Source organism: Pseudomonas sp. B21-035 (assembly GCF_024748945.1).
In the GTDB taxonomy this organism is placed as follows: Bacteria; Pseudomonadota; Gammaproteobacteria; order Pseudomonadales; family Pseudomonadaceae; genus Aquipseudomonas.
Map to the genome: position 1 here is coordinate 2384436 of NZ_CP087179.1, position 108829 is coordinate 2493264.

Here is a 108829-nt window from a genome sequence, read left to right on the forward strand (position 1 = left end):
TGCTGATGTCCAGCGACGCAAGAAAAGTGCCCAGGTAAGCGGCGGCGAGCACGGCGGGGCGCTTGTAGCGATGCATGCTTGAGGTCTCCAGAACCGTCGGGAAATAAACGGGGAAAGCAGACCATAGTTAATCGACTGACCGTCGGTCAATGGGCTGTTGGAAATATTCCGCCAGCGTGGAGGCGCCAGCCAGGCGTAACGCGAGTGTCATTTTCTCCCTGGGACAACAGTGAGAACCGCGTAAGCGTGCCCAGGCTCGGCACGTATGATGAAAAATTTTCTTGTCAATAATGCTGTATGGATATACAGTATTTTCACGCAGCCGAATGTGCCCCGGGTGGGGCGAACCACGGCCGATGCGTATTCATTTTCCATGTCAGCTAACAAGGAATGTCAGATGACAATTATCTACACCGCTGCAAATTCTCTTCCTTTTGCCGCGTTGCCCACCACCAACGGTGTGGTCCAGTATTTTCGCGCCAGCATGACCAACCCTGCCGATGCCACCTATGCCCCTGACGGGCTGGCGGCAGCACCGATCTACGGCCTGGGCGGGCACCTGTTGCAGGGTGACGAGATCGTTGCTGGCGGCAACGTCACGCTGGTTTCGCACATTGGTCCTTTGCTCAACGGCGGCGCGTTGTGCTGGGTATTGCTCAGCTGTGACGGCGGCGCGCAACAGGTCGCCAACGCAACCCGTAGCCATCACGCGGTAACCCTGGGGCAGATCTCCATCGCTTCGGGGGCTGCGCCGGGTGATGTGAAATATTCTGCGGCCAATGCCGTTCCTGCCGGTTGGCTCAAGGCCGATGGCGCAGCGGTATCGCGTTGCACCTATGCGGCGCTCTTTGCCGCAATCGGCACGACCTACGGGGAGGGCGATGGCACCTCTACCTTCACGCTGCCTGACCTGCGCGGCGAGTTCATCCGCGGCTTTGACGGCGGCAGGGGGGTGGACGCCGGTCGCGTGTTCGGCTCGCGCCAGAAGGGCACCCTGCAGACCTACGACACCACCGAGTACAACAAGGCCAATGGCGTCTGGAGTGCCTGCACCTCACTGAAAACCGGTGCGGCTTCGCAAGTGGCAATGGGTGTCGACCCCTACGAGGTCAACGACTACGCAACCGTCACCATCGGCGGCGCCGATGCGGTCAACAACTTCCCGTTGCCTGGGGTGGGGCTGGACCGTGGCTACTCGGGTGTCACGCGCCCACGCAACATCGCAATGCTCGCACTTATCAAATACTGAATAGATTGCTCGGGTTGAGGCCTTGGCGCTGTTTCACGACGACGTAAAGGTACGCACAAATGTTTGCAGCTCAACCCGCTAGCGCATATTTCCATGGAGAAACATCATGAAGGGAAGTTTTACTCGTTTTGCACTGTTGTTCGGCCTTGCCACAGGCTCTGTTGGCGCGGCACACGCGGATAGCTCGCCTGCTGGCCTCTGGCGAGTGTCGACGTTCACCAGTCCAGGTGGGGCTGCTGCGACGGTCCAGACGGTCTGTCTCAAATCTGATCACACCTGGTACTCCACCAGTCAGCCGAACTGGAATGGCGGCTGGTTCCAGAATGAAAAACAGGTGCGCTGGTACGGCGGTATTCCGATCTCTCACATTGGCAATGTCGCGAGCATGGCAATGGGTAACCTGGACAGTGCTACCACCATGACGGGCAACTACGCCGAATGGACAGCGCCGGGTACCGCCCCTTTTACGTTCGACAGGCATTTCACATATTCGATGGTTTTTCTGCAAGCGGACTGTCCGCCAGCGAAGCAATAATCACCAGCTATTGACCCTATGGCAGTGGCCCAGCCCGAGGAATGGCGGGGCCCAACTGTAGGCGTCGCGTATGCCATTTTGACGACAAACGGTATTACGAAGCATTCTCAAGCCTACTGTTCTCCTGTAATCTCGCCGCCGCTCAGGTGGCGACCCGGTCGCACACCTGTTTACAGTGCACTTGGGGGCGGGGATGGAGACGAACAAAGGGATGGCGGCGATTGTGGAATGGCGAGCCCGCTTCCTGGGGGAAGGCAGGTTGCAGGAAGCTGAATACGACCGGGCGTTGATGGCCGCGCAACAGCTCGAACAGTCCGGCCGGGTCAGCCCGGGGGAGTGGGTGGCGATGGTGCGCCAGGCCAACGCGGCATTGCTGGGCCCACGCTGAGCAGCGCAAACATCAGGCAGGAGGCCCCATGGACACAATGCAGGATACGCCGCTGATTCGCCCGGCTACGTTTGAAGATGTGTGCACAATGCTCGCGTTCGATGCCTACGCCAGCAGCCACCCTGAGCGTCAGTGCTTCCTTGAAGAGTCCGTCGGCAAGCAGCAGTGTTGGGTGGCGTTGCGCGCGGGCGCGGTGATCGGCTACGTCGTACTTACCTATCACTTCTTCGACCACGGCTTTGTCAGCCTGGTGGTCGTGGCGCCAGGTCATCAACGCCAGGGTGTCGCCTCCCGACTCCTGGCCGCCGCCGAAGCCGCCTGTACTACGGCAAAGCTGTTTGTCTCGACCAATCAATCCAACCTGGCTTCGCGCCGGCTCATTCTCAAGGCCGGCTTCGTGCCCAGCGGTGTCATCGAGAACCTCGACGAGCACGATCCGGAACTGGTGTATTTCAAGCGCATTCGCGCTTGAATTGCGGTCAGGGAACTCGCGCTCGCCTGATCGGTCTGAGCTGACTTTCAAGGCGCTCTTTTATGGACAACAGTGCAGCACGCAGCGTGCTTGACGCACTCCCCACCCTTATCCTCGGGCTCGCCCTGGTGCTGGTCGGCTGGCTGGTGTTTCGCGTCGTTGTAGTCGAGCTCGCCGATACCCTCAACGACGATTCCAGTGCCTATACCAGCGACCTTCAGGAGTGCTCGTCAGAGCCGCTGCAGATCCTCTTTGGTCAGGAAGTGGGCAAGGAGGTACTGCTGGTCGCCAAGGTGCTTTCGGGGGTGAGTTCGGTGCGCGTGTTGTCGACGCCTGGGCGCGACCTGAGCTACGTTCCCGACCGCCTGAACCTTGAGGTCAACGAGCAGCAGCGGATCTACGGGGCATTCTGCGGCTAGTGCCGCAGTGCCGGGTCACCACGGTCATGCAAGCGGCCGATTTCCTCGAATGTTCATTCGCTTTTTTGCACAGCGGCGCTAGGTGCGCGGGCCTGGGTGGTCTATGTTAAACGGCAAGCATTAACAGTCGGTCTGGAGGTGGTTTATCACTGGGGTGGGAGTTTCATGGAGCAGGGACCTGTATGCACCCATCCGATGACCTGAACGGGCAAGAAGCCGCCGAGTCGTTCTCGCCACGTGAAGGGCGTTCAGCGCCGCTGTTCCGTTTGATCCTGAGCTTCATGCTGGTGGTCGTGCTGCTGTTCGTCGCCATCGAGGGCTGGCGGATCTGGCGCGACTACCGGCACGCTTTCGCCAGCGCCCATGATTCGGTCACCAACCTTGCCAGCGCCACCGCCCAGCATGCCGAAGACGCGATCCGCCAGGTCGATGTGGTTACCGCGATGCTCGGTGAGCGGCTTGAAGGTGACGGTTTTACCCGAATGAACATCCCGCGGCTGCACCGGCTGCTCAAGCAGCAAGCCTTGTTGATGCCACAGTTGCACGGGTTGTTCGTGTATGGCGCGGACGGGCGCTGGATCGTCACCGACAAGAGCGATACACCGACCAATGCCAATAACGCCGATCGCGATTATTTCGACTATCACCGCACCCATACCGACCGCGGCGTCTACATCGGCGCGGTGGTCAAAAGCCGCTCGACCGGTGATCTGATCATTCCTATTTCCAGACGCCTGAACAACCCCGACGGCTCGTTCTTCGGCGTGCTGCTGGGGACTGTCAGGGTTGATTACTTCGTCGAGTTCTATGGCGCGTTCAAGATCGATGACCGTGGCGCCTTGGTACTGGCCAAGCGCGACGGCACCATCCTGGTTCGCCGGCCGTTTGTCGAGCGGGTAATCGGCGGCAGCCTGGCCGATAGCGAGATCTTCCAGGACTACCTGCCGCAGGCCCCCGAAGGCGTCGTCGAAACCACGGCCGTAGTCGATGGCACTCAACGCCTATATGCCTACAAGGCCCTGGACGCCTACCCGCTGGTGGTGGAGGCCGGGCTGTCGAGGGCATCGATCATTGACCCTTGGCGAGAGGACCTGATCAAGACCGCCGTCGTGCTGCTGTTGCTGCTGGTTGGGTTGGGCGGCTTTGGCGCGTTGGTGCTGCGCCAATTGCGCGAGCGCATGGTGATGGAGGCCGCGCTGCGCCGTGCGCATCAAACAGTCCGCGACCTGGCCTTGAGCGACAGCCTCACGGGGCTGGGTAATCGACGCCGCCTTGATACGGCCCTGGCAGAAGAAATTCGCCGCGCCAAGCGCCAACGCTACCCGTTGGCGTTGGTAATGATGGACCTGGATTACTTCAAGCGCTTCAACGACAACTATGGCCATCCTGCCGGTGACGATTGCCTGCGTGCGGTGGGCGCGGCAATACAAAGCAGCCTCAAGCGACCGGGTGATCTGGCCGTGCGCTACGGCGGCGAGGAGTTCACCCTGCTGCTGCCCAACACCGATGCTGCCGGGGCCAGCAGGATTGTCGAAGACATTCTCGAGGCCATCCGCTCGCTGGCGATCGAGCATGTGCAAAGCCCGGCGGGGCGGGTCACGGCAAGTGCCGGGATTGCCCTGGGTTACCCGGTCAAGGAACCGGTAGCTGCCGACACCCTGATGGGCGCCGCCGACTCGGCGCTATACCAGGCCAAGGATAAAGGCCGCAATGGCTGGTGCCTGATCGATGGTTTGAGTGAGCGGCCAGCACCGTTAGCCCACGACTGATCACTGCAGCCTGGTGACTAACCCACCAACATAAACCTCACGCCGCCTGCTTGGCCATGTCCTTGCGGTATTGGGCTTTCATCATTTCCATCTGCTCGCCCATGGCCTCGAGCACGTCCTTGCCAAGCAGCTTCTTGGCTTGCGGGAACATCTCGGTTTCTTCTTCCTCGATGTGGTGCTCGAGCAACTCCTTGAGCACTTTCACCCGCCCGGAAAACTCGGGTGTACCCGGGTCGGTGACTTTCAGGTCGGGCAGCACCAACGAGTCGACGGTGCGGTGTTCTTCCTTGGCCTCGTGGTACATGATCACCTGTTCCTTGGCCCCGGCTTTCTTGTAGGCAGGGTAGAGGATCTCCTCTTCAAGCCGGGTATGCACGGCTACTTCCATCTCCAGTTTGGCCAGCAGTTCCGAACGTTTTTTAATCCCGCGCTCGGTGGACTCGCTCAGTTGCGTTAAAAGGGCCTTGACGGTCTTGTGGTCAGCTTTAAGCAGGTCGATGGCATTCATGGTGGATCCTCGGCAAAGCGGATGGTTGAAAAGGGGCCTTGCGTTAGTAGTGACTCGGCCCGGCGCCAGGGATTCAACCGGATTGCCCAACTGCTCATTAACCGCGGTTTCGCCAACGGGTATGATGCTCGGCTTATCTCAACCACGGACTGATTATGGACGACCCTTTCTTGCCACAGCGCTTTTTTGCCGGGGCGGCGATTGTTGTCGCGCTAATTGGCGGCGCTATTTTCGTGTTCTTGCTGGCCAACCCCGGCGGCCAGTTCCCCGGCCTTAGTAGTGCGCTGGCAGTGTTTACCCTGGGCGTCACCAACGGCCTGTGCCTGGCGCTGGTCGGCACTTACTGGTATCTCGCCGGCAAGCCTGCAGGGGCCGGTACGCTGTTGATTTTGCAGGCGGTAGGGCTGCTTGCGTTTGGCGCCTGGTATGTCTCGCTGACGTGAAGCTTGCGCCGGATGCTTTATAGCCACTGGCGCTATTGCACCCTGTTTAACAGCCAATTGAGTTCTTCTGTTTCATACTTTTTTTATATATCTTTCGTGTGCTGCCGACTCACCAAGGAAAATAATAATGAGGTACAGAGGCGCGCACTACTGGGCTTGGGCAGACTGCCAACTGCACAGCCAGGAGCATGAAGAATCGCTGGAGTCCGGAATTACCCTTGATGTCAAGGCGCGGCTTTCGCGCAGTGGTTGTACGCAGTTGTTTCTCGGGGTTTATACCAGTGCCGGCTTACCGGTCGTCGAGGAGTATCACGACCGTCTCGATGAAGTTACGCTGACCCGGGCCATGGTCTGGGGGGTAAAACGCTGTCGGGCGATTGCCGCCGAAGTCATCGAGCTTCACGAACTGCCTTCCATGAATGCTTACGCCGGGTTGCGATCGATCAACTCGGCGCCCTGATTGCGCACATTGCCGACCGCCGCGCTGACCGGGTACCACTCGAACCGCGCCGCCGGCTCGCCCAGGTTCAAGGCCATCTGCTCGGCGTGCTCGCCTGCGGTGGCCGGGTCCAGCCATTGCCGGGCGACAGCCGGCGCCAGCACGATCGGCCGGCGGTCATGCACGTCGAGCAAGCCACCTTCACTGTCTGCGGTGAGGATCACGAACCCCGCATGCTCGCCACTGAACTGGCCGATGGCCGCGCACAGGGCAGGGCGGCCATCGCTGCGGCGAATCAAGTAAGGCTGTTTTTTCGCTGCGCCTTGGTCAACCCATTCGAACCAGTTGTCGATCGGCACGATGGCCCGGTGTGGCCAGATGGCGCGAAAGAATGCGCCGTGGGCGACTTTCTCCACGCGCGCATTGATCGGCGCTGCGCGGTCCCTGGCCCAGTGCGGGCGCCAGCCCCAGGGCAACAAGTCGGCCTGGAGGGTACCGGCCTGCAGGTGCAACAGCGCCACGCGGGTGCTCGGCGCCACATTGTAGTGACCCAGTGCCTGATCGCCGACGTTGTTGACCAGGGCGCCTGGCATGCTCAGGGCGTCGACGAAGTCGTGAATGCCACGGTATTGAGAAAGCCTGCCGCACATGGCGCGTTGCTCCGTGAGGGGCCTATCGCTGGAGGATAGACGCAATCGCCGGGCACGCTTGCGGCGCCGACGCTCAGCTCAACCACCAGGCCGCCAGCGACAGCAGCAGGGCCAGCAAGGTGCCCAGCCAGGCACTGGCCTCAAATTTCGAACGTTGCACGCTGGCGCGCACCTCGCGCAGGTACTGCGCCTTGGTAGGGGCCCGTTCGCGGTAGCGCAGGTTTTCGGCCAGGTCATGCAGCCGGGCCTCGATGACCGAGCCGACCACGAAGAATGTTGCGCCATAGCTGGCGATGACTATCAGCAGGTACTTCACTGTCGCTCCTTGGCAATACGCTTCCCTTTTCAGCACGGGTTGTCAGCACGGGCTGATATTGACGACGTGGCGAGCTCGGCTTATACAGGCGCCCCCACGTTCCCGATGCTACAGGACCCCGAGATGAACGACGACGATCTGGACATTCACGAGCCCGAACATGATCACCTGCTTGACCATGAGTTTGCCGAGGACGAGTACGAGCCGCAGGACGAGGTCAATCCGCTGTTCGATCCGCAGGATGACGATGACGAGGATGCCCGCGATTGTGCAGGCGATGACGAAGGATTCTGGGACGAGGGCGTCGACACCCTTGACGACCTCTAGGCACCAGCGCAGCCGCCGGCACCTGGAAGCAGGGCGTGTTTAGCGGCCGTCCAGCGAGAAGCGTCCGGCGCCGGTGACCGAGAGCAACAGCAAGCCACCGACAATGCTCATGTTCTTGAAGAACTGCACGGTGTTGGCTGCTTTGGCCGGCTCGACCATGGTCCAGAACGGATGGCCGATCAGTGCCGTGCCGATCACGAACAGGGCAAACAGGAACGCCAGCGGGCGGGTGTAGAAACCGAGGATGAGGATGATGGCGACGAAGAACTCCATGATCACCGCCACCGCGGCTGCCACTGTAGGCGCTGGCGCGCCGAGCGATGCCAGGTAGCCGACCGTGCCCTCGAAGCCGGTGAGCTTGCTCCAGCCGGACATGACGAAGAGGATCATCAGCAGAGTCCGCGCCAGCAGGATGATAACGTCGCGCTGGTTGTCGAAGAGGGTGTAGCGCATGGCGGCCTTCCTTTGTTGTTGGGCAATTTTACCTTAGCAGTTGCCGGAAGGTTTTGCGGCCCGGCGTGCACAAAAAAGGCATAAGGGCAGCCCTGGGTAAATCTCAGGCAGCAAAAAGGCGCCCTAAGGCGCCTTTTCCAGAAGATGGTGCGAGTGGCGGGACTCGAACCCGCAAGGCTCACGCCGGCAGATTTTAAGTCTGCTGTGTATACCAATTCCACCACACTCGCACTGGCTCGAGGGAAATGCATTTGATCCCTCAATCAAGCGAGCTTTATAACCCATCGTTATATTCGAGTCAACCGCGTGCAAGGCTCTGGACGGCGCCCCAGGCTAACTCCAGAGCATGCTCAGCAGCACCAGGGCGAGTAGCCCGAGATAGACCTGCGCATGCTTGCGATCGTCGATTCTGCCGATCCAGCGCGCCGCCAGCCGGGTGCCGAGCCAGGCGCCGAAGGCCAGCAGGGCAAACGCCGACAGATCGACATAACCGACAAACCGCGCTCCGAAATCGCTACTGGCGGTGATCAGGTAGGTCGCCGTCGCCGCCAGCGCTACCGGCAAGGTCAGCGGGCTGGCCATGGCGGTGGCCTGGGTCATGCCCAGCCCGCGGCGGCGCAGCAACGGCACGCTCATGACGCTGCCGCCCACCCCCAGCACGCTGGCAATGCCGCCGATCAGCACACCGCAAGTGACGGTTCTCACGGGCCCGAGCGGGCGCGCTGAAGCCTGGCCGTGGACAAAGCCTTCGCGCAGCAGGCAGTCGAGCAGGGTAAATGCCAGGTAGAGGATGAACGCCCAGCGCAGCCATTCACTGGCCAGGGCGCCCACCAGGGCGGCGCCGATCACCGCGCCGAGGGCGATGTACGCTGCCAATGGCCACAGGAATTCACGGTTGAGGTTGCCAGCACGCCAATGCTTGAGGGTGGCCAGTGCGGCGCTGACAATCATCACGCAGGTGGAGGTAGCCACGGCAATCTGCATGGCCGAGCCGGTGGTGGCCGGGTTCATGCGCAGCAGGTGATACAACAGCGGCACGACGACGAAGCCGCCGCCAAAGCCGAACAGCACCGTGGTGATGCCGCTCAGGCAACCGAACAGGGCCAGGAGTACAAGAAGCATGGAAGGTCGTCCTTTTGCGGGTCAGGAGCGACAGGTTAACCAGCAGTGATTTGGCCGGCTTGAGCAAAGCGGTCAATAATGATCGCCAATCGGCCACGGACTTGCCCCATGTACAATGTCTCGATCAATCTGCTCGATGCTACGCCCCGCGCCGTGGTTGCCATTGGCACTGATTATCCCGACGGCTTCCTGCTGGCGCGCCATCGCCATCGTCGCGCGCAACTGCTCTATGGTGCCACCGGAGTGATGCAGGTGCGCACGCCGGCCGGCGACTGGGTCGTGCCGCCGCAACGGGCGGTGTGGATTGCCCCGGGGGTGGAGCATGAGGTGCTGATGCTCGGCGTCAGTACCCGCAGCCTGTACATCGAAGCCGATGCGCTGATGTTGACGGGCGAGTGCCAGGTGCTGGAGGTTTCAACGCTGATGCGCCAGTTGTTGCTGGCGGCGGTGGAGATGGACCTGGAGTACGACCAGCAGGGCAGGGACGGGGCGCTGGTCAACCTGCTGCTGCATGAGCTGAGGGCCGCGGCCAGCTTGCCGTTCCACATACCGCTGCCGCGTGACCCGGCGCTGCTCATGCGTTGCCAGGCTTTTTTGCGCACGCCTGATGTGCACCAGTCACCCGCGCATTGGGCGGGTGAACTGCATGTCAGCCTGCGCACTTTCGGGCGCTGGTTTCGCGCCGAAACCGGGATGAGCTTCAGCCAGTGGCGCCAGCGTGCCTGTGTGCTGCTGGCCCTGGCGCGGCTGGCCCAGGGCGAAGCGATCACGCGAATTGCCCTGGACCTTGGCTACGACAGCCCGGCGGCGTTTTCCAGCATGTTCCGCCGCACCCTCGGGCAGACGCCGCGCAGCCTGCGCGATCAGTAGTGGATGCTATCGGCGACGCCGCGCAAGTCATCCACCGAAGTCTTCAGGCCGGCAATCCTGCCCAGCACTTCAACGGCATCGGCCTGGTGGACGGAGTGCTGCAGGTACAACACATGCCCGCGCAGGTCGCGTGAGACCCGCTCAAGATCGGCGGCGGTCGCTTGCAAATCGTCGTGTATGGCTTTCATTCGTAAGTCTGCGGCCACGCGTCGTTCCCTCGAGGTAGGTGGCAGGTCTTAAGTGCGGGGCGACTATAGAGCAATTGACTCCTTGCTGTCATTGCGCCACTGTGGGTTTCATGTTGGATCCAATAGAGGCAAGGGAACGTGGCCAAGCACGCCGCAGCTGAAACCGTCACCGGCAAACCGCGCGTCAAATGGTACTGGCGCGTGCTGTTCGCCAAGGTCTGGCTGGCTGCCGCGTTTTTGTTCCTGAGCCTGCTGGGGGTGGGGGTATTGCTGCTGATGACCAGCGCCGACAGCAGCCTTGATGCCAGCCAGCGCTGGCTGGCGCTGACTGCCGGTATCGGTGTACTGGCGACCTGTACCTACCTGGGCCAGCTGGCGTTGCCGCGTCGGCGGTTGGCAGTGGCGCAAGATTCCGACTAAGTTTTAGACCAGCGCAGGGAATCGCTTGCAGCGTATGCTGTCATATCCAGACAAGCCATTTACGGCTTCGTGGGGCAGCCATGGTCTCATCCGACTCCGATCTTCATGTGATGCACGCCAGTCGCTTCGAGCAACTGGTGCAAACCGTGGTTGACTACGCCATCTACATGCTCGACCTCGAAGGCCATGTGGTGTCCTGGAACGCAGGCGCCCAGCGGATCAAGGGCTACCGCGCCGAAGAAGTCATCGGCAAGCATTTCTCGATGTTCTTCACCCCCGAAGATTGTGCCGATGGCAAGCCGGCCCGACTGCTTGAACGGGCTTTGAGCACCGGTGGCGCCCAGGATGAAGGCTGGCGCCAGCGCAAGGATGGCACGCTGTTCTGGGCGCTGGTGGCGCTGGATGTGATCAAGTCGCCGGACGGCGAGGTGGTCGGGCTGGCGAAGATCACCCGCGACATCACCGACCGCCGTGACGCGGCGCTGCAACTCGATGAGGTCCGAGCCCAGCTGTTCCAGTCGCAAAAGCTCGAAGCCCTCGGCCAGCTGACCGGGGGCATGGCCCACGACTTCAACAACCTTTTGACCATCATCATCGGCTCGGCGCGACTGGCCCTCAACAGCCGCGACCCGCAGCGCACCCGGCGCTTGCTCGAACACATCCTTGACGCTGGCGAGCGTGGCAGCCAGATGACCCAGCAGCTGCTCAGTTTCGCCCGCCACAAGGCGCTGAAGTTCGGCCGCATCAAGGTACCGGATCTGGTCGAGTCGACACGCCTGCTGCTTGGCCAGACCTTGCCTGTCTCGGTGGAGTTGCAGGTGCTGCTGGCCGACGAACTGTGGGATGTCGAAGTCGACGCCGGGCAGTTGCAGATGGTCTTGCTCAACCTGATCTTCAATGCCCGCGATGCCATCGACGGCGAGGGGACGATCACCATGCAGGCGCGCAACTGCGAGCTGCAGGGGCGTCCCGACGGCTTGCTCGGGCGCTTTGTCTGCATCAGTGTCAGCGACACCGGGCGGGGTATCGACAGCAAGATACTGCCGCGCATCTTCGAGCCTTTTTTCACCACCAAGAGTTTTGGCAAGGGCACCGGCCTGGGCCTGAGCCAGGTCTATGGTTTTGCCAAGCAGAGCAACGGCACGGTCAGCGTCAGCAGTGAAGCGGGCAAGGGCACCTGCATGAGTGTCTACCTGCCGGTCTACACCGCCAACCCCGGCCCTGAACGCGGAGGTGCATAGCATCGTGGAACAACTCAAACGCCTGGCCACCGGTATTCCCGGTCTCGACGAACTGCTCAAGGGTGGGCTGGTGGTCGGTGCTTCCTACATCGTCCAGGGCCGGCCTGGCTCGGGCAAGACCATCCTCGCCAACCAGCTGGCCTTCAATCACGTCAGCCAGGGTGGGCGCGTGCTGGTGGCGACGCTACTGAGCGAATCCCACGAGCGTTTGTTCCAGTACCTGTCGACCTTGAGCTTTTTCGACCCCGGCAAAATCGGCGCGCAGCTGCAGTTCGTCAGCGCCTTCGACACCCTCGAGCAAGAGGGCCTGGATGAAGTGGTAAAACTGCTGCGCGGCGAGATCAGCCGCCACCAGGCCAGCCTGCTGATCGTCGACGGCCTGCTCAATGCCCGCTCGCGCGCGGAAACGCCGCTGGACACCAAGAAATTTATCGCTGAGCTGCATGGTCATGCCGCCTTCGCCGGTTGCACCGTACTGTTCTTGACCAGCTCGCGGCTGGAGGACGGCAGCCCCGAACACACCATGGTCGATGGCGTCATCGAGCTGGGTGACGAGCTGCTGGGCAGCCGCTCTGTGCGCCGGATCCAGCTGCGCAAGACCCGCGGCAGTGGCGCATTGTCGGGTATTCACGAATGCGAAATCACCGAACACGGCCTGCAGGTTTACCCGCGCCTGGAATCACTGTACAGCCACCCCAGCGGGCACGGCATGGGCGAACTGATGCGCATTCCCAGCGGCGTGCCGGTGTTCGACCGCCTGCTCGGCGGCGGCCTGCCGGCCGCCTCGGTGACCCTGGTGATGGGCCCCTCGGGCATCGGCAAGACTTCACTGGGCGTGAGCTTTCTCGGTGCGGCAACAGCGGCAGAACCCGGCCTGCATTTCGGCTTTTATGAAACCCCGCAGCGCCTGCGTCTCAAGGCCGGCGCCCTGGGCTACGACTTCGCCGCCATGGAGCGCGCCGGGGCCTTGCACATTGCCTGGCAACCGACCACCGAAGGCGTGCTTGATGATGTCGGCATGCGCTTGTTGCGCCTGGTCGAGCAGCACAGCATCAAGCGCGTGCTGATCGACAGCCTCGGCGCGTTCACCCGCCTGGCCAGCAACCCGACGCGCCTGAATGAATTCTTCCGCGCCCTGACCGGCGAGCTGCGGGCCCATGACGTCAGCGTCCTGGCCACTTGGGAGATGCGCGATATCTTCGGCTCGGAAATCAACGCGCCGGCACCGGACCTTTCGAGCATTGTCGACAACCTGCTGTTGATGCGCTTTGTCGAGATGGACTCGGAGCTCAAGCGCTTGCTGTCGATCCTCAAGGTGCGCGACAGCTATTACGACCCGGCCCTGCTGGAGCTGATCATCAGCGACCATGGCATCGACCTGCAAAAAGCCTTTACCCAGGCCACGGGGGTGATGTCCGGCACGCCTTCGCAGGTGCCTGGATCATGAGGCCGGGGGTGGCAACGGCATGAGCACCATTCTGGTCGTCGACGACGAGTACCTGATCGCCAATATCCTCGGCTGGGCCCTGGAAGACGAAGGTTTCGACGTGGAGCTGGCCGGCAATGGGCAGAAGGCCCTGGACGTATTGAAAGGCAAGCGGGTGGAGTTGGTGATCACCGATTACATGATGCCGGTGATGGATGGCGAGGCGTTGGCCGTCAGTATTCGTGCAGAGCCACTCTTGCAAGGCTTGCCGATCATACTGATGAGCGGGGCGCAGGCTCACAAGGGGCGGGACAATCCCGGGCTGTTCGCCGCCGTGTTCGACAAACCCTTCGACATCGAGCAACTGATTGCCAAAGTGAAGGAACTGGTCGATACGCCCGAGGCGCCTTGAGGCCTGTGACTGCAACCGGGCGGGTTGCCAGTGTCAGGATCAAGCGCATCCGTGCGGCTTGAGTCGGTTGGGGGCTGCTTAGTGCTCGTCGCCTCCTTTTTCCGGTGCCGGGCTACCGGCCTGAATGCGTTTGAAAATCTCTTCGCGGTGCACCTGAACATCTTTCGGTGCATCGATGCCGATCCTCACTTGCATCCCTTTGACGCCCAGAATGGTGACTTTGATGTCATCGTTGATGACGATGCTTTCGCCAACCTTGCGGGTGAGTATCAGCATGTATATCTCCTTGGTAACGTAAGTTGCCTTGCGGGCGCGGCCCGCAGAAGCCGGGATCACACAGGGGTGCATCCCTCTTTCCCTTCATTAAAGACGCTTTCGGCGGATATTAATTCCCCCGAACACAGATTCTGTAGTGAGTCTTTAGTCGCAGGTGCCGATTGGCTGGATGAGCACTCCGAAGCAGCGAGTGCTGCCCGTACCCGCAAGCATAGGGGGGTTGAAGGAATATGGGAAATTTCTCTGCATGATACCCAAGGTGGGTTTCGCTGAATGGCTTTTCAAGGGGCCGCCAGGTTTTGCAGAAACAGCGCCAGGGCCACTTCCTCGGCCTCCAGCCCCTTGCGCGTGCGCGCCCGTGGCAGCTTGGCCAGCTCGCCGAGGGTGAAATGCTCGAACAGCGCCGGGTGGATGTAGCAGCGCCGGCACACCGCCGGGGTGTTGCCCAGGCGGCTGGCGACCTGCCTGACGGTCTCGACGATCTGACGTTTGGCCTCCTGCTCCGGTTGCCATTCAAGCTGGCGCAACAGGCTCAGGGCCAGGGCGCTGCCGGCCCAGGTGCGGTAATCCTTGGCGGTGAAGTCGCTGCCGGTCAGCTCCTGCAGGTAGGCGTTGACGTCGGCTGAACCGACGCTGTGGCGCTGGCCCTGGTCATCCTGGTACTGGAACAGGTCCTGGCCGGGCAGGTCCATGCAGCGTTTGATCAGGTTGGCCAGGCGCCGGTTCTTCACCGTCACCTGATGCTCGATACCGCTCTTGCCGCGAAACTGAAAGCGGATGGCGCTGCCGTCGACCTTGACGTGACGGGTGCGCAGGGTGGTCAGCCCGTAAGACTTGTTGTCGCGGGCGTACTGGCGGTTGCCGATGCGGATCAAGGTGCTGTCGAGCAGGCTCACCACCAGGGCCATGACCTTTTGCCGATCAAGCCCCGGCCGCGCCAGGTGGCTGTCCAGTTGCCGGCGCAGCTTGGGCAGCAGGCTGGCAAAGTCCAGCATGCGCGCGTACTTGTGGCTGTCGCGGTAACTGCGCCAGTCGGCATGGTAGCGGTACTGCTTGCGCCCGCGGGCATCACGGCCGGTAGCCTGCAGGTGGCCTTGCGGGTCGGCGCAGATCCACACATCGGTGTAGGCCGGGGGGATCACCAGGGCCTTGATCCGCGCGAGGGTGGCCGGATCTTTGACCCGCCCGCCTTGCCCATCGAAGTAGGCGAACTTGCCGCGCAGGCTTTTGCGCCGCAGGCCTGGCTGGCTGTCATCGACATAATGCAAGGCGGCGGGCAGGGCGGTGTCGGGCATGGCGCAGGTCCGGTTGCGGGGTTTGTACTATGGACCGCAAGCTCAACCCAACAGTGCCACCGACTTTATCTGTGCCCACAGCGACTGGCCGGCGTGCAGCTGCAGCTGGTCGGCGGAGTAGCGGGTGATGCGCGCCAGCAAGGTGGTGCCGGCGGCGTCCAGGCTGACCAGCACGTGGGCACTGTTGTCGGCCGGGCGATGGCCGCTGACGGTCACCGGCAGGCGATTGAGGATGCTCGATTGCTGGTCGGCGCCAAGGCTCAGGCTGACGTCCCGCGCCTGCACCTTCAAGCGCAGCGGCATGCCCACGGCCAGTGGTTCGTGGGCCACGCGCAATTGCAGGTGGCTGTGCGGCAGTTGCAGGCTGAGCAACTGATAGTCGCTGCTGTAGGCGCTGACCTGGCCTTCGATGATCACCCCGGCGTCGTCGCCCTGGGCCAGCGGCAGGTCGAGGCGCGCGAGGGTGGCGGCAATCGGCCCGCTGGCCTGGACCTTGCCCTGCTCAAGCAGCACCAGGTGATCGGCCAGCCGTGCCACTTCATCCTGGGCGTGGCTGACGTAGACCAGCGGAATCTCCAGCTCGCTGTGCAGGCGCTCGAGGTAGGGCAGGATCTCGCGCTTGCGCGGGCCGTCGAGGGCTGCCAGCGGCTCGTCCATCAACAGCAGTTGCGGGCTGCTCAGCAGCGCCCGGGCAATGCCCACACGCTGGGCTTCGCCGCCGGACAGGGTGGCTGGCTTGCGCTGCAGCAGGTGCTCGATGCCGAGCAGTTCGCAGGCCTGCTCGAGGCTGACCTTGCGCTGCTGGGCGGGGATGCGCTTGTAGCCGAAGGTCAGGTTGGCGCGCACCGACAGGTGCGCGAACAGGCTGGCCTCCTGGAACACGTAACCGATCGGGCGCTGGTGCGGGGCAATGAAATATTCGCGGCGCGAGTCCTGCCAGATCTCGCCATTGACCTCGATGTAGGCTTCGGGGGCCCGTTCCAGCCCGGCCAGGCAGCGCAGGCAGGTGGTCTTGCCGGAGCCTGAATGGCCGAACAGCGCACTGATGCCGCGCCCGGGCAGTTGCAGGTCGACATCCAGGCTGAAGTCGCCGCGGTCCAGTTTCAATCGGGCGTGAATCATCGCCGCCATGCTCAGCTCCAGGCCGATTTGCCCCGGCGGCTGGAGTACAGCGCCAGCAGCACGAGGAAAGAGAATACCAGCATGGCCCCGGCCAGCCAGTGGGCCTGCAGGTACTCCATGGCTTCGACGTGGTCGAAGATCTGCACCGAGACCACCCGGGTCTTGTCGGGAATATTGCCGCCGATCATCAGCACCACGCCGAACTCACCGACGGTATGGGCAAAGCCGAGGATGCTGGCAGTGATAAAGCCTGGCCGGGCCAGGGGCAATACCACATGGACGAAGGTGTCCCAGGGGCTGGCACGCAGGGTCGCGGCCACTTCCAGCGGGCGTTCACCGATGGCGCTGAAGGCGTTTTGCAGCGGCTGTACGACGAAGGGCATCGAATACACCACCGAACCGATCACCAGGCCGCTGAAGCTGAACACCACGGTGCCCAGCCCCAGCGCCTGGGTGGTCTGGCCGATCCAGCCGTTGGGCCCCAAAGCCAGCAACAGGTAAAAGCCGATCACCGTCGGTGGCAGCACCAGCGGCAGGGCCACCACCGCGCCCACCGGCCCGCGCAGCCATGAGCGCGTGCGCGCCAGCCACCAGGCGATGGGGGTACCAATCAGCAACAGAATCAGCGTGGTCAGGCTGGCCAGTTTGAAGGTCAGCCAGATGGCGCCGAGGTCGCTGGCATCCAGTGGCATCAGATTTCGTAACCGTAGGATTTGATCACGGCTGCGGCTTTCGGGCCCTTGAGGTATTCAACCAGGGCTTTGGCCGCGGCGTTGTCCTTGCCTTTGTTGAGAATCACCGCGTCCTGCTTGATCGGCTCGTGCAGGTTGGACGGCACGATCCAGGCCGAGCCGCTGCTGACCTTGCCGTCCTTGTAGATCTGCGACAGGGCGACAAAGCCCAGTTCGGCATTGCCGGTGGAGACGAACTGGTACGCCTGGGTAATGTTCTGGCCTTCGACGATCTTGCCCTTGGTGGCCTCGGTCAGCTGCAGCTTGCTCAGTACCTGGGTAGCGGCCAGGCCGTAGGGCGCAGCTTTCGGGTTGGCAATCGACAGGTGCTTGAACTCATTCTTTTTCAGCACATCACCCTTGCCATCGACATAGCCTTCCTTGGCCGACCACAGTGCCAGGGTGCCAATGGCGTAGGTGAAGCGTGAGCCCTTGACGGTGTCGCCTTCGTTCTCGAGCTTTTCCGGGGTGCTGTCGTCGGCGGCAAGGAACACTTCGAACGGTGCGCCGTTCTTGATCTGCGCGTAGAACTGGCCGGTGGCGCCGTAGGCGGCCACCAGCTTGTGGCCGGTGTCCTTCTCGAAATCCTTGGCAATCGCCTGGATCGGCGCGGTGAAGTTGGCGGCGACGGCTACCTGTACCTCATCGGCCCAGGCGCTGTTGAAGGTCATGAAGGTGGCCAGGGCGGCCAGGGCAAAACGAGGTGCGCACTTACTCATGAAAAACAGCTCCACAGGCTGAGGGGGTAGTCGTTATATAGGTGAATATATAGCGAATGCCCGACCAACGGGAAGTACTGCTTCAGCGTTTGAGCTGGGCGAGGGCGTTTTGTGCCAGTGTGCGGGTCAGTTCACCGGCCGCCAGGGCCTGGCCCAGACGCAGCGCCTGGCCTGCCCAGAGGTTGCTGAAATCGCTGTTGCCCTTTGGCTCGCTGATGGCCCGCAGCGGCATCAGCGCACCGCCGGCCAGGGGAAAGCGCGGTGCCAGCTCGCTCATCGGCCCCAGCTCGCGCATGATGCGCGTGTTGATACCACGCGCCGGGCGCCCGGTGAACAGGTTGGTCAGCGCCGTGTCGCTTTCCTTGGCGCTGTGCAGCGCCTGGCGATGAGCCGCCGAGACCTTGGCCTCGGGGCAGAACAGGTAAGCGGTGCCCAGTTGCACCGCCGAAGCGCCCAGCGCCAGGGCGGCGACGATGCCGCGGTGGTCGCCAATGCCGCCCGCGGCAATCACCGGCACCTTCACAGCATCGACAATCTGCGGCACCAGCGCCAGGGTGCCGACCTGGGTAGTGAGGTTGCTGCTGAGGAACATCCCGCGGTGGCCGCCGGCTTCATAGCCCATGGCGATGATTGCGTCGCAGCCGTGATCTTCCAGCCACAGCGCTTCATCCACGGTGGTGGCGCTGGACAGCACCTTGGCGCCCGTGGCCTTGACCCGCTTGAGCAGGCTGGCTTCGGGCAGGCCGAAGTGGAAGCTGACCACGGCCGGCTTGTAGTGCTCGACCAGCTGGCAGCTGGCGTCGTCGAAGGGCGCGCGGTTGGACACCGGTGTGGGCGCATCGAAGTCGGCGCCCAGCTCCAGGTAATACGGCTTGAGCGCCTGCTTCCAGGCCGCATCGCGCTCAGGGTCCGGCTGCGGCGGCTGGTGGCAGAAGAAGTTGAGGTTGAGCGGGCCGTTGCTGGCCTCGTTGAAGGCCTGCAACTCGGCGCGGATCTGATCCAGGCTCAAGGTGGCACACGGCAGCGAACCCAGGCCGCCGGCGTTGCTTACGGCAATGGCCATGGCTGAACCGGTGGAGCCGGCCATTGGCGCCTGAAGGATCGGCAGCTCGATGCCGAGCAGATCGAGGAGACGGGTGTCCGGCCATTGGCGCATGCCTGGGGTTCCTTGTGCTGAGGAGGGTGTTACAGCGCTTTGCTCACCTTGATATCAGTGATTTTCTTGGCGTCTTCGCCGTGCAATTGTTGCAGCGCTGCCTGCACGTGCTCAGGCGCATCGCTGATCATCTGGGCGAAGTCGAATCGTTGCTCGCCATCGATCTTGTACTTGATCACGAACTTGGTGGTCTGGCTCATGGGCTTATCTCAGCTTCGACGACGAACGGCGAATGAACTTGATGGTATGGGTGAAGGTTGGCTTGGTCACTGCCGACAGGGCGCGCGGGCCGACGGTGTCGATGGTGATGTTCCAGAAACCGGTGCTGGGCACGGTGATCTTCGCCGGGAAGTCGACAAAGGCGCCGCCGTGGTAGGTGTGACGGCCGCCGTTCTTGAAGCTGCGGAAGTTGGCATCGTTCATCAGGCGGATATTGCAGCGCTGGGAGCAATGAATGACCACGATGTCATCCTCGTTGAGGTGCTCGCGCTGGTGTACGAATTTCATGTTGCACTCCGCATTGGATCTGTCAGCAAATCAAAACGATACCATGATGTCGGTTACACTGTCGGCCTTCGTGCCAGGCCCAGGATAAAACTGCCAATCAAGGGAGCAAAATGGTCTGCGCGCGGTCTTATTCTTTTTCCGTGGTGGAGGTGTGCTTGATGAAGTGGGTCGTAGCAGCGTTGGCAGTAACGCTGGGTGGCTGTGTGAGTGTGTCGGAGCTGGAGCACAGCCCGGAAACCCTCAATGTGATTTCTGGCAAAAAACCCCAGGAATACGCGGACTGCGTGCAGCAGCAATTGACCGAGTCGCGCGGGCAACTGACCGTGGAAGAACGCCACGACGGTCTGCGCCTGGTGGTGCCGCAAAAGGTCGGCGGCGGCCCGGCGGCGCTGGTGGATATCGACAAGCGCGGTAGCGGTAGCAGCATCAAGCTGTATGAGCGCCTGAACAACTTCCCGCTGCGCCTGGGTGATGTGAAGACGGCAGCGACGCGCTGCATTTCGAGCTAAATCCTTTTTCGGCTAATCGATTCAGCTGGCATCTAGCCATCTTTCTGCGTTGTAGCTTGCGGCGTATAGGCCTACTATTCATAGGCTTATACTTATTAAGCCTAAGCTTATAACAAGAAAATGGAGTCCGTGATGATCCCACTGGATCGCATCCTGATCAGCAGCCTGCTGCTGTTTTCATTGCCTGCCGCACATGCCGTCGATGGCCAGAAAATCTTCACCCAGGGTGGCCAGAACCCGGCCGCCATGGCCTGCCTGGGTTGCCATGGCGCCGACGCCAAGGGCATTGCGCCTGCCGGCTTTCCGCGCCTGGCCGGCCTGCCTGCGGCGTACCTGAGCAAGCAACTGCACGACTTTCAGAACGGCAGCCGCAAGCACCCGATCATGGAGCCGCTGGCCAAGGCCCTCAGCGCCGAGGAAATCCAGGCGGTGACCACGACCCTGGCGGCCATGCCCAGCGAGCCTGCCAGCGATATCCACCGCCAGCAGATGGCTGCCGACCCGGTGCAGAAGCTGGCGCTGTACGGCGACTGGAACCGCAAGATCCCCGGCTGTGTGCAGTGCCACGGCCCGGGCGGCGCCGGTGTTGGTGAGCATTTTCCGCCACTGGCCCATCAACCGGCCACCTATCTGGTTGCCCAGCTCAACGCCTGGCGCGACGGCAGCCGCAGCAACGACCCCAATCAGTTGATGGTCGGTGTGGCCAAGGCGATGACCGATGACGAAATAAAGGCCGTGGCCAACTACTTCGCCAACCCTGTCAGCCCGGAGGTCAAGCCATGAAGCCGATGATTCTCGCTGCCCTGACCCTGGCCTTTGGCAGTGTCCATGCTGCGCCGATTGCCATGGAAGACCAGTCGCAACTCAAGACCCCGCCAGCTGCCGCGCCTGGCTTTACCCCGCCGGCAGAAAGCGAGCTGCCCGACAACGCCTACGGCAAGATGGTCCGCGATGGCTACGCCTTGTTTGTCGACACACGCCGGCTGATGCCTGACAACGTTGGCAACGGCCTTAACTGCAGCAACTGTCACCTCGACCAGGGCCGCCTGGGCAACTCGGCGCCGCTGTGGGGCGCGTATCCCATGTACCCGGCCTATCGCAAGAAAAACGACAAGGTCAACACCTTCGCCGAGCGCATCCAGGGCTGCTTTCAGTTCAGCATGAACGGCAAGCCGCCAGCGGCCGACAGCCCGCAGATGACAGCCTTGTCGGTCTATGCCTACTGGCTGGCGAGCAAGGCGCCGATTGGCGTCGAGAGTGCTGGCCGCGGCTACCCGGAGGTGGCGCAATCGGCGCAAGGTTACGACTTCAAACGCGGTGAGCAGGTGTACCAGGCCCAGTGCTCCATTTGCCACGGCGCCAATGGCGAAGGGCAGAAGGTAGCCGGCAACTACGTGATGCCGCCATTGTGGGGCAAGGACTCCTACAACTGGGGCGCCGGCATGCACCGGATCAATACCGCCGCCTCCTTCATCAAGCACAATATGCCCTTGGGCAAGCCCGGCAGCCTGAGCGACCAGCAGGCCTGGGACGTGGCCGCTTACATCAACCGCCACGAACGGCCGCAGGACCCGCGCCTGGTCGACGGCTCGATCGAGAAGACCCGGCTGAAGTTCCACGCCAATGACGGCGTCAACCTCTATGGCCAGAAGGTCGACGGGGTGCTGGTCGGGCAGGGCATGTAGGCATCGGCTGTTTAACTGCCGGTGGTCAGCTACCGGCGCATTATTTATGCTCCCGGGGAACTATCCCCCCCGGGATTTCATCTATGATGGCATCGGCCAGCGTGGTGGGGCATTGTAAGGTGACCGCTGCCTGATTAGACTGCGCCGAATTTCGTACGCAAAGCCCTTGTTAAGGACGTATATGATCAAGAAATGCTTGTTCCCGGCAGCCGGTTACGGCACTCGCTTCCTGCCCGCTACCAAAGCCATGCCCAAGGAAATGCTGCCGGTGGTGAACAAGCCACTGATCCAGTACGGCGTTGAAGAAGCGCTGGAAGCTGGATTGAACGAAATTGCCATCGTCACCGGTCGTGGCAAGCGCGCCCTGGAAGACCACTTCGACATCAGCTATGAGCTGGAAAACCAGATCAAGGGCACCGACAAGGAAAAATACCTGGTCGGCATCCGTCGTCTGCTCGACGAGTGTTCGTTCTCCTACACCCGCCAGACCGAAATGAAAGGCTTGGGCCACGCGATCCTCACTGGCCGCCCGCTGATCGGCGACGAACCGTTCGCCGTGGTACTGGCGGACGACCTGTGCGTCAACCTCGAAGGCGACAGCGTGCTCAAGCAGATGGTCAAGCTGTACAAACAGTACCGCTGCACCATCGTTGCCATCATGGAAGTCGACCCGCAGGAAACCAGCAAATACGGTGTGATCGCCGGCGACCTGATCGGTGACGACCTGTACCGCGTGCGCAACATGGTCGAGAAGCCAAAGCCTGAAGATGCTCCGTCGAACCTGGCGATCATCGGCCGCTACATCATGACCCCGGACATCTTCAAACTGATCGAAGAAACCGAGCCGGGCAAAGGCGGTGAAATCCAGATCACCGACGCCCTGATGAAGCAGGCCCAAGATGGCTGCGTTATTGCCTACAAGTTCAAGGGCAAGCGTTTCGACTGCGGTGGCGCCGAAGGCTACATCGAAGCGACCAACTTCTGCTTCGAGAACTTCTACAAAACCGGCAAAGCGTACTGAGCCTGGTAGCTAGCGGTTTGATAAAGCCACCTTCGGGTGGCTTTTTCTTGTAGCTTGTAGCTTGATACTTGCAGCTTGAGACCCTCGAGATGACCTACGATTTTGATCTGTTCGTGATTGGTGCCGGGTCTGGCGGTGTGCGCGCTGCGCGCTTTGCCGCAGGCTTCGGTGCAAAAGTGGCGGTTGCCGAAAGCCGCTACCTGGGTGGTACCTGCGTCAACGTTGGCTGCGTGCCGAAAAAGCTGCTGGTCTACGGCGCGCATTTTGCCGATGACTTCGAGCAGGCCGCAGGCTTTGGCTGGTCGCTGGAAGATGCCCAGTTCGACTGGGGCCAGTTGATCGCCAACAAGAACCGCGAAATCGAGCGGCTCAACGGTATCTACCGCAACCTGCTGGTCAACAGCGGCGTGACCTTGCTGGAAGGCCACGCCAAACTGACGGGTGCCCATGAGGTGGAAGTCGATGGCCAGCGCTACAGCGCCGAGCACATCCTCATTGCCACCGGCGGCTGGCCGCAGATCCCGGATATTCCGGGCAAGGAGCTGGCGATCAGCTCCAACGAGGCGTTCTACCTCAAAGACCTGCCCAAGCGCGTGCTGGTGGTTGGCGGCGGTTACATCGCCGTGGAATTTGCCGGGATCTTCCAGGGCCTGGGGGCAAAAACCTCGCTGCTGTACCGCGGCGACCTGTTCCTGCGCGGCTTTGATGGCAGTGTGCGCGAGCACCTCAAGGACGAGCTGGAAAAACGCGGCATGGACCTGCAGTTCAACAGCGATATCCAGCGTATCGAGCGCCAGGACGACGGCAGCCTCAAGGCTACCCTCAAGGATGGTCGCGAACTGGTGGCCGACTGCGTATTCTATGCCACTGGCCGGCGACCGATGCTCGACAACCTGGGCCTGGAAAACACCGGCGTCGAACTCGACCCGCGTGGTTTTATCCGCGTCGACGACCTGTACCAGACCACCGCGCCGTCGATCCTGGCGATTGGCGATGTGATCGGCCGTGTGCAACTGACCCCGGTGGCCCTGGCCGAAGGCATGGCTGTGGCCCGGCGCCTGTTCAAGCCCGAGCAGTACCGCCCGGTGGATTACCAGAACATCCCTACCGCCGTGTTCAGCCAGCCACCGATTGGTACCGTTGGCTTGACCGAAGAACAGGCGCTGGAGCAGGGCCACAAGGTGCAGATCTTCGAAAGCCGCTTCCGGCCGATGAAGCTGACCCTCACCGAGGTGCAGGAAAAGACCCTGATGAAGCTGGTGGTCGATGCCGACACCGACCGCGTGCTGGGTTGCCATATGGTCGGCCCGGACGCCGGCGAAATCATCCAGGGCCTGGGCATTGCCCTCAAGGCCGGGGCGACCAAGCAGCAGTTCGACGAGACCATTGGCGTGCATCCTACGGCGGCGGAAGAGTTCGTCACCTTGCGTACGCCATCGCGTTAAACGGCGTACTCCAATCGCGGGGCAAGCCCGCTCCTACTGGCCGGTAGGAGCGGGCTTGCCCCGCGATAGCTTCAAACCCTCTATTAATAGCCCCGCCTTATAGCCAAAACCAATCAACAACATGAGCTTTGCCAATGAGCATTAATCCAATGCATTGGCTACGATTCTCCCATCAGTTTTTTCAACCCCCTGAAGGAGCGTCACTCATGCCTATCATCAACAGCCAGGTTAAACCGTTCAAAGCTACCGCTTACCACCAGGGCAAGTTTGTCGAAGTCTCGGATGCCGATCTGAAAGGCAAATGGTCGGTAGTGTTCTTCTACCCGGCCGACTTCACCTTCGTCTGCCCGACCGAGCTGGGCGACCTGGCCGACAACTACGCGCAGTTCAAAGACCTGGGCGTGGAAATCTACGGCGTGTCCACCGATACCCACTTCACCCACAAAGCCTGGCACGACACTTCGGACACCATCGGCAAGATCCAGTACCCACTGATCGGTGACCCGACCCACGTCATCTCGCGCAACTTCGACGTGCTGATCGAAGAAGCCGGCATCGCTGACCGTGGCACCTTCGTGATCAACCCAGAAGGCCAGATCAAGATCGTCGAACTCAACGACGGTGGTGTCGGCCGTGACGCCAGCGAGCTGCTGCGCAAGGTCAAGGCTGCCCAGTACGTTGCCGCCCACCCAGGCGAAGTCTGCCCGGCCAAGTGGAAAGAAGGCGAAGCTACCCTGGCGCCATCGCTGGACCTGGTCGGCAAGATCTAAGACCGTGAGCCAGCCGAGGGCGGTGGTCTACCGCACCTGACGTTGTCACCGCCCCGCAAAACGCCCGGGCGCTTTCGCCCGGGCGTTGTTATTTCTACCGTTTGAAAAAGGAATCGCCCGTATGTTGGACGCCACGCTTAAAACTCAGTTGAAAGCCTACCTGGAACGGGTCACTCAGCCGATCGAGATCGTTGCTTCCCTCGATGACGGCGCGAAGTCCCGCGAATTGCGCGACCTGCTGGTGGAAATCGCCGGCCTGTCGAACCTGATTACCCTGCGTGAAGATGGCAGCGACGCCCGTCGCCCGTCGTTCTCGCTCAATCGTCCTGGCGCTGACATCAGCCTGCGCTTTGCCGGCATCCCCATGGGCCACGAGTTCACCTCGCTGGTGCTCGCCCTGCTGCAGGTCGGCGGTCATCCGTCCAAGGCCAGCCTGGAGGTGATCGAGCAGATCAGCGCGCTCAAGGGTGAGTTCAACTTTGAAACCTACTTCTCGCTGTCGTGCCAGAACTGCCCGGATGTGGTCCAGGCGCTGAACCTGATGGCGGTGCTCAACCCCAATATTCGCCACGTCGCCATCGACGGTGCGCTGTTCCAGGCCGAAGTCGAGCGCCGCAAGGTCATGGCCGTGCCCAGCGTCTACCTCAACGGCGAAGTGTTTGGCCAGGGCCGCATGGGCCTGGAAGAAATCCTCGCCAAGCTCGACACCAGCGCCGGCGAGCGTCAGGCCGAGAAGATCAACGCCAAGGATGCCTTTGACGTGCTGGTGGTCGGTGGCGGCCCGGCGGGCGCCGCCGCGGCGATCTATGCCGCGCGCAAAGGCATTCGCACCGGCGTTGCCGCCGAGCGTTTCGGCGGCCAGGTACTCGACACCATGGCCATCGAGAACTTCATCTCGGTGCAGGAAACCGAAGGACCGAAGCTGGCCATGGCCCTTGAAGAACACGTCAAGCAGTACGACGTCGATATCATCAACCTGCAGCGCGGTGAAGCCTTGATTCCGGCCACCGACGGCGGCCTGCACGAAGTGCGCCTGGCCAGTGGTGCCTCGCTCAAGGCCAAGACTGTGATCCTCGCCACCGGTGCACGCTGGCGCGAAATGAACGTACCCGGCGAGCAGCAATACCGCAGCCGCGGCGTTGCCTACTGCCCGCACTGCGATGGCCCGCTGTTCAAGGGCAAGCGCGTGGCGGTGATCGGTGGCGGCAACTCGGGTGTGGAAGCGGCCATTGACCTGGCCGGTATCGTTGCCCAGGTGACCCTGATCGAGTTCGACAGCCAGTTGCGTGCCGACGCCGTGCTGCAGCGCAAGCTGCACAGCTTGCCGAACGTCAAGGTGATCACCAGTGCGCTGACCACCGAGGTGCTTGGTGATGGCGAGAAGGTCAACGGCCTGCGCTACAAGGACCGCAACAGCGATGAGCTGCATGACCTGGCGCTGGAAGGGATCTTCGTGCAGATCGGCCTGCTGCCCAACACCGACTGGCTCAAAGGCACGGTCGAGCTGACCCCGCGCGGCGAGATCATCGTCGATGCCCGCGGCCAGACCAACCTCCCGGGCGTGTTCGCCGCCGGTGACGTGACCACCGTGCCATACAAGCAGATCGTGATTGCCGTGGGCGAGGGCGCCAAGGCTTCGTTGGCGGCCTTCGATCACCTGATTCGCACCTCGGCGCCAGCCTGACCGGCCTTATCGCGGGGCAAGCCCGCTCCTACAGACCAGGTAGGAGCGGGCTTGCCCCGCGATGGTTTCAATGCGCCAGCCCGGTGTCGGGAACACCGGCCATTCCAGCGGCGCTTTGACAAGAGTCTGCAAGCTACCGGCTATCACCCGGCATCGGTGTGCGGGCGCCGATGGCCGAGCCAGAGCGCTCGTGGTCCAGTGTCTATAGTGAAGTAGTGTGTTTCAGCGGGAGCCATTGCCATGCAATTGATCAGTCGCGAGCCCTGGTGGCGCAATCCGCCCAAGCCTGGTCAGCGGGAGCAGGATCTGGAATGGGGGTATCTGGAGATCTACAAGGATGGCCGCGCCGTGTTCGTCGAGCAGCGACCTACCGACCAGGAACTGGCCGAGCGCAAAAGCTGCCGCAACTTTCCCGAGGCTGAGGAGTAAGCTATAGGGTATGCCGTAATACAAATCTACCTGGGGCGGGAGCATGCATTGAAGGCCCGCTGGATTGCCCATGTCGAGGTCAGCGACCCTGAGCGGTATCAGCAGTACATCCAGCGGGCACTGGCGGCCCTTGCAGCCTTCCCCGCTATGCCGAGATCGTCATCACCGGGGGCTAAAGCGATCAAGTCGGCGCAGCGGGCTTGAGGCAGGCTGGACAGTCAGCCCAAGGAGATGACCATGATCCGCCTGACCCTGTCCGAAGCCCATTCGCTGGCCTTTTCGATCCTTTTGCACAACGGCTTTGACGCCGACCATGCCCGGGCGGTGAGCGATACCATCGTCGCCGGCGAGCGCGATGGTTGCGCCTCCCATGGCCTGTACCGGGTGCTGGGCTGCGTCGGCTCGCTCAAGGCCGGCAAGGTGGTTGCCGATGCCCGCCCCGAAGTCATCGACCAGGCGCCGTCGATCGTGCGCGTGGATGCTGGCGGCGGGTTCTCTCAGCTGGCATTCCAGGCCGGCTTGCCGTTGTTGCAAGCCAAGGCCCAACGCAACGGCATCGCCGCCCTGGCGATCAACCGCTGTGTGCACTTTTCGGCCTTGTGGGTCGAGATCGAGCAGTTGGCCGAGGCCGGCCTGGTGGCCCTGGCATTCACCCCCAGCCATGCCTGGGTGGCGCCTGCCGGTGGCCATCGGCCGGTGTTCGGCACCAACCCCATCGCCTTCGGCTGGCCGAGGGCGGGCACGCATCCGTATGTCTTTGACTTCGCTACCAGCGCCATCGCCCGTGGCGACATCGAGCTGCATCGGCGTGCCGGCAAGGCGATTCCCGAAGGCTGGGGCGTGGATGAGCACGGCCAGCCCAGCACCGACCCCAACGTGGTGCTGGACCGTGGCGCCATGCTCACCTTCGGCGGGCACAAGGGCTCGGCGCTGGCAGCGATGGTCGAACTGATCGCCGGGCCGTTGATCGGCGACCTGACCAGTGCCGAATCACTGGCCCATGCCGACGGCAGCAAATCCTCGCCTTATCATGGTGAGTTGCTGATTGCCCTGGACCCGCGCAGGTTTTTGGGTGACGCCGCCGATCAACACCTGGCCCGGGCCGAGGTGGTATTCGAGAGCATCGAGGGGCAGGGCGCGCGGCTGCCGTCTGCGCGCCGCTATACAGCACGGGCGCGCAGCCTGGTGGAAGGGGTGGAAATCCCGCAGGCCCTGTACAACGATCTCAGGGCGCTGCTGGCCTGAAACCCACCCTTACAGGGCGGTGCGGCTGCTCTGGCCGTCGACCAGGCGCGCGATGCCCAGCGGGTTGGCGTTCTGCAACGCTGGCGGTAGCAGCGCATCCGGGCAGTTCTGGTAGCACACCGGGCGCAGGAAGCGCTCGATGGCCAGGCTGCCCACCGACGTCCCGCGGGCATCGGAGGTGGCCGGGTAGGGGCCGCCGTGCACCATTGCATCACAGACTTCGACGCCGGTCGGGTAGCCGTTGAACAGTACCCGGCCGACCTTCTGCTCCAGCAGCGGTAGCAGTTCAGCGTGGCTTTGCAGATCTTCAGCTTCGGCGATCAGGGTAGCGGTGAGCTGACCGTGCAGGCCGTGCAATGCTTGCTGCAACTGCGTGCTGTCGGCCACCTCGACCAGCACCGTGGCCGGCCCGAACACCTCTTCGTGCAACAGCGCATCGCCTTCGAGCAACAGGCTGACATCGGCCTTGAACAGCTGCGCCTGCGCCTGCTTGCCCTGTTGCGGCTGCCCGGCCAGGTGGCTGATGCCAGGGTGAGCGAGCAGCGCCTCGACGCCCTTGGTGTAACTGGCGAGGGTGCCGGCGTTGAGCATGGTCTGTGCCGGTTGCGCGGCCAGTTGCGCGGCCAGTTGTTCGGTAAATGCACTGAATGCCGGCGAGCGCAGGCCGATCACCAGCCCCGGGTTGGTACAGAACTGCCCGCAGCCGAGCACCACCGAGGCCGCTAGTTCGCGGGCGATCTGCTCGCTGCGCAGGTTCAGGGCCTGGGGCAGTACCAGCACCGGGTTGATGCTGCTCATTTCGGCGAACACCGGGATCGGTTGTGCCCGTGCCGCCGCCATGTCGCACAGCGCACGGCCGCCCTTGAGTGAGCCGGTAAAACCCACCGCCTGGATCGCCGGATGCTTGACCAGCGCTTCGCCGACGCCGGCGCCGTAGATCATGTTGAACACGCCCTTGGGCATGCCGGTCTGTTCGGCCGCGTGGATGATCGCATCGGCCACCCGCTCAGCGGTGGCCATGTGGCCGCTGTGGGCCTTGAATACCACCGGGCAGCCGGCGGCCAGGGCCGCGGCGGTGTCGCCGCCGGCGGTGGAGAAAGCCAGGGGGAAGTTGCTGGCGCCAAACACCGCGACCGGGCCGACGCCCAGGCGGTACTGGCGCAGGTCGGCGCGGGGCAGCGGTTGGCGATCGGGCTGGGCGCGGTCGATGCGTGCGCCGAGAAAGTCACCGCGGCGCAGCACCTGGGCGAACAGGCGCATCTGCCCGCAAGTGCGCCCGCGCTCGCCGAGGATCCGCGCGGCGGGCAACGCCGTTTCGCCGGTCACCAGGGTGATGAAATCATCCCCCAGGGCCTCCAGTTGCGCGGCAATGGCCTCAAGAAACTGCGCCCGTCGCTCCGGCGACAAACTGCGAAACACCGGGTAGGCCTCGGCCGCCGCCTGGGCAGCGGCATGCACTTCTGCGCCGGTGGCCTGGTGGAACCGATAGGGCAGGGCCTCGCCGCTGGTTGCGTCATGGCTCTGCAGGGTGAGGCTGCCAGCGGCGCTGCGCGCGCCGCCAATGTAGTTGTGGCCGATGATATCCGCCATGGATTACTCCTGAAAAAAAGGTGGGGTCAGGCCAGCGAACTGCCCGGGCGAACTGGCGCCGCTTGCCCGGCGGCGATGCGCGCGGCCGCTTCGGCGTCAACCTGGTGCAGCGACTTGCCGCGGGTCTCGCGGGTCAGGCCAACAGCGACAATCGAGATCAGCGCAGCGCCAACCAGGTACCAGGCAATCGGCGTCGAGCTGTGGAACTCATTGAGCAAACTGATGGCGATCAGCGGCGCCAGGGATCCGGCGAAAATCGGCGCCACCTGGTAGCACAGCGACAGCGCGGTGTAGCGCACGTGGGTGGGGAACAGCTCGGCCATCAGCGCCGAGTAGGGCGCGTAGGTCATCGACTCGATGGCCAGGCCCAGGGTGATCGCGGCCATGATCAGCCAGTTGTTGCCGGTGTCCATCAGCGGGAAGCCGATGAAGCCCCAGAAGGCGGTGAGCACCGCGCCGGTCAGGTACACCGGCTTGCGCCCGACCAGATCGGACAGGTAGCCCATCAGCGGGATCATGAAAAAATGCAGCAGGTGCGCGCCGAACATCAGCAAGAGGATCTGCGAGGTGTCCTTGTGCACTACAAGCTTGAGGTAGGTGATCGAGAAGGTCACCACGGTGTAATAGAGGATGTTCTCGGCAAAGCGGGCGCCGATGCCTACCAGCACCGCGCGCCAGTGATGGCGCAACACCTCGACCACGCCCAGTTGCTGCTCGGCTTTCTGCGCCTGGCGCGCCTGGGCCTCTTTGAAGATTGGTGCGTCGTCGACGCTGGTGCGGATCCAGTAACCGATCAGCACCACCACCGCCGAGAACCAGAACGCCACGCGCCAGCCCCAGGCCAGGAACTGTTCTTCCGAGAGGTTGCTCGACAACAGCAGCAAGGCCACCGTCGCCACCAGATTACCGGCCGGCACCCCGGCTTGCGGCCAACTGGCCCAGAAGCCGCGACGGTTGTCCGGGCAGTGCTCGGACACCAGCAAAATCGCGCCACCCCATTCGCCGCCGAAGGCAAAACCCTGGATCAGCCGCAGCAGCACCAGCAACACCGGCGCGGCATAACCGATAGTGTCGAAGCCCGGCAGGCAACCCATCAGGAAGGTGGTGATGCCGACCACCACCAGGCTCAGTTGCAGCAAGCGCTTGCGGCCGAATTTGTCACCGTAGTGACCGAATACCAAACCGCCCAGGGGGCGGGCGAGAAAGCCTACGGCATAGAGGGCGAAGGCGGCGATGATGCCGTCGACGGGGCTGTCGGTCTGGCGGAAGAACAACTGGCCGAAGACCAGTGCCGAGGCGGTGCCGTAAAGGAAGAATTCATACCATTCGGCGACGGTGCCGGCCATGGCCGCGGCGACGACCCGTTTCAAGCCCGAAGGGCTGGTTGCGCTGGAGGGGTGACTGGACATGCTGGCGTTTCCTGTATGGGCGCAAAACAGGCAGGCCGGTCTCCATGATGGAGCCGGCCCGGCAATCACTCAGAGGCCGACGTCCGGCAGTTGCGGACGGTTGGCCAGGGCCTTGGCCATGATCTGCTCGACATAGACCCGATCGCTTTCCGGCAGGGCCAGGCGCGGCGGACGGGTCAGGGCGCTGCCGCGACCGGCGATGGCTTCGCACAGCTTGATGCACTGCACAAGGTCGGCGCGGGCATCCAGGTGCAGGATCGGCATCAGCCATTCGTAGATCGGCATGGCCTCGGCGAAGCGCCCGGCCTTGGCCAGGCGGAAGATCGTCTCGCCCTCTTTGGGGAACACGTTGGACATGCCCGAGACCCAGCCCTGGGCGCCGACCGCGATGCTTTCCAGGACCACGTCGTCGAGGCCGGCGAACAGCACGAAGCGGTCGCCCACTTCATTGCGCACGTCGATGAAGCGGCGGGTGTCGCCGGAGGAGTCCTTGAAGCACACCACGTTGTCGCAGTCGGCCAGGGAAATCAGGATGTCCGGGGTGACGTCGTTTTTGTAGATCGGCGGGTTGTTGTAGACCATCAGCGGCACGTCGGTGTGCTTGGCCACGTAACGGTAGTGCTCGGCGGTCTCGAACGGCTTGGAGCCATAGACCAGCGCCGGCATCAGCATCACCCCGTCGACGCCGACCTGGCGCACCGCATTGGCCACCTTGGCGGCCTGCACGCTGGTGAACTCGGCCACGCCGCAGATCACTGGAACCCGGCCGCGCGAGGCATCGACGGCGACTTCGGTGACGGCGATTTTCTCCTCGGCGCTCAGCGAGGTGTTTTCGCCCACCGAGCCACACACCACCAGGCCCGAGACGCCGTCGCGGATCACGTTGGAAATCACCTCGTGGGTCTTTTCCAGGTTGATCGAGAAGTCATCGTTGAATTGAGTGGTGACCGCAGGGAAGACGCCGCTCCAGTTTACGTACTTGCTCATGGTGTTCTCCGGTTGTTTATTGTATTTCGTATACGATATTTGAAGTGTTTGAAGTGGACCAGTGTTTTTTCACTTCGTTTGCCGGCCGATTTTTAAGGGTGTTTGCAAATCAACGGCTTAGCGTTCAGGCGCCGGGCCAGGTGTCCGACAACCGGTAGCCTTGTGGCCAGGGGTCGCTGGGGTCGAGCAGCAATTGATGGGTGCCGGTGATCCAGGCGCGGCCGGAAATGCACGGGTAGATGGCCGGGCGGCCGGCGATTTCGGTCAGTGATTCGATGCGGCAGTCGAAGCGCGAGCCGATGATCGAGCGGCCAATGAACCGCTCGCCGACTTTCATCAGGCCTTTGGCCTGCAGTACCGCCATGCGCGCTGAACAGCCGGTGCCGCAGGGCGAGCGATCGATCTTGCCGGGGCGGATCACCACCGCGTTGGCGCCGCTGGCAACGCCGTCCTCATACTCGATGGGCGCGGCGATCTGGCAGAAGGAAATGTGCGCCCAGTCCGGATTCAGCGGGTGGCTGAAACCCAGTTGCTGGTTGGCGGCCTGGGTGATCTTCAGGCCGACCTCGACGATATCTTTGGCTTCGTCCGGGCGGATGGCAAAGCCCAGTTGCCGGGCATCGGCAATCACGAAGCTGTCGCCGCCGTAGGCCGTGTCGACCTGCAGCGAGCCCAGGCCTTCGACCTCGATCCAGGCGTCGAGGCGGTCGGCAAAGGACGGCACGTTCTTCACTTCCACCCGTTCGACCTTGCCGTCCCGGCATTGGGCGACCGCTTCGATCAGGCCGCCCGGGGCTTCGAGCACCAGGTGCGTCTCGGGCTCGGTCATCGGCAGGATGCCGCTGTCGAGCAGCACGGTCGACACGCACAGCGAGTTGGAGCCGGACATCGGCGGAGTGTCGGCCGGCTCCATGATGATCCAGGCCATTTGCGCCCGCGGGTCCTTGGGCGGCACCAGCAGGTTGACGTGGCGGAACACGCCGCCGCGTGGCTCGTTGAGGACGAAGTTGCGCAGGGTCTGGTCGCGGGCGATCCAGCGCGACTGCTCCCAGACCGTGGCGCCGGGAGGCGGGGCGACGCCGCCGACGATGACGTCGCCGACTTCACCTTCGGCGTGGCAGTTGACGATGTGGATGATTTTCGATGAGCGCATTCGCAGGACTCCTTGTGTTGTTAGGGAGGGCCTCATCGCGGGGCAAGCCCGCTCCCACAGGGATAGTGGTGTGGGAGCGGGCTTGACCCGCGATGCTTCTATTTCACTGACTTCAAGAACGCCGCCGTCTCCGGCTGTAACGGATTGCCGATCACCTGGTCGGGCGAGCCGATCTCGTGCACCAGACCGTTACGGAAGAACGCCACGCGGTCCGACACATCGCGGGCAAAACGGATCTCGTGGGTCACCAGCACCATGGTCATGCCGTCCTCGGCGAGCATGCGCATGGTGTCGAGCACCTCGCCGACCAGTTGCGGGTCGAGTGCCGAGGTGGCCTCGTCGAACAGCATGTAGTCCGGCGACATCGCCAGCGCCCGGGCAATCGCCATGCGTTGCTGCTGGCCGCCCGAGAGCTTGCCGGGGAAGGTCTTGAGCTTGTCGCCCAGGCCGACGTGGGTCAGCTGCTTGACGGCCAGCGCCTCGGCGTCGTGCTTGTCTTTGCCAAGCACTTTGCGCGGCGCGAGCATGACGTTTTCCAGCACGGTCAGGTGCGGGAAGGCGTTCCACTGCTGGAAGACGATGCCGATCTTCTGGCGCAGGCGGTTGAGGTCGGTGGCGCGGTGGTGGACCTCGACGCCGTCGACGCGGATGTTGCCTTTCTGGATCGGCTCCAGGCCGTTGATGCACATCAGCAAGGTCGACTTGCCCGAGCCCGAGCCGCCGATGATCGATACCACTTCGCCCTTGTTCACGGTCAGGCTTACGCCCTTGACCACTTCCAGGTCGCCGAAGGATTTGTGTACGTTCTCGATCTCAATCATTTTCCTGCCACCTTCTTTCCAGACGGGCGCCCAGGCGGGCAACCACCAGGCTCATGACGTAGTAGATGAGGCCTGCGATGCACAGCACCAGCAGGGGTTCCTGAATCCGCGTAACGATGGTTTGCGAAGCGCGCAGCAATTCGACGATGCCGATCCACATCACCAGCGCCGTGTCTTTCATCACCCCCAGGACCAGGTTCAGCCAGCCGGGAAACGCCACCCGGGTGGCCATTGGCAAGACGATCCAGCGCAGGTCCTGCAGGTAGCTCATGCCCAGTGAGCGGCTGGCCCGACGCACGCTCAGCGACACCGCCAGCACGCCGCCGCGGACGATCTCGGTGAAGTACGCGGCGGTGTAGACGCCGAGCACGATGCAGCCGACGCTGAAGGCGCTGATGTCGAGGCCGACGATGCTCTTGAACGAGTTGAACAGCACGAACTGGATCAGCAGCGGCACGCTGCGAAACACATCCAGCACCCACGCCAGTGGCAGGCTCAGCCGTGGCCACAGAGCCCGGGCCAGGCCGAACAGCAAGCCGGCACAGGTCCCCAGCAAAATCGCCCAGAAGGTCAGCTGCAAGGTGATGCGCGCCCCGTCAAGCAGGAACACAAAGTCGTTCCAGGTAAAACCGGTGGAAAACATGCCGAGCTCCTCAGTAACGGAACAGCCGCCAGGCCATCAGCCGGGCCAGCGCGACGATCGCCTTGGCAATCAGGTAGTACAGCGCCGCCGCCAGGGCGAAGTATTCGAAGGTGCGGAAGGTCTTGACGTTGTAGTCCTGGGTCACGCCGGTGAGGTCGTTGTTCAGGCCGACGATCACCCCCAGCGAGGTCATCAGCACCGCCCAGACCATCTGGTTGGTCAGCGGGTAGAACACCACCCGCAGCAGCTGCGGGATGACGATCATCCGGTAGGTCTGGAAAGCGCTCATGCCCAGCGAACGCGCCGCACGCACTTGCGTAGTCGGCACTGCCTTGAGGCCGCCGCGAAAGTTCTCCGCCAGGTACCCCGCGTTGTTGAAGGTGATGCCCGCCAGCAGGGCGATCCACGAGCTGACGTGCAGGCCCAGCGAGCCGAGGCCGAAGTACAGGATGTAGATCTGGAACAGCGACGGCGTGTTGCGCGCAATTGACACCCAGCCGTTGGCAAAACCGCGCAGCAGCGGTTGCTTGCCTTCGCGCATGACGGTCAGGGCCAGGGCGATCAGCACCCCGAAGATCATCGACAGGGCGGCGGTCTCGAAGGTCACCCAGGCGCCGGCGAGCATGTCGGGCAGCGCGCGCAACGCCGAGCGCCACTGGAAGGTGTAGTCAAAGTCAAACATGCGCGCGGCCCTCCTGGCTCTGGGCCGCTTGCAACCAGGCCGGCAAGCGACCGCTGGCCTGGCCGCTGCAGGCCGACGCGACGCACTCGGCGAGGCTGGCGAAATGCACCGGGCGGCCGGCCAGGCCCGGCCCGTAGTGGGCATATTTGCCCGAGTTGGTCATCAGCGTACGCGCCGTTGGCGGGATCACCGGCTCACCCAGCATGCACCAGCAGGTGTCGGTCACCAGGGTCACGCCGAAGCGCTCAAGCTCGGCGATGTACCCGGCGGCGCGGGCCTGTTCGAGCACCGTGCGACCGCAGGTGATGGCCACGACCACCTCCGGGTGTTTGTGCCGGCCCTGGCACAGCTGTGCAAGCGCGGCGAACTCGCTGTAGGAAAAATGCGGGTTGCCCAGCGACACCACATCCACCTGCGGCTCGCGGGCACTGTTGAGCGCGTGCCAGCTGTGCAGCAGGTCCGCCAGTTGGATGCGCTCGCTGGGCAGGTTGGCGTCCGGTTCGAGGACCTGCGCCGGCTCCAGCGCTTCGGGGGTGACCCCGGCGATATGAAACAGCGGCGCCGCCGAGGTAGTGGCAAAGGCGGCGCCGAAGGCCTTGAGGTCGTCCAGGCTCGGCTGCGCCTGTTCCAGCCCGTAAATCAGCGGTATCCGCGAGCCGGCCAGGGCGCCGATATGGTAGCCGAGCAGCGGGTAGAAGCTGTCGTCCAGTGCCGCCAGCGCCGGCACCTGCACCAACAACTGCGCCTTGCGCTGGCTGTCCAGGTGACAGCCGATGCGCGGCGCGCGGCCGGTCAGGGCGATGCAGATATCCAGGTAGTCGGGGTACTTGAGGGTGCGCGCGCCGAGCACGCTGTTGGCGTAGACCACGGCGTTGGATTCGGCCCAGACGATCTGTTCGCCCTGGCTCGGCGCGCTGTCGAGCAGGTACGGCGCGCAGGTGAAGCTCATCTGCGCACCCATGGCCATGTAAGCATCGCCCAGGGCGCTGGCCGGCTCGCCCAGCGCCGGGTCGATGCCCAGCTCGCGCCAGCGGCGCTGGTCGACCGAGATGGCATTGAGGGTGGTCGGTACCCGCACCTTTGCGCCCCAGCGCACCAGCTGTTCGGCAAAGCCGAGGCTGGCGGGGCCGGTGTAGATGCAGCCGTCGATGTGCGCCTGGGTGACGTCCAGCAACTGCTCGGCGCCTTGCAGCTCGGCCATGCGCAAAACGATCTGCATGGCCATTTGCGCCGCCTTGCCGTGCGTGCCGTCGAGCAGCGCCTGGTCCTCGGCTTGCAGCTTCAGGCGGGTGCTGAAAGACTCGGCGCTGTGGTCATACGGCGCGGCCTGCCAGTGATCGGTCGGGGCCTGGGGATACAGGCTCAGGCAATCGCCTTCGACCCTTGCCCAGCCTGCACCGGGCAAACTGGCGAAGGCCTGCTTGCCGATGCACAGCACCGGCAGGGAGCGCTGGAACAAGGTTTGCGCGACCAGCACGCCGAGGGTCAGGATCTCGTCGGCCTCGGCCAGTACCAGTGCCGCCGGTGCGTGGCCGTTGCTGATCAGTTCCATCATCACGCTGCTGCCGGTGCACGAGCCGCGCCCGCTGGGGATCGCCAGCACACGCCCGGCGATGCACTGGCCACTCAGTGGATGATGACGGTCGATGACTTCGCCGCTGGCGGCGTCGACCCCGCCCCAGAAGCTCAGCCCGGTATCGGCGAACAGCAAGGGGCCCTGGGCCGCGCCCGCGACCAGGCTGCGCCCGGCCTGGGGGATCGGTGTGCTGGTCATGCTGCCCACCTCAGTAGTAGACCTGTGGCACGGTCAGGTCGGTCGGGGCGATTTCGGTGCCGACCCACTTGGTGAACAGCTCCTTGTAGCGCCCGGTGCGCACCTGCTGGTTGACGAACAGGTCGAGGTAGCGCAGCAGGCCATACTCGTTGCGCTTGGCGCCCAGCGACACGTAATCGATCACGTAAGGGGCATTGCCGGCGACCTTGAGGTTCTTGTACTTGCCGGACTTGAGGGTGGCGGCGGCGACGGTGTTGGTGACCACGGTGGCGTCGATGTGCCCCTGGGCGACCGCCAGCAGGGTGTCGTTCTGCGACTGGTAGGCACGGAAGGTGCCGCTGCCCCAGCTCTTCACGTCTTTTTCCAGGGCAATGGCTTCATAGGTGCCGCTGGTGTTGCCCAGCGCCTTGCCCTTGAGGTCGTCGAAGCTGTTGATGCCGGTGTTGTCGCGGGTCAGCACGACCATCTGGAAGGCAAAGTAGGGCACGGTCAGGCCGACGGTCTTGGCCCGTTCGAGGGTGTCGGAGGTGGACGCGACGATCACGTCGGCACGGCCCGAAACCAGCGCCGGAATGCGGTCGGGAAAGGGCGTTTCGACCACTTCCGGCTCAACCCCGAGCACCTTGGCCAGGTCGCTGCAGTAGTCGACGTCGAAGCCGGCGGGCTTATTGCCCTCATCGCGAAAACCCATCGGTGGGAAGTCCAGGGTCACGGCGCAGCGCAGCTTGCCGGAGCCGATGATGTCATCGAGCTTGTCAGCCTGGGCGTTGGCGATAAAGGTGGTACTGAGAACAGCGCTGAGGGCTACGGCAAATGTGCGGTTTTTCATAGAGGCCTCGGGTTGGGAGCGTGCTGTTAAATATCGTATTGGTAATTTCGTATACGATATTTTCTAGTGCAATGGCCGTGCCTGTTTTGTCGCCGATGTAGGAATAATCTTTCGGCCCGTGGGCTAGGGCGCTCGAAGCAAACAAGGGCAGTTGGGGTGCTGCAGCAGGGGAGCGGGGCAGGTGTTACATATCGGAGCACTGCCTGTGCGCAGCGCCCGATAAAGGAACACTTAGCGCTGGCTGTCGCGGTACTGGCTCGGTGAAAGTCCGGTGAGGGCGCGAAACTGCCGGCTGAAGGCGCTGTGATCGGTGTAACCGCAGCGCAGGGCGATCTCGGTGATCGGCAGGTCGAGCTCCTGCAGCAGGCGCGAGGCTTCTTCGAGGCGCGCCTTGTGAATCATCTGTCGCGGCGTGAGCTGGAAGATGCGCTTGCAGTGGCGCTCCAGCTGCGCCACCGACAGCCCGGCGATGGCGGTCAGCTCTGCAAGGCTGATGGGGCGGGTGAAGTGGGCGCGGATATGTGCATCGACGGCAGCGAGCTTGTGGAACGCCGGGTGGTTGGACTGGGGCAGTTGCAGGTCGCGGGAAATGCCGGCGAGGCCGACGATAGTGCCCTCGGCGTCCTTGAGCGGGCGTTTGTGGGTCAGGCACCAGATCGGCTGGTTGCCGAAATAAAGGTGCAGTTCGAGCTGGTCGGCCAGTTCCCGGCCACTGCTGAGCACGCGGCGGTCCTGCTCGGTATAGAGCGGGCCGAAGCGGGCGGGGAACACATGCTCGGCGGTAAGTCCAAGCAAGTCTTCGCGGTTCTTGCGCCCGCAGCGCCGGGCCAGGGTCTGGTTGACGAAGGCGTAGCGCGCCTCGCAATCCTTGATGAAGAACACCACGTCGTTGAGGGTGTCGAGCAGCGGTGCAATCGGCTGCAGGCTGCTGAGCAGGGTCGGCAGGTCGCAGGGCGCGAAATGGTTGAGCGTGGCGTGCATGGCGCTGACGTTCCGGGGGCGACCGTCGGGATCATAGAGCGCCCCCGGTGTTTACCTCAAGTGTCGCTCTCAAGGTGCAGTAGGGTGTCGATGCGCGCCGGGCTGAATGGCGGGCGCGGCGCCGAGGGTTGCCAGCCGAACAGGTGGGCGGTGGCCGCACCGCACACCCGGCCCTGGCAGGCGCCCATGCCGCAACGGCTGGCCAGCTTGGCCTGGCGCCAGTCGCTGTGCCCGGCGAGGGCGGCATAGGGCACGTCTTCGCAGCGGCACACCAGGGTGTCGGCGGTTGCCAGCGACTTCAGTGCGGGGTCGAGGGCGAAGGCCGTGTTCAATGCGCGGGCAAAGGCGTGCCAGCGCGCCCGGCGGCGCCACAGCCGCTGCGCCGCCTGGCGATTGCCGGTGGCCGTAAAACCTGCAATAGCGCCTTCAACCAGAGCGCGCTCGCTGCCACCGAAACCTGTGCATTCGCCTGCCGCGTAAACGCCGGGTTGCGAAGTCGCCTGCCAGGCATCGACGGCAAGCGCCTGTTGCTCCACGGCGCAGCCCAGGGCCTGGCCCAACTGGATGTTGGGGATCAGGCCGAAGCCGCAAGCCAGCCGATCGCAGGCAATTTCAACCACCTGGCCGTGCTGCTGCAGGCGCACGCCTTCGAGCCGGTCGGTGCCCAGCGCGGCCAGCACATGGCTGGCGCTGCGGTACTGGCGGTCGAACAGGCTAAACGATTGCAGCAGCTTGTGCGGCCAGCGCGGCAACTGTGCGGCAAAGCCGCTGACGGCCGCAAGCGAGGCCTGCTCGGCGATGCGCAGTACCCGCGCGCCATTGGCCTTGGCGGTGGCGGCGCTGGCCAGCAGCAAGGGGCCGCTGCCGGCGATGACGATACGCTCGTCGCGTACCGGCATCCCGCCCTTGATCAGCGCCTGCAAGCCACCGGCACCGGTCACCCCAGGCAGCGTCCAGCCAGGGAAGGGCAGCAGCAGTTCACGGGCGCCGGTACAGAGGACCAGGCGCTCGTAGTGGATTTGCCAGCCGCGCTCGGCGTTCTCCACCAGCAGGCTGCTGGGGCCGGCGGTGGCGATCACCCGCGTGCCGCTGTGCCAGTGCACATTGGCACAGGCCAGCACCTGCTCGCGCAGCCGGCGCGCCTGCTTGGGCAACTTGGCCTGTGGCCCGTCGCGCCAGATCTGCCCGCCCGGCAGCGGGTTGTCGTCGAGCAGCACGATGCGCGCGGCCCGCGGCGCGGCGGCCAGGGCCGCAGCCAGCCCGGCGGGGCCGGCGCCAATGATCAGCAAGTTGGTGTGTTCGTTCATGCGCGGGTCTCCACCTGCATGCCGTCACGGCACAGGGTCTGGCAGGCCAGGCGCCGGCGACCGTCGATCGTCACCCGGCACTCCTGGCAAACGCCCATGCCGCACAGCGGGGCGCGGCGCTGGCCGCTGACCGAAGTGCGCGAGCAGCCATCGCCGCCCAGGGCCAGAGCAGCAGCGACGCTGGTGCCGTCGGCCACGCGTAGCGGGCGGCCATCGAGGGTCAGGTCAGGCATGGGCGAGGGCTCCGAGAAAGCGATCTGGCAGGTAAGGGCTGGCCGCCAGCGGCGGCGTTTGGTCAAACAGCTGCGCGCTCAAGAGGTCGGCGGTCGCCGGCGCCGTGGTCACGCCCAGCCCTTCATGACCGACCGCCAGCCACAGGCCATCCTGCTGCGGATGGCGGCCCACCAGCGGCAGGCCGTCGGGGCTGGCGGCGCGAAAGCCGGTCCAGGCGCGGATGCCGTTCAGATTTGCCAGGTCCGGCATGTACTCGGTTGCGCGCTTGAGCATGCGCGCCAGCATCCAGCCTTCCACGGCCGGGTCAGTGGTGCCGAACTGGCGCGAGGCGCCGATGAACAGCTGGCCGGTCGGCCGTGGCTGGATATTGCAGGCAGTCGACGGCCCGCTGGCGTTGTGGGCGCTGGTCACGTAGCCCAGCTCCACCAGGGTATGGGTGACGGTGCCGGGGTAGCGATCGGTGATCAGCAGGTGGCCTTTCTTCGGCTCGATCGGCAGCTCCGGGCACAGCTGCGTGGCCTGGATGCCGTTAGCCAACACCACGGCCTCGGCGCTCAGCCACTGGCCGCTGTCGAGGCGCACACGGTTGCCCTCTACTGCGCTGACCCGCGCCCGACGCTGTTCGATCCCTGCTGTTTGCAGCATCCAGCCGGCAGTGGCCGGGGCATAGAGAATGCCGTCGCCGTTGATCAGCAGACCGCCTTCGAGCCCCTCGCGCAGCGCCGGTTCGCGCTGGCGCAGGGCGTGCCCGGCGACCAATTCGCAGGCCACCCCCTGTGCTTGCAGGAGGTTGAATTTGTGTTCGGCCACGGCCATTTCTTCGGTGTTGGCCGCCAGCCACAGGGTGCCGTTGCTGCGATAGGCGCAGGTCTCGGGGAGTTGCGGGGCCAGTTCGCGCCAGCGTTGTAGCGAATACTGGCTGAGCGCAAGCTCTGCGGGATTGTCGTCGAGCACCAGCAAATGGCCCATGCCGGCGGCCGTGGCGCCGTGCAGCCCGGCATCGAGTACCAGTACTTGCAGCCCGCGCGCGGCCAGCGCCTGCGCGCAGGCGGCGCCGATGATTCCGGCGCCGATGACGATGACATCGGCCACGGCACCACGGCTCACGGGCGAATGCCCCAGGCGAACGGGTCGTCCTCCTCGATGATCAGCGTGGCTTCGGCGCTAATGTGCGCGCGGCCGCGAATGGTCGGGATGATGCGTTGGCCGTCGGCCTCGAACGAGCCCTCGAAGGTGCTGCCGATCACGCTGGCCTGGCGCCAGGTCTGCCCGGGTTGCAGTTTGCCGTCGGCAGCCAGGCAGGCGAGCTTGGCGCTGGTGCCGGTGCCGCAGGGCGAGCGGTCGTAGGCTTTGCCGGGGCACAGCACGAAGTTGCGGCTGTCGGCGTCGGGGTCGTCGGCGAACAGCTCGATATGGTCAATCAGGCCGCCGTCTTCACCGCGAATGCCTTGCTCTTCCAGGGCCTGTTGCACGGCGTAGGTATAGGCCGTCAGCGCCTCGATGTTGTCACCGGCGACCTCCTGGCCGTGGTCGGCGATCAAAAAGAACCAGTTGCCGCCCCAGGCCACATCGCCCACTACCTTGCCGATGCCGGGCACCTCCAGCGCCAGGTCCTTGCGGTAGCGGTAGGCCGGCACGTTGCGCACGCTGACCGAGCGGTCCTCGTGCAGGGTCGCCTGCACGGTGCCGACCGGGGTTTCGATGCGGTGCACGCCCGGGCCGATCCTGCCCAGGTGCGCCAGCGACACCACCAGGCCGATGGTGCCGTGGCCGCACATGCCCAGGTAACCGGTGTTGTTGAAGAAGATCACCCCGGCGCAGGCGCTGGGGTCCACCGGCTCGCACAGCAGCGCGCCGACCAGCACATCGCTGCCGCGCGGCTCCAGCATGCAGGCAGTGCGCCATTGATCGTGTGCCTCGGCAAGGCGTTGGCGGCGCTGGGCCATGCTGGCGTTGCCAAGGTCGGGGAAGCCGTCGATGACCAGGCGGGTCGGTTCGCCGCCGGTGTGGGAATCGATCACGGTAATGTGTTTCATGGAGGCCGCGTCCGTTCAGGGAAGTGAAGGACAGAGTGGCGTGTCATGCGGCGCGCAGGCTTGATGCCTTTATGTCGCGCCGATGACGAAATCGGCACAGTGGCGCAACCCACAGGTTTCTGTCACTTGCTCGGCGGCAGGTGCTCGAACAGGGTCTTGCAGACGCCGGCGATGTGTTCGTCGAGCAGCCTCACTGCCAGCTCGACATCCTTGGCCCGGCAGGCGTCGAGGATGTCGCGGTGTTCGTGGTCGGCGCGCTCCTTGCCTGCCGAGAGGCTCATCTGCATGCGCAGGTAGCGCTCCAGCTTGTCGTTCACCGAGCGGATCATGTTGACCAGGAACGGCCGCTGCGCCGGTTCATACAGGCAGGCGTGCAGTTCCCAGTTGAGTTCGGCCCAGCGGCCGACGTCGTTCTCGCCGACGAACTCCTGGCAGATGCGCTCGGCGCGGGCGAAGGTTTCCTCGGTCATGTTCGGGATGGCCAGGCGCAGGGCCTTGTCTTCGAGCAGCATGCGCACTTCGAACATCTGCGCCAGCTCTGGTTCGGACATGCGCGTAACCATCGCCCCGCGATTGCGCTGGAACATCACCAGGCCTTCGGCTTCCAGGCGCTTGAGCGCTTCACGCACCGGGATCTTGCTGACGTTGAACTGGCGGGCGATATCGTCCTGGCGGATTGGTTCGTCTTCGGCGAAGTGCCCGGCAATGATCGCATCGCGCAGGTGACGGGTGATGATTTCCGAAGTCGAGGGCGTGTTGCCCAGGTCCGGGGCGTTGAGGCGGGGTACGGTCACGGTGGCGTCGTCCGAAGTTATTTATGGATATGGTATACGAAACTCTCCATGCATGGCGCCAGACCTGCCCGCTGGCATGCTCAGCGGCCTATGCGGGGCTCTTTGAGGGCAAAGGGCGCGGCGATGTCGCGCAGGTTGCTGCTGTCGTTGTGTTTCAAGCGCAGGTAATCCAGCGCGACCTTGGCGGCGATGAGGCCAGCCCCCCCAGGTTGGGTGGAGGCTGGCCCGACCAGGTATCAGCGCTTACTTGCGCGCTTCAAGGATCAAATTGAACGGCGTCTCGGTCGCCCGGCGAAAGTGCTTGAACCCGGCTTCCTCGAACACTGCACGCAGCCGCGCCTCGCCCGCCTGGGCGCCGAGCCCCAGGCCAACTTCCTGCGACAACGAGTTCGGCGTGCAGATAAAGGTCGAAGCGGCGTAGAACAAGCGCCCGACCGGGGTGCTGTTTTCATCCAGGGTGTCGTTGGCATAGGGCTCGACCAGCAGCACCGTGCCATCGGCTTTGAGCGACTCATAGGCATGCCGGGCGGCGCCGACCGGGTCGCCCATGTCGTGCAGGCAGTCGAAATAGCAGATCAGGTCGTAATCGGTGCCGGGGAAGTTCTTGGCGCTGGCCTGGACGAACTGCGTGCGCTCGGCCACACCGCCTTCGGCGGCACGTTGGCTGGCAATAGCGATCGACGGGCCGTGGTAGTCAAAGCCGCTGAAGCGCGAGGCCGGGAAGGCCTGGGCCATGATCACCGTCGAGGCGCCGTGACCGCAGCCGATATCGGCGACCTTGGCCCCGGCCTGCAGCTTGTCGACCACCCCGCTCAGGCTCGGCAGCCATTCGGCCACCAGGTGGGCGCGGTAGCCGGGGCGGAAGAAACGTTCGGTGCCGCTGAACATGCACGGATGGTGATCACCCCAGGCCAGGGCGCCATCGCCGCGCATGGCGGCGACCAGTTTGTCCTTGTCGTGGAACAGCGCGGCGATCACCGAGGCGCCGCCGGCGACATACACCGGCGAGTCTTCGATGGCCAGGGCCATGGCCTGTTCTTCGGGCAGGCGAAAGCGTCCGTCGCTGTGCTCCATATAGCCGGACGCGGCCTGGGCGCTCAGCCATTCGCGCAGCAGGCGGGGATTGCAGCCGGTCTTGTCGGCCAGTTGTTCGGGGGAGATGAATTGGCTGTCGGCCATGGCCCGGTACAAACCGAGTTCATCGCCGAGGATCAGGTTGGCAAGCATGGCCGCGGCACCCATGTCGGTGACCAGCTTGCCCATGAAGTCATTGAGTCTGGCTTCGTCCATTGCGTGTTCTCCTGCAAGAAGTCCAACGTCAACGGGGCTGCCGGCGGGCCGGCAACCTCGGGCCAATGTGTTGCGGGGGCAACCTTTAAGTCTAGTTCGCTTCGAAGAACGCCAGCAGTTGGGCGCTGAACGCTTCGTCCGCCTCTTCCATGACAAAGTGCCCACAGTCGGCGATGACGCTGCCGCGCAGGTTGTCGGCATGGGCCTGCAAGGTCTGCAACGGCACCTCGCCGGTAGCATGCTCGGCGCCGATGGCCAGCACTGGCATGCCCAGGCGCTTGCCGGCGCGCTGGCGGTTCTGGGCGATGGTCTGGCTGATCGAACGGTAGTAGGCCAGGCCGCCGCTCAAGCCGCCGGGCTTGCTGTAGGCCCTGATGTAAGTGTCGACGGCCACGCGGTCGACATGGTGCGCCCAACGCTCGTACATAAAGGTCAGGTAGCGGTCCTCGCGGCCGGTGATCAGGGCTTCGGGCAGATCCTGCAACTGGTTGAAGAGAAAGTGCCAGATAAAGATGTTCTGCTCGGCGCTGACAAAGATCGGCGGCGCTTCGGCCAGGCCCGGGATTACCGCTTCGCTGAGCACCAGCTGGCTGACCGCCTCGGGGTAATCGCTGGCCAGCGCGTAGCCGACCCACATGCCCACATCATGCCCGGCCAGCCGGTAGCGCTGATGGCCGAGCTGGCCCATGGCGCGGTGCAGCAGGGCGGCGATGGTGCCGGTGTCATGGCCTTCGCTGGCCGGGTCGGACAGCCCGGTGCCCGGCAGGTCGACGGCAATCGCCTGGTAACCCTGGCGAGCCAGGGCGCGCATGACATGCCGCCAGGCGTACCAGGTCTGCGGCCAGCCGGGGATCAGCAGCACCGGCTGGCCGCTGCCCAGTTGCACGCAATGCAGGCGGCGGCCGGGTTCGAGGATCAGGTAGCGGTGTTCAAAGTCGGCTTCGGGGGTGATGGACATCGGTTGCACTCCAAGTGAAAGAGGGGGATTCAAGCCAGGCCCAGCAGGGTCCGGATCTGTTGCGGGTCGACCGGCGCGCCGGCGAAGTCGTCGAAGGTGCGAGTGGTGACCTGGATGATGTGCTCACGGATGAACGCCGCGCCTTCGCGGGCGCCGTCTTCCTGGTCCTTGAGGCAGCATTCCCATTCCAGGGTGGCCCAGCCGGGGAAGTCGTATTGCGCAAGCTTGGAGAAGATCGCCTTGAAATCGACCTGGCCGTCGCCCAGGGATCGGAAGCGCCCGGCGCGCTCGGTCCAGTCGCAGTAACCGCCGTAGATGCCCTGGCGACCGGTTGGGTTGAACTCGGCATCCTTGACGTGAAACATGCGGATGCGCGTGTGGTAAATGTCCAGGTAGTCGAGGTAGTTCAGTTGCTGCAGGACGAAGTGGCTGGGGTCGAACAGCAGGTTGCAGCGCGGGTGGTTATCCACCAGGTCGAGGAAGCGCTCGAAGCTGCTGCCGTCGTGCAGGTCTTCGCTGGGGTGAATCTCATAGCAGAGGTTGATGCCGTGGTCTTCGCAGGCATCGAGGATGGGCCGCCAGCGCTGCGCCAGCTCTTCGAAGGCCGCCTCGATCAGGCCCGCCGGGCGCTGCGGAAACGGGAACAGGTAAGGCCAGGCCAGCGAGCCTGAGAAAGTCCCCATGTCGGTCAGGCCCAGGCGTTGCGAGGCCTTGATTGCCAGCTGCAGTTGTTCCAGCGCCCAGGCTGTGCGTGCCTGGGGTTTGCCGTGCAGCTGCGGTGGGGCGAAGTTGTCGCACAGGGCGTCGTAGGCCGGGTGAACCGCTACCAACTGGCCGAGCAGATGGGTGCTCAGCTCGCTGACCTCAAGGCCGTGTTCGGCAAGCATGCCGCGCAGCTCATCACAGTAAGTCTGGCTTTGTGCGGCCAGTTCCAGGTCGAACAGACGCCGGTCCCAGGCCGGCACCTGCAAGGCCTTGAAACCATGGCCGGCAGCCCAGCGGGCGATCTCGGGCAGGCTGTTGAAAGGGGCTTGTTCGGCACTGAACTGGGCCAGGTGCAGGCTAGGACCTTTGAGGGTACGCATGATGACTTCCTATTGTTTGTCGATCGACAAACAATAGGGCGACAACGCGCTTGCGTCAACTGTCTTGCAGGGTAGAATCCGCCCCATCTGATTTGATGGACACACAACCCATGGCCGGACGTCCCCGGGAATTCGATCGCGACCAGGCCCTGCACAAGGCCCTGGCGACCTTCTGGCAATACGGTTACGAAGGCACGTCAATGGCCTTGCTGGTCAGTGCCCTGGGCATTGCCTCGGCACGCATCTACGCCGCCTTCGGCAGCAAGGAGCAGCTGTTTCGCGAGGTGGTGGCGCTGTACCTGGCCGAGCAGGGCGGCTTTGCCGAGCGGGTCATCAACCGTGAGCTGGCGGTGGGCCAGGCCGTGGAGCAGATCCTCCTCGAGGCCATTGCCACCTACACCGCAGCGGACGGCCCGCGCGGTTGCCTGGCGGTGTCATCGACCGCCAGCGGCGGCCCGGATATCAGCGGCGTACTGGACTGGATGAGCGAGCTGCGCCGCCAGCGTACCCAGTCGATCATCGACCTGCTGCAGCAGGCCCATGGCCGTGGCGAGCTCAAGGCCGAGGCCGACCCCCAGGCGCTGGGCGACCTGTTTGCCACCTTGCTGCACGGTATTGCCATCCAGGCCCGCGACGGCATTGCCACGGCGCGCCTGCAGGCGATGATCAAACCGGCGTTGTGCGCTTTGCACGCCGCCCTGGCCTGATCAGCGCGCCTGGCCCGAGGCCCGCTCGCGCAGGGCCTTGCTGACCTTTGCCTGGATCTCGTAGGCCGGCGCTTCGACGGCGTCGAAGTCGCGCGAGTAGCGCCGGGCGAACTCTTCCACGCCCCATTGCTGGTACTGCTGCACGTGGTGCAGTTCGTGGGCCCAGAGGGCGACGTTGTTTTCGGCGTCGGCCTGGTTGCGAAAAACGATGATGTCGATCAGGGTCACGGCGTTGACGTCGGGGTTCTGCAGCAGGGCGTTGGCGCTGTCCAGGGCTTGTTGGTCGCCGACCTTGTAGCGCGCCGCGTCGAGCACCTGGAAGTCATAATAGGATTCGAGCTGGGCGCGGATGTGCAGGGGGATCGGCAGCAGCGTGCCGGCCGCAGCGGTGTTGCGCGCCTGCTGCAAGGCCAGGGCCAGGGAGCTGCTGGCCACCCGGCCGAGGTCGTCGAGCACGGTGCCGGCCTGGCCGGGGTCGATGGGCGAACAGATGCAACTGCCCAGGCAGATTTCGTACTGGCCGGCCGGGCAGGCGGCGAGGGCGGTGAGCGGGGCGCTCAGGGCAAGGCTGAGCAGCAACGACTCAAGGCGCTTCATGCAGGGCCCCGGCAATGAAATCGCGGGAGGCCTTGAGCACCTCTTCCTGAATCGGCTCGCTGGCGAGCATGCGTGCAAGCACCAGCGCGCCCACGCACTGGCTGATCAGCGCCCAGGCCAGGGCCGGGTCTTCGAGGGTTTGCGCCCATGTTTGCTGGAGCTGGCACAGCCAGTGTTCGGCTTCCGCGCGCACCGGCTGCTCGGCGCGGGCGATTTCCGCGCCCAGGGTCGGGATCGCGCAGCCGCCTTCGACATTGTGCAGGTGGGCCATGCTCAGGTACTGCTCCAGGCAGCGCTCGAGCCGCGCGCGGTTCATCGGCTGCTGGGCGATGGGGCTGTGCGACAGCTCGCGGCGCACCACCTCGGTGAACAGCTCGTCCTTGGACGGGAAGTGGTTGTAGAAGGCGCCGCCGGTCAGGCCGATGGCCTTCATCAGCCCGGCCACGCCAGTGGCTGCAAAGCCGCCGCGCTTGGCCAGGGCGCCGCTGCTTTGCAGCAGTTTCTGCCGGGTTTGTTCTTTGTGAGTGGTGGAATAACGCACGCCGGTAGGCTCCACAGGGCTGGCTTGACGAAGCCTGAATCATAGCATAGCGTTCGTTTACTAAATGATCGTTTACCAATGGAGGCGAGACATGACCCAAGGCAAGAAGGTGGTACTGGTGGTAGGGGCCGGTGATGCAACCGGCGGCGCGATTGCCCGGCGTTTTGCCCGCGAGGGTTATGTCGCCTGCGTGACCCGGCGCAGCGCCGACAAGCTGCAGCCGCTGGTGGACGAGATCCGCGCCGCCGGTGGCGAGGCCTACGGTTTTGCCTCGGATGCGCGCAAGGAAGAGGAGGTGGCGGCGCTGGTCGAAGAGATCGAAAGCAGCGTCGGTCCGATCGAAGCCTTTGTCTTCAACATCGGCGCCAACGTGCCCTGCAGCATTCTCGAAGAGACCGCGCGCAAGTACTTCAAGATCTGGGAAATGGCCTGTTTCGCAGGCTTTCTCAGCGGCCAGGCGGTGGCGCGGCGCATGGTGACCCGCGAGCGTGGGACTATCCTGTTTACCGGTGCCACTGCAGGCTTGCGCGGCGCAGCCGGATTTGCCGCGTTCGCCGGCGCCAAGCACGGCATTCGCGCCCTGGCCCAGAGCATGGCCCGCGAACTTGGGCCGCGCAATATTCATGTCGCCCATGTGGTGGTGGACGGTGCCATCGATACCGCGTTCATCCGCGACAGCTTCCCCGAGCGCTATGCGCTCAAGGACCAGGACGGCATTCTCGACCCGCAACATATCGCCGACAGCTACTGGTTTCTGCACAGCCAGCCGCGCGACGCCTGGACCTTCGAGCTTGACCTGCGGCCGTGGATGGAGTGCTGGTAAGCCTTTGACAGCAGCCTGCGCAACAACAAAAAAGGACCTGCTGCAGATGAGCAAAACCGTAGAATTCTTCTTTGACCTGGGCAGCCCGGCCAGCTACCTGGCCTGGACCCAGTTGCCGAAACTCTGCGCCGAGCACGATGCGCAACTGGTGTACCGGCCGATGTTGCTGGGCGGGGTATTCCAGGCCACCGGCAACGCCTCGCCGGCGATGGTGCCGGCCAAGGCCCGGCATGTGTTCGTTGATTTTCAGCGCTACGCCAAACGCTACGGCGTGACCCTGGCCTTGCCGCCGGGCTTCCCGATCAACACCCTGGGCCTGATGCGCGGCACGGTGGCCGTGCAGCGCTACCAGCCAGAGCGTTTCGAGGCCTACCTGAACGCGATGTTCACGGCCCTGTGGGTGCGCCAGCGCAATCTTGCCGACCCGCAGGTGCTGGCGGCAGTGCTGCAGGAGGCCGGTTTCGACCCCGAGCAATACCAGGCCTGGAGCGCCGAGCCCGAGGTCAAGGCCGCACTCAAGGACGCTACCGAAGAAGCGGTGCGCCGTGGCGTGTTCGGTGCGCCAAGCTGCTTTGTCGGCGAGCAGATGTTCTTCGGCCAGGACCGCCTGGAGTTCGTCGTCGAAGCGCTGGCCGAGCAGGACAGTCAAGTGTAGCGGCATTATTTTAACTAACTGTATGGTCGAGGCGGATCAGGACTCCGTTAGTGTCAGGGCAGCCCAATAAAAATACTGGATGCCTGCCATGCTCGGCTCACTGGACCTGATCACTGCCTTCGTGCTGTTCGCCTTTGTCTCCTCGATCACCCCGGGGCCCAACAACACCATGTTGCTGGCCTCCGGGGTGAACTTCGGCGTGCGCCGTTCGATTCCTCACGCGCTGGGCATCAGTGTCGGCTTCATGGTCATGGTATTGGCGGTGGGTTTTGGCCTGGGCGAGGTGTTCAAAGCCTACCCGCCGATCTATACCGTGCTGCGCTACGTGGGCGCCGCCTACCTGTTGTACCTGGCCTACAAGATTGCCACCTCCGGGCCGCTGTCGGTCAGCGACTCGTCGAGCCGCAAGCCCCTGGGCTTCTGGGGCGCGGCAGCCTTTCAGTGGGTCAACCCGAAAGCCTGGGTGATGGCCGTGGGCGCGATCACCACCTACACCCCGGCCCAGGGCTACGTCACCAACGTCATCGTCATTGCCGCGGTGTTCGCCCTGGTCAACCTGCCCAGTGTCTGCGTCTGGGTGATGTTCGGCAGCGCCTTGCGCACGGTGTTGCAGAACCCGCGCTGGCTGATGCTGTTCAATCTGCTGATGGCGGCGCTGCTGGTGATATCCCTGTACCCCCTGCTGTTTGTAGAATCGGGTTTTTCCTGACGTGAGTGCGCTGGCACATGCAGTTGATTCCCTGGTCCCATGACACAAGTGCTGGCTTCACCCTGCGCGGCTGGCGCTCCCCAGCCAGTGGCAAGCCGCTGCTGCATTTCTTGCACGGCAACGGCTTTTGCTGCCTGGCCTACCAGCCGTTGCTGGCGCGCCTGGCCGAGCAGTTCGACCTGTGGCTGTGCGATGTCCAGGGCCATGGCGACAGCGACCATGGCGGCCCGTTCGCCGGCTGGAACCGCACTGCCGAGCTTGCCATCGAAGCCTTCGAGGCCGGCCGTGGCGAGTACGGCGATGTACCACGCTTTGCCGTCGGCCACAGTTTTGGCGGGGTGCTCACCGGCCTGATGCTGGCGCAACAGCCGCAGCTGTTCCAGCGTGCGGTGCTGCTTGACCCGGTGCTGTTCACCCGGGCGATGATGGGCATCATGGGCGCGGCGGCGCTGGTCGGCCTGCACCGTCGCCATGCTCTGGCGCGCAAGGCTGCCACCCGTCGCAGCCACTGGCCTGACCGCACGGCGGCGCGGGCATCGCTGGAAGGGCGGGGGATCTTCAAGGGCTGGAGCGAGCCGGCGTTGCAGTCCTATATCGAACACGCCATTGGCGATTGCGGCGAAGGCGTGGTGCTCAAGTGCCGCCCTAGCCGTGAAGTGGAAATCTTCAGCTCCTTCCCCCGGCGCATGTGGGCGTCGCTGGCCCAGGTGAGCACCCCGAGCCTGGTGCTGTATGGCCAAACCACCTATCCCTTCGTGCCGCAGTCGGTGCAGCGCTGGGCCCTGGGCAATCCTCAGGTCAGCGCCAGCCAGGTGGCGGGTGGGCACTGCTTCATGCAGGAAGATCCGGCGGCGTGCAGCGAGCGGGTCGCGGCGTTTTTGCTGGAACAGTAATCAAGCCGCAGGTTCAGGCAATATCACTGGCCTCGAACTCCGCCGCCAGAAAGTCCAGCAGGCTGCGCACCGACGGCAGCAAGCCGCGCCGCGAGGCGAACACCGCGTGCACCACGCCGCACTCCGGTGCCCAGTTCGGCGTGGCTTGCAGCAGGCGGCCGGCGTCGAGTTCTTCGCGGATCACCACCAGCGGCAAGTGCACCACGCCGACACCCGCCACCGCCGCCTGGCGCAGTACCACCAGGTCGTCGGTGACCAGCCGCGGGCTGTGCCGCAGGCTGGCGCGGACGCCGTCGGGACCGAGCAGGTGCCAGTGGTAATCGCGCTGCGGGTAGCCCCAGTGCAGGCTCGGCAGGGCGCTCAGGTCGGCGGGCACCGGGCGCGGGGGCAGGCGTTCGAGCAAGGCGGGCGCCGCCACCAGGTACTGGGTGCTGCGCGCCAGTACCTTCATCACCAGATCGCTGCTTTCCAAAGGCGGTACGCGCACGCGCAAGGCAATGTCGATGCCTTCCTGGATCAGGTCGACCTGGCGATTGGTGCTTTCGATATGCAACTGCACCAGCGGGCACTGGACCATGAAGCGGGTGAGCATGGCCCCCACCCAGAAATCCAGCAACGCCGTCGGGCAACTCAGGCGCACGATGCCCTGGGGCTCGGCGCGGTTGCGCTCGATCAGCTCGGCGGCGCCTTCGGCCTCCACCAGCATGGCCACACAGTGGCGGTAGTAAGCCTGGCCGATTTCAGTCACCGAAAAATGCCGGGTCGAACGCTGGATCAGGCGCACCCCCAGGCGTTCTTCCAGCCCGGCAATACGCCGGCTGAGCTTGGACTTGGGCATGTCCAGGGCGCGGCCGGCCGGGGCAAAGCCGCCGTGATCGACAACCTGGGCAAAGTAATAAAGGTCGTTGAGGTCTTCCACCAGTGTTCTCCATATGGAACGCTGAAGGCAGTTTAACCGATCTACCGCCGATGTCGTTGCGCTCGTATGGTTATAGCCATGCACGAGAGGAGGCATCTGATGAAAAAGATCCAAGGCGTCTACAGCAGCCCGAACCCCCACTGGGTAGGTGATGGCTTCCCGGTCCGTAGCCTGTTTACCTACGACAACCTGGCCCAGCACATCAGCCCGTTCCTGCTGCTGGACTATGCCGGCCCCCACGACTTCACCCCGACCACGGCGCGTCGCGGCGTCGGCCAGCATCCCCATCGCGGTTTCGAAACCGTGACCATCGTCTACCAGGGCGAACTGGAGCACCGCGACTCCACTGGCGCCGGCGGCCTGATCGGCCCGGGCGATGTGCAGTGGATGACCGCCGCCGGCGGCATTCTCCATGAAGAGTTCCACTCGCCGGCGTTCGCTGCCAAGGGCGGCACCCTGGAAATGGTCCAGCTGTGGGTCAACCTGCCAGCCAGGGACAAATCGGCGCCGGCCGGTTACCAGACCCTGCTCAGCAGCGACATCCCGCTGGTGCCACTGGGCAACGGCGCCGGCACCTTGCGAGTGATTGCCGGTGCGTTTCGCGGCCACCAGGGCCCGGCGCAGACTTTCTCGGCCATGGATGTCTGGGACCTGCAGCTCAAGGCCGGCGCGCCCGTGCGCTTGCCCAGTGCCGCCGGGCGCAGCACCGCGCTGGTGGTGTTGCGCGGCCAGTTGCTGGTCAACGGCGAGCGCCAGGTTGGCGCCGCGCAACTGGTGCTGTTTGACCGCGCCGGTGACGAGCTGCTGCTTGAAGCGCAAAGCGATGTGTCGGTGTTGCTGCTCAGTGGCGAGCCGCTGGATGAGCCGATCGTTGGCTACGGCCCGTTCGTGATGAACAGCGATGCCGAAATCGCCGAGGCCTTTGACGATTTTCGCGCCGGGCGCTTCGGCCAGATGAGCGGGCAGGCCGGTCCGCGCCACCACAACTAGTCTCATAACCCCTGAAGGAGAATACGCCATGAGTACCTTTGCCAACGTTGCCAACTTCAACGGCCAGGTGCCGCGCATAGACCCTGAAAATGTCGCGATGCTGCTGATCGACCACCAGAGCGGCCTGTTCCAGACGGTCAAGGACATGCCCATGACCGAGCTGCGGGCCAACGCCATCACCCTGGCCAAGATTGCCAGCCTGGCGAAGATCCCGGTGATCACTACCGCTTCGGTGCCACAAGGCCCCAATGGCCCGCTGATTCCGGAAATTCACCAAGCCGCGCCGCATGCCCGCTATATCGCCCGTAAAGGTGAAATCAACGCCTGGGACAATCCCGAGTTCGTCGAGGCAGTCAAGGCTACCGGCAAGCAGCAACTGATCATCGCCGGCACCATCACCAGTGTGTGCATGGCCTTCCCGAGCATCAGCGCAGTTGCTGCAGGCTACCAGGTGTTTGCCGTGATCGACGCCAGCGGTACCTACTCGAAGATGGCTGAGGAAATCACCTTGGCGCGGGTAATGCAGGCCGGTGTGGTGCCGATGGACACCGCTGCGGTGTGCTCGGAGGTCCAGCGCAGCTGGAACCGCGAAGACGCCCAGCAATGGGCCGAGGCCTACAGCTCGGTGTTCCCGCATTACCAGCTGCTGATTGAAAGCTACCTCAAGGCGCAACAGGTAGCCCGCGACAATGAACTACTCGATTCGCAACGCTGATCCCTCATGTCCGGTGCCTGGCACCGGCGTCTCAACGCAAGGAGTAAGACCATGACCAAGCCCTACGTCCGCCTGGACAAGAACAACGCTGCCGTCCTGCTGGTCGACCACCAGACCGGCCTGCTGTCGCTGGTGCGAGACATCGACCCGGACCGTTTCAAGAACAACGTGCTGGCCGTCGGCGACCTGGCCAAGTATTTCAAGCTGCCGACCATCCTCACCACCAGCTTCGAAACCGGTCCCAACGGCCCGCTGGTGCCCGAGCTCAAGGCGCAGTTCCCCGAGGCGCCGTACATTGCCCGTCCGGGGCAGATCAACGCCTGGGACAACGAAGACTTCGTCAAGGCGGTCAAGGCCACCGGCAAGAAGCAGCTGATCATTGCCGGTGTGGTGACCGAGGTGTGCGTGGCTTTCCCGGCGCTGTCGGCCCTGGAAGAAGGTTTTGAGGTGTTTGTGGTCACCGATGCCTCCGGTACCTTCAACGAACTGACCCGCGACTCGGCCTGGAACCGCATGTCGCAAGCCGGCGCCCAGCTGATGACCTGGTTCGGCCTGGCCTGCGAGCTGCACCGCGACTGGCGCAACGATATCGAAGGCCTGGGCACCTTGTTCGCCAACCACATCCCCGACTACCGCAACCTGATGACCAGCTACAACACCCTCACCAACGGCAAGTAACGCCGTTCAATGATCGACGGCCGGGCGCTGGCGTGGCCCGGCCGACGTCGTCTGACAGTCGTCGAAATCCCTGGCGTCGTTGCCGTTGCCCAGGTGATGATCGGCGCATGAATTCTACTTCCAGCCTGGCAGGCCATCGCCGCAGCATTCGGCCCGCCAGCGCCATCAGTTTCTGGCTGGCTTACCAGCCACCCTTGCACTGGCCGTCGCTGCTGGGGTTTCTTGCTGCGCGGGCGATTAGCGAGGTAGAGACGGTCGTAGCGGGGGTCTATACCCGCAGTTTTGATCTCGCTCGTGGCCAGGGCATCGTCCAGGTCGCGAAGGCGCGTGGGCACCGGCTGAAAGTCACTGTGATCGCTAGCTCTGCCGGCGCGTTGCCGGGGTTGCTGGCCAGGGTCCGGCGAGTATTCGACCTGGATGCCGAGCCGCTGAAGATCGAAGCACTGCTGCGCCGCGACCCGTTGATGGCGCAATTGATCGAACTGCGCCCGGGCCTGCGCGTGCCTCGGGGCTGGGATGGGTTCGAGCAGGCCATGCGTACAGTGCTGGGCCAGCAGATCAGCGTCGCCGGGGCGATTACCCTGGCCGGGCGCCTGGTGGCGGGGTACGGCGAGCCGCTGGCCGCGCAGCTTCAGTGTGTACCCGGCCTGACCCATGTGTTCCCCCGCGCAGAGGCTGTTGCTGACGTCGACCTCAGTGGCCTGGGCATGCCGCGCTCGCGGGCCGCGACACTCTCGACCCTGGCCCGGGCGCTGCTGCTAGACCCGCAACTGCTGCGCCCTGAGCGCGACCTGGAGGCCTGGGTCCAGCGCCTGTGCCGGCTGCGCGGCATCGGCCCGTGGAGCGCCCACTACCTGGCCTTGCGCCAGATGGGCGCGGCCGATGCCTTGCCGCTGGGCGACGTGGCACTGGTCAAGGCCCTGCGCCTGCTCGAAGGCCCCGAGGCGCAACTGGCCCAGCACGCACCGGCCTGGAGCCCGTGGCGCGCCTATGCCGCCCAGCACCTGTGGGCGTCGTTGAGCTGACTCAGCTGGACTGGCGCCAGGTCACATCGGTAATGCCGTAGCGTTCGGCCAGTGGCTTGCTGACTTTTTTGACTTTTTCGCGACCGTACCGGCCTATGCGACCGATACCGGCGTCGCAACTTGCCCAGTGCCAGGCTTCAGCGTTGTCCATCGTCTCGGCGCGGATGATGAAGGACTTGTGATCGCCGTGAAGCTGGTAGTCGATGACGAACAGTTTTGCGTTGTTCATGGGTCTGGAATGATCCTTACAGAGCAGTGACCAAGAAAATCCCTTCAATGCCTCTAGTGAGTGCTGCGCCGGTAGAAAAATTCCATCGGATTTCAGCCTGTCAGTGAGCGCCGCTGATGGTCAGGTGCCGGGCATCCTTTTCGAACACCACCTGCTCCAGGCGATGGGCGATGCCGCAGGCCAGCGAATCGTAGGCGGGGATGACCTTTTCTTCGGTCGACAGGCAATGGAAGATGTCCAGTTTGCGCTCGGCCTGGGCAGTCTCCAGCTCGAAAATGCGCACGTAGCGCTCCAGGTCGTTGTTCAGGCTCGACAGGTATTCGCGCAGGCGCGAATGGTCCACCGCGCTCTGGCTGAAGTGCCAGGTCATGGGGTGGATGAGAAAACGCGAATGCGGCGCGGCGACACGCTCGCCAGCGGCCAGGTACATGATGATGCCCATCGATTCGATGTTGCCGGCGTTGACTGCGCACAACGGCACCGGCAAGGACTTGAGAAAGCTGTACAGCGAGAAACCGAAGTTGGTGCTGCCACCGGTGGTCGACAAAAACAGCAGCAAGGAGGTGGCGCCATCGTCGACGGCCTGCAGGCAGCGGTCGCGAAAACGCTCGGTGGTGTCCTGATCGATCTGGCAATGAAAGTGGATCACCTGTTGGCTCATGGCAGTGCCTCGGGACCGACGCACGTGGCGTGCGCCGGCCTTTCGTCCTTTAGCTACGGCCGCCACCACTTGGTTTGCGGGTCTGGTCTTTGCCCATGTCGGGCTTGCGGCTCTGGTCACTTGGCTTTTGATTGCCACCGGAAGCCTGGCCACCCTTTTTCCCGGCTTCAGACGCTTTTTGCCGGTCGTTCGCGAAATTCCCGGGATTCGAAGTGTCTTTGCTAGCCATGATTCTCTTCCTCTTGTGAATGTTCGCAAGGCGTTTGCCTTACACAGGTTGGGAGGCGGTCGGCGCAGGCAAAGTTTGAAATATTTCGCCGCTGCGGGACGAACGGTCCGGGGCCGCCGTTCATCCCCGATAGCCGCGAATGCCTTGAACTTGGCGAGCCACGGGTGGCTCTTCCGAAAGACCATTGCTGCCCTGCATGGGGGAACGGCGCGGCATCAGCAATTTCAATTGGCATCGAGGGCCGACGCAGTACTAACTGAATAGTCGGGCCCTCCGACACGAGGATTGCAGCATGTCACTGATTGGAGTTTCCACGCTTGAGTTGTGCCATATGATTGAACAGGCATTGCTGCCTGAACACAGTGTGGTGTCGTGCACCGATGGCGAGCACCTGACCATCCAGCTGGGGCAGGGCGATAGCCTGGGCGACTGCCTGACCGTCACCGGCATCAAGGTGCATAGCCTGACCACCTGCCAAGAACTTGCCGCGCTGGTGGCCCAGGTGCGCGAAGAGCAGCGCCTGGGGCGTAGCCAGATTCCGTTCAAGCCCCAGGCGCTTGCCTGAACCACGCCGACTGCGTCCAGTCAGCCGAGGCTGGCCGGGCGCAGGTATTCGGGGCTGAGGACGTTGAACCAGAACAGGATCATCGATACCAGGATGGTCACCAGCACCAGCAGCCCCACCGCCCAGACACTGGTCGAGTACAGCAGGCCGTCTTCCTTGCGCAGGCGCAGGAAGGTCGGCAGGCCAACGTACAGCAGGAACGTCGCATAGGCCGACGCCGCACCCAGCACGATCAACGCCAGCCAGCGCCCGGGGTAGAGCCCGGCGACACCGGCGACAAAGTACGGCGTGGCGGTGTAGGCGGCAAAACCGATGCACTGGTTGAGGCTGGGGCGGGCATCGAAGGTGCGCGACATCCAGCGAATGAACCCGCCCATGATCATCACCCCGACCACGCAGGCGGCATACAACAGCACCCCAAGCTCGGCGGCGCTGGCCACACTCAGGCGCACCCGCTCGGTGCCGGCCAGGCTCCAGCCAATACTGGTGGTACCAATGAACAGGCACAGGGCGGGAATCAGCGCCATCAGCAGCAGGTGCGGCAGGTAGTGGCGCGGGTGCAGTTCTTCTTCCTGGCGGATTTCCATCCAGGCGTCAGCGGGGTGGGTGAAGAGTTGAACCAGATGGGTACTCATGGTGACCTCCGGGTAAACAGGGTTTAAAACACCGCTCCCTGTTCTATGGAGGTCTGGCCGGCGACGGGGTTTCATTTATTTGAACCACCCAGCCCAAGATCCGGTGTATACACCGCTGTTGTGGGAGCCGGGTTACTGCAGCTCCAGCTGCAACTGCAAGCCACCGTCATCACAGCGCCGGTGATACTGGACGATCCCGCGATAAGTACGGCCCTCCCAGACAAACGCCACGCTGTGCGAACGCTCAAGCTTGGCCGGTACCGGCGCGCGTACCTGCAGGCGCAGGCCCGGCAGGCCATTGATGTTCAATGGCGCCAGCTGCACTTCACATTCGGCGCTGTGGGCCACCGGGCCGAACAGCGTGTCCTGGACAAAGTCGATCTGCAGGCTGGTCGGGCTGGCCGGGCTGACCTTTCTCATTCCAGGGCCCTCCTTCAGTTCTTGCGGTGCGCGTTTTGCAGTTGCTTGGCCATTTGCAGGTGATGCTTGAGGGTCGGCAACGTAGTCTTGGCAAAGGTGCGCAGGTCGTCCGGGGCGGAGGTCGACCGGCTCTCTTCGTCGAACAGGCGCACCGCCTGTTCATGGGCGTCGACCTGATGGGTGGCATAGGCCGCATCGAACGACGCGCCGTCCTGCACCTGCAGCATCATCTTGCGCGCCTTGCTGGTCAGGGCAGCGTCGTCCGGGACGCTGAAGCCATGTTGTCTGGCCAGCTCAAGCAGGTGCTGATTGGCTTTAGTGTGATCCTTGATCATCTGCTGGGCAAACGCCTTTACCTCGGGCGAGCGGGTTTTTTCCAGGGCCAGCTGGCTGGTCTGAATTTCCGCCATGCCGGCACTGATGGCTTCGTCGACAAAGGCATTGTTGCTGGCGGCCTGGGCGCCGATGCTGAGCAGGGCGCAAAGCCCCAGGGCGAGGCGGGTGGGGCGCAGGAACGGGCTCATGAGCGGTATCTCCGTGGGTGTGAACAAACGGACGGCTGTTAGTTTTACGAAAGGCTGCCGGCGCCAGAGTTCAGCTTCAATGCTGTGCAGCAGCGGATCTGCGCAGTTGCAGCAAACCTTCACCGACCGGCGCAGTCAGACTGACAAAGGGCCCTTCAAATACCCCTGGGAGAACGTCATGGCCAGAGCCATCTGGAAAGGTGCCATCAGCTTCGGCCTGGTGCACATCCCGGTGTCGTTGAGTACTGCGATCAGCAGCGACCGGGTCGATTTCGACTGGCTCGATGAGCGCAGCATGGAACCGGTGGGCTACAAGCGGGTGAACAAAGTCACCGGCAAGGAGATCGCCCGCGAGCACATCGTCAAGGGCGTGCAATACCAGAAAGGCCAATACGTGGTGATCAGCGAGGAGGAGATCCGCAAGGCCCGCCCCGAGGCGACCCAGACCATCGATATCTTCTCGTTCGTCGACAGCGACGAAATCCCCCTGCAGCAGTTCGACACCCCGTATTACCTGAGCCCCGACCGGCGTGGTGGCAAGGTTTATGCCTTGCTGCGCGAAACCTTGCAGAGCACCGGCAAGGTGGCCCTGGCCAAGGTGGTGCTGCACACCCAGCAGCACCTGGCGCTGCTGCGCCCGCTGGAGGACGCGATGGTGATGATTACCCTGCGCTGGCCCGAGGAAGTGCGCGGCCTCGACAGCCTGGAACTGGACGCCAGCGTGCGCGACTCGAGCATCGACAAGCGTGAGCTGCAAATGGCCAGGCGCCTGGTCGAGGACATGAGCGGGCACTGGACGCCGGAGGAATACCGCAACGACTTCAAGGACACCATCATGAGCCTGGTCGATGAGAAGGCCAGCCAGGGCAAGATCGCCACGGTCGAGCCGCTGGAAGGCGAAGGCGAGCAGAAAAGCGCCGATATCATCGACCTTACCGAGCTGCTCAAACGCAGCCTGGGCGGGCGCAAACCGGCGGCGAAGAAAGCCGCGCCAGCGGCGAAAAAGCCTGCCGGCAGCAAGCCGCGCAAGAAGGCCTGATCAGCCGGCCACGGTGGTTTCATGCAGATGGCGCCAGCGCAGGGCGCCATCGTGGCGCTCGAACACTGCGGTCGAGCGGCGCACCGAGCGATTGCCGGCGTCATCGACCTGCCATTCGCGATAACTGACCACGCAAAGGCTTGGCCCTTCGCCAATCACTTGCAGCTCATCGATGCTGATTTGCAGCCCGGCGCGCTGGCCGTGGGCGTGGGCGAACAGTTGCTGCAAGCCCTGATAATCGACGATTTGGCCGGGCAGGTTGATCATCGAGAACTGCGCGCTGAAGCGCGCCATCAATGCGTCCAGCTCTGTGGCGTGGGCTGCGCCGGACAGCCATTGTTCGATGGCTACGTGGGCGTCGAGAACTTCCGTGAAAGCGGGATGGGTCATGGGCACATCTCAAGTAGTAGTGGTAGTAAGCCCCAGGCCGCGAGCCCCGGGCAGTTTCAGCACCAGCGGTAGCGGAATCAGGGTCAGCAGCGCGGCGAGGATGAAGGTGTGCCGGAACGCCTGGTCATCGGGCAGCAACCGGTTAAGCACGGCGCCGAGCACGGCGACGCCGAGGCAGAAGCTCAGCTGGCGGTTGAGGTTCCACAAGGCGCTGGCCTGGCCCATTTGCGCCGGCGCAATGGCCAGGAACGCCAGGCTTTGCGCGCTGCTGCTGCACAGGCTGCTGCCCATGCCGAGCAGGGCGAAGATCAGCGCCAGCCAGGCCTGGTGCCCGGCAACCGAGGGCAGGGCCAGCCACAGCAGGGCGGCGCACTGGATCAGCATCCCGGCAATCAGCAGGCGCTTGGGGCCGCTCAGGTTGAAGCGCCAGCGCACCCAGGCGATCGCCGCCAGGGCGCCCGCTGACCAGGGCAGCATCAGGGCGCCGGTGGCCGTGGCGCTGAGCCCAAGGCGCTGCTGCAGGTACAGGGCGGCCACCAGGTTGGCGCCGATGAACACGCCTGGCACGCACAGGTAGATAAGCATCGCCGTGCGCAGCAGCGGTTGGCCGAGCAGGCGCAACTCCAGCATTGGCTGCGGCGCAGGCAACAGCGGGTTTGCCGGCAGCCAGGCCAGCACCAGGGCAAGGGTGATCAGGCTCAGCGGCAGCATGGCGAAGAAGATCCAGCGCCACGAGCCCTGATCGACTACCACCCCGCCCAGTGCCGGCGACAACGCCGGGACCAGCAAGGCGACCATCATCACCAGTGAGGTCAGGTGGTGGCGCTGCTCGGGCGCATACAGGCGATAAGCCATGGCCTGGCCCACCGGAATCAGCAGGCCGCCACCCAGGCCTTGCAGCAGGCGCCAGACCAGCAGGCTGTCGATCGAACCGGCGCTGCCTGCCAGCGCCGAGCCCAGGCCGAACAGCGCCAGCGACAGCAGCAGCGTTTGCCGTTCACCCAGCCGCGTGGCCAGCCAGGTGCCCAGCGGGATCACCAGGGTCAGGCCGAGCATGTACAGGTTGCTGCTCCAGCTCAGTTGCGCCACCGAGGCGTGCAGTTCCTGGCCCAGGGCTGGATAAGCGGCGTTGAGGGCAAACATGTTGAGCAGGTCGAGGGTGAAACCCAGCAGATAGACCAGGGTGACTTTCGCACGATAGGGCATGAGCGCTTCGCAAGGCTTGAGAGGGGCGCAGTCTAGAACCTTGCGAATGCTTGAATAAGGTGCGAAGAATCGGCAGATTGGTCGAATTATTTTGACAATGGTGATTGCACCGCATGGTCAGCCTCGACCGTTTCGAACTGTTTTGCGCCGTGGTGCAGGCAGGCTCCTTCACCGGCGCCGCCGAGCGCTTGCAGCAAACCCGCGCTGCGGTCAGCTTCAGCATCAAGCAACTGGAAGCTGAATTGGGCGTCACCCTGCTGACCCGCACCACCCGGCGCATCGCCCTGACCGATGCCGGCGAGCGCTTTTACCAGCGTTGCCTGCTGTTGGTCGAAGATGCCCGCATCGCCATCGACGAAGCGCGCGCCGAGCACGCCGGCTTGCAGGGCAGCCTGCGGATTACCACCACGGTTGAGTACGGGCTGAAGGTGCTCGCCCCGGCACTGCAAGCGTTCTGCCGTTTGCACCCGCAGCTGAGCGTGCGTCTGGAAACCCACACCGCTCAGGTCGACCTGGTGCGCGAGCGCTTCGATGTCGCCATCCGCCTGGGCCAGGCACACGACTCCGATTACCGTGGCGTATGCCTGGCGAGCTACCAGGTGCGCCTGGTGCTGGCGCCCGGCCTGCTGGCTGCCCACGGCGAGCAGTTGATCAACTCACCCGCGCGCCTGGCCCAGCTGCCGCAACTGGTGCACAGCCGTTTCGAGCAGAACAACCGCTGGGCGCTGGTCGACAGCAAGGCGCGCAGTTCGGAGTATGCCCCTCAGGGCACGCCATTGCTGATCGCCGACAATGCCTCGATCCTGCGTGCCTTTGCCGTGCAGGGCGCAGGCGTGGCGCTGTTGCCGGACTGGCTGGTGGCCGATGAGCTGGCCAGCGGGCAGTTGCTCGATGGGCTGCCCGGCTATGGTTTTGCGCCGCAAAGCGTGTATGCCCTGTATCCGTCCAGCCGCCACGTACCGCGCAAGGTCCGCGCCTGGATCGACTTCATCAAGGCTCACCTTGCCCAAGCGCGCCACATCGAGGCGGTTCTCACGCCACCGGCTTGAGGTGCAGGCTTGCCTAGAGGGGATGGGTCCACTTTTCGAGCGCCAACGCGTCGGCGATTTTCGTGGCGTATTCGCTGGCGTCGATGTTTTCTTCGTTGCACAACACTGCAACGGTGGTTTGCGCATCCGGAAAGTACATGAACTGCGTTGCATAGCCGGCCCAGCCACCGGAGTGTTCGAGCAGGCGCGTGCCTTTGTACGGCCGCGGCGACAAACCCATGGCGTAGTCCTCATGGTGCCTTGCCACCCGCGGGCCACTTCTGGACATCACCGCCAGCAGGTCGGGGCCGCCCACTTTGCCGCTGTGCAGATTGGCTCCCCATTTCATCAGGTCGCGTACGCTGAAATGCACCTGGCCGTCGCCGGTCACCTCCCACGGGCTCTCATATAGTTTGACCGGGCCCCACAGCGCACGCGTGTAACCCCGCACTACAGCGAAATCAAGCGGGTACTGGTCGACAATCCGGGTATGGGTCATCTGCAGCGGTGTGAAGATCGCCTGCTGGGAAAAGCGCCGGATGCTCTTGCCGCTGACGCGCTCGACCACCAGCGAGAGCATGAAATACCCGCTGTTGCTGTAGGAAAACTCTGTGCCGGGGGCAAACTCCGCCTGTTTCTGTGCTGCCAGCAAGGCGAGGGCCTGGGCCTGGGTCAGGGGCTGGGTATCGGCGATGCCTTGAGCCTGGGCGGCATCCTCGTAGCTGGGCAGGCCACCGCTGTGATGCAGCAGGTGGCGCAAGGTCACCGGATCGGCGTAACTGCCCAGCTCAGGTACGTAGCGGCGGATAGAGTCATCCAGCGACAACTTGCCTTCGCGGGCCAGCAAGTGAATGGCGAAGGCGGTGAATTGTTTGGAAACCGAGGCAAGGTTGAACACCGAGTCGGCAGTCAAAGGGCTGCGCTGCTCGATGTCGGCATAGCCGGTAGCGCCTTCGAGCACAAAGGCCTGCTGTTTTTCCACACTGAAGACACAGCCGGGGCCAGCCTGTGCGGTGAGGCGCTTGAAAATCTGCCTCATGTCATTCTTGACCTGGGCAGGTGTGGTCTGCAGTACCTCGCTGAAGTACTCGGCGGCCGGGGTACTCAGATACTGCCAACTGACATCCATGGTGTTTCTCCCTCGTGGTTGATCAAGCAGGCCTGATCATAAGAACCGCGCTGATGATTAACTTGAGGGCATTTGTGAAAAAGTGCGGCGGACGGTTAACAGGTTTCTCTGTTCAGGCCAGGCCGTTCAGGTTGTTGAGAAAATCCCCGAAGCCGCCGCGCACCCGGCAGTCCTTGCGGCTGCTGGTCGACACGCTGTTGCGCGCGGTCCAGACGATATGTGCGCCGCTTTGCTGCAGGTCGTTGACCAGTTGCACATCCTCGTGCAGCGGCAATGGCTGGAACCCCCCGACCTTTTCGTAGGCGCGGGCGCAGATGCCGAGGTTGGCGCCGTGTATGTGCCGGTGGCCTTCGCGGGCCTGGTAATGGGCCAGGTAGCGTTCGCGCAGCGCCGCATCCTGGTGGGCTTGCCAGGTCTCGACATGCACCGTGCCGCACACCGCATCGGCGGCAAAGGCCAACTGGCACAACAGCCAGTCGGCCGGGACGCAGCTGTCGGCATCGGTGAAGGCCAGCCAGCGTGCGCCACGCTCGAGCATCAACGCCGCACCGGCGCGGCGCGCCTGGCCGACATTGCGCGCCTGGAACTTGAGCAGCTCCACGCCATGGGCGCGGGCGACGGCCTCGCTGGCATCGCTGCAAGCGTCCAGTACCACCACTGTCTGTACCTCTTCGCCCCGCGCCGTTAGCGTCCGGGCGGCACGGCCAAGGGCGCGCAGGCAGCGGCCGAGCAGTTGTTCTTCGTTATGCACGGGGACAATCACGGCAATCATAGGCAGGGCTCGTCAAGGTCGATGGCATAAGGCTGGACGCACCAGTATTCAAGAACAAAGTCAGCCTCTTCGTGGCGCAGGCTGCGGTACAACGGCAAGCGCTCCGCCAGCAGTTCATGGACCTGGTGGCCGGTTTGCGGGCAGCCGTCGATCGGGTGCAGCCAATGGCACAGCAGCAGGGCGCCGTCAGAGGTCAGGCTGGCCGTGGCGCGCTCCAGCACTTCCAGCCACTGGCCGGGGTCCAGGTAGTAGCCGATCTCGCTGAGCACGATCAGCTCGAACTCGCCGGCCGGCCAGTCGCCAGGCAGGCAGCCTTGGGTAACCTCGGCGTTGGGCCAGGGCCGCAGGCGTTCAGCGGCCAGTTGCACGGCGGTGGCGTTGAGGTCCTGGCACAAAAGGCTTTCGCAGCGCTCGGCGAGGGCGGCGCTGAGTTCGCCATTGGCGCAGGCCGGCTCGAATACGCGGCCGTAGTACTGGCGCGGCAGGCTGGCCAGCAGCAGCTCGCGCTTGCGTTTTTCGTACCAGCGGGTGCGAAACGCCCAGGGGTCGTCGCTGTGCGCGAACAGGTGCTCGAAGTAGCTGGCCGAGACGCTCATGTGAACACCAGTTCGAAGGGTTGCTGCAGGCGGGCCAGGGCCTCGCGGTCAAGCACCGGCGGGGTCTGCTCGTCGGCCTGCAACTGGCTGGTATGGGCGGCGATGGCCTGTTGCTTGAGGGCCAGCACCGCGCGGTCGAGAAACAGCTTGTGGGCGCGCTGCCAGGGCAGCCGCGGGTCGCTGGGGCGGGCCCAGTGCCAGGCCCAGATCGGCACTTCGATCAAGCGCGCACCGACAGTGTCGCAGGCGCGGGCGCAAGCGCGGCCTACTGCTTCATGGTCGCAGTGGCCGTCCAGGCGCCAGGTGGTCAGCACCCGGTCGCTGGCGCGCAGTAGCTGCACCAGGCGTTCGGCCAGCCAGCGTTCATGGTTGGCCACGGCGCTGTCGGCCAGGCCCAGGCGCAGCCAGCTCAGGCGGCTCAGGTCCAGCCCGAGGCGGCGCAGGGCATCGGCGCTTTCCCGTGGGCGTTGCTGGCGCAGGCGTTCGCTGGTCCAGTGGCGCGAATCGGGGTGGCTGGCCTCACCGTCGCTGACCGAGACCAGCAGCAACTCGTGTTCACGGCCGCGCATGCCAGCCAGCACGCCGCCGCAGCCGAGCACTTCGTCGTCCGGGTGCGGGGCGACCACTACCAGGCGCCTGCCAACAGGCACCAACTGGTCATGGGTAATTGCCGGCACCGACTGCAGGATCGCCGACGCTTGCCAGTGCGCCAGCGGTGTGCCCGGCGCCTGGATCGGGTTTTGCGGTGGTTGCAGGGTCATAGCCGCCAGCCTCCCTCGGGGGTTGCACGCACTTGCCGGCCCAGCTCGGCCAGGTCGCGCTCGGCATGGCTCTGGCGCAGGAACACCGGCAGGTCGGCGCTGAGCCGGGCAAACTGGCTGTCGCGACAGAACGGCGTCGCGCCCAGGGCCCGGCCGACGTGATCGAGCACACACAGCGCGGCGTTTTCGACCTGCGCGCGCAGGCGCCGGACGCTCAGCTCGGCATCGCTGCCGGGATGGCCGTCGATCCACGCCGCGGTTTCATGCAAGGCCGCCCGGGCACCGGCAAGCGCAGCGTCGACTGCACCCAGATGGGCCTGGGCGTGGGCGTCTTCATGGCTGCGGCAATGTTCGAGCAAGAACTCGCCCAGGGTCTGCGCCGCGCCATACCAGCAGGCGGCGATGCCAGCGCCACCGTGCCAGAAGCCCGGTCGCGACAGGTACTGGCCGCTACTGCCGACCAGGTGCGCCGGGCAGTCGTTGAACTCGACATCGACGCTGGCGGTAATGGCCATGCCGACCGCCTGCCAGCCGTCATTGAAGATGCGCAGCGCCGGTTGGTTCAAGGCCACCGCCACCAGTTGCGGACGGTCTTGTTCGTCCCAGGCGGTGAGCAGCGCCCGGTCGATCTGCAGGGCGCCGGAGCACCAGGCCTTGCGGCCTTGCAGGTGCACGTCGTTGCCGGTGCGACGGACGATACGCACCCGCGCATTGGCCGGCTCGGCTGCCCATACCCCCCAACTGCCCGCCGGGTCCAGATGGCTGGCGCCGCACTCATGGATGATCGCCAGGGCGTCGGTGTGGCCCTCGAACAGCTTGGCCAGGGCCAGATCAGCCCCGGCGACCTCGGCCAGTACCTGCCAGCGCTGCAGGGTGCGGCCATGACCGGGTAGCGGCAGTTGGTCGAGACCGGTTTCCCGGCATTGTTCCAGGCAGCGTTGCAACTGGCGGTCGAGGGTCAGCGCCTGCGGGCGACGGGCGAAGGTCTGTAACAGCTCCAGGTGGTTCATGACTCAACCCCCATGCGCCGGCGCAGTTCCTTGCTGATCGACTGGCGTACCTGGCCATACCCGGCCCAAGGGTCATCGCCTGCGGCCAGGCGTTCGCCGAGGTTGAGCAGGTTCCACTGGTTCGCGCCTTTAAGCTCGGTCAGCTCTTCACGGCGAATCGGCACCGACACCGGCAGCCCTTCGCGGGCGCGGATCGAATAGGCACAAACCGTGGTCGCGCCTTTACCGTTGCGCAGGTAGTCGATGAAGATCCGCCCGACCCGGTTCTTCGGCCCGGACACCGCCGACAGGCGCTCGGGGAACAGCCCGGCCAGGTGCTGGACCATAGCCTGGCTGAAGTCCTTGACCTCGTCCCAGCCGGCGCGCCGGGTCAGCGGCACGACAATGTGCATGCCCTTGCCGCCGCTGGTCTTGAGGAATGACTGCAGGCCCAGTTCGTCGAGCAGCGCCAGGGTCAGCTGGGTGGCTTCGAGCATGGCCTTCCACGGCAGCGCCGGGTCGGGGTCGAGGTCGAGGATCAGGCGGTCGGGCCTGTCGAAATCCTTGGCGGTGGCGTTCCAGGTGTGCAGCTCGAGGGTGTTCATCTGCACCGCGCCGAGCAGGGTCCGGGCCTGGTCGATGATCATCAGCGCCTGGCCGGCTTCGGCCTTGGCGTGGCTCTCAAGGCCCGGGATGTTCAATTGCGCGGCGTTCTTCTGGAAGAACAGCTCGCCGGCCAGGCCATCGGGTGCGCGCACCAGCGCCACCGGGCGGCGCTTGAGGTGCGGCAGGATCCACTCGGCGACCTGGGCGTAGTACTCGGCGACCTGGCGCTTGCTGATGCCGGTGCTGGCGTCGATGACGCGGTCGGGGTGGGTCAGGTGCAGCTTGGCGGTTTTGCTTGCCGGGGTTTTCACGGGTTGCTCCAGGCCAATGGCCTTGGCCGGTTTGTCGTCGCGCAGGCCATGGAACACCGAATGGCGGACCACGCCGTCGCGGGTCATCTGCGCATAGGCGACCTCGGCCAGCAGCCTTGGCTTGAGCCAGTGCACACCTTTGGCCTCGGCGCCGCTGGGCGGCTTGGCAAACTGCGGCCTGGCCACTTCGAGGGGTTTGAGGCGCTGGTAAATATGGGCCAGGGTCGCGCTGTTGAACCCGGTGCCGACCTTGCCGGCATAGCGCAGCTCGCCGTTGTCATCATGCAGGGCCAGCAACAGCGCGCCGAAGGCCTCGCGCGAGCCCTTGGGCTCGGTAAAGCCGACGATGACGAACTCCTGGCGCTGCTTGCACTTGAGCTTGATCCAGTCGCTGCTGCGCCGGTTCAGGTAGCTGCTGCCCAGGCGTTTGCCGATCAGGCCTTCCATCTGCATTTTGCAGGCGCTGTCGAGCAGCGATTCGACGCTCTGGTCAAAGTCGGCGGAAAAGCGCAGGCGCTTTTCATCGGCCTTTTCCAGCACCTTTGCCAACGCCGCACGCCGTTGCTCCAGTGGGCACTGGCGCAGGTCCATGCCGTTGAGGTAGGGCACATCGAACAGGTAATAGAGGATCTGCTCGTCGCGTTGCTGGTCGAAGGCATTCTGCAGGGCCTGGAAATCCGCCACGCCGTGCTCATTGGCCACCACCATCTCGCCATCGAGCCAGGCCGAGTGCAGGCCGAGCCTGGCCAGGGCCTTGGCTTGCCGGGGCAGCCTGTCGGTCCAGTCATGGCCGTTGCGGGTGAACAGGCGCACCTCGTCACCTTCGATGCGGGCGAGGATGCGGTAGCCGTCGAACTTGACTTCGTAGCGCCAGTCGCCTTCGGGCGGCGTCTCTACCAGGGTGGCCAGTTGCGGCTTGAGCGAGGCGGGCAGGGCAGCTTTTTTCGCGCCGCCGAGTTCGCTGTTGCCGTCTGCCTTGGGTGTGCGCGTGGGCAGCGTGCGTTCGCTGACCACGCTGTCTGGCTCGGCTTCGAGAATGTCGTAGTCGGCCTGCGGGCGCGCCTGGGCATCGTTGGACTTGATCAGCAGCCACTGCTCCTTCTTGCCGGCCAGGTGAGTGCGAAACAGGTTCCAGATGCCCGAGAGTTTCTCGCCCTGCAGGCGAAAGCGCAGCTTGCCCTTGGCATAGGCCTTGTGTGGATCTTCTTCGGGAATCCATACCCCACGGTCCCAGACGATCACATCACCGGCACCGTAATGGCCTTCGGGGATGGTGCCTTCGAAACTGGCGTAGTCCAGCGGGTGGTCTTCGACGTGCACGGCCAGGCGCCGGACCTTGGGGTCCAGCGACGGGCCCTTGGGGATGGCCCAGCTTTTCAGGGTGCCGTCCAGCTCCAGGCGAAAGTCATAGTGCAGGTGGCTGGCGTCGTGTTTCTGGATGCAGTACTGCAGGGCGTGGGCGGTTTTTTTGCCGCTGCGCTGATGGCCTGCGGGCTCCGGGGTAGCGTCGAAATTGCGCTTGCGCGCGTACTCCTGCAACGGCTTGGCCATGGCGGTGTCCTGCGGCTTTTGGGCGGGTCCTAAGCATTGGGATAGGGCGGCAGGGGTGGGAGTTCAATCGGCTTTTGTTCGAGGTGGGGCCGCTGCGCACCCCATCGCCGGCAAGGCCGGCTGCCACAGGGGGCGAGCGGTCGGTGTATCAGCCTTGTTTCTTGATGATCGCCTCACTGATGCTCGCCGGCGCCTCGGCGTACTTGGTGAACTCCATGGTGTAGCTGGCGCGGCCCTGGGTCATCGAGCGCATCTGTGTGGAGTAGCCGAACATCTCGCCCAGCGGCACTTCCGCGCGCACTACCTTGCCCGCCGGGGTCTCGCCGCCTTCCTGGATCATCCCGCGGCGCCGGCTGAGGTCGCCCATGATGTCGCCCTGGTATTCTTCGGGGGTCACCACTTCGACTTTCATCACCGGCTCCAGCAGCACCGCGCCGCCTTTTTGCGCCAGTTGCTTGGTGGCCATGGAGGCGGCGACCTTGAAGGCCATCTCATTGGAGTCGACGTCGTGGTACGAGCCGTCGAACACCGTAGCCTTGAGGCCGATCAGCGGATAACCGGCGAGCACGCCGTTTTGCATTTGTTCTTCGATACCTTTCTGGATCGCCGGAATGTATTCACGCGGCACCACGCCGCCGACCACTTCGTTGACGAACTCCAGGCCCTCCTTGCCTTCATCGCCCGGGGCGAAGCGGATCCAGCAGTGGCCGTACTGGCCGCGACCGCCGGACTGGCGAACGAACTTGCCTTCGATCTCGCAGGTGTTGCGGATCTTCTCGCGGTAGGCCACCTGCGGCTTGCCGATATTGGCCTCGACGCCGAACTCGCGGCGCATGCGGTCGACGATGATGTCCAGGTGCAACTCGCCCATGCCGGAGATGATCGTCTGCGCCGTCTCTTCGTCGGTGCGCACGCGAAACGACGGGTCTTCCTGGGCCAGCTTGCTCAGGGCGATGCCCATTTTCTCCTGGTCGGCCTTGGTTTTCGGCTCGACCGCCACCGAGATCACCGGGTCGGGGAAGTCCATGCGCTCGAGGATGATCGGCTGGTTGATGTCACAGAGGGTGTCGCCGGTGGTGACGTCCTTCATGCCGATCAGCGCGGCGATGTCGCCGGCGCACACGTCCTTGATCTCGGCGCGCTGGTTGGCGTGCATCTGCACCATGCGCCCGATCCGCTCCTTCTTGCCCTTGACCGAATTGAGCACGGCATTGCCGGAGCTGAGCACGCCGGAGTAGACCCGGGCGAAGGTCAGGGTGCCGACGAAGGGGTCGGTGGCGATCTTGAACGCCAGCGCCGAGAACGGTTCGTTGTCGTCGGCATGGCGTTCCAGGTGCTTGTCTTCGTGGTCCGGGTCGGTGCCGTTGATCGCCGGGATTTCCGAGGGCGCCGGCAGGTAGTCGATGACCGCGTCGAGCATCAGCGGCACGCCCTTGTTCTTGAACGACGAGCCGCAGATCGCCGGGACGATCTGGTTGGCCAGGGTGCGCTGGCGCAGGCCGGCCTTGATCTGCTCGTTGCTCAGCTCCTGGCCGTTGAGGTACAGCTCCATGAACTCGTCGTTGGCCTCGGCGGCGGCCTCGACCATGTGCGCGCGCCATTCGTTGGCAAGCGCGAGCATGTCGGCGGGAATCTCTTCTTCGCGGTAGCTGGTGCCCTGGTCGTCGTCGTTCCAGTAGATGGCCTTCATCTTCACCAGGTCAATCTGCCCGGCGAAATGTTCCTCGGCGCCGATCGACAGCTGGATCGGCACCGGGTGGTGGCCCAGGCGCTGGTCGATCTGCTTGACCACGCGCAGAAAGTCCGCGCCCTGGCGGTCCATTTTGTTGACGTAGGCCAGGCGCGGCACATGGTACTTGTTGGCCTGGCGCCAGACTGTTTCCGATTGCGGCTCGACACCGTCGGCGCCGCTGAACACCACCACCGCGCCGTCGAGCACGCGCAGCGAGCGCTCGACCTCGATGGTGAAATCGACGTGGCCGGGGGTGTCGATGATGTTGAAGCGGTACTTGTCGGGGAACTGCTTGGTCGAGCCCTGCCAGAACGCCGTGGTCGCCGCCGAAGTGATGGTGATGCCGCGCTCTTGCTCCTGGGCCATCCAGTCCATGGTCGCGGCGCCGTCGTGCACCTCGCCCATCTTGTGGTTGACCCCGGTGTAGAACAGGATGCGTTCGGTGGTGGTGGTCTTGCCGGCGTCAACATGGGCGACGATGCCGATGTTGCGGTACAGCTCGATAGGGGTGGTGCGCGCCATGAGGGGTCACCTGTGTGTGATGCACAAGAAGAGGGTATTCCCAAGGTAGCAGAAGTGCAGCGCCTTGCACGGCGGGCCATGGCTGAAGCAGGTTCAGCCATGGGCTGAGCAGGCATCGGTTGTAATGCGCCCGGGGCTGACGCTTAATCGTTGCATTCGCCTCATGGAGCTGCCCGATGCCGCTGGAAAAATCCGTTACTGCCTGGTGCCAAAGTCATCCGTTGATCGCAGGTCTTGTGGCGCTGCGCCCGACCTGCTGGTTCAACCCGGCCCTGGCGCCGAGCGCCGAAGCCCTCGCTGACGTGGCGCTGACCGCCGCGGATATCCGTGAGGCCAGCGCGCGGCTCGAACGCTTTGCCCCGTTCATCGCCTCGGCATTCCCCGAAACCTCGGCCAGCGCCGGCATCATTGAATCGCCGTTGGTGGCGCTGCACGCGTTGCAGGCGGTGCTGTGCGCCGAGCAGCAACTGCCAGTGAACGGCGCGCTGTGGCTCAAGGCCGACAACCTGCTGCCGATTTCCGGTTCGATCAAGGCCCGTGGCGGCATCTATGAAGTGCTCAAGCATGCCGAAGACCTGGCCCTCAAAGGCGGCCTGCTGCAACCGGGCGACAGCTACGCCAGGCTCGACAGCGATGCCGCCCGGGCGTTCTTCGGCCAATACAGCGTGGCGGTCGGCTCCACCGGCAACCTGGGCTTGTCGATCGGCATCATCAGCGCGCGCCTGGGTTTCAAGGCCACCGTGCATATGTCTGCCGATGCCCGCCAGTGGAAAAAGGAGCGCCTGCGCGCCTGCGGCGTCGAGGTGCGCGAGTACAGCGCCGATTACAGCGTGGCGGTGGAGCAGGGCCGTAAGGAGGCCGAGGGCGATGCGCACTGTCACTTCGTCGATGATGAAAACTCGCTGAACCTGTTCCTCGGTTACGCCGTGGCCGCCGAGCGCCTGCAGCGCCAGTTGGCGGAACAAGGCATCGTGGTGGATGCCGAGCACCCGCTGTTCGTCTACCTGCCTTGCGGCGTCGGCGGGGGGCCTGGCGGCGTGGCCTTTGGCCTCAAGCAGATCTTTGGCGACGCGGTACATTGCCTGTTCGCCGAGCCGACCCACTCGCCGTGCATGTTCCTAGGCGTGTACACCGGCCTGCACGACGCGGTGTCGGTGTACGACTTCGGCATCGACAACCAGACCGCCGCCGACGGCCTGGCGGTGGGCCGGCCCTCGGGCTTTGTCGGCCGTTCGTTGCAGCGCCTGGTCGATGGCTACTACACCGTCAGCGACGCCACCCTGTACCGCCAGCTGGCGCAGATGCAGGCGTGTGAGGGCATCGAACTCGAGCCGTCGGCGCTGGCCGGGCTCGCGGGCATGTGCACTGTGCTGCAGGAGCAGCAGGGCTACCGTCAGCGCCTGGGCTTGAGTGAGGCGCGCATGGCCCGCGCCACCCACCTGGTGTGGGGCACCGGCGGCAGCATGGTGCCGCGCGAGGAGATGGACCGCTACCTGGCCAGGGGCCGCGCAGAACTTGCCGGTAACTGACCATGCTCAACCTGCCCGATCGCCTTGGCAGCCGCTTGAGCGGTGCCCAGTTCGCCAACCTGCACACCTTTGTCGCGGTTGCCCGGCACCTGAGCTTCAGTCAGGCCGCGCAAGAGCTGTGCCTGACTGCCAGCGCCGTCAGCCATCGCATCGCCCGCCTGGAACAAGCCCTGGCGTTGCGCCTGTTCGAACGCCTGACCCGGCGCATTCGCCTGACCGCTGAAGGCGAGCGCCTCTATCAGGTGCTGCAAGGCTTGGAAGCGCAACTGCAAGAAGCCCTGCAACCGTCGACTGAAGAAGTCAGCGGTGCCCTGAGCCTGTATGTGCGGCCGTCGCTGGCCCAGCACTGGCTGGTGCCGCGCCTGGCGGATTTCCAGCAGCGCTATCGGCAGGTCAGCCTGGACATCCGCACCGGCAACGAGCCGGTGGATTTTCGCACCCGCCCGGTGGACCTGGCCTTGTTGTATGGCCATGGCGAGTTTCCCGGGCTGGCCAGCCAGTTGTTGATGGACGAGCACGTCGCCCCGGTGTGCAGCCCGCAGTATGCCGAGCGCCACGGCCTGATCGACCACCCCGGCCGCCTGGCCCAGTGCACCTTGCTGCACGATGCCCTGGCCTGGGAACATGCCGCCTTCGACGCCGAGTGGCAACGCTGGGCCGGCGAGCAGGGCGTACAACAGCACCTGCCCGCCCGCCACCTGACCTTCGACCGCTCCGACCTGTGCAGCGCCGCCGCCAGCCACCATGCCGGCGTGGCCATCGGTCGCCGGCGCCTGGTGCAACCGTTGCTGGACCAGGGCGCGTTGATCCTGCCCCTGGGGGGCTTCAGCCAGACGGCGGGGCAGGGTTACTACCTGGTGCATCCGCCGCGGGAGAGGTTACCGCTGCGTTTGCGGGTGATGATTGAGTGGTTGCGCGAGTGCGCGCTCAACTGACTTCGATCCAGCGCCCCTCCTGGCGATCCGACTGCACACACGCCTCGATAAATGCCATGCCGCGCAGGCCGTCTTCAGCGGTCGGGCACAGGCGTGCCAAGGGCGCCGGGGCGCGCTGTTCGCGGCGGGCCCTGATCAGTTCGGCGGCGTCGCTGTAGATGTTGGCGAAGGCTTCGAGCAGGCCTTCGGGCTGGCCGGCCTTGATTCGCGTGGCTTGCCTGGCGGCATCGCTGAGCCAGCTTTCACCCCGGCGCAGCACCTGGTGCGGCTGGTCCTGGTGGCGCAGTTCGAGGCGCTCGGGTTGTTCCTGGTGCCAGTACAGCGAGCCGCTCGAGCCAAAGATCCGGATCTGCAAGCCATGGCGCTGGCCGGCAGCGACGAAGCTTGCCCATAGCAGGCCTCGGCCGCCGCCGCTCAGGCGCAGTTTGACGTGGGCGTTGTCGTCCGAGGCGCGGCCCGGCACCAGGGTGCTGAGCTCGGCCGAGACCTGGCTGACCTCCTGGCCTGTTACAAAGCGCAGCAGTTGGTGGGCATGCACGCCGACATCGGCCAGTACCGACGAAGCGCCGGCCTGGCTGGGGTCGGTGCGCCAGGCCAGGGCCTTGACCCCTTGCTGCTCCAGCGGGTGGGTGCCGAAGGCGCTGGCGTGCTCGACCTGCACCAGGCGCACCTCGCCGATCGCACCCTGGGCGATCAGTTCGCGGGCTTCGCGAATCAACGGGTAGCCGCTGTAGTTGTGGGTCAGCAGGTGCAGGGCCGGGCCTTGGCGAACCTGATCGAGCAGGGCATTGGCCTGGGCAAGGTTCGCCGCCAGCGGCTTGTCGCAGATGACGTCGATACCGTGCTTGAGAAACGCAAGGCTCGCCGGTACGTGCACGGCATTGGGCGCCATGATCGCCACCACCTGGATGCCGTCTGCGCGGACGGCTTCGGCCCTGGCCATGGCTTCAAAATCGGCATAGGCGCGCTCTGGCGCCACGCCATAGGCCTGGGCCGCGGCCAGGTTACGCTCGGGGTCGCGGGCGAAGACCCCGGCGACCAGCTGGTAATGGCCGTCCAGGGACGCTGCGTAGCGGTGAGTCGAACCGATCGACGACTCCAGGCCGCCGCCGACAAAGCCCAGGCGCAGTCGTTGTTGTGGGTTGGCCATGGTTTTCATTGGGCGCCTCCGTTGGCGTGCTTGAGTTCGCGGGCAAAATGTTCGATCGCCAGCACGTAGCCGTGAGTGCCGAAACCGGCCAGCACCGCCTTGGCCACCAGCGACACATAGGAGTGGTGGCGGAAGGCTTCGCGGCGGTGGACGTTGGAGATGTGCACCTCGATCACCGGTACCTCGGCGGCAATCAAAGCGTCGTGAATTGCCACCGAGGTGTGGGTCCAGGCGCCGGGGTTGATGACGATTGCGCCGACCCGGCCACGGGCCTGGTGAATCCAGTCGATCAGTTGGCCTTCGTGGTTGGTCTGCTGGAACTCAAGTTTCAGTTCCAGGCGCCGGGCCGCCTGCTGGCAGAGGTTTTCGACATCGGCCAGGGTTTCGCGGCCGTAGACTTCGGGTTGGCGCAGGCCGAGCATGTTCAGGTTGGGGCCGTTGAGCACGAGCAGGGTATTCATGGCTGGTTTCCAGTCAGGGCGTTGGCGCGCAGGGCGTCGTAGGTGGGTTTGTCCAGGCTTACCGCGTCGGCCTTGCCGAGCTGGTCGATGGGCGTGCGGTAGGTTTCCGGGGCGCTCCAGGCGGCGATGGCCGACAGCGCGGTGACCAGGCAGGTGATGGCGCCGATCAGCAGCGGCACGTTGTCGGAGCCCGGCGGCGCCACGGCGGTGAACAGCGCCGGCAGCAGGGCGGTGATCATGTAGCCGATGTTCTGCGCCACGGCCATGGCCGAGACCCGGTAATGGGTCTGGAACTGCTCGGGGAAGAAGCTTGGGAAGATGGCGTTATAGCCCTGGTAGATCATCCCCCACATCAGCAGCGAGGCGGCAAACGCCAGCGGCAGGTTGTGCAGGCTGATGGCATAGAGGTAAAGGAACGACATCAACCCGCAGCCGATGGCGCTGCCGATGATCAGCGGGCGGCGGCCGATTCGGTCGGAGAGGTTGCCGACAAAGGGGATCACCAGCACTGCGACGATGTTGCCGACCACCGGGATCCACAGGTACACGCTCTTGTCAAAACCCACGCCGTAGGCCGGCTGTACCGCATAGGCGGCGCCGAACACGGTGGTCACCACCGGGATCACGTTCATCAGCGACACCCCGAGTACTACCAGCATGCCGCGCCAGCTGTGCTTGAAGGCTTCACCGATGGGCGAGCGCTGGCGCACCACCTTGGCGACTTTCTGGGTGAACGCCGCCGGCTCCTCGACCTCGCGGCGGATGATGAATGCTGCCAGCAGCACGGCGGCACTGAGCAGGAAGGGGATGCGCCAGCCCCAGCTGTTGAAGGCCTCTTCGGGCATGAAATAGGCCAGCGGCAGGAAGATTGCCGCCGCCAGCACCTGGCCGGCCTGCACGCCCTGCAGGGTGAAGCTTGCGTAAAAGCCACGACGACCGGGCGGCGCATGTTCGAGGATCATCGAGCTGGCACCGGCGATTTCCCCGGCCACGGCAAAGCCCTGGACCAGGCGTAGCACCACCAATAGCACTGGCGCCCAGTAGCCGATCTGGTTGTAGGTCGGCAGCAGGCCGACGGCGAAGGTGGCCAGGCCCATCAGCAGCATGCACAGCAGCAACACATGCTTGCGCCCGCGGGTATCGCCCCAGTGGCCGAGCACGAAGGCGCCGACCGGGCGCGCCAGGTAGCCGACGCCGTAGGTGGCCAGGGAGGCGACGATGGCCAGTTTCGGGTCGCTGGAAGGGAAGAAGATCTGCGGGAAAATCAGCGCCGCAGCCTGGGCATAAATGAAGAAGTCGTAGTACTCGAGCGCCGAGCCGACCCAGCCGCTGGCCGTGGCTTTCTTGGTTTGCCGGGCTGCATGCAGCCCTTGGGGATGGTTGGCCATCTGTCTGTCTCCGTTTGTTGTTGTTATGGAGCGGTAGGACTGGATAAAAGGCTTCAGAGGCTGTCGGTGTCGACGATCTGCCCGCTGCGCGCGGCGCTGCTGATGGCTTCGACGATCTGCAGGTTGCGCAGGCCGTCGCGCACGCTCACCAGCGGCGCTTGTTCGCCACGCACCACCTGGCAGAAGTGCGCCAGCTGGCGGGCCAGCGGGTCGGCGCTTTGCAGCGGCGCCACGGCGGTGCTGAAGGGTTTCCACCATGAGCGCTCGGCAGATTGCTCGTAGTACTTCAGGCGCATGGTCGGGATCGACAGCGTGCCCTGAGTGCCGCAGATCACGTAGCAGTCTTCGTCGGCGTAGCTGGGGTAATCGGGGTTCTCCCGCGCGGTCTGCTCCCAGCTGCGGGCGCAGGCGGCGGTGTCGCAGAGCATGAAGGTGCCGAGGGCGCCGTTGGCAAAGCGCAGGCTGATGGCGACGCTGTCTTCCACGGCAAAGCCACGGGTGGCGCTGGAAGCCTGGGCCTGCACGGCGACGATCTCGCCGCACAGCGAACGCAGGTTGCCGATCTCGTGGATCATGTTGATCAGCACCGGCCCGCCGCCGAGCTGCCGGCGCCAGGGCGCGGCGTCGAAATAGTCGTCGGGCTTGTAGAACAGCGCGCTGCCCATCACCGCTACCAGGTTGCCGAGCAAGCCTTCGCCGATTACCTCGCGGGCCTTGGCGAGGATCGCGCTGTGGGCACGGTGATGGCCGACCAGCAGCCGCGCACCCGTTTGCTCGGCGATCGCCAGCAGGCGCTTGCCTTCCTCCAGGGTGTGGGCCACGGGTTTTTCGATCAGCGCGGCAACGCCGTGGTCGACGCAGGCCAGGGCGCCTTCGACATGCAGGTGATTGGGCGTAGCGAGGATCACCCCGTCCGGGCGCTGCTCGGCAAACAGTTGCTCAAGTGAAGGGTAGAGGGCAACGCCGTGGCTGGCTGCCAGCTCGGCGGCGGCCGGGGCCGGGTCGATCAGGGCGGCCAGTTCGCACTCGGCGCTGGCCTGGATCAGTTCGATATGCCTGTGGCCAATCAGGCCGGCACCGGCAACGGCAATGCGAAGTTTGTTCATGGCGCTCTCGTTATTGTTATGCGGACCGCGGCAGCGGTTTTGTGAGAGGCTAATAAAAAACTCCCAGGAGATAATCGGGCCAGATGAAGAATCAGAATGCGCTATTAGCGAATAATGAACCGCTGCTGCGCGACCTGCAGTTGTTCTGCGAAGTGGCGCGCCGCTCAAGCTTCATCGCCGCCGCCACCGAGATCGGCCTGTCGCCGGCGCATGTCAGCAAGCGCATTGCCACCCTCGAGACCTTGCTGGGGGTCAAGCTGTTCAACCGCACCACGCGGCGGGTGAATATCACCAGCGACGGCGAGGCGGCGTTCATCTGGGCGCAGAAGATTCTCGAGAACGTCGAGTCGATGCTTGAGTCGTTGTCCGCTGCCCACAGCGAGCCGCGCGGCACCCTGCGTATCAGCACCAGCCTGCGCCTGGGCCGCGAGCACATCGCGCCGATCTTGTCGCTGTTGCGCAAGCGTCACCCGACCCTGGATATCTGGCTGGAACTGCTCGACCGCCGGGTCGACCTGATTGGCGAGAACTTCGATATCGACATCCGCGTCGGCGAGGTGCAGGAGAAACACCTGATCGCTCACCGCATTGCCGAGAACAAGCGGGTGCTGGCGGCATCGCCGGATTACCTGGCGCGGCGCGGCCCGGTGCGGGTACCGGCGGAACTGGCCCAGCACGATTGCCTGCTGTTTCGCAGCCGCGACGACCGCTTTGGCGTGTGGCGACTGGTCGGCCCGGGCGGGCCGGAAACGGTCAAGGTCACCGGGCCCATGGCCGCCAACCACAGCGATATCGTCCGCCAATGGGCGATGGACGGGCACGGCATCATCATGGCTTCGTACTGGGACGTGGCCGCCAGCTTGCAGGAGGGGTCGCTGGTCAGGGTGTTGCCGGCATATCACCAGCCGGCGGATGTCTGGGCGGTGACGGCGGCGCGTTCGGGTAGCTCGGCGAAGGTCCGCAGTTGCGTGGCGTTCTTGCGTGAGCAACTGGCGCAGGGGCCGTTTGCGCTGGCGGTGGGTGGCTGAGGGGCATCGCGGGCAGGCCGTCGCCGCATCGCCGATCCCACAGGTGCTGTACAGGCCTGGAAGTGTGGTAGTAACTGTCTTAAGAAGCTTGCAAGTATTGGGGCAGCCAGGCTGTGTTTGAGCTGATCCATTTGATGATGAGGCGCTGCCGGCGCCTTCCGCCCTTACGGCGGGTCACTTTTGCTTGGCGGCAAAAGTAACCAAAAACGCCCTGTCCCTTCATCGGCCCTGCGCTGCGCTCCGGGTTCCCTCCTTCCACCCTTGCTCCCGTGGGGGCGCGCCGAAGGGCCGTCCCTGGCCCTACGGCGCTCGCCGGCCATCCATGGCCGTCGCCCCACTACGCAAGGGTTCCACTCGGCCTTCTGCAAGGGACGATAGGTGGCGTCTGCAATTACGTACATCTAGAAGCAAAGGTGAGGTGTGAGCAGCATCGCCAATGGATCAGCTCGCGCCTCTAAAAGCCTACGCTACCTGTGGGAGTCGGCCTTGCCGGTGATGGGCTGCACAAGCAGCCCCAAGCACTCAATCGCCGGCTTGGACCTGCAGCATCCACTGCCCGTCGATTTCACGCACCAGGCCGCTGGCCAGGAACAGCGGCAGCAGGCGCTTGTGCAGCTGCGGTTCAACAAAACCTTTCACTGCGCTCAGGTCCAGCGCACCCAGCGCCGGCAGGTCGGCCTTGGTGTACGAAAGCCAGGCCTTCTTCAGTGCATTGAGCACATCGCTGCCCGCGGTGTTGGCAAAGCGCCGGTTGAGCGTCTGGCCGTCGAGCACGAAGGTGTGCTGGTACTCGTAGCCCGTTTCGTCACCGCCGCTGGTGCGGCAGCGGATACAGGTGCAAGGCCCGTCGCCGAAGGCTTTTTGCAGGTAGTTGTTGAAATCCACCACGGGCTTGAGCCCCAGGCGCTTATCGACCTCGAACATGTCCGAGGTCAGGTTCTGTTCAGCACTCAATGTCATTCCTCTGACAGGTTTTACCGGGGGGCACAATACCAGCCGGGGCGGGCCGAGGGTACCTTCGTGCGTCGCCTCGTCGATAGGCGCGGGCTTTTTCCGGGCCGCTCCATTACCCTATGCGCCCGTGAGCGTCAGCAGACGCCGATAGAATTGTCGTTGGAGTTCGACCATGTACAACTACACAGCCACCGTAACCGTCAGCGACGACCTGCATGCAGACGTTGAAGCGGTGGAAAACGTTGCAATTCGGGTGGGTCTTGAAGCCGTTACCGAGACGCTGAAGAAGGTCCACTTTGTCGGTGCCCTGGCCGCTCCGGACAAGGCGACGCACATCTGCGTGACCCTCGATAACGGCCTGAGCTACTACGGCCCGATCGTTAACGGCCATGCCGAGCTGGAAGGCGGCTGGATCGCCTTTGAATGCGACATGCTTACTCCGCAAGAACTGGGCCTGTAATCCGTTGGGCTACAGCACGCCAGCCCAGAACAACCCGGCCAGGTACAAGGCCACGCCAAACACCCCATGGGCCAGCAGGCTGCGTGCCCGCGCCACATTCGGCTTGGGGGTTTTCGAGGCAAAGACACCGGCGCCCATGCCGGGCTGCATGATCAGGTAGGGCGCCGCCACGGTCGCCAGGCCAAGCACAAATGCTGGCATAAACCGTGGCTGTTGCGCCCACTCCAGCCCGCAAAGGGCGAGCAGCAAAGCGGCGAACATCACCCCGATTAGGTAATGCGCACTCCAGCCGATCAGCCGTTCGTTGGCCAGCGCAGGCGCCTTGGCGATGCTCTGATGGGCGAACTGCCCGCGCGGCATATGGCCAATCCAGCGGCCGACCAAGCCCCAGTTCGGCCCGGCCATGCCCAGCACGCGCAACTGGAACAGCGACCAGAGATCGGCAATGGCGGTGGCCGTTACGCCAATCAGTATCGCAAGGGTCAATCCTTCAAGCATGGCGTACTCCTTTTAATAACATTCAATAGATTGATTGAATGATTGGCCAATGCTACCTTGCTGTCAATGACTGATATGAAAACCCAACAACACCAGCAGATTGCCGAGCTGGCGCGGACCCTTGGCCACGCCCATCGTCTGAATCTGCTCGAACAGATGGCGGGCGGTGAGCTGGCCGTCGAGCAACTGGCTCAGCAGTGCCAGCTGTCGGTGGCCAACGCCTCCCAGCACCTGCAGCACTTGCGTCGCGCCGGCTTCGTGCAGACCCGCCGTGATGGCAAGCGCGTGCTCTACCGGCTCAGCGCCGGGCCGATCACCGAGGTGCTGGCGGCGCTCGGGCAATTGGCCGCGTTCAACCGTGCGGCGATCCGCGAGCTGATGAGCGATAGCCTGAGTGCGCCTGAACAGCTGGAAGGGATCAGCAGGGAAGAGCTGCTTGAGCGTTTGCAGGAGCACAGCGTGACCCTGCTCGATGTGCGCCCGGCCGAGGAATTTGCCCAAGGGCACTTGCCGGGGGCGATCAATATTCCATTCAGCGAATTGCAGCAGCGCCTGGGTGAGCTGCCGGCCAGCCAGGAAGTGGTCGCCTATTGCCGTGGGCCCTGGTGCGTGTTTTCCCGCGATGCGGTGACGGCCCTGAAAGCCGGGGGCTTCAAGGCGCGTCATTACCTTGCGGGCGTTGAGCAGTGGCCCGGGCCGCTGCAGGGTTAAGCCAGCTCGCCAAGGCAGCGCTCGAGGATATCAAGGCCTTCTTCCAGCACCTCAGGCTCGATGGTCAGCGGTGCCAGCAAGCGGATGATGTGCCGCGCCTTGCCGCTGGGCATCAGCAGCAGGCCGGCGCTCCTGGCAGATGCCAGCAGGTGTGCCAGCTGCGCCGTGGCCGGACTGCCATTGGCGTTGACCAGCTCGATGCCACGCATGGCGCCGGTGCCGGTCAGGCGGCCCAGGTAAGGTGAAAGTTTGTTGGCCTGCCAGCGTTTGAAGCGCCTGAGCAGCGCCGCTTCCTGCTGCTCGCCCCAGGTTGCCAGGTTGGCATCGCTCATTTCATCCAGGGTGGCCAGCGCGGCGGCGCAGGCTATAGGGTTGCCGGAGTAGGTACCGCCCAGGCCGCCTTTGGGCAGGTTGTCGACCAGCGCCTTGCGCCCGACCACCGCGCCCAGCGGCATGCCGCCGGCAATACTCTTGGCCAGCAACAGCAGGTCCGGCTCGATGCCCAGGCGCGGGAAGGCGAAGCGCTGGCCGGTGCGGCCAAAACCCGACTGGATTTCATCGATGATGAGCAGGATCCCGTGCTGGTCGCAGAAGCTGCGCAAGGCCTGGGCGAACGCAGGTTCCATAGCCAGGAAGCCGGCCTCGCCCTGCACCGGTTCAAAGATGAAGGCGGCCACGTCATTGACGTCGATCTCGACGCTGAACAGGCGCTGCATGGCCTCGAGCGCCTGCTCGGTGCTCACCCCGGTGTCCTGGCTGGGGAAGGGCAGGTGATACACCGGCCCCGGCAGCACGCCGACGCGCTGCTTGTAGGGGGCGACCTTGCCGTTGAGGTTGAGGGTCGCCAGGGTGCGGCCATGAAAGCCGCCGTCAAAGGCGATGATCGCAGTCTTGCCGGTGGCACCGCGAGCGATCTTCAGGGCGTTTTCTGCAGCTTCCGCACCGCTGTTGGTGAGCATGCCACTGAGCGGGTAAGACACTGGCACGAACTGCGCCAGCCGGTGCATCAGCTCGATGTAGGGCTCATGCCCGGCGGCGTTGAAGGCGTAGTGGGTCAGGCGCGTGGCCTGCGTCTGGATGGCGGCGACAATTCGCGGGTGGCAGTGGCCCAGGTTCAACACGCCAATACCGCCGACAAAATCAATATAACGTTTGCCGTCGGTGTCCCAGACTTCCGCGTTTTTACCGTGTGACAGTGTAATAGGGTGAACTACGGAAATAGACTGGCTGATAGTTTCGTGACTCATTTGCCCGCGGCCTCGCTGCAGTTTCTTATTATCTAAGCGAGCCGCGGTTATTCAGTGCAAACGAAATAAAGGATTGCAATCATTCCTTCAATTCCGGAACTTGCCCGCCACTGCCCACGCGCTCAACGATCCACTCGACAAAGGCGCGGACCTTGGGCACCTCGGCGGCATGCTCGGCGTGGGCGATAAAATGCGAGCCCTCGCTGGTTTTCGGGTGGTTCCAGGGGATCGCCAATTTGCCTTCGGCCAGCTCCTCGGCCACCAGATAACGCGGGACAAGGGCGATGCCGCAGCCGGCCTGGGCGGCGCGGATGCACATGTAGAAGGTGTCGAAGCGTGGGCCGTGGTAACTGTTCTGGCTGTGCAGGCCCTGGCCGAGAAACCACTCATGCCAGGCCTCGGGCCGCGAGGTGCACTGCAGCAGGCGGTGTTCGGTGAGTGATTCGGCACTGTCGAAGTGCTGCCGGGCCAGCAGGTCCGGGGCGCACACCGGCACCACCTGCTCCTTGAACAGCTCGATGCAGGTTGCCCCGGGCCAGGTGCCCTGGCCGAAAAAGAAGGCGATGTCGGCCTTGGCCTGAACCAGGTCGAAGGGCTCCAGTTCGTTGCGGATGTCCAGGTGAATACGCGGATGGCGCTCGCCGAAGCCCTTGAGGTTGGGCACCAGCCAACGCTCGCCGAAGGTCGGCTGGGTGGCGATGCGCAGCACTTCGGTCTCGCCGCCATAACTGAGGATGTAGCGGCTGGACATGTCCAGTTGCACCAGGATCTTGTTCACCTCGGCCAGGTACAGGGCGCCGGCCGGGGTCAGGTGCAGGCGCCGGCGGATGCGCTGGAACAGCGGGTGCGAGAGCATCTCTTCAAGCTGCGCGACCTGCTTGCTCACCGCGCTCTGGGTCAGGTGCAGCTCTTGGGCTGCACGGGTAAAACTCAGGTGCCGGGCGGCGGCTTCGAAGCACTGCAGGGCGGTGGTGGAGGGCATCAGGCGTTTGGACATGGGCGGGGTCAACCTGGCGAAAAAGAGATGAGGTCATTCCGTTACGGAATCATGTGCTTCTAAAAGGTCGTTTGTGAGCAGCGGCCCTATAGATTAATACTGACCTGCATCAACGATTTCAACCCGTATCCGCTGTAGGAGAATAATAAGATGGTTGCTGAACTACTTACCCGTTTGGGCGTGCCTGAAAGTTTATATAACGGCGGCACTCATGCTGTTTTTACGCCCATCGACGGCAGCCAGATCGCAGCGCTTATCCTGGAAGACAAAGCGGCGGTAAGCCGTCGTATCGACGCCGCCCATGGGGCCTTCTTGCGCTGGCGTGATGTGCCGGCGCCACGGCGTGGCGAACTGGTGCGGCTGTTCGGCGAAGTGCTGCGTGAGCACAAGGCTGCACTCGGCGAGCTGGTGTCGATCGAAGCCGGCAAGATCACCCAGGAAGGTCTGGGCGAAGTGCAGGAAATGATCGACATCTGCGACTTCGCCGTCGGCCTGTCGCGTCAGCTCTATGGCCTGACTATCGCCTCCGAGCGCCCGGGCCACCATATGCGTGAAACCTGGCACCCGTTGGGCGTGGTTGGAGTGATCAGCGCCTTCAACTTCCCCGTCGCGGTCTGGGCCTGGAACACCACCCTGGCATTGGTGTGCGGCAACGCCGTGGTCTGGAAGCCGTCGGAGAAAACCCCGCTGACCGCGCTGGCCTGCCAGGCGCTGTTCGAAAAAGCCCTGAAAGCCTTTGGTGATGCGCCAGAAGGCCTGAGCCAGTTGATCATCGGTGATCGTGAGGCCGGCGAAGCGCTGGTCGACGATCCGCGCGTGCCGCTGGTTAGCGCCACCGGCAGCACCCGCATGGGCCGTGAAGTCGGCCCGCGGGTGGCTGCACGTTTCGGCCGCAGCATCCTCGAACTGGGTGGCAACAACGCGATGATTCTTGCACCGAGTGCCGACCTGGATCTGGCCGTGCGCGGCATCCTCTTCAGCGCCGTCGGTACTGCTGGCCAGCGCTGCACCACCTTGCGCCGGCTGATCGTCCATCGCTCGATCAAGGACGAAGTGGTTGCTCGGGTCAAAGCCGCCTATGCCAAGGTTCGTATCGGCGACCCGCGCAAGGACAACCTGGTCGGCCCGCTGATCGACAAGGCTTCGTTCGAAGGCATGCAGGACGCTTTGGCGCGCGCCCGCGATGAAGGCGGCCAGGTGTTTGGCGGTGAGCGGCAGATTCAGGACCAGTACCCGAATGCCTACTACGTGGCCCCGGCGATCGTCGAGATGCCTGGCCAGAGCGCCGTGGTTCGTCATGAAACCTTTGCACCGATCCTCTACGTGCTGGCCTACGACGAGTTCGAAGAAGCCCTGCGCCTGAACAACGAAGTGCCGCAAGGCTTGTCGTCGTGCATCTTCACCACCGACCTGCGCGAAGCCGAGCGCTTCCAGAGCGCCGCGGGCAGTGACTGCGGGATTGCCAACGTCAACATTGGCACCAGCGGTGCGGAGATTGGCGGGGCGTTTGGCGGTGAGAAGGAAACCGGCGGTGGCCGTGAGTCGGGCTCGGATTCGTGGAAGGCCTACATGCGCCGGCAGACCAATACCGTGAACTATTCCCGCGAGCTGCCGTTGGCGCAGGGGATTGTCTTCGACTGACCCGCGATAAGTACACCACCGTACAAGAACAAGCAGTAGAGGGTTACCCATGGCATCGCTACAACAAAAGAAACAGCGTTCGCTGCAACACGGTCTGACCTCGCGCCAGGTGTCGATGATCTCCATTGCCGGGATCATCGGCGCCGGGCTGTTCATTGGCTCGTCAACGGCCATCGCCACCGCCGGGCCGGCCATTCTGATTTCCTACACCATGACCGGCCTGCTGGTGCTATTGGTGATGCGCATGCTCGGGGAGATGGCCATCGCCAACCCCAACAGCGGCTCGTTCTCCACCTACGCCAGCCAGGCCATCGGGCCCTGGGCCGGGTTTACCATCGGCTGGCTGTACTGGTGGTTCTGGGTGCTGATCATTCCGGTCGAGGCGATTGCCGGTGCCGATATCCTGCATGCCTACTTCCCCGGCGTGCCGTCGTGGCTGTTCGCCTTTCTGATCATGATCGTGCTGTCGGGCACCAACCTGATCAGCGTGAAGAACTTCGGCGAGTTCGAGTACTGGTTCGCGCTGATCAAGGTCATTGCCATTCTTGCCTTTATTGGCGTCTGCACCCTGGCGGTGTTCGGCTTCTGGCCACTGGCCGAAGTCTCCGGCGTGCAGCAACTGTGGGCCACTGGCGGCTTCATGCCCAACGGCTTTGGCGCGGTGCTCGGCGGCGTGCTGGTGACCATTTTCTCGTTCTTCGGCGCCGAGATCGTCACCATCGCCGCCGACGAAACGTCCAACCCCAAGGACAAGATCCGCAGGGCCACCAACCTGGTGGTGTACCGCATCGCGATCTTCTACATCGTCTCGATCTTCTTCATCGTTTCGCTGGTAGCCTGGAACGACCCGGGCCTCAAGGCCGTTGGCTCGTTCCAGCGCGTGCTGGAAGTGCTCAACGTGCCGGGCGCCAAGCTGATGGTCGACCTGGTGGTGCTGGTGGCGGTGACCAGTTGCATGAACTCGGGGCTTTATACCGCCTCGCGCATGCTCTACTCGCTGGGCTCGCGGGGCGAGGCGCTGAAGATGACCAAGCGTATCTCCGGCAATGGCGTGCCGACCGTGGCGGTGATTCTCTCGACCTTCGCAGGCTTTGCCGGTTGCCTGGTCAACTACGTGTTCCCGGGCAAGGTCTTCGGCTTCTTGCTCTCGACCACCGGCGCCATCGCCTTGCTGGTGTACCTGGTGATTGCTGTGTCGCAGCTGCGCATGCGCGCCATCACCGATCGCCAGGGCACGGAGCTTGCGTTCAAGATGTGGCTGTTCCCGTGGCTGACCTGGCTGGTCATCGGCCTGATTACCCTGGTGCTCGGCTACATGCTGATCAGCCCGGCCTACCGCTATGAAACCCTGATGACCGCGGGGGTGACCCTGGCCATCCTGCTGATCTCGCTGACCCGCCGTAAAACACCGGCCAGCGAGCCGGCCGGCAGCCCGTCGGTATCGGCCAAAGGCCTCTAGCGCGGCGCTTGGCACGGCAAAAGCCCATGACCGGTTCATGGGCTTTTTCGTTGTCCGGCGTTACTATCGGCGTTGCTTTCCCTTTAAAAAACAGACAATCAGGAAGCCTATGAGTACCCAAGCCTTATCCCTGCAGGAACTGGCCGCCCCCGAAGGCGTCTGCTACGGCTGTGGCTGTTCCCACCCCAGCGGCCTGCACCTGAAAAGCCACTGGGACGCCGACGGTATCCACCTGCTGTGCCGGCACTCGCCCGACAGCACCTTCCTCGGCTGGCCGGGGCTGGTCTATGGCGGTTTGCTGGCGATGCTGGTCGACTGCCATTCGAACTGGACCGCCATGGCCTACCACTACCGCGCCGAAGGCCGCGAGCCGGGCAGCCTGCCGCGTATCGACTGCGTCACCGGCCAGCTCAACCTGACCTACCTGAAACCCACGCCGATGGGCGTCGAGCTGCTGCTCAAGGCCCGGGTCGAGGGTGAAGTGGGGCGCAAGAGCCGGGTGATCTGCGAAGTCTGGGCCGACGACGTGCTGACCGTCAGCGCTGACTCGGTGTTCGTCCGGGTCGACACCGAAAAGCTCAAGCACAAGGCCCACGGCACCGCTTAAAACGGCACGGCAATGGTCAACTGGCTGTAGACGTTGGTGCCATTGCCGCCAACCTGGTTGCCGCCGTCATCGCTGCTCTTGCGCGGCTGGTACAGGCCCAGCAGCGGGCTGATGATCAGGTGCTCGCTGACTGCCCATTCGGCGTACAGGTCCAGCTCGCGGCCGTCGAGGTTCAGCGTGCCGCGCTCGTGCAGGGTCTTGTAGTTGAACAGCAGCACGCCCAGGGTCAAGGCCTCCACAGGCGTGGCCTTGAGGCCGACAAAGTGCACGTCGTTGTTGCTGTTGAACGGGCCTGAATAGTTGCCCGTGACCTCGCCCTGGAACCAGGTGCCGTAGCCGCGGTTCATGCCGTTGAACATCGAGTCCCAGCCTTCGGAATAGTGGCTGTAGCGGTAGGTCAGGTCCGGGCGCCAGGGCACCTCGGCAAAGGTGTAGCCGGCTTCGGCGTACCAGGCTTTCTCCGGCCCTGCGTGCTTGTTTTGCCAGGCATATTCGAAGGCGAAATGCGCGTTCTCGACCCCAGCATCACCGGCGCCGCGCAGGCTGTAGATGTCCATGCCTTCACGTTGTTTCTGGAACTCGCTGGCATAGCGATCATCGACATTCAGGCCGCGAATGTAAGTCAGTTCCAGGGTGCCGGGGGCAGCGCTGTAGGCCAGGGTGCCGGCGGCCAGTTCGCTGTTGGCCTGGGCGCGGTTGTCCGACTTCATCCACAACAGGCTGCCATGCAGGCCATCCTTGGCGCCCAGGCGCAGTACTGCGGTCTTGTCGAAAGCATGGCGGGCGGCCAGATAATAGGCGCCGCCGCGATTGAGCTCGCCGTCGGCCGGGCCCTTGCCGAAGTTCAGGCCGTCGTCGTTGATGATGAAGCCATCGCCGAGGGTGATGACCTGGCGACCGAACGACAGGTCCAGGCCATCCTCGCCCAGTGCCGGGATCAGTTTGCCCGAGCGCCAGCCGGCGAAGGCTTCGTCGAATTTAGTCGTGCGTTCGCTGCCATCGCTGATGCCGGCAGCATCGCCGTCGCCCCAGGTCGCCGAGCTGACCAGGTTGGCGGTGCCATAAACCGTGCCCAGTTCGCCCAGGCGCTGGTCGGCGCTCAAGCCATATTTGATAAAGCCTTCGCGCCAGGTCGAGCCGCCTGGGGTGTCGTCGTAATTCTTGCGGCTGTTGAACAGGCCGTACACGGCGAGGAAGTTGGCGTTCAGGTGGGTGTCGTCATCGGCATACAGCTCAAGTGCCTGAACCGGGGGCAGGGCCAGCAGCAGGCTGAGGCTGGTGCCCTTGAGCAAATGGGGGAGGCGGGTGGTCATGGCGCAGGTTCCCTAAAGGAGGCGTTGGTGGCCGCCATTTAGGGTTCGAAGGCCCCGGCAGGTCTTTGCTTTGCCTGCCAGGGCGGTTGATCCTGCTCGCCAGCAGGTTTAGCGCAGGGTAGCGGCCATCTTCGCGAACACGTCGAGCACGGCGCTGGCCAGGTCCTTGCTGCGTTGGCCGTTCCAGCCGGTTTCGGCGTTGGGCGCGTCGTCGTGGTCTTTGAACGGCATCTCAAGGGTCAGCGACAGGCAGTCATGGGCCTGGCCGACGCTGTTGCAGGCCAGGGTCATATTGGCCTGGCCAGGGGCGGAGCGCGGGTAGCCATGGACCTGCTGGAAGTCCACGGTGCGCTTGCACAGGCTGTCGCGGAAGGTGGTTTCCAGGGCAGCGATACGCGCGTTGTAGCCGGGGTTGCCTTCGCAGCCGGCGGTGAACACGTGGGGGATTTCTTCGTCGCCGTGCACGTCGAGGAACAGGTCGACGCCGTGCAGCTTCATCTGCTGCTGGGCGAAGAATACCTCCGGGCTCTTGTCGATGCTCGCATCCTGCCAGGCGCGGTTCAGGTCCTGGCCCTTGGCGTTGGTGCGCAGGTGGCCGTGGATGGCGCCGTCGGGGTTCATGTTCGCGATCAGGTACAGGTCGGCTTCCTGCAGCAAGGCCCGAATCGTCGGGTCATTGTCTTGCAGGCGGTCGATCACCCCTTCCATGAACCACTCGGCCATGTGCTCACCCGGGTGCTGCTGGGCGATGATCCACAGTTTGCGCTTGGTTGCGGCGCCGTCGCCGGCGCGCAGCAACTGGATGTCACGGCCTTCGACGCTGCGGCCGGTGGCCAGCAGTTCAACGCCAGGCAGGCTGGTGGCGCGTTCAATCAACTGATTGTGGCGCGCGCGCGGGTAGGGCTCGAAATAGGCAAACCAGGCCTGGGGCTGTTCGGCCTTGAGGCTGAATTCGAGGGCCTTGCCGTCGAAAGTGGTGGGCACCCGGAACCACTGTTGCTGGTCGTAGGAGGCCACGGCCTGGTAACCGCTCCAGGCCTCGTGGTAGGACGAGGCACCGGCGTTTTCCAGGACAAAACCATGGGTCTGGCCCGGGGTCAGCCCCGCAGCCTTGAAGTGGAACCACTGGAAGTGCTCGCTGCGGGTGTCGGGGCGGATATCCAGGCGCACCCGTGCAGGGTCACTGGCATCCTTGACGAGGATGTTGCCGGAATCGAAATCGCAGTCGATGTGCAGGGGGGACAGCGTCACGGTCATCACCAGGCTCCATGTAGAGTTGTTGTGGCAACTACTCTACACGCCTGGCTCAGGACCAGAAACCGATCGCTGCCAATGCCGCCAGGCCCAGGCCGATGGCCACCGAGCAACCGCCCAGCGACAGCGCGGCGCGTGGTTGCCGGTACCAGCCGTCCTCGCCCAGTTGGCGCGCCGGAGCCAGCAGCGAGCGCCAGCGCAGCTCGGTGGCGTGGAACGCCTCGCGGTGTGCCGGGGCGCTGTCTAGCCAGCGGCGAAAATCGATGCGTTCGCTGGCCGTCACGTCCGGGCTTTGCAGGCGTACGTACCACTGGCCGGCGATGCTCGCCAGGGCGTCGCGCTCTTCGCGGGCAATCTGCAGCGCCTGGTTCATGTGGCGCTCGACAGTGATGGCCGGCAGGTCGAGGCGCTCGGCAATGCTGGCGAACGACAGTTGATCGAGGCGGCTGAGGAGGAATACCTGTTGAACGCGGCGCGGCAGCTTTTTCAGGCGCTGCAGCAGGGCATCGTCCGCCAGATGGTGGGAAAGGGGATTGTGTTCAAGGGGCAGCAACAGACGGGTCATGTACAAGCTCCTTGCTGGTCGGTGGAGTGGGGGCGTCTTCCTTGACGCTGCAACAGCTTATTCGTAACGAGATTGATTCTCAAGTGCTAATTCCGCAAAGCGCTGTTACAACCATTCACTGTGCGACATTCATTTGCTATCATCGCGGCCATTCAAGCAACACCCATCTTCATTAGCCTGAAGACCAAAAAAAAGACCCGGCAAAAAGCCGGGTCAAAAACCGTGATTAGCCTGATGAGGAGATAATCTGAGAGTCCGACCTAAGGGCTTTCAGTTTATCCAACCAGTCTCGCGACCAGTTGTGAGCAATAATAATCGTTATCATTTGCAAGTCAAATGAATTTTCTGTCATTGCGTAAAAACTTTTACGCAGTGCGCTCCCTCCTGACCGGCGGACACCAGCACCCGCCTTCGGTCGACTCCCACGTAACGTTCTGCAACAGGCTCAGGAATGCTCCTGATTGGCTGCCGTGCGCTCGAGCATGGCCCTGGCCATGTTGATCATGTGCATCGACGCCAGCGCCAGGTCGCGCGGTACGCCTTGCATGCCGTCAGCCGATTCGTAGGCGGTGGCGGCAGCGCAGCGCAATATATTGCTGGCATGGGCGGTGGCCTGGGCGCTGCTGAGGCCCTCACGGGCGACCAGCAGCGGCTCGTCGGGGCCAAAGGTCACCGGTGCCGGGTTGAGGTAGTAATCCAGCGCGCGCCGGGCGGCATCACTGTTACTTAATGCTTCGGAATCAAGGCTGAGGTCCGTTTCAGGGGATATCGGTTTCATGCGTCTGCCTGCTGTTTGGGTAAGCGATGAAAGGTGTTGGCAGATATTAATACGCTCTGTAGTTATGACTATTGTTTAAATACTACAATATGTGTATTGAGCGCCAGAAGGCAGTCCGTATCGTGCCAGCGATGGATAAATGGACTGACCTGGTTAAAGCCAGGATGCGTGAACTGAAAGTCACGCAGGAAAATCTCGCCGAACGCATCGGAGTCACCCAGGGCGCCGTGGGCCACTGGCTGCGCGAGGAGCGCGAGCCGAAACTGCGGGTGCTCAACCAGATTCTGGTGGAAGTGGGGCTGCCGCCGCTGCAGATGGTTTTCCCCAATCAGGTGTCGGAAAGCAACGGTTCCTACACGGTATCGGGCAACCCGACTACTGTGGCTGGCGCCGATGGCCTACAGCACGAACTGTATTTTCGCTACCCGATTCTGGCCTGGGGCAATCTTGACCCGGTTGAGGTGGCCGATGACACGCCGTTGCAGTCAACCGACTATAAAGCGCAGGGGCGGGCGTTCTGGCTCAGGGTCGAAGGCGACGCGATGACCGCGCCGTTGGGCTTGAGCGTGCCGGAGGGCATGCTGATCCTGGTCGATACCGGGCTTGCGGCCGAACCCGGCAAACTGGTGATCGCGCGTTCGCCAGGCAGCACGGCAACGAGTTTTCGCCAGTTGAGCGAGGAGGGCGGCCAGCGCTACTTGCGCCCGCTCAACCCGACCTATCCCAAGGCCTTGTGCAACGAGCAGTGTGAGTTGCTGGGGGTGGTGGTGCAGGCATTGGTCAAGTTTTGAGCTGAATCTCATCGCGAGGCAGGCGACCCGACTTGCCCCGCGATGAGGCCCTCAAGCCTCGTCCAGCTCCACCAGCACAGCCCCTTCACTGACCATCTCGCCTTCCTGGCAGAACAGCGCCTTGACTGTCCCGGCATGGGGCGCGCGGATGCTGTGTTCCATCTTCATGGCTTCCAGCACCACCAGCTGCGTGCCAGCTTCCACCGCCTGGCCAACCTCCACCAGCACCCGTACGATGCTGCCGTTCATTGGCGCGCCAAGGCCGCCCTGATGGCTGTGGCTGGCATCGGCCTCGGCAATCGGGTCGTAGCGGTTGACGCTGTGCAGCTCGCCGTCCCATTGCAGGTACAGGGTCTGGCCACGGCGGATTGCCAGGTGCCGGCGGCGCAGGCCGTCTTCGTCGATCAGTAGCTGCTCGCCGTCCAGGGTCAGCTTCGATGCATCCGCCTGAGTCAGGTTGATGACCCGAGCTTCACCGTTGCAGGTCAGGTGCAGGCTGACCTGCGCCGGCACGCCGGCACGAAAGCCGTTGTTGGCGGCCCACGGCGAGTGACGGTCATCGTCACGCGGTCGCAGCGGCTGACTCTGGATGAAGGCCTCGGCCGCCGCCTGCCAGAACGCCGCCGGCAAGGCTTGCGGTGCCGGTAGCAATTGTTCCTGATAACGCGGGATGAAACCGGTATCCAGCTCGGCCTCGGCAAATGCCGGGTGGGCGAGGATGCGCCGCAGAAAGGCGATATTGGTTTTCAGCCCGCCGATGGCAAACTCGTCGAGCATCGCCAGCAAGCGCAAGCGCGCCTGCTCGCGGGTTTCGCCCCAGGCGATCAGTTTGCCGAGCATCGGGTCATAGAACGGCGAGACGTCGTCGCCTTCGCTGACGCCGCTGTCCACCCGTCGGCCTTCGCCCGGCGCCGACTCGCGGTACAGCGCCAGGTGGCCGGTGGCCGGGAGAAAGTCATTGGCCGGGTCTTCGGCATACAGGCGCACTTCGATGGCATGGCCGTTGAGCGGCACCTGCGCCTGGGTGATTGGCAATGGCTCGCCACAGGCGACGCGGATCTGCCAGGCGACCAGGTCCAGGCCGGTGATCGCTTCGGTGACCGGGTGCTCGACCTGCAGGCGGGTGTTCATCTCCATGAAGAAGAACTCGCCGCGGGCATCGAGCAGAAACTCCACGGTACCGGCACCGACATAGCCGATGGCCTGGGCCGCCTTGACCGCCGCTTCGCCCATGGCCTGGCGCTGGGCGCTGCTCAGGCCCGGGGCAGGGGCTTCTTCGACGACCTTCTGGTGCCGGCGCTGGATCGAGCAGTCGCGCTCGTTGAGGTACAGGCAGTTGCCGTGCTGGTCGGCGAACACCTGGATCTCTACGTGGCGCGGCTTGAGCACGTATTTTTCCACCAGCATGCGCGCATCGCCGAACGACGACTGCGCTTCACGCTGGGCCGAGGCCAGGGCTTCGCCGAGCTGGCTTTCGTGCTCGACCACCTTCATGCCTTTGCCGCCGCCGCCAGCGGTAGCCTTGAGCAGCACCGGGTAGCCGATTTTCTCGGCGGCGGCGCGGAAGGTTTCCAGGTCCTGGGCTTCGCCGTGATAACCCGGCACCAGCGGCACGCCGGCCTGTTCCATCAGGGCCTTGGCCGCCGACTTGCTGCCCATGGCATCGATGGCGCTGGCCGGTGGGCCGAGGAAAATCAGCCCGGCCTGCTCGATGGCGCGGGCAAAGCCTGCGTTCTCGGACAAAAAGCCGTAGCCGGGGTGGATCGCCTGGGCGCCGCTGGCTTTGGCCGCGGCCAGCAGCTTGTCGATGTCCAGGTAGCTGTCAGCGGCCTTGGCGCCGCCGAGGTCGACGCGAATGTCAGCTTCGCGGCTGTGCCGCGCTTCACGGTCGATGGCGCTGTGCACGGCCACAGTGGTCAGGCCCAGGGCCTTGGCGGTGCGCATCACCCGGCAGGCGATCTCGCCGCGGTTGGCGACCAGCAGGGTGGTCAACGGGGTGCGGCTCATGGGCGCGGCTCCTTGTGCGACGGTTGGCCCTGCCAGGCCGGGCTGCGTTTTTCCAGGAAGGCGCGCAGGCCTTCCTGGCCTTCAGGGCTGACGCGAATGCGGGCGATGGCGTTTTCGCAGTAGCGGCGGATGGCCGGGGTCAGCTCGCCGGGGCCGACTTCACGCAGCAGCTCCTTGCTGGCACGCATGGCCTGCGGGCTGTTGAGCAGCAGGTTGTCGATCCAGTTGTCGACCTGCTGTTCCAGCTCGGCGGCCGGGTAGGCTTCGGCCAGCAGGCCCAGCTCACGGGCGCGCTCACCGCTGAAGCGTTCGGCGGTGAGGGCGTAGCGGCGTGCGGCGCGCTCGCCCATGGCCTGGACCACGAACGGGCTGATCACCGCTGGCGCCAAGCCGATGCGCACTTCCGACAGGCACAACTGCGCGTCACTGGCGCCAATGGCCATGTCGCAGCAGCTGATCAGGCCCAGGGCGCCACCAAAGGCTGCGCCTTGCACCACCGCCAGGGTCGGCACCTTGAGCCGCGCCAGGTTGTACATCAGCTCGGCCAGCTCGCGGGCGTCGTCAAGGTTGGTGTTGTAGTCCAGTTGCGCCGACTGCTGCATCCAGGCCAGGTCGGCACCGGCGCTGAAGTGCCGGCCACGGCCGCGCAGCAGCACGAAACGCAGGCTGCTGTCGGCGCCGATATGGTCGATGGCGATGATCAGCTCGCGGATCATCTGCGCGTTGAAGGCGTTGTTCTTGTCTTCCCGGCTCAGCCACAGGGTGGCGAAACCACGGGGGTCCTTGATCAGTTCAAGGGTAGTGAAGTCGCTCATGGTCACATCCGGAAAATGCCGAAACGGCTCTGTTCGATCGGTGCGTTGAGGGCCGCGGACAACGCCAGGCCAAGGATCTCGCGGGTTTGCGCCGGGTCGATGACGCCGTCGTCCCACAGCCGGGCGCTGGAGTAGTAAGGGTGGCCCTGGTGCTCGTACTGGTCGAGGATCGGCTGCTTCAGACGCGCTTCGTCTTCGGCGCTGAAGGCCTGGCCGCTGCGCTCGCTCTGCTCGCGCTTGACCTGGGCGAGCACGCCGGCGGCCTGTTCGGCGCCCATCACGCCGATCCGTGCGTTTGGCCACATCCACAAGAAGCGCGGGTCGTAGGCGCGGCCGCACATGCCGTAGTTGCCGGCGCCAAAGCTGCCGCCGATGATCACGGTGAACTTCGGCACCTGGGCGCAGGCCACCGCGGTGACCAGCTTGGCGCCATGCTTGGCGATGCCACCGGCCTCGTACTTCTGGCCGACCATGAAGCCGGTAATGTTCTGCAAGAACAGCAGCGGGATGCCGCGCTGGCAGGCCAGTTCGATGAAGTGCGCGCCTTTTTGCGCAGCTTCTGCGAAGAGGATGCCGTTGTTGGCCAGGATCGCTACCGGATACCCGTGCAGGTGGGCAAAGCCGCACACCAGAGTGGTGCCGAACAACGCCTTGAACTCATCGAATACCGAGCCGTCGACCAGCCGCGCAATTACCTCGCGCACATCGAACGGCTGCTTGGCATCGGCCGGCACCACGCCGTACAGCTCTTCACTGCTGTACAGCGGCGCCACCGGCGCGCGCTGCTGCAACTCGCCGAGCTTGTGCCAGTTGAGGTTGGCCACGCAGCGCCGGGCGATGGCCAGGGCGTGTTCGTCGTTGTCGGCATAGTGGTCGGCGACGCCGCTGGTTTTGCAGTGTACGTCGGCGCCGCCGAGGTCTTCGGCGCTGACCACTTCGCCGGTGGCAGCCTTGACCAGCGGGGGGCCGGCAAGAAAGATCGTCGCCTGCTGGCGGACCATGATCGCTTCGTCGGCCATGGCCGGCACATAGGCCCCGCCGGCGGTGCACGAGCCCATGACCACGGCGATCTGGGGAATGCCGAGGGCGCTCATGTTGGCCTGGTTGAAGAAGATCCGCCCGAAGTGCTCGCGGTCGGGGAACACTTCATCCTGGCGCGGCAGGTTGGCGCCACCGGAGTCCACCAGGTACAGGCACGGCAGGCGGTTCTGCAGGGCGATGGCCTGGGCGCGCAGGTGTTTTTTCACCGTTAGCGGGTAGTAGGAGCCGCCTTTGACCGTGGCGTCGTTGGCGACGATCATGCATTCGACGCCTTCGACCCGGCCAATGCCGGCGATCACGCCTGCGGCCGGGACGTCTTCGCCGTACACCTCATGGGCGGCCAGCTGGCCGATTTCAAGGAACGGCGAACCTGCGTCGAGCAGGCGGTCGATACGTTCGCGTGGCAGCAGTTTGCCCCGCGAGGTGTGTCGCTCCTGGGCCTTGGGCCCACCGCCCTGGTGCACCTGGGCGATCAGGCTGCGCAAGGCGTCGACCTGGTTCGCCATGGCGGCGTAGCTCTGCGCGAACTCTGCTGACTTCGGATTGATGTGAGACTTGATGATCATTGTGGTTCCTCACGCAGAATCAAGCGACAAGCTTCAAGCTGCAAGACTGATCTGTGTTATGGCGGCAGTCGCGAGCCGTCAGCACTGCGCGGGCTGCATCGACTTGCCGCTTGTAGCTTGCTGCTAAGCGCTTCAGCGCGTCTCTTGGAAGAGTTCGCGGCCGATCAGCATCCGGCGGATCTCACTGGTGCCGGCGCCGATCTCGTAGAGCTTGGCATCGCGCAGCAGGCGGCCGGCCGGGAATTCGTTGATGTAGCCGTTGCCTCCCAGAATCTGGATCGCCTCAAGGGCCATCTGGGTGGCGCGCTCGGCGGTGTAGAGGATGACCCCGGCGGCGTCCTTGCGCGTGGTTTCGGCGCGGTCGCAGGCCTGGGCCACGGCGTACAGGTAGGCGCGGCTGGCGTTGAGCTGGGTGTACATGTCGGCGATCTTGCCCTGGATCAGCTGGAACTCGCCGATGCTCTGGCCGAACTGCTTGCGGTCGTGGATGTAGGGCACCACCAGGTCCATGCAGGCCTGCATGATCCCGGTCGGGCCGCCGGAGAGCACCACGCGCTCGTAGTCCAGGCCGCTCATCAGTACTTTGACGCCGCCGTTGAGCACGCCGAGGATGTTCTCTTTGGGTACTTCGACGTTGTCGAAGAACAGCTCGCAGGTGTTCGAGCCGCGCATGCCCAGCTTGTCGAACTTGTTGCTGCGGCTGAAGCCTTTCCAGTCGCGTTCGACAATAAAGGCGGTGATGCCGTGGGCGCCTTTGTCGAGGTCGGTCTTGGCGTAGATCACGTAGGTGTTGGCGTCCGGGCCGTTGGTGATCCAGGTCTTGCTGCCGTTGAGGACGAAGTGGTCGCCGCGCTGTTCGGCGCGCAGTTTCATCGATACCACGTCGGAACCGGCATTCGGCTCGCTCATGGCCAGGGCGCCGATGTGCTCGCCACTGATCAGCTTGGGCAGGTACTTGGCTTTCTGCTCGGCGTTGCCGTTGCGGTTGATCTGGTTGACGCAGAGGTTGGAATGGGCGCCGTAGGAGAGGGCGACCGAGGCCGAGCCGCGGCTGATTTCTTCCATGGCCACCACGTGGGCCAGGTAGCCCAGGCCGGCGCCGCCGTATTCTTCACTGACGGTGATGCCCAGCAGGCCCATGTCACCGAACTTGCGCCACATGTCGGCGGGGAACAGGTTGTCCTGGTCGATCTGCGCGGCGCGCGGCGCCAGCTCTGCGGCGACGAAGGACTGCACCTGGTCGCGAAGCATGTCGATGGTTTCGCCCAGGGCGAAGTTCAGGGTCGGATAACGCATGCGGGCACCTATTGTTGATTGTTCTTGGATTAAGGGTGCTTGTGCTGGCCTCATCGCAGGTTATGCCCGCTCCTACAGTTCTTTGTGGGAGCGGGCTTGCCCCGCGATAGCCTCACAACACAAACCCTGTTTGTCAGTAACCTTTACGTTAACGTAAACCTGCCATCGTTAGCTGTCAATCTCGCCATGACCTTTACGTTAACGTAAATATGCGCCAGAGTAAGTCGCGCTTGAATCAGCTCCCAGAACAACCACAAAAAGGGACCGCCATGAATCAACCGAGCTATACCCAGGGCCGTCAGGACAAGCCGTTGCTGGCCATGACCATCGGCGAGGCATTCGACCAGACGGTCGCCCGCTTTGCCCAGCGCGAGGCGCTGGTGGTGCGACATCAGCAGCAGCGCTACACCTGGCAGACGCTGGCCGCCAGCGTCGACCTGCATGCCCGCGCGCTGATGGCGCTGGGGCTGAAAACCGGCGATCGCTTAGGCATCTGGGCGCCCAATTGCGCGCAGTGGTGCATTGCCCAGTTCGCCAGCGCCAAGATCGGCGTGATCCTGGTCAACATCAACCCGGCGTATCGCACCAGCGAGCTTGAATACGTGCTCAAGCAGTCGGGCTGCCAGTGGCTGATCAGCGCCGGTGCCTTCAAGACTTGCGATTACCACGCCATGCTTGGCGAGCTGCTGCCCAACCTCGCCCAGCAAGCGCCAGGGCAGCTACGCAGCGAACGCCTGCCGCAGCTGCGCGGGTTGATCAGCCTTGATGCCCAGCCGCCAGCAGGCTTTCTGCCCTGGGAGCGCCTGGCCTGGCTGGCCAGCGAAACCGACCCGGCCGACTTCCAGGCCCGTCAGCACAGCCTGCAGTTCGACCAACCAGTGAACATCCAGTACACCTCCGGCACCACCGGCTTCCCCAAGGGCGCGACCCTCAGCCACTACAACATCCTCAACAACGGCTACATGGTCGGCGAGAGCCTGGGCCTGAGCGAGCACGACCGCATGGTGATCCCGGTGCCGCTGTACCACTGCTTCGGCATGGTCATGGGCAACCTCGGCTGTGTCACCCATGGCAGCACCATGATCTACCCCAACGACGCCTTCGATCCGCTGCTGACGTTGAACTGCGTCATCGAGGAGAGGGCCACCGCCCTGTATGGCGTGCCGACCATGTTCATCGCCATGCTCGATCACCCGCAGCGTAGCGAGATGGACCTGTCGACCCTGCGCACCGGGATCATGGCCGGCGCCACCTGCCCGATCGAGGTGATGCGCCGGGTGATCGGCGAGATGCACATGAGCGAGGTGCAGATCGCCTACGGCATGACCGAAACCAGCCCGGTGTCGTTGCAGACCGGCGCCGATGACGACCTTGAACTTCGCGTGACCACGGTAGGGCGGACCCAGCCGCAGCTGGAAAGCAAGATCATCGATGAGCAGGGCTGCATTGTGCCGCGCGGGCAGATCGGCGAGCTGTGCACCCGCGGTTACAGCGTGATGCTCGGTTACTGGGGCAACCCGGCGGCCTCCAGCGAAGCCATCGATCCGGCCGGCTGGATGCACACCGGCGACCTCGCGAGCATGAACGAGGCCGGCTATGTGTGCATCGCCGGGCGCAACAAGGACATGATCATTCGCGGCGGTGAGAACATCTATCCGCGCGAGCTGGAAGAGTTCTTCTTTACCCACCCGGCGGTGGCGGATGTGCAGGTGATCGGCATACCCGATGAGCGTTATGGCGAAGAGATCGTCGCCTGGATCAAGTTTCACCCCGGCCACAGCGCCAGCGAGATCGAACTGCAACAGTGGTGCAAGAGCCGCATTGCCCACTTCAAGGCCCCGCGCTACTTCCGCTTTGTCGATGAGTTTCCGATGACGGTGACCGGCAAGGTGCAGAAGTTCAGGATGCGCGAGATCAGCATTGAAGAGCTGATCAAACGCTGATTTTTCGCGGGGCAAGCCCGCTCCTAGATATTGTAGGAGCGGGCTTGCCCCGCGATGTCTACGCTTTCACCGGCGGCTCTTTACTCGGCGGGTCGCCCACGGTGGGCGGCACCGTCGGTTGCACCGGCACCTCATCAGGGTCCTGCTCTGGCACCGGCGGTGGCAGTGTCGGGTCGTCGATATTCGGATCGGGCGTTTCAGCCGGGATGGGAATGTTCATGGCCTGACCTCGCAACGGGGTTGTGGATGGCATGCTCAGGGTTTCGACTCCGGGCCCGGCCAATCGCTCATTTTTTTTGAACCCCGGGCCGCGCCCCCGCTCTGAACCTTTACCGCCACTTCATAACGGAGCAACGTTCGATGACCCGCGATGAGCCCTTCGAAACCGACCGTATGACTGCGGCTAGCGACCACCCGGACCAGGCCCTGAGCCTGTCCCAGGCCTTGCTCGAACCACGGATCGTGATCGAGAACACCGTGCCGGTGCTTGATGGCGGGCTGTTTGCGGTCAAGGCGGTGGTCGCTGAGCCGGTGCAGGTCAGCAGCAAGGTTTACGCCGATGGCCATGACGCCCTGGCGGTGATGCTCAACTGGCGCCAGGCCCACAGCCGGCGCTGGCACTGCGTGCCGATGCAGTTTGCCGGCAATGACCTGTGGCAGGCCGAGTTCACTGTCAGCGAGCAGGGCCGCCACTTGTTCAGCATCGAGGCCTGGATTGACCCGTTCGCCACCTATTGCCACGACCTGGAGAAGAAATTCAACGCAGGCGTCGCGGTGCCCCTGGAGCTGCAGGAAGGGCTGCTGCAGATCGAGCACAATATCGGTCGCAGCAACGGCCCCCTGCGTGACCAGCTGCAGGCCCTGTACCAGCACCTGCCCGGTTTGCCCGTCGATGAGCAGGTGGCCTTGCTGCTGCACCCGGACACCGCCGTTCTGATGGCCGAGGCCGAGCACCGTACCTACCTCAGCCGCAGCCCTGAATACCCGCTGGATGTCGAACGCATCCAGGCCCGGTTCGCCAGTTGGTACGAGCTGTTTCCGCGCTCGGTCACCGACGACCCCGAGCGGCACGGTACCTTCAATGACGTGCACCAACGCTTGCCGATGATCCGCGACATGGGTTTTGACGTGCTGTACTTCCCGCCCATCCACCCGATCGGTGTGCGCCACCGCAAGGGCCGCAACAATGCCTTGCAGGCCGAGCCCGGTGACCCCGGCAGCCCTTATGCGATTGGCGGCGCCGAAGGCGGGCACGAGGCGATTCACCCGCAACTGGGCAGCCGCGAGGATTTTCGCCGGCTGGTGGCCGCCGCCGCCGAGCACGGCCTGGAAATCGCCCTGGATTTTGCCATCCAGTGTTCCCAGGACCACCCCTGGCTCAAGGAGCACCCGGGCTGGTTCTCCTGGCGCCCGGACGGCAGCATCCGCTATGCCGAGAACCCACCGAAAAAGTACCAGGACATCGTCAACGTCGACTTCTATGCCGCCGATTCGGTACCGGCCCTGTGGCTGGCACTGCGCGATGTGGTGGTGGGCTGGGTCAAGGAGGGGGTCAAGACCTTTCGCGTCGACAACCCGCACACCAAGCCCTTGCCGTTCTGGCATTGGCTGATCGCCAATGTGCGCAGCCAGTACCCGGACGTTATTTTCCTCGCCGAGGCCTTCACCAAGCCTGCGATGATGGCGCGCCTGGGCAAGGTCGGTTACTCCCAGAGCTACAGCTACTTCACCTGGCGCAACACCAAGGCCGAGCTGCAAAGCTACTTCGAGGAGCTCAACCAGCCGCCGTGGTGCTACTGCTACCGGCCGAACTTCTTCGTCAATACCCCGGACATCAACCCGTACTTTCTGCATGAATCGGGGCGCGCCGGCTTCCTTATTCGCGCCGCGCTGGCGGCCATGGGCTCGGGCCTGTGGGGCATGTACTCAGGGTTCGAGCTGTGCGAGGCGACGCCGGTGCCAGGCAAGGAGGAATACCTGGATTCGGAGAAGTACCAGATCCGCCCGCGCGACTTCAGCCAGCCAGGCAATATAATCGCCGAAATCGCCCAGCTCAACCGTATCCGCCGGCAGAATCCGGCCTTGCACACCCACCTGGGCGTGGCTTTCTATAACGCCTGGAACGACAACATCCTGTACTTCGGCAAACGCACTGCCGAGCGCGACAACTTCATCCTCATCGCCGTCAGCCTCGACCCGCACAACGCCCAGGAGGCGCACTTCGAACTGCCGTTGTGGGAGCTGGGCCTGGACGACCATGCCGACACCTTCGGCGAAGACCTGATGAGCGGCCATCGCTGGACCTGGCATGGCAAGACCCAATGGATGCGCATCGAGCCCTGGCACCTGCCGTTCGCTGTCTGGCGTATCGAAAAAGCCCACTAGAAAGGAGTCGAGCATGGCCAAGCGCGCCCGCCCAGCCGCCTTTATCGATGATCCGTTGTGGTACAAGGACGCGATCATCTACCAGGTACACGTCAAATCCTTCTTTGATTCCAACAACGACGGCATCGGTGACTTCCCCGGCCTGATCGCCAAGCTCGACTACATCGCCGAGCTTGGGGTCAACACCCTGTGGCTGCTGCCGTTCTACCCTTCGCCACGGCGCGATGATGGCTACGACATCGCCGAGTACAAGGCAGTGCACCCCGACTACGGCACCCTGGCTGACGTAAAACGCTTCATTGCCGAGGCGCACAAGCGCGGCCTGCGGGTGATCACTGAACTTGTCATCAACCACACCTCCGACCAGCATCCGTGGTTCCAGAAAGCCCGGCGCGCCAAGCCGGGGAGCAAGGCCCGGGACTTTTACGTGTGGTCCGACAGCGACCAGAAGTACGACGGCACGCGGATCATCTTCCTCGACACCGAGAAATCCAACTGGACCTGGGACCCGGTGGCCGGCCAATACTTCTGGCACCGCTTCTACTCGCACCAGCCGGACCTCAATTTCGACAACCCGCAGGTGCTCAAGGCGGTGCTCGGGGTCATGCGCTACTGGCTCGACCTGGGCGTCGACGGCCTGCGCCTGGACGCCATCCCTTACCTGATCGAGCGCGACGGCACCAACAACGAGAACCTGCCCGAAACCCACCAGGTGCTGAAAAAGATCCGCGCCGAGATCGATGCCAACTACCCCGACCGCATGCTCCTGGCCGAGGCCAACCAGTGGCCGGAAGACACCCAGTTGTACTTTGGCGAAGGGCAGGGCGATGAATGCCACATGGCTTTTCACTTCCCGCTGATGCCGCGCATGTACATGGCCGTGGCCCAGGAAGACCGCTTTCCGATCACCGACATCCTGCGTCAGACCCCGGAGATCCCGGCCAACTGCCAATGGGCGATCTTCTTGCGCAACCACGATGAGCTGACCCTGGAGATGGTCACCGACCGCGAGCGCGACTACTTGTGGAACTACTACGCCGAGGATCGCCGGGCGCGGATCAACCTCGGCATTCGCCGGCGCCTGGCGCCGCTGCTGCAGCGCGACCGGCGCCGGGTCGAGCTTTTGTGCAGCCTGCTGCTGTCGATGCCCGGCACGCCGACCCTGTACTACGGCGACGAAATCGGCATGGGCGACAACATCTACCTGGGCGACCGCGATGGCGTGCGCACGCCGATGCAGTGGTCGATCGACCGCAACGGCGGGTTCTCGCGCGCCGACCCGGCGCGCCTGGTGCTGCCGCCGATCATGGACCCGCTGTACGGCTTCCAGTCGGTCAACGTCGAGGCCCAGGCCCACGACCCGCATTCGCTATTGAACTGGAACCGCCGCCTGCTGGCGGTGCGCAAGCAGCAAAAAGCCTTCGGCCGCGGCGCACTGAAGATGCTCACGCCGAGCAACCGGCGGATTCTCGCCTACATCCGCGAGTACACCGGCAGCGACGGCAAGACCGAGATCATCCTCTGCGTGGCCAACGTCTCGCGCGCCGCACAGGCGGCTGAGCTTGAGCTGCAGCAGTACGCCGACAAGGTGCCGGTGGAGATGCTCGGCGGCAGTGCCTTCCCGCCGATCGGCCAGTTGCCGTTTCTGCTGACCTTGCCGCCTTACGGCTTTTACTGGTTCCTGCTCGCTGACAAGGACCAGATGCCCAGCTGGCACATGGAGCCGGCCCAGAGCCTGCCGGAGTTCACCACACTGGTGCTGAAAAAGCGCATGGAAGAGCTGCTTGAAGCGCCGTCGCGGGCCACTTTGCAAGACAGCATCCTGCCCCAGTACCTGCCCAAGCGCCGCTGGTTTGCTGGCAAGGAAAGCCGCATCGAACAGGTGCAGATCGCCTACGGCGTGCGTTTTGGCGACACCACCAGCCCGGTGCTGCTCAGCGAGATCGACGTGCAGGGCGGCGGCCAGAGCAGCCGCTATCAACTGCCGTTCGGCCTGATCGGCGAAGAAAACATCAACAGCCCGGCGCCGCAGCAACTGGCCCTGGCGCGGGTGCGCCGCGGCCGCCAGGTGGGGCTGATCACCGATGGCTTCGTGCTTGAGAGCTTCGTGCGCGCGGTATTGGCCGGCTGCAAGGACGGCTTGCGCTTGCCGTGCAGCGAGGGCGAGCTGCGTTTTACCGCCACAGAACAACTGGCGGCATTGAACCTGGGCGACGACGCGCAAGTGCGCTACCTGAGCGCCGAGCAGTCCAACAGTTCGGTGGTGGTCGGTGGCAGCCTGGTGCTCAAGCTGATCCGCCGGGTCAACCCCGGGGTGCACCCCGAGCTGGAAATGAGCGCCTACCTGACGGCCGCAGGCTTTGCCAATATCTCGCCGCTGCTGGCCTGGGTCAGCCGCGTCGACGCTAAGGCGCAACCGCACCTGCTGATGATCGCCCAGGGCTACCTGAGCAATCAGGGCGACGCCTGGGACTGGACCCAGAACAACCTCGAACGGGCCATCCGCGACGAGATGGAGCCATCGAGCAACGATCAGGACGTGCACACCGATGCCCTGCAGGACCTTGCCGATTTTGCCGCCTTGCTCGGCCAGCGCCTGGGCGAGATGCACCTGCTGCTGGCGGCGCCCAGCGCCGATCCGGCGTTCCAGCCGCGGGCCAGCAGCAGCCGCGACAGCCAGGCCTGGAACAAGCACATCAGCGCCCAGCTGAGCCGCGCCCTGGACCTGCTGCAAGCACATCGCGCCAGCCTCGACAGCGCCAGCCAGGCCCTGGTCGACGACCTGCAACAGCAACGCAAGAGCCTGCTCAAGCACATAGCCGAACTGAGCAAACAGGCGGTCGGCGGGCTGTTGATGCGTGTACATGGCGACTTGCACCTGGGCCAGGTGCTGGTGGTGCAGGGCGATGCCTACCTGATCGATTTCGAAGGCGAACCGGCGCGACCGCTGGATGAGCGGCGGGCCAGGCACAGCCCGTACAAGGATGTCAGCGGCGTGCTGCGTTCATTCGACTATGCTGCAGCGATGGTGCTGCGCAGTGCTTCTGCTGTCGACCTTTGCGAGGCTGCCCGTCAGGCGCGTCAGCGCGTCGCCCGCCGTTACCTGCACCAGGCCCGGCATGCTTTTGTCGAGGCCTATGGGCTGGCCACCGCGGCCATGCCCCATGCCTGGCAGCAGGCTGACGGCGAGCAGGCGGCGCTGGCGTTGTTCAGCCTCGAGAAAGTCGCCTACGAAATCCTCTACGAAGCCGAGAACCGTCCGCATTGGCTGGCCGTGCCTTTGCATGGCCTGCATGGTCTGATCAGTACCTGGGGAGAGCAGTAAATGACGCAACGCAAGCGCGAGGAAGGAGGACTGGGGCAGCGCGATATCGATGCCCTGGTAAGAGCCGAACATACCGACCCGTTCGCGGTGCTCGGTCCGCACCCGGATGGTGCCGGTGGCCAGTTTGTCCGCGCCTACCTGCCCAACGCTCTGAACGTACGGGTGCTGGCCCGTGACGACAGTCGCGTGCTGGCAGAGCTGGAGCAGGGCCCGGTACCGGGGTTGTTCATCACACATCTGCGCGAATCGCAGCCGTACCTGTTGCAGATCAACTGGGCCGGCGGCGAGCAGATCACCGAAGACCCCTACAGCTTCGGGCCGTTGCTCGGCGACATGGACCTGTACCTGTTTGCCGAGGGCAATCACCGTGATCTTGCGGCGGCGATGGGCGCGCAACCGCTGAATGTCGAAGGTGTCGATGGCGTGCGCTTTTCGGTGTGGGCACCGAACGCCCGGCGGGTCTCGGTGGTTGGTGATTTCAACAACTGGGACGGCCGCCGTCACCCCATGCGCCTGCGCCATCCGTCCGGGGTCTGGGAACTGTTTGTGCCGCGCCTGCGGGCCGGCGAAGCGTACAAATACGAAGTGCTCGGGCGCGACGGCATCTTGCCGCTCAAGGCCGACCCGCTGGCCCGCGCCACCGAGTTGCCGCCGAGCACCGCCTCAAGGGTCGCCGGCCCCCTGGCCCATGACTGGCAAGACCAGGACTGGATGCAGCAGCGCGGTGAACGCCAGGCCAGCAGCGCGCCGCTGTCGATCTACGAATTGCACGCCGGCTCCTGGCAATGTGAGCTGGACGACAATGGCGAAGTGGCGCGCTTTTACAACTGGCGCGAGCTGGCCGAGCGCCTGGTGCCCTATATCCAGCAGCTGGGCTTTACCCATATCGAGCTGATGCCGATCATGGAGCATCCGTTTGGCGGCTCCTGGGGTTACCAGCCACTGTCGATGTTCGCGCCGACCGCGCGCTACGGCAGTGCCGAAGACTTTGCCGCCTTCATCGACGCCTGCCACCAGGCGCAGATCGGCGTGATCCTCGACTGGGTGCCGGCGCATTTCCCCACCGACACCCACGGCCTGGCGCGCTTCGACGGCACCGCGCTGTACGAGTACGACAACCCGCTGGAGGGCTTCCACCAGGACTGGGACACGCTGATCTACAACCTTGGGCGCACCGAAGTGCACGGCTTCATGCTGGCCTCGGCGCTGCACTGGCTCAAGCATTTTCATATCGACGGCCTGCGCGTCGATGCCGTGGCCTCGATGCTCTACCGCGACTACTCGCGCAAGGCCGGCGAGTGGGTGCCGAATCGCCATGGCGGGCGCGAGAACCTCGAAGCCATCGACTTTTTGCGTCACCTCAACGACGTGGTGGCCCTGGAGGCCCCCGGCGCCCTGGTGATTGCCGAGGAGTCCACGGCCTGGCCAGGCGTCAGCCAGCCAACCCAGCAGGGCGGTTTGGGCTTTGCCTACAAGTGGAACATGGGCTGGATGCACGACACCCTGCACTACATCCAGAACGACCCGATCCACCGCACCTATCACCACAACGAAATGAGCTTCGGCCTGATCTACGCCTATTCCGAACATTTCATCCTGCCGATCTCCCATGACGAGGTGGTGCACGGCAAGCACTCTCTGATCGACAAGATGCCTGGCGATCGCTGGCAGAAGTTCGCCAACCTGCGCGCCTACCTGACCTTCATGTGGACCCATCCGGGCAAAAAACTGTTGTTCATGGGCTGTGAGTTCGGCCAGTGGCGCGAGTGGAACCACGACAGCGAACTGGACTGGTACCTGCTCAAGTACCCCGAGCATCTGGGTGTGCAACGGCTGGTCAGCGACCTCAACCGTTTGTACCGCGACGAGCGTGCGCTGCACGAACAGGACTGCGTGCCGCAAGGCTTTCAATGGTTGATCGGCGATGACGCGCACAACAGTGTGTATGCCTGGCTGCGCTGGAGCGTGAACGGCGAGCCGTTGCTGGTGGTGGCCAACTTCACCCCGGTGCCGCGCGAGGGCTATCGCATCGGCGTGCCGTTTGGCGAGCGCTGGGCCGAGGTGTTCAACAGCGACGCCGAGGGCTATGCCGGCTCCAACTACGGCAACCTTGGCGAGGTGGCCAGTCAGGCCCAGCCCAGCCATGGCCAGCCGCTGTCGTTGCGGCTCAACCTGCCGCCGCTGGGGGTGTTGATCCTGCGGCCGCAGTGATGGCCAGCGCTCGCATCACCAGCGCACCCTGACACCGAGGTTGCCGATCAGGCCGTTGAGGTCATTGTCATCGACATCGCTGCTGTAGTCGGCGCTGACAAACAGCGCCACTTTCGGCGTGACCCGCGCCACCAGGCCCAAGCCCAGTTCGACGGTGGCGGAGTTGCGCCCGCTGCTGATCTTGTCGACCTTGTCCAGGCTCACGGTGTCGGCATTGGAGAAGTCGTACCAGACGTTGGTGCGCACGAACGGCTCGATCGGCATGCCGCGCACGTTGTAGCGCGCCGACAATTTGGCACCGACCCGGCCGGTCCAGTTGGGCTGCTGGTCAAAGGCTTGCTGGGTGTCGGTCTGGGTCTGGCTGCCAGGAAAGTACTGCTGGTTGATCAACTGTGCTTGCGGTTCCA

Annotated in this window: 117 protein-coding genes, 1 tRNA gene and 2 pseudogenes (2 of these 120 only partly in view); 49 read left to right on the top strand and 71 right to left on the bottom strand. The window is 64.1% G+C overall.

The features are described 5' to 3' along the window. Positions 1-76, bottom strand: the start of a protein-coding gene (locus LOY22_RS11035; protein ID WP_258597485.1) for an MFS transporter. It extends 1430 nt beyond the left edge of the window; the window shows 76 of its 1506 coding nt (coding positions 1-76); its start codon is at positions 74-76; the stop codon falls past the left edge of the window. A 321-nt stretch (positions 77-397) separates the two neighbouring features. Between LOY22_RS11035 and LOY22_RS11040 the strand changes: the two genes are divergently transcribed. From LOY22_RS11040 to LOY22_RS11065, 6 genes are all read left to right on the top strand, one after another. Then, on the top strand, positions 398-1249 hold the full coding sequence (locus LOY22_RS11040; RefSeq protein ID WP_256326743.1) for a phage tail protein: 852 nt from the start codon (positions 398-400) through the stop codon (positions 1247-1249). A gap of 106 nt (positions 1250-1355) precedes the next feature. After that, positions 1356-1784, top strand: a complete 429-nt coding sequence (locus LOY22_RS11045) for a hypothetical protein (RefSeq protein WP_045196679.1) — start codon at positions 1356-1358, stop codon at positions 1782-1784. Between the two features lie 193 nt (positions 1785-1977). Then, the gene (locus LOY22_RS11050; RefSeq protein ID WP_093387579.1) at positions 1978-2172 is read left to right on the top strand and encodes a hypothetical protein; all 195 of its coding nucleotides are present in this window, start codon (positions 1978-1980) and stop codon (positions 2170-2172) included. A 28-nt stretch (positions 2173-2200) separates the two neighbouring features. After that, on the top strand, positions 2201-2644 hold the full coding sequence (locus tag LOY22_RS11055) for a GNAT family N-acetyltransferase (RefSeq protein ID WP_213601599.1): 444 nt from the start codon (positions 2201-2203) through the stop codon (positions 2642-2644). 62 nt (positions 2645-2706) lie between these two features. After that, positions 2707-3063, top strand: coding sequence for an I78 family peptidase inhibitor (locus LOY22_RS11060; protein ID WP_093383999.1), 357 nt, complete (start codon positions 2707-2709; stop codon positions 3061-3063). Positions 3064-3245: 182 nt separating this feature from the next. Continuing rightward, positions 3246-4832 (top strand): sensor domain-containing diguanylate cyclase, encoded by a 1587-nt coding sequence (locus LOY22_RS11065; RefSeq protein WP_213601597.1) that lies wholly within the window; start codon positions 3246-3248, stop codon positions 4830-4832. Positions 4833-4869: 37 nt separating this feature from the next. Here LOY22_RS11065 and LOY22_RS11070 read toward each other — a convergent pair whose 3' ends face one another. After that, positions 4870-5340, bottom strand: coding sequence for a hemerythrin domain-containing protein (locus LOY22_RS11070; protein ID WP_045196688.1), 471 nt, complete (start codon positions 5338-5340; stop codon positions 4870-4872). 155 nt (positions 5341-5495) lie between these two features. On the opposite strand from LOY22_RS11070, the gene LOY22_RS11075 reads away from it, so the two are divergent. After that, positions 5496-5783: a hypothetical protein gene (locus LOY22_RS11075; RefSeq protein WP_093383989.1), complete on the top strand. Its 288-nt coding sequence runs from the start codon at positions 5496-5498 to the stop codon at positions 5781-5783. A 127-nt stretch (positions 5784-5910) separates the two neighbouring features. Further along, positions 5911-6243 (top strand): hypothetical protein, encoded by a 333-nt coding sequence (locus tag LOY22_RS11080; protein WP_045196693.1) that lies wholly within the window; start codon positions 5911-5913, stop codon positions 6241-6243. Here the strand turns inward: LOY22_RS11080 and LOY22_RS11085 are convergent. Beyond that, positions 6207-6872, bottom strand: coding sequence for an SOS response-associated peptidase family protein (locus LOY22_RS11085; RefSeq protein WP_093383984.1), 666 nt, complete (start codon positions 6870-6872; stop codon positions 6207-6209). The genes LOY22_RS11080 and LOY22_RS11085 overlap by 37 nt on opposite strands. Before the next feature lie 73 nt (positions 6873-6945). After that, positions 6946-7188 (bottom strand): hypothetical protein, encoded by a 243-nt coding sequence (locus tag LOY22_RS11090; RefSeq protein WP_093383979.1) that lies wholly within the window; start codon positions 7186-7188, stop codon positions 6946-6948. 123 nt (positions 7189-7311) lie between these two features. Between LOY22_RS11090 and LOY22_RS11095 the strand changes: the two genes are divergently transcribed. After that, positions 7312-7515 (top strand): hypothetical protein, encoded by a 204-nt coding sequence (locus LOY22_RS11095; protein WP_093383976.1) that lies wholly within the window; start codon positions 7312-7314, stop codon positions 7513-7515. A 39-nt stretch (positions 7516-7554) separates the two neighbouring features. On the opposite strand, the gene LOY22_RS11100 is transcribed toward LOY22_RS11095, so the two are convergent. The 3 genes from LOY22_RS11100 to LOY22_RS11110 all read right to left on the bottom strand — a co-directional run bounded on the left by LOY22_RS11100 (position 7555) and on the right by LOY22_RS11110 (position 9090). After that, positions 7555-7968: a DoxX family protein gene (locus LOY22_RS11100; protein ID WP_258597486.1), complete on the bottom strand. Its 414-nt coding sequence runs from the start codon at positions 7966-7968 to the stop codon at positions 7555-7557. Between the two features lie 145 nt (positions 7969-8113). Continuing rightward, positions 8114-8198 (bottom strand) — tRNA-Leu (locus LOY22_RS11105). A 103-nt stretch (positions 8199-8301) separates the two neighbouring features. Then, positions 8302-9090, bottom strand: coding sequence for a sulfite exporter TauE/SafE family protein (locus LOY22_RS11110; protein ID WP_093383971.1), 789 nt, complete (start codon positions 9088-9090; stop codon positions 8302-8304). A gap of 108 nt (positions 9091-9198) precedes the next feature. Here LOY22_RS11110 and LOY22_RS11115 point away from each other — a divergent pair, with 108 nt between their 5' ends. Further along, the gene (locus LOY22_RS11115; RefSeq protein ID WP_258597488.1) at positions 9199-9960 is read left to right on the top strand and encodes a helix-turn-helix transcriptional regulator; all 762 of its coding nucleotides are present in this window, start codon (positions 9199-9201) and stop codon (positions 9958-9960) included. On the opposite strand, the gene LOY22_RS11120 is transcribed toward LOY22_RS11115, so the two are convergent. Next, positions 9954-10148 (bottom strand): hypothetical protein, encoded by a 195-nt coding sequence (locus LOY22_RS11120; protein ID WP_045196707.1) that lies wholly within the window; start codon positions 10146-10148, stop codon positions 9954-9956. The genes LOY22_RS11115 and LOY22_RS11120 overlap by 7 nt on opposite strands. A gap of 138 nt (positions 10149-10286) precedes the next feature. Between LOY22_RS11120 and LOY22_RS11125 the strand changes: the two genes are divergently transcribed. The 4 genes from LOY22_RS11125 to LOY22_RS11140 all read left to right on the top strand — a co-directional run bounded on the left by LOY22_RS11125 (position 10287) and on the right by LOY22_RS11140 (position 13647). After that, entirely contained in the window at positions 10287-10568 is a 282-nt protein-coding gene (locus LOY22_RS11125) for a hypothetical protein (RefSeq protein ID WP_258597489.1), read from the top strand. 80 nt (positions 10569-10648) lie between these two features. Then, entirely contained in the window at positions 10649-11809 is a 1161-nt protein-coding gene (locus LOY22_RS11130; protein WP_258597490.1) for a nitrogen regulation protein NR(II), read from the top strand. A 1-nt stretch (position 11810) separates the two neighbouring features. Next, on the top strand, positions 11811-13256 hold the full coding sequence (locus tag LOY22_RS11135; protein WP_093387576.1) for an ATPase domain-containing protein: 1446 nt from the start codon (positions 11811-11813) through the stop codon (positions 13254-13256). Between the two features lie 19 nt (positions 13257-13275). Then, positions 13276-13647 carry a response regulator gene (locus LOY22_RS11140; protein WP_045196714.1) on the top strand — a complete coding sequence of 124 codons (372 nt, stop codon included), beginning with the start codon at positions 13276-13278 and terminating at the stop codon, positions 13645-13647. Between the two features lie 78 nt (positions 13648-13725). Here LOY22_RS11140 and csrA read toward each other — a convergent pair whose 3' ends face one another. The 8 genes from csrA to LOY22_RS11180 form a co-directional block, all read right to left on the bottom strand. After that, positions 13726-13923 carry a carbon storage regulator CsrA gene (gene csrA / locus LOY22_RS11145; RefSeq protein ID WP_010223936.1) on the bottom strand — a complete coding sequence of 66 codons (198 nt, stop codon included), beginning with the start codon at positions 13921-13923 and terminating at the stop codon, positions 13726-13728. A gap of 281 nt (positions 13924-14204) precedes the next feature. After that, positions 14205-15218: a DNA topoisomerase IB gene (locus LOY22_RS11150; RefSeq protein WP_195883789.1), complete on the bottom strand. Its 1014-nt coding sequence runs from the start codon at positions 15216-15218 to the stop codon at positions 14205-14207. A gap of 42 nt (positions 15219-15260) precedes the next feature. Next, entirely contained in the window at positions 15261-16349 is a 1089-nt protein-coding gene (modC, locus tag LOY22_RS11155; RefSeq protein ID WP_093383953.1) for a molybdenum ABC transporter ATP-binding protein, read from the bottom strand. Between the two features lie 2 nt (positions 16350-16351). Continuing rightward, positions 16352-17032, bottom strand: a complete 681-nt coding sequence (gene modB / locus LOY22_RS11160) for a molybdate ABC transporter permease subunit (protein WP_045196720.1) — start codon at positions 17030-17032, stop codon at positions 16352-16354. Next, positions 17032-17790, bottom strand: a complete 759-nt coding sequence (gene modA / locus LOY22_RS11165) for a molybdate ABC transporter substrate-binding protein (RefSeq protein WP_093383950.1) — start codon at positions 17788-17790, stop codon at positions 17032-17034. The genes modB and modA overlap by 1 nt, the downstream gene beginning before the upstream one ends. An 82-nt stretch (positions 17791-17872) precedes the next feature. Then, a complete protein-coding gene (locus tag LOY22_RS11170) occupies positions 17873-18946 on the bottom strand; it encodes a nitronate monooxygenase family protein (RefSeq protein ID WP_093383947.1) in 1074 nt (357 codons plus the stop codon). A 29-nt stretch (positions 18947-18975) separates the two neighbouring features. Further along, a complete protein-coding gene (locus LOY22_RS11175; RefSeq protein WP_093383944.1) occupies positions 18976-19146 on the bottom strand; it encodes a hypothetical protein in 171 nt (56 codons plus the stop codon). 4 nt (positions 19147-19150) lie between these two features. Then, the gene (locus tag LOY22_RS11180) at positions 19151-19453 is read right to left on the bottom strand and encodes a DUF1883 domain-containing protein (protein WP_038995738.1); all 303 of its coding nucleotides are present in this window, start codon (positions 19451-19453) and stop codon (positions 19151-19153) included. A 158-nt stretch (positions 19454-19611) separates the two neighbouring features. On the opposite strand from LOY22_RS11180, the gene LOY22_RS11185 reads away from it, so the two are divergent. From LOY22_RS11185 to LOY22_RS11230, 10 genes and pseudogenes are all read left to right on the top strand, one after another. Beyond that, positions 19612-19962 carry a hypothetical protein gene (locus LOY22_RS11185; protein ID WP_258597491.1) on the top strand — a complete coding sequence of 117 codons (351 nt, stop codon included), beginning with the start codon at positions 19612-19614 and terminating at the stop codon, positions 19960-19962. A gap of 132 nt (positions 19963-20094) precedes the next feature. Then, positions 20095-20745 carry a cytochrome c gene (locus tag LOY22_RS11190; RefSeq protein ID WP_045196731.1) on the top strand — a complete coding sequence of 217 codons (651 nt, stop codon included), beginning with the start codon at positions 20095-20097 and terminating at the stop codon, positions 20743-20745. Beyond that, complete coding sequence (locus LOY22_RS11195) at positions 20742-21647, top strand: c-type cytochrome (protein WP_093383938.1); 906 nt, start codon at positions 20742-20744, stop codon at positions 21645-21647. Before LOY22_RS11190 ends, LOY22_RS11195 begins: the two co-directional genes overlap by 4 nt. Before the next feature lie 181 nt (positions 21648-21828). Then, positions 21829-22668 carry a UTP--glucose-1-phosphate uridylyltransferase GalU gene (gene galU / locus LOY22_RS11200; protein ID WP_045196734.1) on the top strand — a complete coding sequence of 280 codons (840 nt, stop codon included), beginning with the start codon at positions 21829-21831 and terminating at the stop codon, positions 22666-22668. 89 nt (positions 22669-22757) lie between these two features. Continuing rightward, complete coding sequence (gorA, locus tag LOY22_RS11205) at positions 22758-24113, top strand: glutathione-disulfide reductase (RefSeq protein WP_093383935.1); 1356 nt, start codon at positions 22758-22760, stop codon at positions 24111-24113. Positions 24114-24319: 206 nt separating this feature from the next. Then, positions 24320-24883: an alkyl hydroperoxide reductase subunit C gene (gene ahpC / locus LOY22_RS11210; RefSeq protein WP_010223911.1), complete on the top strand. Its 564-nt coding sequence runs from the start codon at positions 24320-24322 to the stop codon at positions 24881-24883. Positions 24884-25004: 121 nt separating this feature from the next. Next, positions 25005-26567 (top strand): alkyl hydroperoxide reductase subunit F, encoded by a 1563-nt coding sequence (gene ahpF, locus LOY22_RS11215; protein ID WP_093383925.1) that lies wholly within the window; start codon positions 25005-25007, stop codon positions 26565-26567. 240 nt (positions 26568-26807) lie between these two features. Next, the gene (locus tag LOY22_RS11220) at positions 26808-26996 is read left to right on the top strand and encodes a hypothetical protein (RefSeq protein ID WP_045196737.1); all 189 of its coding nucleotides are present in this window, start codon (positions 26808-26810) and stop codon (positions 26994-26996) included. 48 nt (positions 26997-27044) lie between these two features. Further along, positions 27045-27137: pseudogene (locus LOY22_RS11225) on the top strand (DUF1330 domain-containing protein); the annotation flags it as partial. Positions 27138-27233: 96 nt separating this feature from the next. After that, positions 27234-28241, top strand: a complete 1008-nt coding sequence (locus LOY22_RS11230) for an Ldh family oxidoreductase (protein ID WP_093383915.1) — start codon at positions 27234-27236, stop codon at positions 28239-28241. Positions 28242-28250: 9 nt separating this feature from the next. On the opposite strand, the gene LOY22_RS11235 is transcribed toward LOY22_RS11230, so the two are convergent. The 19 genes and pseudogenes from LOY22_RS11235 to LOY22_RS11325 all read right to left on the bottom strand — a co-directional run bounded on the left by LOY22_RS11235 (position 28251) and on the right by LOY22_RS11325 (position 46814). After that, positions 28251-29831, bottom strand: coding sequence for an aldehyde dehydrogenase (NADP(+)) (locus tag LOY22_RS11235; RefSeq protein ID WP_258597494.1), 1581 nt, complete (start codon positions 29829-29831; stop codon positions 28251-28253). Positions 29832-29857: 26 nt separating this feature from the next. Next, the gene (gene abaF, locus LOY22_RS11240; protein WP_258597496.1) at positions 29858-31240 is read right to left on the bottom strand and encodes a fosfomycin efflux MFS transporter AbaF; all 1383 of its coding nucleotides are present in this window, start codon (positions 31238-31240) and stop codon (positions 29858-29860) included. A 69-nt stretch (positions 31241-31309) separates the two neighbouring features. After that, positions 31310-32227, bottom strand: coding sequence for a dihydrodipicolinate synthase family protein (locus tag LOY22_RS11245; protein WP_045196743.1), 918 nt, complete (start codon positions 32225-32227; stop codon positions 31310-31312). Between the two features lie 124 nt (positions 32228-32351). Beyond that, the gene (locus LOY22_RS11250) at positions 32352-33380 is read right to left on the bottom strand and encodes a trans-3-hydroxy-L-proline dehydratase (RefSeq protein ID WP_045196745.1); all 1029 of its coding nucleotides are present in this window, start codon (positions 33378-33380) and stop codon (positions 32352-32354) included. Positions 33381-33478: 98 nt separating this feature from the next. After that, complete coding sequence (locus LOY22_RS11255) at positions 33479-34201, bottom strand: amino acid ABC transporter ATP-binding protein (protein WP_038995715.1); 723 nt, start codon at positions 34199-34201, stop codon at positions 33479-33481. Beyond that, on the bottom strand, positions 34194-34844 hold the full coding sequence (locus tag LOY22_RS11260; RefSeq protein WP_258597499.1) for an amino acid ABC transporter permease: 651 nt from the start codon (positions 34842-34844) through the stop codon (positions 34194-34196). Before LOY22_RS11260 ends, LOY22_RS11255 begins: the two co-directional genes overlap by 8 nt. A gap of 10 nt (positions 34845-34854) precedes the next feature. Then, entirely contained in the window at positions 34855-35526 is a 672-nt protein-coding gene (locus LOY22_RS11265; protein ID WP_045196750.1) for an amino acid ABC transporter permease, read from the bottom strand. Beyond that, positions 35519-37300 (bottom strand): aconitase family protein, encoded by a 1782-nt coding sequence (locus LOY22_RS11270; RefSeq protein WP_258597500.1) that lies wholly within the window; start codon positions 37298-37300, stop codon positions 35519-35521. The genes LOY22_RS11265 and LOY22_RS11270 overlap by 8 nt, the downstream gene beginning before the upstream one ends. Before the next feature lie 10 nt (positions 37301-37310). Further along, positions 37311-38129 carry a transporter substrate-binding domain-containing protein gene (locus LOY22_RS11275; protein ID WP_045196753.1) on the bottom strand — a complete coding sequence of 273 codons (819 nt, stop codon included), beginning with the start codon at positions 38127-38129 and terminating at the stop codon, positions 37311-37313. A 231-nt stretch (positions 38130-38360) separates the two neighbouring features. After that, positions 38361-39110, bottom strand: a complete 750-nt coding sequence (locus LOY22_RS11280; protein WP_258597501.1) for an AraC family transcriptional regulator — start codon at positions 39108-39110, stop codon at positions 38361-38363. A 56-nt stretch (positions 39111-39166) separates the two neighbouring features. Continuing rightward, positions 39167-40417 (bottom strand): FAD/NAD(P)-binding oxidoreductase, encoded by a 1251-nt coding sequence (locus tag LOY22_RS11285; protein WP_258597502.1) that lies wholly within the window; start codon positions 40415-40417, stop codon positions 39167-39169. Beyond that, positions 40414-40650: a (2Fe-2S)-binding protein gene (locus tag LOY22_RS11290; protein ID WP_045196758.1), complete on the bottom strand. Its 237-nt coding sequence runs from the start codon at positions 40648-40650 to the stop codon at positions 40414-40416. Before LOY22_RS11290 ends, LOY22_RS11285 begins: the two co-directional genes overlap by 4 nt. Continuing rightward, positions 40643-41758, bottom strand: a complete 1116-nt coding sequence (locus tag LOY22_RS11295; RefSeq protein ID WP_045196760.1) for an FAD-binding oxidoreductase — start codon at positions 41756-41758, stop codon at positions 40643-40645. Before LOY22_RS11295 ends, LOY22_RS11290 begins: the two co-directional genes overlap by 8 nt. After that, on the bottom strand, positions 41755-42687 hold the full coding sequence (locus LOY22_RS11300) for a 4-hydroxyproline epimerase (RefSeq protein ID WP_258597503.1): 933 nt from the start codon (positions 42685-42687) through the stop codon (positions 41755-41757). Before LOY22_RS11300 ends, LOY22_RS11295 begins: the two co-directional genes overlap by 4 nt. A gap of 122 nt (positions 42688-42809) precedes the next feature. Continuing rightward, positions 42810-43481: a GntR family transcriptional regulator gene (locus LOY22_RS11305; protein WP_045196763.1), complete on the bottom strand. Its 672-nt coding sequence runs from the start codon at positions 43479-43481 to the stop codon at positions 42810-42812. An 80-nt stretch (positions 43482-43561) separates the two neighbouring features. Then, positions 43562-43669 (bottom strand): annotated as a pseudogene (locus LOY22_RS11310) (GntR family transcriptional regulator); the annotation flags it as partial. Positions 43670-43724: 55 nt separating this feature from the next. Next, positions 43725-44771 (bottom strand): class I SAM-dependent methyltransferase, encoded by a 1047-nt coding sequence (locus LOY22_RS11315; RefSeq protein WP_213601570.1) that lies wholly within the window; start codon positions 44769-44771, stop codon positions 43725-43727. Positions 44772-44862: 91 nt separating this feature from the next. Further along, positions 44863-45729, bottom strand: a complete 867-nt coding sequence (locus LOY22_RS11320) for an alpha/beta fold hydrolase (protein WP_045196767.1) — start codon at positions 45727-45729, stop codon at positions 44863-44865. Positions 45730-45758: 29 nt separating this feature from the next. Continuing rightward, positions 45759-46814: a sugar phosphate isomerase/epimerase gene (locus LOY22_RS11325; protein ID WP_258597504.1), complete on the bottom strand. Its 1056-nt coding sequence runs from the start codon at positions 46812-46814 to the stop codon at positions 45759-45761. Between the two features lie 110 nt (positions 46815-46924). Here LOY22_RS11325 and LOY22_RS11330 point away from each other — a divergent pair, with 110 nt between their 5' ends. After that, positions 46925-47521 carry a TetR/AcrR family transcriptional regulator gene (locus LOY22_RS11330; protein WP_045196771.1) on the top strand — a complete coding sequence of 199 codons (597 nt, stop codon included), beginning with the start codon at positions 46925-46927 and terminating at the stop codon, positions 47519-47521. Here LOY22_RS11330 and LOY22_RS11335 read toward each other — a convergent pair whose 3' ends face one another. Together LOY22_RS11335 and LOY22_RS11340 are read right to left on the bottom strand one after the other, a co-directional pair. Continuing rightward, complete coding sequence (locus tag LOY22_RS11335) at positions 47522-48118, bottom strand: DUF4157 domain-containing protein (RefSeq protein ID WP_045196773.1); 597 nt, start codon at positions 48116-48118, stop codon at positions 47522-47524. Beyond that, positions 48105-48659: a TetR/AcrR family transcriptional regulator gene (locus tag LOY22_RS11340; protein ID WP_258597505.1), complete on the bottom strand. Its 555-nt coding sequence runs from the start codon at positions 48657-48659 to the stop codon at positions 48105-48107. Before LOY22_RS11340 ends, LOY22_RS11335 begins: the two co-directional genes overlap by 14 nt. A 91-nt stretch (positions 48660-48750) precedes the next feature. On the opposite strand from LOY22_RS11340, the gene LOY22_RS11345 reads away from it, so the two are divergent. From LOY22_RS11345 to LOY22_RS11360, 4 genes are all read left to right on the top strand, one after another. After that, on the top strand, positions 48751-49482 hold the full coding sequence (locus tag LOY22_RS11345; RefSeq protein WP_258597506.1) for an SDR family oxidoreductase: 732 nt from the start codon (positions 48751-48753) through the stop codon (positions 49480-49482). Between the two features lie 46 nt (positions 49483-49528). After that, on the top strand, positions 49529-50137 hold the full coding sequence (locus tag LOY22_RS11350; RefSeq protein WP_213601567.1) for a 2-hydroxychromene-2-carboxylate isomerase: 609 nt from the start codon (positions 49529-49531) through the stop codon (positions 50135-50137). 79 nt (positions 50138-50216) lie between these two features. Then, the gene (locus LOY22_RS11355) at positions 50217-50846 is read left to right on the top strand and encodes a LysE family translocator (protein WP_176794269.1); all 630 of its coding nucleotides are present in this window, start codon (positions 50217-50219) and stop codon (positions 50844-50846) included. A 17-nt stretch (positions 50847-50863) separates the two neighbouring features. Then, complete coding sequence (locus LOY22_RS11360; RefSeq protein WP_045196783.1) at positions 50864-51739, top strand: alpha/beta fold hydrolase; 876 nt, start codon at positions 50864-50866, stop codon at positions 51737-51739. 13 nt (positions 51740-51752) lie between these two features. On the opposite strand, the gene LOY22_RS11365 is transcribed toward LOY22_RS11360, so the two are convergent. Next, entirely contained in the window at positions 51753-52661 is a 909-nt protein-coding gene (locus tag LOY22_RS11365) for a LysR family transcriptional regulator (protein ID WP_045196855.1), read from the bottom strand. A 96-nt stretch (positions 52662-52757) separates the two neighbouring features. Here LOY22_RS11365 and LOY22_RS11370 point away from each other — a divergent pair, with 96 nt between their 5' ends. The 4 genes from LOY22_RS11370 to LOY22_RS11385 all read left to right on the top strand — a co-directional run bounded on the left by LOY22_RS11370 (position 52758) and on the right by LOY22_RS11385 (position 56066). After that, positions 52758-53648, top strand: coding sequence for a pirin family protein (locus LOY22_RS11370; RefSeq protein WP_045196785.1), 891 nt, complete (start codon positions 52758-52760; stop codon positions 53646-53648). Between the two features lie 28 nt (positions 53649-53676). Next, positions 53677-54363, top strand: coding sequence for a hydrolase (locus LOY22_RS11375; RefSeq protein ID WP_093383842.1), 687 nt, complete (start codon positions 53677-53679; stop codon positions 54361-54363). A gap of 51 nt (positions 54364-54414) precedes the next feature. Continuing rightward, positions 54415-55041, top strand: coding sequence for an isochorismate family cysteine hydrolase YcaC (ycaC, locus tag LOY22_RS11380; RefSeq protein WP_093383839.1), 627 nt, complete (start codon positions 54415-54417; stop codon positions 55039-55041). Between the two features lie 107 nt (positions 55042-55148). Continuing rightward, positions 55149-56066 (top strand): DNA-3-methyladenine glycosylase, encoded by a 918-nt coding sequence (locus LOY22_RS11385; protein WP_258597512.1) that lies wholly within the window; start codon positions 55149-55151, stop codon positions 56064-56066. A gap of 1 nt (position 56067) precedes the next feature. Here the strand turns inward: LOY22_RS11385 and LOY22_RS11390 are convergent, their stop codons facing one another. The 3 genes from LOY22_RS11390 to LOY22_RS11400 all read right to left on the bottom strand — a co-directional run bounded on the left by LOY22_RS11390 (position 56068) and on the right by LOY22_RS11400 (position 57185). Then, positions 56068-56295: a DUF6555 family protein gene (locus LOY22_RS11390; protein WP_093383833.1), complete on the bottom strand. Its 228-nt coding sequence runs from the start codon at positions 56293-56295 to the stop codon at positions 56068-56070. A gap of 100 nt (positions 56296-56395) precedes the next feature. After that, positions 56396-56956: an ATP-dependent Clp protease proteolytic subunit gene (locus LOY22_RS11395; RefSeq protein ID WP_045196795.1), complete on the bottom strand. Its 561-nt coding sequence runs from the start codon at positions 56954-56956 to the stop codon at positions 56396-56398. Positions 56957-57005: 49 nt separating this feature from the next. After that, positions 57006-57185, bottom strand: coding sequence for a general stress protein (locus LOY22_RS11400; protein ID WP_082075430.1), 180 nt, complete (start codon positions 57183-57185; stop codon positions 57006-57008). Between the two features lie 292 nt (positions 57186-57477). On the opposite strand from LOY22_RS11400, the gene LOY22_RS11405 reads away from it, so the two are divergent. Continuing rightward, on the top strand, positions 57478-57750 hold the full coding sequence (locus LOY22_RS11405; RefSeq protein WP_258597516.1) for a DUF1652 domain-containing protein: 273 nt from the start codon (positions 57478-57480) through the stop codon (positions 57748-57750). A gap of 20 nt (positions 57751-57770) precedes the next feature. On the opposite strand, the gene LOY22_RS11410 is transcribed toward LOY22_RS11405, so the two are convergent. The 3 genes from LOY22_RS11410 to LOY22_RS11420 all read right to left on the bottom strand — a co-directional run bounded on the left by LOY22_RS11410 (position 57771) and on the right by LOY22_RS11420 (position 59329). Further along, positions 57771-58385 carry a Yip1 family protein gene (locus LOY22_RS11410; RefSeq protein ID WP_093383827.1) on the bottom strand — a complete coding sequence of 205 codons (615 nt, stop codon included), beginning with the start codon at positions 58383-58385 and terminating at the stop codon, positions 57771-57773. A 132-nt stretch (positions 58386-58517) separates the two neighbouring features. After that, complete coding sequence (locus tag LOY22_RS11415; RefSeq protein WP_045196801.1) at positions 58518-58805, bottom strand: hypothetical protein; 288 nt, start codon at positions 58803-58805, stop codon at positions 58518-58520. A gap of 14 nt (positions 58806-58819) precedes the next feature. Beyond that, positions 58820-59329 carry a DUF4142 domain-containing protein gene (locus LOY22_RS11420; protein ID WP_093383824.1) on the bottom strand — a complete coding sequence of 170 codons (510 nt, stop codon included), beginning with the start codon at positions 59327-59329 and terminating at the stop codon, positions 58820-58822. Positions 59330-59507: 178 nt separating this feature from the next. Between LOY22_RS11420 and LOY22_RS11425 the strand changes: the two genes are divergently transcribed. Then, positions 59508-60368, top strand: coding sequence for a Ku protein (locus LOY22_RS11425; protein WP_258597517.1), 861 nt, complete (start codon positions 59508-59510; stop codon positions 60366-60368). On the opposite strand, the gene LOY22_RS11430 is transcribed toward LOY22_RS11425, so the two are convergent. Beyond that, on the bottom strand, positions 60369-60758 hold the full coding sequence (locus LOY22_RS11430; RefSeq protein WP_093383821.1) for a nuclear transport factor 2 family protein: 390 nt from the start codon (positions 60756-60758) through the stop codon (positions 60369-60371). A 9-nt stretch (positions 60759-60767) separates the two neighbouring features. Continuing rightward, positions 60768-61964 (bottom strand): MFS transporter, encoded by a 1197-nt coding sequence (locus tag LOY22_RS11435; protein WP_258597518.1) that lies wholly within the window; start codon positions 61962-61964, stop codon positions 60768-60770. A gap of 113 nt (positions 61965-62077) precedes the next feature. On the opposite strand from LOY22_RS11435, the gene LOY22_RS11440 reads away from it, so the two are divergent. Next, a complete protein-coding gene (locus tag LOY22_RS11440) occupies positions 62078-63013 on the top strand; it encodes a LysR family transcriptional regulator (RefSeq protein WP_258597519.1) in 936 nt (311 codons plus the stop codon). A gap of 13 nt (positions 63014-63026) precedes the next feature. Here LOY22_RS11440 and LOY22_RS11445 read toward each other — a convergent pair whose 3' ends face one another. The 7 genes from LOY22_RS11445 to fusA form a co-directional block, all read right to left on the bottom strand. Continuing rightward, positions 63027-64121, bottom strand: a complete 1095-nt coding sequence (locus tag LOY22_RS11445; protein WP_258597520.1) for a serine hydrolase — start codon at positions 64119-64121, stop codon at positions 63027-63029. Between the two features lie 112 nt (positions 64122-64233). Beyond that, on the bottom strand, positions 64234-64893 hold the full coding sequence (locus tag LOY22_RS11450; protein WP_258597522.1) for a glycosyltransferase family 2 protein: 660 nt from the start codon (positions 64891-64893) through the stop codon (positions 64234-64236). Further along, complete coding sequence (locus LOY22_RS11455; RefSeq protein WP_258597524.1) at positions 64890-65489, bottom strand: bifunctional 2-polyprenyl-6-hydroxyphenol methylase/3-demethylubiquinol 3-O-methyltransferase UbiG; 600 nt, start codon at positions 65487-65489, stop codon at positions 64890-64892. The genes LOY22_RS11450 and LOY22_RS11455 overlap by 4 nt, the downstream gene beginning before the upstream one ends. Beyond that, the gene (locus LOY22_RS11460; RefSeq protein WP_093383806.1) at positions 65486-66250 is read right to left on the bottom strand and encodes a PIG-L deacetylase family protein; all 765 of its coding nucleotides are present in this window, start codon (positions 66248-66250) and stop codon (positions 65486-65488) included. Before LOY22_RS11460 ends, LOY22_RS11455 begins: the two co-directional genes overlap by 4 nt. Further along, a complete protein-coding gene (locus LOY22_RS11465) occupies positions 66247-67260 on the bottom strand; it encodes an acyl-CoA dehydrogenase family protein (RefSeq protein ID WP_258597526.1) in 1014 nt (337 codons plus the stop codon). The genes LOY22_RS11460 and LOY22_RS11465 overlap by 4 nt, the downstream gene beginning before the upstream one ends. After that, positions 67257-69707: a DNA ligase D gene (gene ligD / locus LOY22_RS11470; protein ID WP_258597528.1), complete on the bottom strand. Its 2451-nt coding sequence runs from the start codon at positions 69705-69707 to the stop codon at positions 67257-67259. The genes LOY22_RS11465 and ligD overlap by 4 nt, the downstream gene beginning before the upstream one ends. Before the next feature lie 148 nt (positions 69708-69855). Next, positions 69856-71961: an elongation factor G gene (gene fusA, locus LOY22_RS11475; protein WP_258597530.1), complete on the bottom strand. Its 2106-nt coding sequence runs from the start codon at positions 71959-71961 to the stop codon at positions 69856-69858. A 176-nt stretch (positions 71962-72137) separates the two neighbouring features. On the opposite strand from fusA, the gene LOY22_RS11480 reads away from it, so the two are divergent. Both LOY22_RS11480 and dsdC read left to right on the top strand, forming a co-directional pair. Further along, complete coding sequence (locus tag LOY22_RS11480; RefSeq protein WP_213601548.1) at positions 72138-73490, top strand: D-serine ammonia-lyase; 1353 nt, start codon at positions 72138-72140, stop codon at positions 73488-73490. A 2-nt stretch (positions 73491-73492) separates the two neighbouring features. Beyond that, positions 73493-74425 (top strand): DNA-binding transcriptional regulator DsdC, encoded by a 933-nt coding sequence (gene dsdC, locus LOY22_RS11485; protein WP_258597532.1) that lies wholly within the window; start codon positions 73493-73495, stop codon positions 74423-74425. Here dsdC and LOY22_RS11490 read toward each other — a convergent pair. Genes LOY22_RS11490 through LOY22_RS11505 form a run of 4 tightly spaced genes read right to left on the bottom strand, consistent with a single transcriptional unit; the run spans position 74418 to position 78530 of the window. Beyond that, positions 74418-75584, bottom strand: coding sequence for a Gfo/Idh/MocA family protein (locus LOY22_RS11490; RefSeq protein WP_258597533.1), 1167 nt, complete (start codon positions 75582-75584; stop codon positions 74418-74420). The genes dsdC and LOY22_RS11490 overlap by 8 nt on opposite strands. Beyond that, on the bottom strand, positions 75581-76036 hold the full coding sequence (gene aroQ / locus LOY22_RS11495; RefSeq protein ID WP_195883828.1) for a type II 3-dehydroquinate dehydratase: 456 nt from the start codon (positions 76034-76036) through the stop codon (positions 75581-75583). The genes LOY22_RS11490 and aroQ overlap by 4 nt, the downstream gene beginning before the upstream one ends. Next, on the bottom strand, positions 76033-77424 hold the full coding sequence (locus LOY22_RS11500) for an MFS transporter (RefSeq protein WP_045196828.1): 1392 nt from the start codon (positions 77422-77424) through the stop codon (positions 76033-76035). Before LOY22_RS11500 ends, aroQ begins: the two co-directional genes overlap by 4 nt. 53 nt (positions 77425-77477) lie before the next feature. After that, a complete protein-coding gene (locus LOY22_RS11505) occupies positions 77478-78530 on the bottom strand; it encodes a Gfo/Idh/MocA family protein (RefSeq protein ID WP_258597535.1) in 1053 nt (350 codons plus the stop codon). A gap of 83 nt (positions 78531-78613) precedes the next feature. Here LOY22_RS11505 and LOY22_RS11510 point away from each other — a divergent pair, with 83 nt between their 5' ends. Beyond that, on the top strand, positions 78614-79558 hold the full coding sequence (locus LOY22_RS11510) for a LysR family transcriptional regulator (RefSeq protein ID WP_093383788.1): 945 nt from the start codon (positions 78614-78616) through the stop codon (positions 79556-79558). A 522-nt stretch (positions 79559-80080) separates the two neighbouring features. On the opposite strand, the gene LOY22_RS11515 is transcribed toward LOY22_RS11510, so the two are convergent. Then, positions 80081-80512, bottom strand: a complete 432-nt coding sequence (locus LOY22_RS11515) for a hypothetical protein (protein WP_045196835.1) — start codon at positions 80510-80512, stop codon at positions 80081-80083. A 172-nt stretch (positions 80513-80684) separates the two neighbouring features. Here LOY22_RS11515 and LOY22_RS11520 point away from each other — a divergent pair, with 172 nt between their 5' ends. Beyond that, complete coding sequence (locus tag LOY22_RS11520) at positions 80685-80972, top strand: hypothetical protein (protein ID WP_045196837.1); 288 nt, start codon at positions 80685-80687, stop codon at positions 80970-80972. A 9-nt stretch (positions 80973-80981) separates the two neighbouring features. On the opposite strand, the gene LOY22_RS11525 is transcribed toward LOY22_RS11520, so the two are convergent. After that, the gene (locus LOY22_RS11525; RefSeq protein WP_258597536.1) at positions 80982-81470 is read right to left on the bottom strand and encodes a DUF2938 domain-containing protein; all 489 of its coding nucleotides are present in this window, start codon (positions 81468-81470) and stop codon (positions 80982-80984) included. A gap of 75 nt (positions 81471-81545) precedes the next feature. On the opposite strand from LOY22_RS11525, the gene LOY22_RS11530 reads away from it, so the two are divergent. Continuing rightward, positions 81546-82181 (top strand): metalloregulator ArsR/SmtB family transcription factor, encoded by a 636-nt coding sequence (locus LOY22_RS11530; protein ID WP_213601543.1) that lies wholly within the window; start codon positions 81546-81548, stop codon positions 82179-82181. Here the strand turns inward: LOY22_RS11530 and LOY22_RS11535 are convergent. Together LOY22_RS11535 and LOY22_RS11540 are read right to left on the bottom strand one after the other, a co-directional pair. After that, entirely contained in the window at positions 82178-83428 is a 1251-nt protein-coding gene (locus tag LOY22_RS11535) for an aspartate aminotransferase family protein (protein ID WP_258597537.1), read from the bottom strand. The genes LOY22_RS11530 and LOY22_RS11535 overlap by 4 nt on opposite strands. 79 nt (positions 83429-83507) lie before the next feature. Continuing rightward, complete coding sequence (locus LOY22_RS11540; RefSeq protein ID WP_045196844.1) at positions 83508-84425, bottom strand: LysR substrate-binding domain-containing protein; 918 nt, start codon at positions 84423-84425, stop codon at positions 83508-83510. A gap of 150 nt (positions 84426-84575) precedes the next feature. Between LOY22_RS11540 and LOY22_RS11545 the strand changes: the two genes are divergently transcribed. From LOY22_RS11545 to LOY22_RS11555, 3 genes are all read left to right on the top strand, one after another. Beyond that, positions 84576-86066, top strand: a complete 1491-nt coding sequence (locus LOY22_RS11545) for an aldehyde dehydrogenase family protein (protein WP_258597538.1) — start codon at positions 84576-84578, stop codon at positions 86064-86066. A 49-nt stretch (positions 86067-86115) separates the two neighbouring features. Then, positions 86116-87525, top strand: a complete 1410-nt coding sequence (locus LOY22_RS11550; protein ID WP_195883836.1) for an amino acid permease — start codon at positions 86116-86118, stop codon at positions 87523-87525. Between the two features lie 109 nt (positions 87526-87634). Then, the gene (locus LOY22_RS11555; protein WP_045198503.1) at positions 87635-88132 is read left to right on the top strand and encodes a PaaI family thioesterase; all 498 of its coding nucleotides are present in this window, start codon (positions 87635-87637) and stop codon (positions 88130-88132) included. Here the strand turns inward: LOY22_RS11555 and LOY22_RS11560 are convergent. From LOY22_RS11560 to LOY22_RS11575, 4 genes are all read right to left on the bottom strand, one after another. Continuing rightward, positions 88129-89445 carry an alginate export family protein gene (locus LOY22_RS11560; RefSeq protein ID WP_258597539.1) on the bottom strand — a complete coding sequence of 439 codons (1317 nt, stop codon included), beginning with the start codon at positions 89443-89445 and terminating at the stop codon, positions 88129-88131. The genes LOY22_RS11555 and LOY22_RS11560 overlap by 4 nt on opposite strands. A 108-nt stretch (positions 89446-89553) precedes the next feature. After that, positions 89554-90702 (bottom strand): M14-type cytosolic carboxypeptidase, encoded by a 1149-nt coding sequence (locus tag LOY22_RS11565; RefSeq protein WP_258597540.1) that lies wholly within the window; start codon positions 90700-90702, stop codon positions 89554-89556. Between the two features lie 49 nt (positions 90703-90751). Beyond that, a complete protein-coding gene (locus LOY22_RS11570) occupies positions 90752-91264 on the bottom strand; it encodes a DUF4880 domain-containing protein (RefSeq protein WP_045198509.1) in 513 nt (170 codons plus the stop codon). A gap of 445 nt (positions 91265-91709) precedes the next feature. Continuing rightward, complete coding sequence (locus tag LOY22_RS11575) at positions 91710-92042, bottom strand: DUF6124 family protein (protein WP_045198511.1); 333 nt, start codon at positions 92040-92042, stop codon at positions 91710-91712. 89 nt (positions 92043-92131) lie between these two features. On the opposite strand from LOY22_RS11575, the gene LOY22_RS11580 reads away from it, so the two are divergent. Further along, positions 92132-92833 carry a LexA family transcriptional regulator gene (locus LOY22_RS11580; RefSeq protein ID WP_258597543.1) on the top strand — a complete coding sequence of 234 codons (702 nt, stop codon included), beginning with the start codon at positions 92132-92134 and terminating at the stop codon, positions 92831-92833. Positions 92834-92884: 51 nt separating this feature from the next. Here LOY22_RS11580 and LOY22_RS11585 read toward each other — a convergent pair whose 3' ends face one another. The 4 genes from LOY22_RS11585 to LOY22_RS11600 all read right to left on the bottom strand — a co-directional run bounded on the left by LOY22_RS11585 (position 92885) and on the right by LOY22_RS11600 (position 98558). Then, on the bottom strand, positions 92885-94840 hold the full coding sequence (locus tag LOY22_RS11585) for an acetyl/propionyl/methylcrotonyl-CoA carboxylase subunit alpha (RefSeq protein WP_093383750.1): 1956 nt from the start codon (positions 94838-94840) through the stop codon (positions 92885-92887). After that, positions 94837-95655 (bottom strand): gamma-carboxygeranoyl-CoA hydratase, encoded by an 819-nt coding sequence (locus LOY22_RS11590; RefSeq protein WP_045198517.1) that lies wholly within the window; start codon positions 95653-95655, stop codon positions 94837-94839. Before LOY22_RS11590 ends, LOY22_RS11585 begins: the two co-directional genes overlap by 4 nt. Before the next feature lie 2 nt (positions 95656-95657). Continuing rightward, a complete protein-coding gene (locus LOY22_RS11595; protein WP_045198519.1) occupies positions 95658-97262 on the bottom strand; it encodes a carboxyl transferase domain-containing protein in 1605 nt (534 codons plus the stop codon). Positions 97263-97394: 132 nt separating this feature from the next. After that, on the bottom strand, positions 97395-98558 hold the full coding sequence (locus tag LOY22_RS11600) for an isovaleryl-CoA dehydrogenase (RefSeq protein WP_045198521.1): 1164 nt from the start codon (positions 98556-98558) through the stop codon (positions 97395-97397). 269 nt (positions 98559-98827) lie between these two features. Between LOY22_RS11600 and LOY22_RS11605 the strand changes: the two genes are divergently transcribed. Then, complete coding sequence (locus LOY22_RS11605; RefSeq protein ID WP_258597545.1) at positions 98828-100501, top strand: AMP-binding protein; 1674 nt, start codon at positions 98828-98830, stop codon at positions 100499-100501. 58 nt (positions 100502-100559) lie between these two features. On the opposite strand, the gene LOY22_RS11610 is transcribed toward LOY22_RS11605, so the two are convergent. Next, complete coding sequence (locus LOY22_RS11610; protein WP_176794266.1) at positions 100560-100721, bottom strand: hypothetical protein; 162 nt, start codon at positions 100719-100721, stop codon at positions 100560-100562. A 140-nt stretch (positions 100722-100861) separates the two neighbouring features. Here LOY22_RS11610 and LOY22_RS11615 point away from each other — a divergent pair, with 140 nt between their 5' ends. Genes LOY22_RS11615 through glgB form a run of 3 tightly spaced genes read left to right on the top strand, consistent with a single transcriptional unit; the run spans position 100862 to position 108422 of the window. After that, on the top strand, positions 100862-102886 hold the full coding sequence (locus LOY22_RS11615) for an alpha-1,4-glucan--maltose-1-phosphate maltosyltransferase (RefSeq protein WP_258597547.1): 2025 nt from the start codon (positions 100862-100864) through the stop codon (positions 102884-102886). A gap of 13 nt (positions 102887-102899) precedes the next feature. Then, positions 102900-106211 carry a maltose alpha-D-glucosyltransferase gene (gene treS, locus LOY22_RS11620; RefSeq protein ID WP_258597549.1) on the top strand — a complete coding sequence of 1104 codons (3312 nt, stop codon included), beginning with the start codon at positions 102900-102902 and terminating at the stop codon, positions 106209-106211. Continuing rightward, positions 106212-108422 carry a 1,4-alpha-glucan branching protein GlgB gene (gene glgB, locus LOY22_RS11625; protein WP_093383722.1) on the top strand — a complete coding sequence of 737 codons (2211 nt, stop codon included), beginning with the start codon at positions 106212-106214 and terminating at the stop codon, positions 108420-108422. A gap of 15 nt (positions 108423-108437) precedes the next feature. On the opposite strand, the gene LOY22_RS11630 is transcribed toward glgB, so the two are convergent. Next, positions 108438-108829, bottom strand: partial view of an autotransporter outer membrane beta-barrel domain-containing protein gene (locus LOY22_RS11630; RefSeq protein ID WP_093383718.1) — the end only. Its footprint extends 679 nt past the window's final position; 392 of the gene's 1071 nt are visible here — the last part of the coding sequence; its start codon lies beyond the right edge, outside the window; its stop codon occupies positions 108438-108440.

Excerpts from the sequence above, each read along its gene's own strand:
- LOY22_RS11335 (WP_045196773.1), bottom strand. The coding sequence starts at position 48,118 with ATGAAGCGCCTTGAGTCGTTGCTGCTCAGCCTTGCCCTGAGCGCCCCG.
- LOY22_RS11100 (WP_258597486.1), bottom strand. The coding sequence starts at position 7,968 with ATGCGCTACACCCTCTTCGACAACCAGCGCGACGTTATCATCCTGCTG.
- LOY22_RS11570 (WP_045198509.1), bottom strand. The coding sequence starts at position 91,264 with ATGACCCGTCTGTTGCTGCCCCTTGAACACAATCCCCTTTCCCACCAT.
- modA (WP_093383950.1), bottom strand. The coding sequence starts at position 17,790 with ATGAGTAAGTGCGCACCTCGTTTTGCCCTGGCCGCCCTGGCCACCTTC.
- LOY22_RS11065 (WP_213601597.1), top strand. The coding sequence starts at position 3,246 with ATGCACCCATCCGATGACCTGAACGGGCAAGAAGCCGCCGAGTCGTTC.
- LOY22_RS11085 (WP_093383984.1), bottom strand. The coding sequence starts at position 6,872 with ATGTGCGGCAGGCTTTCTCAATACCGTGGCATTCACGACTTCGTCGAC.
- LOY22_RS11445 (WP_258597520.1), bottom strand. The coding sequence starts at position 64,121 with ATGGATGTCAGTTGGCAGTATCTGAGTACCCCGGCCGCCGAGTACTTC.
- modB (WP_045196720.1), bottom strand. The coding sequence starts at position 17,032 with ATGCCACTGGATGCCAGCGACCTCGGCGCCATCTGGCTGACCTTCAAA.
- LOY22_RS11245 (WP_045196743.1), bottom strand. The coding sequence starts at position 32,227 with ATGAGCAAGTACGTAAACTGGAGCGGCGTCTTCCCTGCGGTCACCACT.
- LOY22_RS11050 (WP_093387579.1), top strand. The coding sequence starts at position 1,978 with ATGGAGACGAACAAAGGGATGGCGGCGATTGTGGAATGGCGAGCCCGC.
- LOY22_RS11440 (WP_258597519.1), top strand. The coding sequence starts at position 62,078 with ATGGTCAGCCTCGACCGTTTCGAACTGTTTTGCGCCGTGGTGCAGGCA.
- ligD (WP_258597528.1), bottom strand. The coding sequence starts at position 69,707 with ATGGCCAAGCCGTTGCAGGAGTACGCGCGCAAGCGCAATTTCGACGCT.
- LOY22_RS11510 (WP_093383788.1), top strand. The coding sequence starts at position 78,614 with ATGAAGAATCAGAATGCGCTATTAGCGAATAATGAACCGCTGCTGCGC.
- modC (WP_093383953.1), bottom strand. The coding sequence starts at position 16,349 with ATGGCGGCGATGATTCACGCCCGATTGAAACTGGACCGCGGCGACTTC.
- LOY22_RS11280 (WP_258597501.1), bottom strand. The coding sequence starts at position 39,110 with ATGCACGCCACGCTCAACCATTTCGCGCCCTGCGACCTGCCGACCCTG.
- LOY22_RS11095 (WP_093383976.1), top strand. The coding sequence starts at position 7,312 with ATGAACGACGACGATCTGGACATTCACGAGCCCGAACATGATCACCTG.
- LOY22_RS11110 (WP_093383971.1), bottom strand. The coding sequence starts at position 9,090 with ATGCTTCTTGTACTCCTGGCCCTGTTCGGTTGCCTGAGCGGCATCACC.
- LOY22_RS11290 (WP_045196758.1), bottom strand. The coding sequence starts at position 40,650 with ATGCCTGACCTGACCCTCGATGGCCGCCCGCTACGCGTGGCCGACGGC.
- csrA (WP_010223936.1), bottom strand. The coding sequence starts at position 13,923 with ATGCTGATACTCACCCGCAAGGTTGGCGAAAGCATCGTCATCAACGAT.
- treS (WP_258597549.1), top strand. The coding sequence starts at position 102,900 with ATGGCCAAGCGCGCCCGCCCAGCCGCCTTTATCGATGATCCGTTGTGG.
- LOY22_RS11545 (WP_258597538.1), top strand. The coding sequence starts at position 84,576 with ATGGTTGCTGAACTACTTACCCGTTTGGGCGTGCCTGAAAGTTTATAT.
- LOY22_RS11400 (WP_082075430.1), bottom strand. The coding sequence starts at position 57,185 with ATGGCTAGCAAAGACACTTCGAATCCCGGGAATTTCGCGAACGACCGG.
- fusA (WP_258597530.1), bottom strand. The coding sequence starts at position 71,961 with ATGGCGCGCACCACCCCTATCGAGCTGTACCGCAACATCGGCATCGTC.
- ahpC (WP_010223911.1), top strand. The coding sequence starts at position 24,320 with ATGCCTATCATCAACAGCCAGGTTAAACCGTTCAAAGCTACCGCTTAC.
- LOY22_RS11505 (WP_258597535.1), bottom strand. The coding sequence starts at position 78,530 with ATGAACAAACTTCGCATTGCCGTTGCCGGTGCCGGCCTGATTGGCCAC.
- LOY22_RS11070 (WP_045196688.1), bottom strand. The coding sequence starts at position 5,340 with ATGAATGCCATCGACCTGCTTAAAGCTGACCACAAGACCGTCAAGGCC.
- LOY22_RS11550 (WP_195883836.1), top strand. The coding sequence starts at position 86,116 with ATGGCATCGCTACAACAAAAGAAACAGCGTTCGCTGCAACACGGTCTG.
- LOY22_RS11055 (WP_213601599.1), top strand. The coding sequence starts at position 2,201 with ATGGACACAATGCAGGATACGCCGCTGATTCGCCCGGCTACGTTTGAA.
- LOY22_RS11390 (WP_093383833.1), bottom strand. The coding sequence starts at position 56,295 with ATGAACAACGCAAAACTGTTCGTCATCGACTACCAGCTTCACGGCGAT.
- LOY22_RS11585 (WP_093383750.1), bottom strand. The coding sequence starts at position 94,840 with ATGAGCCGCACCCCGTTGACCACCCTGCTGGTCGCCAACCGCGGCGAG.
- LOY22_RS11600 (WP_045198521.1), bottom strand. The coding sequence starts at position 98,558 with ATGCGTTATCCGACCCTGAACTTCGCCCTGGGCGAAACCATCGACATG.
- glgB (WP_093383722.1), top strand. The coding sequence starts at position 106,212 with ATGACGCAACGCAAGCGCGAGGAAGGAGGACTGGGGCAGCGCGATATC.
- LOY22_RS11345 (WP_258597506.1), top strand. The coding sequence starts at position 48,751 with ATGACCCAAGGCAAGAAGGTGGTACTGGTGGTAGGGGCCGGTGATGCA.
- ycaC (WP_093383839.1), top strand. The coding sequence starts at position 54,415 with ATGACCAAGCCCTACGTCCGCCTGGACAAGAACAACGCTGCCGTCCTG.
- abaF (WP_258597496.1), bottom strand. The coding sequence starts at position 31,240 with ATGTCCAGTCACCCCTCCAGCGCAACCAGCCCTTCGGGCTTGAAACGG.
- LOY22_RS11420 (WP_093383824.1), bottom strand. The coding sequence starts at position 59,329 with ATGAGCCCGTTCCTGCGCCCCACCCGCCTCGCCCTGGGGCTTTGCGCC.
- LOY22_RS11045 (WP_045196679.1), top strand. The coding sequence starts at position 1,356 with ATGAAGGGAAGTTTTACTCGTTTTGCACTGTTGTTCGGCCTTGCCACA.
- LOY22_RS11425 (WP_258597517.1), top strand. The coding sequence starts at position 59,508 with ATGGCCAGAGCCATCTGGAAAGGTGCCATCAGCTTCGGCCTGGTGCAC.
- LOY22_RS11355 (WP_176794269.1), top strand. The coding sequence starts at position 50,217 with ATGCCTGCCATGCTCGGCTCACTGGACCTGATCACTGCCTTCGTGCTG.
- LOY22_RS11140 (WP_045196714.1), top strand. The coding sequence starts at position 13,276 with ATGAGCACCATTCTGGTCGTCGACGACGAGTACCTGATCGCCAATATC.
- LOY22_RS11315 (WP_213601570.1), bottom strand. The coding sequence starts at position 44,771 with ATGGACGAAGCCAGACTCAATGACTTCATGGGCAAGCTGGTCACCGAC.
- LOY22_RS11330 (WP_045196771.1), top strand. The coding sequence starts at position 46,925 with ATGGCCGGACGTCCCCGGGAATTCGATCGCGACCAGGCCCTGCACAAG.
- ahpF (WP_093383925.1), top strand. The coding sequence starts at position 25,005 with ATGTTGGACGCCACGCTTAAAACTCAGTTGAAAGCCTACCTGGAACGG.
- LOY22_RS11275 (WP_045196753.1), bottom strand. The coding sequence starts at position 38,129 with ATGAAAAACCGCACATTTGCCGTAGCCCTCAGCGCTGTTCTCAGTACC.
- LOY22_RS11175 (WP_093383944.1), bottom strand. The coding sequence starts at position 19,146 with ATGAGCCAGACCACCAAGTTCGTGATCAAGTACAAGATCGATGGCGAG.
- LOY22_RS11080 (WP_045196693.1), top strand. The coding sequence starts at position 5,911 with ATGAGGTACAGAGGCGCGCACTACTGGGCTTGGGCAGACTGCCAACTG.
- LOY22_RS11040 (WP_256326743.1), top strand. The coding sequence starts at position 398 with ATGACAATTATCTACACCGCTGCAAATTCTCTTCCTTTTGCCGCGTTG.
- LOY22_RS11325 (WP_258597504.1), bottom strand. The coding sequence starts at position 46,814 with ATGCGTACCCTCAAAGGTCCTAGCCTGCACCTGGCCCAGTTCAGTGCC.
- LOY22_RS11480 (WP_213601548.1), top strand. The coding sequence starts at position 72,138 with ATGCCGCTGGAAAAATCCGTTACTGCCTGGTGCCAAAGTCATCCGTTG.
- LOY22_RS11615 (WP_258597547.1), top strand. The coding sequence starts at position 100,862 with ATGACCCGCGATGAGCCCTTCGAAACCGACCGTATGACTGCGGCTAGC.
- LOY22_RS11430 (WP_093383821.1), bottom strand. The coding sequence starts at position 60,758 with ATGACCCATCCCGCTTTCACGGAAGTTCTCGACGCCCACGTAGCCATC.
- LOY22_RS11520 (WP_045196837.1), top strand. The coding sequence starts at position 80,685 with ATGTACAACTACACAGCCACCGTAACCGTCAGCGACGACCTGCATGCA.
- LOY22_RS11115 (WP_258597488.1), top strand. The coding sequence starts at position 9,199 with ATGTACAATGTCTCGATCAATCTGCTCGATGCTACGCCCCGCGCCGTG.
- galU (WP_045196734.1), top strand. The coding sequence starts at position 21,829 with ATGATCAAGAAATGCTTGTTCCCGGCAGCCGGTTACGGCACTCGCTTC.
- LOY22_RS11265 (WP_045196750.1), bottom strand. The coding sequence starts at position 35,526 with ATGTTTGACTTTGACTACACCTTCCAGTGGCGCTCGGCGTTGCGCGCG.
- LOY22_RS11565 (WP_258597540.1), bottom strand. The coding sequence starts at position 90,702 with ATGACCGTGACGCTGTCCCCCCTGCACATCGACTGCGATTTCGATTCC.
- LOY22_RS11465 (WP_258597526.1), bottom strand. The coding sequence starts at position 67,260 with ATGAACCACCTGGAGCTGTTACAGACCTTCGCCCGTCGCCCGCAGGCG.
- LOY22_RS11375 (WP_093383842.1), top strand. The coding sequence starts at position 53,677 with ATGAGTACCTTTGCCAACGTTGCCAACTTCAACGGCCAGGTGCCGCGC.
- LOY22_RS11250 (WP_045196745.1), bottom strand. The coding sequence starts at position 33,380 with ATGCGCTCATCGAAAATCATCCACATCGTCAACTGCCACGCCGAAGGT.
- LOY22_RS11405 (WP_258597516.1), top strand. The coding sequence starts at position 57,478 with ATGTCACTGATTGGAGTTTCCACGCTTGAGTTGTGCCATATGATTGAA.
- LOY22_RS11360 (WP_045196783.1), top strand. The coding sequence starts at position 50,864 with ATGCAGTTGATTCCCTGGTCCCATGACACAAGTGCTGGCTTCACCCTG.
- LOY22_RS11605 (WP_258597545.1), top strand. The coding sequence starts at position 98,828 with ATGAATCAACCGAGCTATACCCAGGGCCGTCAGGACAAGCCGTTGCTG.
- LOY22_RS11590 (WP_045198517.1), bottom strand. The coding sequence starts at position 95,655 with ATGAGCGACTTCACTACCCTTGAACTGATCAAGGACCCCCGTGGTTTC.
- LOY22_RS11370 (WP_045196785.1), top strand. The coding sequence starts at position 52,758 with ATGAAAAAGATCCAAGGCGTCTACAGCAGCCCGAACCCCCACTGGGTA.
- LOY22_RS11235 (WP_258597494.1), bottom strand. The coding sequence starts at position 29,831 with ATGGCGGATATCATCGGCCACAACTACATTGGCGGCGCGCGCAGCGCC.
- LOY22_RS11060 (WP_093383999.1), top strand. The coding sequence starts at position 2,707 with ATGGACAACAGTGCAGCACGCAGCGTGCTTGACGCACTCCCCACCCTT.
- LOY22_RS11455 (WP_258597524.1), bottom strand. The coding sequence starts at position 65,489 with ATGAGCGTCTCGGCCAGCTACTTCGAGCACCTGTTCGCGCACAGCGAC.
- LOY22_RS11410 (WP_093383827.1), bottom strand. The coding sequence starts at position 58,385 with ATGAGTACCCATCTGGTTCAACTCTTCACCCACCCCGCTGACGCCTGG.
- LOY22_RS11195 (WP_093383938.1), top strand. The coding sequence starts at position 20,742 with ATGAAGCCGATGATTCTCGCTGCCCTGACCCTGGCCTTTGGCAGTGTC.
- LOY22_RS11255 (WP_038995715.1), bottom strand. The coding sequence starts at position 34,201 with ATGATTGAGATCGAGAACGTACACAAATCCTTCGGCGACCTGGAAGTG.
- LOY22_RS11180 (WP_038995738.1), bottom strand. The coding sequence starts at position 19,453 with ATGAAATTCGTACACCAGCGCGAGCACCTCAACGAGGATGACATCGTG.
- LOY22_RS11075 (WP_093383989.1), top strand. The coding sequence starts at position 5,496 with ATGGACGACCCTTTCTTGCCACAGCGCTTTTTTGCCGGGGCGGCGATT.
- LOY22_RS11395 (WP_045196795.1), bottom strand. The coding sequence starts at position 56,956 with ATGAGCCAACAGGTGATCCACTTTCATTGCCAGATCGATCAGGACACC.
- LOY22_RS11150 (WP_195883789.1), bottom strand. The coding sequence starts at position 15,218 with ATGCCCGACACCGCCCTGCCCGCCGCCTTGCATTATGTCGATGACAGC.
- LOY22_RS11580 (WP_258597543.1), top strand. The coding sequence starts at position 92,132 with ATGTGTATTGAGCGCCAGAAGGCAGTCCGTATCGTGCCAGCGATGGAT.
- LOY22_RS11435 (WP_258597518.1), bottom strand. The coding sequence starts at position 61,964 with ATGCCCTATCGTGCGAAAGTCACCCTGGTCTATCTGCTGGGTTTCACC.
- LOY22_RS11560 (WP_258597539.1), bottom strand. The coding sequence starts at position 89,445 with ATGACCACCCGCCTCCCCCATTTGCTCAAGGGCACCAGCCTCAGCCTG.
- LOY22_RS11500 (WP_045196828.1), bottom strand. The coding sequence starts at position 77,424 with ATGGCCAACCATCCCCAAGGGCTGCATGCAGCCCGGCAAACCAAGAAA.
- LOY22_RS11130 (WP_258597490.1), top strand. The coding sequence starts at position 10,649 with ATGGTCTCATCCGACTCCGATCTTCATGTGATGCACGCCAGTCGCTTC.
- LOY22_RS11270 (WP_258597500.1), bottom strand. The coding sequence starts at position 37,300 with ATGACCAGCACACCGATCCCCCAGGCCGGGCGCAGCCTGGTCGCGGGC.
- LOY22_RS11170 (WP_093383947.1), bottom strand. The coding sequence starts at position 18,946 with ATGCGCCAATGGCCGGACACCCGTCTCCTCGATCTGCTCGGCATCGAG.
- LOY22_RS11555 (WP_045198503.1), top strand. The coding sequence starts at position 87,635 with ATGAGTACCCAAGCCTTATCCCTGCAGGAACTGGCCGCCCCCGAAGGC.
- LOY22_RS11320 (WP_045196767.1), bottom strand. The coding sequence starts at position 45,729 with ATGTCCATCACCCCCGAAGCCGACTTTGAACACCGCTACCTGATCCTC.
- LOY22_RS11610 (WP_176794266.1), bottom strand. The coding sequence starts at position 100,721 with ATGAACATTCCCATCCCGGCTGAAACGCCCGATCCGAATATCGACGAC.
- LOY22_RS11415 (WP_045196801.1), bottom strand. The coding sequence starts at position 58,805 with ATGAGAAAGGTCAGCCCGGCCAGCCCGACCAGCCTGCAGATCGACTTT.
- LOY22_RS11535 (WP_258597537.1), bottom strand. The coding sequence starts at position 83,428 with ATGAGTCACGAAACTATCAGCCAGTCTATTTCCGTAGTTCACCCTATT.
- LOY22_RS11190 (WP_045196731.1), top strand. The coding sequence starts at position 20,095 with ATGATCCCACTGGATCGCATCCTGATCAGCAGCCTGCTGCTGTTTTCA.
- LOY22_RS11285 (WP_258597502.1), bottom strand. The coding sequence starts at position 40,417 with ATGAACGAACACACCAACTTGCTGATCATTGGCGCCGGCCCCGCCGGG.
- LOY22_RS11350 (WP_213601567.1), top strand. The coding sequence starts at position 49,529 with ATGAGCAAAACCGTAGAATTCTTCTTTGACCTGGGCAGCCCGGCCAGC.
- LOY22_RS11120 (WP_045196707.1), bottom strand. The coding sequence starts at position 10,148 with ATGAAAGCCATACACGACGATTTGCAAGCGACCGCCGCCGATCTTGAG.
- LOY22_RS11220 (WP_045196737.1), top strand. The coding sequence starts at position 26,808 with ATGCAATTGATCAGTCGCGAGCCCTGGTGGCGCAATCCGCCCAAGCCT.
- LOY22_RS11460 (WP_093383806.1), bottom strand. The coding sequence starts at position 66,250 with ATGACCCTGCAACCACCGCAAAACCCGATCCAGGCGCCGGGCACACCG.
- gorA (WP_093383935.1), top strand. The coding sequence starts at position 22,758 with ATGACCTACGATTTTGATCTGTTCGTGATTGGTGCCGGGTCTGGCGGT.
- LOY22_RS11260 (WP_258597499.1), bottom strand. The coding sequence starts at position 34,844 with ATGTTTTCCACCGGTTTTACCTGGAACGACTTTGTGTTCCTGCTTGAC.
- LOY22_RS11385 (WP_258597512.1), top strand. The coding sequence starts at position 55,149 with ATGAATTCTACTTCCAGCCTGGCAGGCCATCGCCGCAGCATTCGGCCC.
- LOY22_RS11525 (WP_258597536.1), bottom strand. The coding sequence starts at position 81,470 with ATGCTTGAAGGATTGACCCTTGCGATACTGATTGGCGTAACGGCCACC.
- LOY22_RS11230 (WP_093383915.1), top strand. The coding sequence starts at position 27,234 with ATGATCCGCCTGACCCTGTCCGAAGCCCATTCGCTGGCCTTTTCGATC.
- LOY22_RS11300 (WP_258597503.1), bottom strand. The coding sequence starts at position 42,687 with ATGAAACACATTACCGTGATCGATTCCCACACCGGCGGCGAACCGACC.
- dsdC (WP_258597532.1), top strand. The coding sequence starts at position 73,493 with ATGCTCAACCTGCCCGATCGCCTTGGCAGCCGCTTGAGCGGTGCCCAG.
- LOY22_RS11595 (WP_045198519.1), bottom strand. The coding sequence starts at position 97,262 with ATGATCATCAAGTCTCACATCAATCCGAAGTCAGCAGAGTTCGCGCAG.
- LOY22_RS11490 (WP_258597533.1), bottom strand. The coding sequence starts at position 75,584 with ATGAAAACCATGGCCAACCCACAACAACGACTGCGCCTGGGCTTTGTC.
- LOY22_RS11530 (WP_213601543.1), top strand. The coding sequence starts at position 81,546 with ATGAAAACCCAACAACACCAGCAGATTGCCGAGCTGGCGCGGACCCTT.
- aroQ (WP_195883828.1), bottom strand. The coding sequence starts at position 76,036 with ATGAATACCCTGCTCGTGCTCAACGGCCCCAACCTGAACATGCTCGGC.
- LOY22_RS11450 (WP_258597522.1), bottom strand. The coding sequence starts at position 64,893 with ATGATTGCCGTGATTGTCCCCGTGCATAACGAAGAACAACTGCTCGGC.
- LOY22_RS11575 (WP_045198511.1), bottom strand. The coding sequence starts at position 92,042 with ATGAAACCGATATCCCCTGAAACGGACCTCAGCCTTGATTCCGAAGCA.
- LOY22_RS11185 (WP_258597491.1), top strand. The coding sequence starts at position 19,612 with ATGAAGTGGGTCGTAGCAGCGTTGGCAGTAACGCTGGGTGGCTGTGTG.
- LOY22_RS11540 (WP_045196844.1), bottom strand. The coding sequence starts at position 84,425 with ATGTCCAAACGCCTGATGCCCTCCACCACCGCCCTGCAGTGCTTCGAA.